We start from the raw sequence: 115,343 nt of genomic DNA, 5'->3' as shown, positions 1-115,343 counted from the left end.
CGCAGCGCCTGCGCGGCCAGGTGCACCGTCACCAGGGACGCGGAACAGGCGGTGTCGACGGTCATGCAGGGCCCGCGCAGGCCGAGGAAGTACGACAGCCGGCCGGACAGCGCGCTGAAGGTCGCCCCGGTGGCCATGTAGGTGTTCAGTTCCGCGTACGAGTAGGCGGCCATCTCACCGGCGTAGTCCGGGTTGCTGACGGCCAGGTAGACGGCACTGTTGCCGTGGCGCAGGCGGGACGGGTCGATGGCGGCGTCCTCGAGCGCCTCCCAGGCCACCTCCAGGGCGAGCCGCTGCTGCGGGTCGACGAAGTCCGCCTCCTTGGGCGAGACGTTGAAGAACTTGGCGTCGAAGTGGTCGACGTCGTCGAGAAATCCGCCCTGCGCGCAGCGGATGGTGCCCTTGGCGTCCGGGTCGTCGGAGGTCAGCCCCTCCGGGTCCCACCGGTCGGTGGGCAGGGGCCGGATGCCCGACCGTCCAGCCCGCAGGAACGCGGCGAATTCGTCGGGAGTGGTGTTACCGCCCGGAAATCGCAGGCCGATACCGACGATGGCGATCGGCTCGCCGTACGGTGTGGACATCACTCCCCCTCGGTGGTGAAGGCTTGCCGGATCGACTGCTAGGCCTTCAGCGCGAGGAGCACCTTGCCGTGGCAGGCGGCCCGCTCGGTCTCGCCGAAGCGGCACACGGTCTGCAGGAAGAGCAGGGGACCGTTGCCCCAGTCCCGCTGAAAGACGTCGACGACGTCGAGTTCGCCCCAGAAGCCGCTCCCCCGTCCGCGCATGTGCTCGCGGAAGGAGCTGTGGAAGTCGACGATGAACATGTCGGGCAGTTGCCGCTCCCAGAAGTCGTCGACGGTCCAGTGGGCGAAGGCACGGATCACCCGCTCCTTGATGGACTTCGCGAGGACGAAATAGATCATCTGGTTGAAGCAGATGTTGAACTCGACAGCGTTGAAGTGCCCGGTGTCGTCGATGTAGCAGGACTCCGGGATGTGCAACCGGCCGTGCACGCTGGCCTGCCCGCCCTCGTCGGCGGGGTCGCCCTTGACCGTCACCGTGGCGGAGGTCAGATAGCGGCAGTGCGGCTTGTAGACCCGAAGCACCCGTTCCAGCAGGACATCGTCGCCACCCAGTTCCATCGTCATCTCCCTCGCGACCCGGTTACTGCCCGATGCCGGGATAGAAGTCGTACTCGTCGTGCACCGTCACCCGGAACGAGACGGTCGGCTCCGGCTGTGGGGTGTGCAGGGCACGGTGCACCAGGCTGCGGTTGTCCCAGATGAGCAGGTCGCCCGGGTCGAACGTCTGCAGGTGGATGCCGGGATGCGTGAACGTGGTGTCGGCCTGCCCGACGGCCGCGAACAGCTCGGGGAGCAGGTTGTCGCGCAGCGGCTGACCGCCGGCGTCCCGCATCTGGTGGCTGACCGCCTCGCTGATGTAGAGGACGTCGTTGCCGGTGACCGGGTGCGGGAACACGGTGGGATGGGTGACCGCCGGGGTCTTCTCCTCGATCTCCGCGAGCACCTCGGAGATCGGCCGGTAGACGTCGGACGGCCGGACCTTGAAGTACCGCCGCACGCTGTTCACCACGCGCGTGCCCGCGATCTCGGCGCGCAGCCCGGCGGGCAGTCGCGCGTACGCCTTCTCCATGTCGATGAAGAGGGTGCCGCGCCGGCCCTGCGGAATGACCTGCGGGTAGATCAGGGTGAGGCCGAACGGGCGGGGCATGAACGAATAGTCGTGGTGCCAGAAGTTGCCGGTCTTGGGGACGCCGACCTGCTTGCCCTCCGCCTTGACGTTGGAGGAGACGAAGATCTCGGGGTATTCGGGGTGGTGGTACATCGGCTCGTAGTAGGTTTCCACCGCCCCGAGCCGCCGGCCGAACGCGATGAAGTCGGCGGGCGAGAGCTCCTGGTTCCGCAGGACCACTATTTTGTGGGTGTAAACCGATTGTTTAAGATCCGCGATGACGTCGTCCGGCGCGTCGAGGACGCGCAGGTCCGGGACGGCGACGCCGATATTCGTGTTTCCGGCGGAAAGCGTGGTCACCAGCTCCTCCTCGACGGCGAGAGTCAGGCCTCAGGTCAGGGTAGGAACGCGCGATCGGGGCGGACAGAGCCCGCCGCCGAGGCCGGGGGTGAACCTGGGGTCGGCGGCGCTTCTCTGGGGCTGATGCTGGGGTCGACGGAGCCAACCGGGGTCTCCCCTTCTCGACTCGGTTTGGCAAATTCGCGGTGTCCCAGCGGCCCGAACACCCCGGTTTCACCAAAACCGAGTCGATCATCACCGCCTTCCCAGCCTCGTCGCGGCGCGCTGTCGGGGGTTGGTCGTAGGTTCTGCAGTCGTGAGCGCCCTCCAGACGTACCGCTACCTTCGACCGTCCACACTGCACCGGGGTGACCTGGCGCTGCAGACCAGTGGCGGGCCTGCGACCAACCCGCGGTTCTTCTTCGGCTTTCTGACGACTCCGCAGGCGGCGGCCGCCGGGTTGCTGGCGGTCGCCGAGGTCGCCCGGACCCGTTATCACCAGCCGGTCAGCCCGGCGAGCCTCGATCCCGTGGTCACCGGCAGCCGGGACCGGCTGCGCTTCGAGTCGTTCTCCGGCTGCTGCGGCGTGTACGCCCGGCTGGACGTCGTGCCGGCCGGGTTCGACGGCGACGTCGTCGAGCACGGCACCACGAACGTCGACGTGAACGCGCCGCTGCGAGAGGCGCTGGCCCGCGTGGGTGGCATCGACCCGCTGCACCTGTCGGTGGGGCCGGACGACCTGACCGTGTCCACCCTCGATGGTCCGGTGGTGGAGAAGAAGGTGCCGCTGCCCGGGCGTTGGCTACGGGGGTTCGCCGAGGTCCACCTGATCGCCGCGGCCATGGCACCGCGGGCGGAGATCCCGGCGGCGGAGGCGGTCGCCTTCCTGCGCCGGCTGCCGGCGGGCAACGACCGTTCGGTGCTCTGGGTGGTGCCGGCTGGGCGCTCGCTGCGGCTGACCTCGCGCCCGGTGCCCGGCGCGGTGTGCCTGGCCGGCGCGGGACGGCTCGCCACGCTGCGTGGGCTCCTCCGGTTTGCGAAGACCCTGCGGGTGTACGGGCCACCGACGTCGGCCGGGTCGCCGCCGCTGCCGAGCGTGTGGGAGCTCGACTGCGGCGCGCTGCGGCTGTCGCTGACCCTGTCACCGGAGCCCTACCGGGGCTTCTCCGGTGAGGGTGGCGCGCTGAGCGCGCTCGCCACGGACGACGTCGCCGACGACGCCGCGCTGGTCGCCGCGCTGCTGTCCTGGGACCCGACGATCGACGTCCACGCGTTGGCCGCCTCGGCGGGGATCTCGGCGGACCGGGTCCGGGCCGCGCTGGCCCAGCTGGGCACCGCCGGCCGGGTCGGCTTCGACGTGGCCGAGGCGGGCTACTTCCACCGGGTGCTGCCGTATGATGCCGGCCGGGCCGAGCGGGACAATCCCCGACTGGTCGGGGCGCGGGCGCTTGTCGAGGCGGGCGCGGTCACGCTCGACGGCGAGGCGGCGACCGTACGCCACGGCGACGAGGTCTACCGGGTCCGCCGCCGGACGGACGGGTCGTACACCTGCTCCTGTCCCTGGTGGGCGCGGCACCGCGGCCAGCGCGGGCCCTGCAAGCACGCGCTCGCCACGACGATGGTGGGCGCCGCGGTGGAGGTCGGGGCGTGACCGATCAGTTCGACTTCCTGGTCCGGGGTGACGTCGGCGCGGCCGTCGACGCGGTCACCGGCCTCGACGAGCAGGGGCGGCGGTCGTTCGCCGACGCTCTGGTGGCCCACGTGCGCCGCCGGCGCGACAACTGGTGGTGGAACAAGGAGGCGACGGCCCTGGCGGTGGCCGCGATCGGGTCCCTGCCCACCGCCGCCGCGGCGGCCGAGCTGCTCGGCCGGCGCAACGTGTCGCTGCGGCGCGCCGACGCCGAGCTGGTGGTCCAGGTCGCGCGGACGCGTGGGGTGCCCTGGCTGGGCGAGCTGGCCCACCGGCTGGCCGACCGGCTCCGCCGGGACGACCCGACGGACGGCTGGGAATTCGTCGCCGAGCTGGTCACCGCCGAGAAGGCGGCGACACCCACCGGTGACCAGTTCGTGAACGGGTGGCTCGCCCAACTGGCGTGGCCGCCGGAGTCGCAGCGACCGATCCCGCTGGTGGACCGGCTCCGGGCGGACGTGTTCCTCGCCGCCCTGGTGCCGCGCCTGTTCGAGGTGGACGGCGTCGGCACGCGGATGTCCTTCGACGAGTTCATGACCGACGAGACGTTCGCGCTGCCGCGTGCGCTGACGCGGCTGGCCGGCGAGGGCCGCCTGGACCGTGGGACGCTGCTCGACGGTTGCCTGAGCCGGTTGTTGCGCGGCGACCGGCCGGCCGCGTTGCGGGCGTTCGTCACCCTGCACGTCCTGCTGGAGCCCACCGCCAGTGAGGTCGACAGGCGTCGCGGAGACTACCTGCGCCTGCTCGCCGACGCTCCCGGGTCCGTGGCGTCGATGGCGCAAAGGACGCTGCGGGCTCTCGACGCCCCGGAGGTCGAGGGGCTGCTCGACGCTTCGCGGGCTGTGCTCATCCGCACGGACAAGGCGCTGGTCCGCGCGCAGCTCGGCTGGCTGGACCAGCTCGCCCGCCGGCACACCGACCGGGCGGCGGAGGTCGCCGAGGTCATCGCGACAGCCGTCGACCACCCGGCGGCGGACATCCGCGACCGGGCCGGCACGCTGGCCGCCCGACATGGGTACGTGGTCTCCCCGCGGGTCGTCGTCGCCACGGTGGGCGACGACCTGCCGCCACCGGCCGGCCCGCTGCCCGCGCCCCCGGCCATCACCGACCCGGACGAGCTGGCGGAGGAGGTCGCTGCCCTGCTCGGCGGCCCCACGAGGGCGTCTGCTCTGGAACGGGTTCTCGACGCGGTGGTCCGGCTCGCCGGTGGCGACCGCGCCCGACTGAAGGACGCCCTGGTGCCGGTGCTGCGGCGGCACCGCGCCAACGCGGAGGAACACCCGTGGGATCCGTGCTGCCTGTGCGGTCTCCTCGGCGGGGTGCTGCACGCGGCAGCCGACCCGGCAGAGGGCAGCGTCCGGCGGGGACGGTGGGCCGCGATGCGGGCGGCGCTGCGACGCCGCACGTCGGGCGGCCCGTCCCTCGATCCACGGGTCCCCCCGCCGCACCGGCTGCTGCGGGCGCGGCTGGCCGAGATCGGTGACCGCGTCGGCCCGCCCCAGCACCCCGGTCTGCTCGCGGCTCCGACCCTGGCGAACGGTGCCGTCGACCCGGAGACGCTGTACGACCGCCTGACCCGGCTCGGCGAGCACGGCGCGTGGGAGATGGACCTGACGCAGGCCCTGCTACGGCTGCCCGCGCGGGTCGACGAGCCCCTCGCGGCCAAGGCGGCGGCGCTCGGCACGCCTGCCGGTGACCGGCTGGCCGGCTGGCTGCGCGCCGGCGGCCTGCCGACCCCGGACCAGCAGGTGGTCACGCTGCGCCGCCGGGAGCGCCGACAGGGCCACGACTGGGGGTACGACGAGCTGCCGCAGCAGCGGACGCACGTGCGGATCAGCCCGCCGGAGGGCGTGGACGACCCGTTCGGTCTGCTCACCGTGCGGGACCGATCCGTGGACAGCTACGTCGGCGACGCGACCCTGCTCTGGCCGGCCGTGCTGCCCGGCTACCGGGGGCTCGTCGCGGCGTACGCGCTGCCGGACATCGCCAGTGGCGCCGACCAGGACGTGTCCGGGGGCGCCGCGATCCTGCCGCTGCTCGCCGAGTGCGGTGGCGACGGCGGTCCCGCCGTCGACCTCGCGCTCGCGTACGGCCTGGGTGCCCGGCACGAGTCCGACCGGGTCGCCGCCGTGGACGCCCTGCTGATTTTGGCCGCCACCGGCGACCTGGACGCTCCCCAGGTCGGGGCCCACCTCGGCGCCCTCGCCGCCGTCGGTGACGTCACGCTGACCCGTACCCTGCAGCCGCTGCGCGACGCGGCCGCCGCCGGTGCCCCGCTCAGCACCTGGCGGCTGCTCGCCGCCGCGGTGCCCGCGCTGCTCGCGGCGCCGAAGGTCCCGCGCGGCACCCCGGACCTGTTGACCCTCGCGGCGGAGACGGCGGGCGCGACCGGCGCCCGGACCGACGTGCCGGGGCTGGCCGACGTCGCCGCGCGCGGAGGGTCGAGCCGGCTCGTCACCGAGGCGCGGCGCCTGTCCGACGCGCTCGGCAGGTGATGCCCTCTTCGCGGGCTGCCCGGCCGATCACACGTATCACCACCTCGTTACGCCGACAGTCCGCACCGAACCGCCACCGAGTCGCCCACCCGTCGGCCCGGCATGCGACGCTCAAGGTCCGCGACCAACGGGCCACGCCTCGTGACCCCCGGCCACTACCGTCAGAGCCGCACAATTCCCGGCAGGACAGCATCCCCCACCCCTTGTGCCCCCGGAGGAACGCAGACCATGGACCACGCATCTCAGCTCATCCAGGAGCGGAGTGCCCCGCCGGCCACGCTGGTGATCTTCGGTGCCTCTGGCGACCTGACCCGGCGTAAGCTGCTGCCCGCAGTCGAGAGCCTGGCTCGGCACGAACGGCTCCCCGACCAGTTCGCGCTTGTCGGCGTCGCGCGCACGCCGATGACCGACGAGCAGTTCACCGAGAGCGCCCTCGGCGAACGCACGCTCGCCAGCAAGCGTCAGGTCCAGGGCGGCGTGCGGTACGTCGCCGGCGGCTACGACGACCCGGAGACCTACGAGCGGCTCGTGAAGACCCTCGACGAGTTGGACGCACAGCGGGGCACGTCCGGCAACCGGCTGTTCTACCTGTCCACCCCGGCCGGGGCCTTCGAGCCGGTGATCAAGGGACTGGCCGGCGTCGGGCTCAACCAGCCACGCGAAGGCTCCTTCGCCCGCCTGGTCATCGAGAAGCCGTACGGGCGCGACCTGGTCACGGCCCGCGGTCTCGACGGCGTCGTGCACAGCGCGTTCGACGAGCACCAGGTCTTTCGTATCGATCACTATCTGGGCAAGGACACCGTCCAGAACGTGCTGGCGCTGCGCTTCGCGAACTCGATCTTCCAGCCCATCTGGGACCGCTCCTGGGTCGACCACGTGCAGATCACCGTCGCCGAGACCCTCGGCGTCGGCAGCCGCGGCGGCTTCTACGAGGACGCCGGCGCGATGCGGGACATCGTGCAGAACCACGTGCTCCAGGTCCTCGCGCTGGCACTGATGGAGCCACCGGCCTCATTCGAGGCTGAGGGCCTGCGCAACGAGAAGGTGAAGCTGCTACAGGCGATCCGGCTCCCCACCGACCGGGACATCGCCGAGGCCGCGGTCCGGGGCCAGTACACCCGGGGTGGCACCCGCGAGGAGTTGATGGCCGGCTACCGCGAGGAGACCGGCGTCGACCCCCTTTCCCGGACCGAGACCTACGCCGCCATGCGGCTCAACGTGGACAACTGGCGCTGGGCCGGTGTGCCGTTCTATGTCCGCACCGGCAAGCGCCTGCCGGCCCGGCTCACCGAGGTGGCGCTGCAGTTCCAACGGCCGCCGCACCTGCCGATCCCGACCGACCAGCTCACCGGCCTCGATGCTGACGCGCTGATCCTGCGGATCCAGCCGAACGAGGGCATCTCGCTGCGCTTCGGTGCCAAGGTGCCGGGCCACTCCTTCCGGGTCCGCACCGCCACGATGGAGTTCTCCTACGACCAGACGTTCGTCGAGGAGTCCCCGGAGGCGTACGAGCGTCTACTCCTGGACGCGCTGATCGGTGACGCGTCGCTGTTCATCCGCAGCGACGAGGTGCAGCAGGCCTGGCGGATTGTCGACCCGATCATCGACAACTGGGCGAAGGACAACTCGCCGATCCCCACCTACGAGGCCGCCTCCTGGGGCCCGACCGACGCCGACCGGCTCATCGGCCGGAACGGCCGAAAGTGGCGCAACTCCGCATGACCCTGCCGCTGCGAGTGCGACCGCGCTGCTGGGCCCGACCGCTTGGTCTCACCATCGGCGCGCAGCGCGGTCGTCTCAGCGAGCCGGTCATCGAATCGATGGCCGGCGGCCGGCCCGAGCAGGCTGGCTAAGGAGCCTGCACCGAGCAGTTGATCCGTGCGCAAGCCGCGGGGCATCGGGAGCGACCGCCGGGCGGCGCGGCTGCTAGCGTTCGCCGCCATGTGGACCGAGGAATTCGTGGCCGGGCGCCCGGCCTGGCGGCATGTCCCGTCGGGGGTTGTGTTCCGGGAGGTTCCGGGCGGCACGTTCCGGATGGGACTGTCCGAGGCGGAACTGGACGCGGTACGCGCCATCGAGCGCAGCGGCGGTGTCGAGGACACCATCGCGCCGTTCCTCGCCAGCGCCGGGGACGCCCAACCGGTACGCGACGTGCGGGTCGAGCCGTTCCTGCTCGCCCGGCACCCGCTGACGGTGGCGCAGGTCCAGCACTGGCTGCCGGAGTACGAAGACGACTACGCCGAGGCGGCCACCGGCACGGCTAGGCTCGAAGGCGACCTGCACGACCTGCTCAAGCTGTTGCCGTTCCAGCTACCCAGCGAGGCGCAGTGGGAATACGCGGCGCGAGCCGGCACCACCACGCTGACCTCCCGCGGCGACGGGAAACCCGACGAGGACCAACTGCTCGACGACTTCGGCGATGCGACGCGGACCGCCGCCAGCGAGAACGCGTTCGGCTTGGCGGCCATGGGGTCGGCGAACGAAATCTGCGCCGACGTATGGATCCCCGGGTTCGACGGCGCACCGTCAGATGCGCGACCACGGACCGGCGACGGTCCCCGGACCGTGCGCGGCGGCGCCGCCGACCTGTTCCCGTGGCAGGGCTGTGACGAGTGGCTGCTGCTGCTCTCCGCCACCCGGTACGGGCACGCCGACTTCACGGCGGTACGCCCAGCCGCACCGCTGCCACCCAACTGAGGACGGCGGCCGGACGGCCGACCCTTGAGATCCATGCTCGTCCGCCGCCGCGACGATGTTCCTGGCATTGGCAGCCTCCGCGGCAGTAGGTGTGGCGCGGGTGCCGCACGCCCCGCCGCAACCCCCGATGGGACCAGTGATCAACCATAAAGGTTGATGATCATCGACTTAACTTGGGGTTATCTGAGCGCTACTCACTTTTCAGGAGGACGTAGTGGCGTCAGGTAGACGGTTGTGGGGTGCTCCCTCACGAATTCCTCGCATGTCGCGTGGCCGATGGGGGCGCGCGGTTGCGGTGGGGATGTCGGTGGTGCTGGCCGCCACGATGGCGGATTGGGTGACGCTGGAGCGGGCTGCTGCGGCGGCGCCGCAGGCGCCCGTTCAGCAGTCGGCGCCGAGCCCTCAGATACTGGAGCGGCCCGATGAGGCAGCCGCGTTGGTGACAGCGCGGGTCACGGGCAAGAAGGTGAAGATCACCAGCCGGACGTCGGAGACGGCGGAGCACTGGGCGCTGCCCAGCGGTGAGATCGAGGCGTCGATGGACTCCGCCCCGGTGCGGTTCCGGGAGTCGGACGGCTCCTGGCGACCGATCGACACGAAGCTCGTCGCGCGAGGCGATGGCCGTTTGCAGATGGCGGCGAGCCGGTTGCAGGTGTCCCTTGCCGGGCCGGCGGTGTCGAGCCGGGGTCGGTCGCAGCCGTTGGCGTCCGTGACCGTGCGTCCTGGTCGCACGTTCGGTTACAGCCTCGACGGCGCGGCGAGCGTCGCCCCGGTGCTGGACGGCTCGACAGCCCTGTACCGGGACGTGTTGCCGCACACGGACGTGGAACTTGTCGCGTCCGGCGCGGAACTGAAAGAGACGGTGATCCTTCAGTCACCACAGGCGGGCAACTCGTGGCTGTTCCCCCTCCAGCTCGATGGGCTCACGCCACGGATGGAGAAGGACGGTTCCGTCGCGCTGCTCGACTCCGCCGGCAAGGCGGTGGCATGGATCCCGCACGGCTCGATGCAGGACTCCCGGGTGAAGTTGCCGACCGGTGAGCCGGTGTCGTCGGCCGCGGTGGACTACAAGCTGGTGAAAACCGGGAAGGGTACGGCGTTGCGGGTGACAGCGGACGCCGCATGGCTGCGAGATCCGGCGCGGGTGTGGCCGGTGCGGGTGGACCCGACGATCACGACCCTGACGACCGGCGACGTGACCGCGGACAGCGACTCGGGAACGGACGCGGCCGAACAGAACGGTCACTCGCTGGCGGCCGGGACGGACAACGACGGCGACGCGCGGTCGTTCATCCACTTCGACAATTTCAACAGCGACGGCCTCCTGGGCAAGCAGATCACGGCGTCGAAGTTGAAGTTGTTCCACACCTGGTCGTGGGACTGCACCACCCACCTGCCGTTCAACGTGCACAAGGTGACTCAGGCGTGGACGGTGGCGAACCTGTCCAGCGGGGTGTGGCCAGGTCCGACGCTCAGTTCGGCGATTGCGTCGTACACGATCGCCGACAACTATCCGGCGTGTACGAACACGTCGGCGAACCGGAGCACCGGCAAGTGGCACACGGTGACTCTCCCCACGACGACGTTCAACGAGTGGGCCGCCGGAGGTCTGAACGAGGGTCTGGCGTTGACCGCGTCCGAAACCGACGCGAAGGCGTGGAAGCGGTTCACCTCGGCCAACTACAACGCCGGCTCGCACATGCCGAAGCTGGAGTTGACCTATCAGTCGTACGCGACGGTCACGGCACGAACAACCGTCCCGTCGACGCCCTGCGCCACCGGCTCCGGCGCCCCGTACATCAACTCGAAGACGCCCCAGTTGCGGGCGCAGGTCAACGACGCGGAGGGCTCGCAGGTACGGGCTGAGTTCGAGTGGCTGACCGCCAGCGGCACGCGGATCGGTGGGACGACCGTCGGCCCCGGTTCCTCGGGTTCCTGGCTCGCCACCACCGTGCCGACCGGCACCTTCACCGAGGGCAGCACCTACTCGTGGCGGGTCCGCGGCAACGACGGCATCGCGAACGGGCCCTGGACGGGCCTGTGCTCGATGATCATCGACACTACCGCGCCGTCGGCGGTGCCAGCGGTCTCCTCCACGGCATACCCCGCGGGCCAGTGGGCCGGAGCAGCCGGCACCGCCGGCACCTTCACCTTCGGCCCATCGGGTGTGAGTGACGTAGCCGCGTACGAGTACGGCCTCAACGTCAACCCGCCCAACCAGACCGTCAACGCGGCCAGTCTCGGCGGCAGTGCCACCGCCTCGATCACTCCGACCGCTGACGGGCCGCAGACGCTGTACGTGCGCTCGCGTGACCGGGCCGGCAACCAGTCGGCGATCCAGGCGTACACCTTCAACGTCGGCTCCGGCGCGGTGACCTCGCCCAAGGAGGGTGACATCACCGCGGCGAAGGTGGCCATCACCGGCGTGGGCCAGGCGGCCGCCGCCGGTGTGACGTACCAGTGGCGACGCGGCGACGCCGACGGGTGGGTAAGCATCCCGGCCGGTCACGTGAGCGTGGCCGCGGGCGGCGCGGCGGTCACCTGGCCGCTGGCCAGCAGCGGCGGCGGGGCCTTCCCGAAGTTGAACTGGGACGTGGAGGCGACGCTCACCGCCGCGGACGCCGAGTCGATCCCTCGCGACGGCCCGCTACAACTACGCGGCATCTTCACCGGCGGCACGGGCGGCACGTCCAGCACGGTGAAGATCACCTTCGATCGGGCCCAGGCGTCCGCCGCGTCCGAGGACGTGGGACCTGGCTCCGTCAATTTGATCACGGGCAACTACAGCCTGTCCGACAGCGACGTGTCCGTGGACTCGTTCGGCAGTGATCTGACGGTCACCCGCTCCTACAACACCCGCCGGGCGAACGACACCGACGCGGCGAACATGTTCGGCCCCGGCTGGGTCTCCGGCACGGTGATCGAGGAGGCCGACGCGCCCTACACGGCGTTGACCGTCTACGGCTCACTCATCCAGGTCGGGCTGCCCGAGGGCGAGACGATCGGGTTCACCAGACGCACCGCCGCCGCCTTCGATCCGGAGGTCGGGATGGAGTCGCTGAAGCTGGCCTACGACGGGACCGGCGACAAGTACACCCTCACCGACGACGAGGGCAACACGGTGCTGTTCACCCGGGTGACCGGCACCGCGGTCGGGAAGTACTTCCCGACCTCGGTCACCGCGCCGGGCAGCAACCAGACCAGCACTCTGGGCTGGGAGAAGGTGACGATCAACAGCAAGGAGGTCGTTCGACCCACCCGGATGCTGGCACCGGTGCCAGACGGGGTCAACTGCGCCACCCTGACCCGCGGCTGCCGCGCCCTCACCTTCACCTACGCGACCGCCACCACCGCGACCGGCACGGTCGAGGCGTCCTGGGGCGATCACGTGGGCCGAGTGAAGGAAATCTCCTTCACCGCCTGGGACCCGGACCTGGCCACCCCCGCGATGCGCACCGTGCCGATGGCCCGGTACGCGTACGACAACGCCGGGAAGCTCCGGGCCAGCTGGGACCCGCGCCTGGACTGGAACGACGCCGGCACCACCCGCCACCTCTGGGACACCTACGACTACACGGCGCAGGGAATCCTCAGCGTCGTCAAGCCGAACGCCCAAGAGCCGTGGCAGCTCAGCTACACCACCATCCCGGGTGACCCCGGGCTGGGCCGGCTGCACAAGGTGACCCGCTCGGCGCTCACCGCCGGAACCGCCACACAGACGGTGGTCTACAAGGTTCCGGTCTCCGGCACCGGGGCGCCCTACGACCTCTCACCAGGACAGACCACCCGGTGGGCCCAGGCCGAAGCGCCAACCGACGCCACCGCGGTCTTCCCGGCCAACCAGGTGCCGAACGGCAACCCGGCGGCGGGCACCCTGCCGTCGTCGTACGAACGGGCGACGGTGACCTACCTCGACGCCAACGCCCGGGAGGTCAACACGGCCACACCGGGAGGGCACGTCGGTGCCATCTGGTACGACCAGTGGGGCAACACCGTCCGCACACTGAGCGCCGGCAACCGGGCACGCGCCCTCAACACCGGTTCGTCAGACGACGCGGCAGCGGAAAGCATGCTCGCCCGCCGCTACTCCACCCTCAACCTCTACTCCTCCGACGGCCAGCGGCTGACCAGCACGCAGGAGCCCGAGCACGACGTGATGCTGCCAAACGGCACCACCGTGCGTGGGCGCAAGCACACCATGAACACCTACGACCAGGGCGCACCGACCACCGGTGGCCCGTACAGCCTGGTCACCACCCAGGTCGTCGCCGCCCGGATCTGGAACGCCAACGGCGTGGAGAGCGACACCGACCAGAGGACCACCACCACCGCGTACGACTGGGCCCTGCGCCAGCCGACCGTGGTGACTGTCGACCCGGCCGGGCTGGCCCAGACCACGCGCACGACGTACGACCCGATCACCGCCCTGACCACCTCGACCACGACTCCGGCGGGCGGCGCCACCACCAACACGCCCTCCACCCAGACAACCGTCTACTACCGGGCGACCTCCGGCTCCGGCTACACCGAGTGTGACCTGAAGCCGGAGTGGTCCAACCTGCCCTGCCGGGTGCAGTCCGGCGGCCAGGCCGCCAGTGGGCCCGAACTGCCGGCCAAGGCCACCACCTACGACATGCTCAACCAACCGCGGATGGTCACCGAGAAGACCAGCGCCGGCACGCTGCGGACCACCACCACGACCTACGACAGCGCGGGTCGCGCGTACGAGACCAGCGTGGCCGCGTCAGGGCTCGGCACGGCGGTGCCCATCAGCCGGAACGTCTACGACCCCGCGACGGGCCGCCTGCTGCGCAGTCAGCAGGTGGTTGGCGGACTGGCGACCGCGCAGGTGGAGGAGGGGTACGACAGCTTGGGCCGGCAGACGTCGTACACCGACGCCGACGGAGTCACCTCGACCACCACGTACGACCTGCTCGGGCGGCTGGCGACCAGCAACGACGGCAAGGCCACCCGGACCTACACCTATGACGGTGGCGCCGAGCGGCGTGGTCTGCTCACGTCGGTCAACGACACGCAGGCCGGCACCTTCTCCGGCAGCTACGACGCCGACGGCACACTGACATCGGAGACCTGGCCAAACGGCATGCAGGTCACCACGCAGACCGACGAGACGGGCACCCAGGTCGGCATGACCTACGTCAAGCCCGGCTGCGCGTCCACCGACTGCACCCTGCACACCGAGTCGGTGGTGGAATCGACGCACGGCCAATGGCGAGACCGCTCGTCCAGCCTGTCCGAACAGAACTACAGCTACGACCAGGCTGGCCGACTCACCTCGATCCAGGACACCATCGGCGGCCAGTGCGCCACCCGCTCGTACGGGTTCAGCACCTCGTCGAACCGCAACTCGGCCAACACCTACGGCCCGGGCACCGACGGTGTGTGCCAGACGTCGACGCCGGCATCGTCGCGAACCTGGACGTACGACACGGCAGACCGGGTCAACACCGCCGGTTACGTCTACGACGCGTTGGGCCGCACGACGACGGTGCCCGCGATCGACACCGCCGTCACGTCGGGAGGGAACGCGACCCTCACGTACCACTCGACGGACCTGGTGGACACGATCACCCAGGGCGGACGCACGACGGATTACGTCCTGGACGTTACCGGTGAACGAGTCCGCTCGTGGACCGACAACGCCAGTGGCACCGCCGTGCAGTCGGTGCACCACTACGACGGGGACGAGGACAGCCCGTCGTGGACACAGGAAACCACCGCCCGATTCACCCGACCGGTGTCGGGCCTGTCAGCGATGGCCGGCATCTTCGACAGCGAAAGCGCACAGGTCGACTGGCAGATCACCAACCTGCACGGGGACCTGATCGCGACGATCCACGCCGACGACGAAGGCCTGTCCCGCACCAGCGAAGCCACCGAATACGGAACGCCGCGCAATCCCGGCGACGTCGGGACGCAGCGCTACGGCTGGCTCGGCGCCAAGCAGCGAGCAGCGGACACACCGTCAGGCATCATCCTCATGGGCGTCCGCCTCTACAATCCGACCACCGGCCGTTTCCTCCAGGTCGACCCCGTCTACGGGGGCAGCGCCAACCCCTACGAATACTGCGGAGCCGATCCGGTCAATTGCTCCGACCTTGACGGAAAGCGGGCAGAATGCGGCTGCAGTAGCGACAGCGGCTGGAAGAGGCCGGTGAAGAAATGGATCCAGCGTGTACTCAGCGGCGCCAAGCGTCTCAATAACAAATTCACCAACTGGCAGGCCAGGACGGCAGCGCGAGGCTTCCTGAACGGAGCGAGGGGGATCAGGTCAGGCTGGTCGGCCGCGGGAAGGAAGCTCTGGTCAAGCAGGTTCTTCGGTGTGCAAAGCAGATTGTTCGGCAATCAGGGCGCCTACAAGGGAGCGCGTGCAGGTCGCCTCAACGGTCCTGGCAAAAAGGGCTGGCGTGTTGGTTGGAGCGTGAAGCCACGCGGGGGCGGAGGACATGGGTGGGTCTTCCGTGTCCGCACCGGTGGCGGACGAAAGTGGGACATCATCAATGGGCCGAGAATGTAATAGGAAATTGATATGGAAAATTTCTTGAAAGACATGATCGAAGACATTAAGGATTCAGCCGCCATCAGGTGGAACATCAATCGAGACGGGGTTTCGACGCTTTCTGTGGAGCCGATAACCACTGGGCCCTGCCCATTCAGCGTGGCCTGGAGTGCACATGAGGTCGTTGTCGGCTTCGCGCTCGACTCTCGTCTGGAATTCGGGCCGGGCGACGAGGACCTGCCCCTCATCGAGAAAGTGATCGCCGCATGTATCGACGGGCGGGTGACGGTGGTTGATTCGGGCCGGCGGCGCGGCGCAGCGATCGAACTCGATGACGGCTCGGTTGTGGGTGACTCCGCCGCAGTTCGCCGGGCGGACACCGAACGACGGTCCTACTACCAGCCCTACCAGCGAACGGAACGGTAATTAACTGAACTCGGGGGCTTGCGGATTCAATGTCCGCAAGCCCCCGGGCGTCTTGACTGATCGGGGTGGCCGAGGAGGCCACCAAAACCCAAGAAGACCCGCCCCTGCTCCGTTCCGCCCGTCTACCACTGGGGTCCAGCCGCGCCCTGACCGGGCCAGCCCGATCGGCGGCGGGCCGTCCCCGGCGTATCGGGCGTAGGCCAGGAGGTGTCGCATGGGGCGGAGTTCTGGGATACCGGCAGGCCCGGCGATCCCGGATGGAGTGCCGTCGCAGCCCGGGTCATGGACCGCGCGACCGACCTCGCCCGCGAACACGGACATCACAACGCCGGATCGTCTCATTTCCTCGCCGCCGTACTGGCGGAGGACGGCGCTGCCGCGTACCTGCTCGCGGGACCTGAACCTCGACCGGGGGGATCTCCGCCAGCGGCTGAGCCACCAATTCGCGGCGAGCTAGCCGACCGGAGGGCCTGTCCCGGTCGCACACCGGGACAGGCGCCTATCCCCATGACGTCCGCTGGCGGTGTTCCTGCGTCGGGCAACGTGGCGGAAGACATCGCGTGGTGGCCCGCCACCTGGGCGCTCATCTCCACCCCAGCCTTCGCCAGGTTACGGGTGGGCCGCGAGCACGGTCATGATCAGCGCGGCGGTCACCGCCAGGCTCAGCGCCAGCAGCGCTCCGGTAAGGCGGTGATGGAAAGCCGGGCTACTGGCGAGCGGTTGCTGCAGCGCCGTCCACGTCGTCGCGCCGAACAGCGTCAGCGTGAGGACCACGATAATGATCATGGGCTGACCAGACGTCAAAGGAATTGGCCTCCTTGAACGTCGCACCGACCGAGCGGGAAAGCCGGCGTCCGCAGGTGAACTTTGCGCGAACGAATGAGTGTCGAGTGGATGTTCGGGGCACCACTCGTCCAGACACTGAAGACGACGTGCGAGGTGTGTGATGACCGAACCCGCGGCCAGTGGCGGTCTCGTTGACCCGGAGATCGCCCTGCAACGCCAGGTCGAGACGCTGAAACAACGTTTCCCGGACGCTGACGAGAGCGAGATCTCCGCCCTCGTCCACGGGACGCACCAGCGCCTCAAGGACGAAGCGAGCATCGACTCGCACCTGGTCGCCCTGACCGAAAAGCAGGTGACGGAGGAACTGCGCAGCGGCGGTGGGACCGTTCACGTCCGTAGCGACGACACGACCTGAGCAGCAGCGGGAGGTGATGGACACGAGCCGTCGCTCCCGACACCGAATGCCGGTCCCGGACGACCGACGCAGCCACCCACGGCTGACCCGCCGTACCGGGACCGGCACCTCGACGGTCAGGGCCGGAGCCACCAGGGGCTGGTGTAGGCCACCGCGAAGTCGTTACAGGGGTGACCGGCGGGGCCGGGAGTGCCGTTGGCCAGGGACGGGTCGGAGATCCGCAGCACCACCCAGTCGCCGTCGGCGACGTTGAGCGGCACGGTGAAGTCGGCGACCTGACCGTTGACGGTGTCGATGACGTCGACGACCGTCGGCGCCGAGGTGCCAGGACGGAGGACCTGGATCCGCAGCGGCTTGCCGTCCCAGGCTGCGCCGCGGTCCAGATCGAGGAGGAACCGAACGTCGCCGGAGGCCACGTTCAGGACACCACCCATGCGTACACCGTTGGCGACGGCGTCCACCCGCAGCCCCGAGACGCGGGTGGCGAAGGAACGGCGAGCCGCCATCGCCTCGAACACCGCGGCGCGGGTGTTCTCGGCGACCCACAGGCCGCTGCGGCCCTTACCCTCGTGGAAGCCCCAGCTGGTGCCGTGCTCGTCTGTGACGCCGGTCAGCGCCGGCCGCCAACCCGCGTTCAGGCACGCCACCAGCGGTGACGTCGCACCCGACGACCAGCCCTCGAAGAGGAAGTCGTCGGTGCGGTTGAACATCTCCAGCCCCACGAGCTGGTCACGGGCCGAGGCGTTGAAGGAGAAGTTGTTGAACCGGCCCGCCTCCCGTCCGGGGTGGTTGAAGCTCGCCAGACCCCCGGGCCGACCGGCGAGCCAATTGTACAGGCTGCCAGGGCTGCCGGCCCGCAACAGGTCGGCGAAGTCGGAGGTGTTCCAGACGTTGATGTGCCCCTGCAGCGGATGCGACCACTCGAACCCGCGGATCGCGGTGAACCGACCCGGGTCGTTGGCCGCGTTGGCCAGGTCGCCGGTGGTGCGCCACTCGGACGAGCTGAGCCCGTCGATGGAGAAGAGCGTCGCGTGATCGGTCAGCGCGGCGACGTCCAGACCGGCCTCGCGCATGGAGGCGAACGCGGCCTCGGCGCTGCCGTCACCATCCGACATGACCGTGTGGTTGTGCATGTCCGCATGGACCAACGTCGTGCCCTGGGTGATCAGGGATGACCGGCCGGCGCCAACCACCGCGGTCGGGGCACCGGCCGTCCTCGTGTTGGCCGCCCGGGCCGCACTCGGCAGCGCGGCCAGCATCAGCGTCCCGCCGGCACCGGCCAGAAGCGCCCGGCGGCCGAAGCCCGCGGGGACCTCGACCTGGCCGTAGGGCACCTCGTCGTCGGATCCATGATCGTGCTGGCAGTGGTGTGGGTGATGTCCAGTCATGGATATATAGGGATCGACGGAGCTGGCTGAGACGTCACGCCGAGTCGTCGGTCAGGCGAACACTGCGGTACGCCTCGTACCGCGGACGATCGGGCTACGGGGAGCGTTCACCCGCCATCGCGCGGTGCGAGCAGCCGCAAGGGCGCGACATCGGCCAGTGGTTCGGCGTCGGGGCTGGGTACGGTGCGGGGCAGCAGCGTGGCGAGACCGGCGCGTGTGGCCAGCACGATCAGCCGGTCGGTGCGGACCAGTGGCCGACGTTGCGGCAACGACCAGATGGTCTGTCCCGTCCGGCCCGTGCGCACCGCGATCACCCACAGCGCGCCCGGCTGGTTGACCTCGTGGCAGAATCGTCCCTCGAGTGCGGACCCGGCGCCAACGGGCAACTCGGCCACCAGCAACACCCGGCGGCCGACCGCGATGGTGTCGATGACCTGCTGGCCCATCATGGCGGCAGCGAACGCCGGCGCCGCCAAGGATGACACGCTCCGTGACTCGTCAATGCTCAGGAGGCGCTGCGTACGCTCCGCGAAGCCGTCGTCGAACAGCCGTAACACCACCCGCATTGGGGGCCTGACCGCTGCCGACCGTGCGCGGTCCGCCTCGTGCGAGGACCGCCCGGACAGGGCGGTCTCCAGATTGGTCACGTCGTCGTCGGTCAACACCACAAGCGCCCGGCAGGTGTGTACGGACGCGGCTCGCAGTGTCTCGGGACGGGTCGCATCGCCGACGATCACCGGCAGACCCAGCTCACGGGCGACACCGATGCCTCGTGCCGACTCCGTGCGGTCGACGGCGACCACGGAGATGCCGACGGAGTGCAGTTCTTCCAGGACCCTGGTGCCGATGTTGCCCAGCCCCACCAGGACGACATGGTCGTCGATCGGCTCGGTCATGCCGCCAGCGGCGACCGCCAGCCGGGCACGCACCAGGGAGTCCACCACCAGGGCCGTGACGGTGGGAAGCAGCGCCGCCCCGGTGGCCACCAGCACCACCGCGGTCACCTTCTCGGCCAGCGGCGCGGCGGAGTCGACCTCGGCGACTCCCATCGCCGTCAGCAGTGTCAGGTAGGCGGCCTCCCCGAGGTTCACCCCACGGGAGTACGCCAGCACGACGCTGGCCACGGCGAGTATCGCGGCCGTGCCGGCCAAGGCCAGTCGCAGATTGCGGCTGAACACCAGGCCGAGGGCCCGAAGCAGGCGTGGCCTTCGACGCGGCGGATCCATCCGGGGCCGTCCGTAGGCGCGGACGAGTACCAGATCCGCCGAATCCTGGTCCGCCGGAAGGACGACCGGCTCGGTGCCGGTCGTGTCGGCCAGGCCGCACACCACATCCGCACCGACCGGGTCAACGGTGCTGCGCATCGCGCTACGCAGCAGCTCACCGTCGGGCAGCCGCAGGTACGTCGGCGTCGCGTCCCCGAGCGTGGCGGCGACGAACGCCGGTGCGGCGATCTCGGACCCCGAGAGGACGGCGCAGTCCCCGAGCATCGTGGCCACGCCCTCACCGAGCACCGGGTTGAACAGTCTGACCACGATCCGAACGTCCGGAGCCAACTCCCTGGTGATCATGGCGGCATCTACATTCGTCACGTCGTCGACACCGACGAACGCCACGGCCGCCGCCTCCCGGACCCCAGCCTGATCGAGCACCTCCCCGGTCAGGCGACGGGCCACGACGATCTCCGGCTGCCCCTCCGCCACGCCGAATTCCGAGGCGAGGTCGGCAAGGTCGGATACCTGGTGGTCGCTCGACGGTAGGACCACGGTGACCGCGACCCCATAACGGCCTGCCAACTCAACGACCAGACGGCGAGCCACCGCACCGTCCCCACAGACCACAAACCGCCGCCGTGCCGGCTCCCCGGTGCCGCCCTGCCTGGTGTCTCCGGACACAGCCGAATCGTAAACGACCACTTCATACTGAGGTGGGTGTCATCTCGATCCACCCGGTCCGGATATGGCGCTTCCCGGCGTTTCACCCAGCTATTCGCGGCTACCACGTGCTCGGTCGAAACTGCTCACTCACCGGCGTACCGCGACTCACGCTTCGGCTGAAGGTTCGACGGTCTGATTGCGTCGGGGTCGGCGCGTCCGGCTCGAGGGCACCGATTTGGGACAGCACGGTCAGCAAGCCGTCTCAACCGGACTCGCCTCCGGTGCGGGTGGCACCATCGAAGAATGCCTGCCCAACTCCTGGAGCGCCGGTCCGCGCTGACCACGCTGCGGGCCGCCGTCGATGCCGCGCTGGGCGGCGCCGGCTCGGTGGCCCTGCTCACCGGTGAGGCGGGGATCGGCAAGACCAGCGTCGTGCGCCACCTGCTCGCCGAGGTCGATCCGGCGGTGCGGGCACTCTCCGGCGGGTGCGACGATCTGATCGCCCCCGCTCCTCTGGCGCCGTTGCGCGAGGCGGTGGCGAATCATGGGGGTCCCCTGGCGGCCGCCCTGACCGCGCCGCACCTGCCAACCGCGCCGAGCGGCGCGGCCACGTACCCGTTGGTGGCGGTGTTGCCCGCGATTCTGGCCGAGCTGCGCGGCGCCCCCGCGACGCTCCTGGTGGTGGAGGACATCCACTGGGCAGATGAGGCGACCGTCGATGTGCTGATCTACACGGCCCGGCGGATCGGGCCGCTGCCGGCCGTTCTGCTGCTGACCATGCGCGACGACGTGGACGACGCGCACCCCGTCCACCGCCTGCTGGGATCGTTGACCACGGTGCCGGTGGTCCGCGTCCCGCTGGCCCCGCTGTCCGCCGCCGCGGTGGCCCGGATGGCGGCCGGCACCGGCCACGACGGCGCTGCGCTGCACGCCCTGACCGGCGGCAACCCGTTCTTCGTCAGTGAGTCGCTGGCGTCCGACGGCTCGGCCGCCTCGGGTGCGGTGCGCGACGCGGTCCGCGCCCGGTGCCGCCGCCTCGCACCCGCCTGCCAGGAGGCGTTGGCGCAGCTCTGCGTGGTCCCGCGGGCGGTCGGGGTGGACCTGGCCGCCATCCTGCTCGGGCCGCAGGCGCTGGCCGCGCTGGCCGAGGCGGAGCAGAACGGGGTGATCGAGGTACGCCCGGACGGTCTGGCCTTCCGACACGAGCTGGCCCGCCGGGCGATCGAGGCCGACCTGCCGGAGCTGCGTCGGCGACTACTGCACCGCCGGGTGCTGGCGGCGCTGCGGGCCGAGTCGTCGCCGGACCGGGAACGCCTGGTGCACCACGCCGTCGCCGGGGACGATCCGGCGACAGTGGTCGCGGTCGGCCCGAGCGCGGCCCGCGCCGCGGCGGCGGCGGGCTCGCACCGGCAGGCACTGGTGCTCCTCGAGTCGGTGCTGCCCTACCGCGACCGGCTGGGCGGCGCGGAGAGCGCCGCCCTGTTGGACGAGTACGGCTGGGAGCTCTACAACGCGCACCGGTTCCACGAGGCGGTGCGGGTCGGCGAGCAGGCCGCCCGGGAGTACGCCGCGTTGGGCGACGAGCCGGCCCGGGGGCGCTGCCTGATCCGCGTCTCCCGGCACCAGTTCATGGCCGGCGAGACCGACGCCGCCGAGCGGACCGCTGGTGAGGCCGTGCGGATCCTCGACAACCGGGCCGACGACGCGGCGGCGGCACACGCACTGCTCTATCAGGGCGCCATCCTGGCCCTGACCGACGACTTCACGCGGGCGGTCACCGCCCTGGAGTCGGCGCGCAAGCGGGCCGGCCAGGCCGGCCGCAGCGACCTGGACACCCTGTGCCTCAACTATCTCGGCATCGCCCGGATCGAGGTGGGTGACGCCGGTGGGCTGGCCATGCTGCGCCAGAGCGTGGACACGGCCCGCGAGGACGGCCTGCTGGAGTATGTCGCGCGCGGCTACACCAACCTCGGCGAGATGCTCTTCCGGATGGGTGCCCTGGCCGAGGCGGCCGGGTGCGTACGCGCCGGGCTGGCCTTCGCCGAGGAGCACGGATTCTGGTCGCACGCCTACAACATGCGGGTGCACGATCTGCTTGTCGAGCTGCGCCGCGGCGGCTGGGACCACGCCGAGCCGGGGCTGCGCGCGCTGGCGCAGCGCCAGAACCACCCGGACATGCTGTACGTCTACAGCGTCCCCTGGTACGCCCGGCTACGCGCCCGCCGGGGTGACCCGGCCGCCGCGCCGCTGCTGGCGCAGGCGTGGGATCGGGCCCGTCGCGGCCGGCTGTTGCTGGGCACGGCGTACGCCGGCCTCGCCTACCTGGAGTGGGCCTGGCTCACCAACGACAGTCAGCGCGCGGAGGAGGTCGCCGCCGAGTTGCTGCCCCGCCTCGCGCACCCGGGTGCCGCGCCGTTCCGGGCCGAGGCGGTGCGGTATCTGGTCCGCTTGGGCGTCACCGTCGACCCGGTCGGCAGCCCGGTGACCGATGCGGTGGGCACGCAGGCGTCCGATCTGGTGGTGACCCAGGCGTACGCGGCAGGTGCCCGTGGTGACTGGGCCACCGCGGCGGCGCGGTGGGCGACCCACGGCGACCCGTACGAGCAGGCTCTGGAGCTGGCCGAATCCCCGGACGCCACCACGGTGGCCGAGGGTCTGCGGATACTCGACGGGCTCGGCGCGGTGGCGGCGGCCGACCTGGTCCGGGGCCGGCTGCGCGGTCGGGGTGCCCGGGTCCCGCGTGGCGCGCGCCGCGGCACCCGGGCCAACCCGGCCCACCTCACCGAGCGGCAACTGCTGGTGCTGAGCCAGCTCAGCGCCGGGAGGACCAACGCCGAGATCGCTGCCGACCTGGTGCTGTCGGTGCGCACCGTGGACCACCACGTCGCGGCGATCTTCGACAAGCTGGGGGTGCGCAACCGGCAGGAGGCCGCGGCGGCCGCCCGCGCGCGGGGCATCGGCCCGGCTAGCGCCACGCCCGAGGCGCCACGTCGGCCGGTGTGAGCACCCGGCTCAGGGTGCCGGCGAGAGAGTCACCGACGTAGGCCACGCCGGTGACCGGGTCAACCGCCACCGAGCACGGTACGGTGCCCAGCTTGACCGCCACCCGCAGGGCCCGGGAGCGGCCGTCCACCATCAGCAGACCGGCCGAGGTCGCGACGTAACCGATGCCGGTCCCCGGTCGGGTGGCCACCGCCCGACCACCGCCGGGCACCGGCAGCACCGCGCCGGCCGGCACCGGCCGGGTGCCGCCGTCGGTGGGAAAGTCGCCCTGGTCGAGCACCACGACCGCGGGGTGGGTGGTGCTGCCGCCGAGACAGGACACGAAGACCAACCCGGCCGGTACGTCGACCGCCACGTCGACCGGTTGCAGCAGCACATCCTCCAGGTCGATCGTGCCGGTGATCGCGTGCCGGCCGTCCGCGCGCCGGGTGATCACCGAGATGGCTGCCGTCTCGGGTACGCCGGAGCGGAAGGTCCGGGCGACGTAGACGCGTGCCGCGGTGCTGTCCACGGCGGCGGCGATGATCCCGGCGAAGCCGTCCTCGTCACCCACCACGTCAAGTTCGCTGAGGTCGGTCGGGGAGAGCACCCGCACGTGCATGTTGACTCCCACCGGCGGCGCACCGCCCTGGTGCACCACGTAGAGCCGCTGAGCGGCCGCGTCGAGCGCCACGTCGACCACGCCCAGCCCGATCGGCCTGCTGATCCCCGGTTGTGGCAGGCCCGCGGTCACCTCGAAGCGCTGCACGGCGAAGTCGTGGTGGCCACCGTTGACCACGAATCCGTGGTTGCCCTGCGGCTGGATGGTGAGCGCGCGCGGCCCGTGACCCACGGCGGCCGTCCGCGCCTGGGTCAGTGCCAGGTCCCAACTGCTCAGGGTGCCGTCGTCGTCGGGCCGGTCGGAAGGTGAGTGGGTGGCGAAGACCCGTCCGCCGGCGCCGTCGCGGGCCACCGCCACCGCCGCGACGGCGCCCGGACCGCCCAGGGGCACCGTCGTCACCAGCGGCGCCGCCGGCACCGGTGGCGGTACGTACACGATCGCCGCACGCCGGACGCCGGCCATGCTGGCCGCGATGTCGATCGGCTGCGGACCGGTGGGTGCCAGCACGTCGATCGCGAACTCAGCCGTGGAAGCTCCCGCGACGACGTCCACCCCACTGGGCACCCGGACCAGATCGGGGCGGTCGCTGTGCAGGGTGACCCGCTTGCCGCCGGCCGGTGCCGGGCCGGTGAGCAGCACCCGGCCGGTCGCCCGGGCCCCGACGAAGAGCCCGGTGCGGGCGTGCTCCACCCGCTTGAGCGAGACCGAGTCGAGGGACTCCAGCGCCTCGTACTGGATGTTGACGTCGACCTGGTGCAGGCCGGTGAACGGGACGGTCACCGAGTCGTAGGCCAACGTCCAGCCACCGGTGAGGCCACGCCCGTACAGGCTGAACAGGTGCTCCTGACCGGGGACGGCGGCCGTGTCGCCGGTCCACACCTGGGTGGCCGGCTCGAAGCGCAGCACCAACTCCTGGGTGGCCGGAGGACCGGTCAGGTCGTGCACGCCGAGGTCGAGGTCGCGCTGTTGGGAGAAGCCGGCATGCGTGATCGTCATCGGCAGGCTGTTGTCGTTGCCGGCCATCCCCCGCAGGTTGACGGTGACCCCGACCACCTTCAACTCGGCCAGCCCGGGCGGCAGTTTGGCCAGCGGCAGGTCGAACCACAGCGACTTGGCGTTGACGAACCGGTTGATCGCCGCGGGGTGCACGCCGACGGAGAACGCGTTGTGGATCACCTGGGTGCCGTCCTGGACCACCAGTGACCGCCCCTTGGCCCGGTGCCGGTCGCGCTCCGCCACCGGGTCCCGGGTGAAGATGGCGTTCATCATCAGGTCGTAGGTGCCCACCGGGAAGTCGGGCGGGACCTTCTCGTCCAGGTCCAGATCCAGGTCCGGGTAGGCCAGCGCCGCGGTCTGTCCCGAGATGCCGCCCGGGTTGCCCCGGTCCAGGATGTAGAGCTTCAACGCCCGCTGGGCCCGCTGACTCCAGTGGTCCAGTGCGTCGAAGAGGCAGAGCAGGCCGCGCAGCAGTCGGGACACCGGCGACTTGGCCGGCCGGTCGTCGGTGTCCACCGAGTCCAGGTCCCGGATCGCCTCCCGGGCGCGCCGTTTGAGGTCGTCGATGGCCGCCGTCGTGCCGGCGATCTGCCGCAGCCGCAGCGTCGCCAACCGCCAGCTGTGGCAGGCCTCGGTCAGCTCGATCAGCAGGTCCCGCAGGGGCCCGTCACCCTGGGCGGCGCGCAGGTCGGCGGCGACCCGGCGCAGGTGCACGACCCGCCCGGAGCCGGGGGTGCCGACCTGGGCCCACTGACCGTGCGCGGCCAGGCCGACACCGGCGGCCGCCAGTTGGCTGGTGGCGGGCCGTCCGGCGAGGTAGGGGCCGCCGGCCGCGGTGCCGGCGTCGACAAGCAGGTCGGTGTCCGCCGGCAACAGCAGCCCCGCGGCACCCGGTGGCTGGGTGGGGTCGGGCGCGCCGAGCACCTGGGCGATCGTCGTGACCAGGTCGGACCCGGAGACAGTGCCGGAGCCGTACGAGATCAGCGCCTCGGCGACGGTCAGGTCGCCGAGGCGTTCCTGGATGCGCAGCACACTGTGGCCGATCAGATGCCCGGAGGCCTGCTGGGCCTGCTCGGCGGCTGCCCGTCGGCGTCGGGCGCTCTCCCCGATGGTCTCCTCCAGCGGCCCCTGCTCGCCCAGCAGCGCGGTCAACTGGGTGCGGATCGCCTCCCGGGCCCGCAGCAGCCGTTGCTGGTCGCCGGCGAGCAGCAGCGGGCCGTCGCCGGGCGCGAACAGCGCCGCCCGGAGGGTGTCCGCCGCCGCGCGCCACTGCCCGGCGTAGAAGTCGACAGCCGGCACCAGATCCAGTTCCAGGTCGCGCTCCACGCCGATCTCGGTGCGGTGGTCGGCCATCAGGGCCCGCAACTGTGCTGCCATGGCGCCCGGACGAAGCCACTCGACGGCGGCGTACTCCCGTTCTGCCTCCACCAGGTTGCCGGAGCGGAACTCGTACCACGCCTGCCTGCCGCGCTGTTCGGCCCAGCGGTCGCCACCGCGCCCGGAGAGCTGTGGGCGTAGCTCCTCGTCGTACTGCTGCGGGGTGCGGGCCAGCACCTCGGCGGCGCGGGCGCCGCCCTGGCCACCCGGCTCCCCCGGCGGCCCCTGCGGGCCCTGATTCTCCGGTTCGTTCGGAATGCCTGGCCCACCTGGTCCACCATCACCGCCCGTGCCACCCTGGCCGCCGACTCCGGCGAAGGTGTTGGTGCCGGAGGCCTCGACGTAGAAGACGTGCACCGGGCCTCCGGCTCCTCCGGGGCCGCCCGGGTAACCCCGTAGACCGGGATGCCCGCCGATCGGCGGCGGGGGCGGTGGCGGCAGCGCCGTGGTCCGCGAGACGTTCGGGTCGTTGACCGGTGGGCCGGGATCGCCTGTCGCACCCTTGCCGCCGCGCTGCCCGGTGCTGGTGGCGGAGACGTCCGTCAGCCTGCGGGCGTGGATCACCAGTTGGCGGCCGGCGAGGCCCTCCTCGCCCTGCGCCGGGGTGCCGGGCACCTGCATCGCCAGCGATGGCGTACCGGCCGGGCCGCCGCCGACCACCTCGTCACCGACGATGACGACATCGCGAAAGCCGCGGATCACCGCGCCGAGCAGCACCACCCGGCGGCCGATGAAAACCAGTGGCCGACCACCGATGATTGTCGATTGCGGCAGACCGTCGACGAGCGCCTGATCGATGCGGACCTCGTCACGGATGTGCAGTCGGAAGACGTCCACTGTGCTCAGCTCTCCTCGGTCGCGGCGGTGGTGGCTGGCGGGTTGGGATCGATCACCGCGCGGTCGAAGATCTCGGTGTAGACCGTCCGCAGGGCTTCGCCCGGACCGGTGACCGCCCAGCCGCGCTGGCGCTCCTGCACCACGACCCGGCCGGCGCGCAGCTCGCGCATGAGCTGATCCGGTGGTGCCCCGGCGGCCACCCACTCCAGGCGCATCGCGGCGATGCCACCGGCCGGTGCGGGCAGGGTGGTGACCCGCCAGCCGTCACCGGGCGTGCCGGTGGTGCCCTCCTGCGCTCGGACGCCGCTGTCGGAGCCGATGTCGGAGCTGGCCAGGAAGGGGTCGGGCATCCGGCGCTCGTGCCGCATGGTGAACTCGCTGGCGGTGGCGGGCTTGCCGAAGACGTTGACCCGCACTCCGGTGGCCCCGAACTTCTTCACCTTGATCTGCCGGTGCGGGGGCAGCTGGACCAGGTCGGTGGTGACCACCCGGGAGACCGCGCGGCCGGGCAGTGAGTGCGGCTGGAAGCGCACCAGTCCCAGTCGCAGGAACGGCCACACCGCGAGGTCGACGTCCACGTCGATGTCGGCGAACCACAGGTCCCGCTCGGCGTCGAAGTGCACCGGGTGCCCGATCACGGTGACCTGCCGGCCGCCCGCGGCCGGGTCCAGCAGCGTGACGGTGGTCGTGACCTGGCCCGGTGTGTCGAAGTCGCCGGCGACGAAGTGCTGCTGGTCGCCGAGGCCGATCTCCTCGATCGGGTCGCTGCCCCACCGGGTGACCAGGCCGGACAGCGCCCGGCCCTCCTCGACGTCACCGTCGGTCGGGCTGGCGAAGAGCACCACGCCGAGCAGCTCGCCCTCGCCGGTGCGATTCCAGCGGCGGTTGAGCCACACCCGCACGCCCATCGTCTCCCGGGTGCTGGTCCACTCGCCGAACTCCGTGCCCCTGGTGAAGCGGAACGACGGCACCACCGAGTGCACGTCCGGTGGTGGCGGCACGGCCCGGTTGGGCACGTGCACCAACATCTCGGTGCCCTCGCGCAGTTGACTCTGGTCACCGTCCGGCACGGCCGGGAAGTACTCCCGGAACCGGGTGGACCCGACCGGTCGGTAGGTGACCGCCCGGTGCCGGGTGTCGCCGAAGAACTGCGACGCGGTCAGCGTCGCCGGTCCACCGGCGCGCTCCAGGTCGGTGGGGGCGAGCGTGGCGGTACGCGGCTGCGGGTCGACGCTGCCGGTGCCCGCGTCCACCGCTTCGAGCCAGGACGCCGCCAGGTGCACCCGACCGGTGGTCGGCCGGTGCGCCTGCACCTGCGCGGTGACGGTGACCTGCCCGGTCACGCCGGTCGCGGTGACCGTGGGCGGCCCGATCAGGGCCGGTGCCACCAGCGGCTTCTGCACCGCGTGCACCACGGTGACCGGTTGCCGGGAGGACAGGCCCAGCACCTGCCCGTCCAGGACGTCCTGCGGGTCGGCGGCACCGACGGCGAGGTGGTCCAGCCGGTCGGGGTGCAGCGTGCTGGACAGCTCGAAGGTCTGCTCCACGCCGGGAGGAACCTCGACGATCAGCACCGATCGGCCACCGGACTTCTTCACCGAAACCTGCACCACGCCGGAGCCGGCCGACATCGGGCGGACCACCAGCTTCGCCGGCGGCAGATCCGGCCAGCTGCCCCCGTACTCCGTGCTCACCACCGGCGACGCACCCGGCACACCGCCGATGGCCACGCCCGCGACGGCCGGGTCCGGCAGGTAGGGCAGCAGGGCGGCCGGCGCGTCGATCACCACGTAGGCGCCGTTGGGCAGCGCTCGACCGCGCGGCACCGGCAGAGTGCCCTTGACCTGCCTGGTCGGGTCGCTGGTGACCAGCTGCAGGCCCGGTTGGGGCACCATCGCACCGTTCGGGCCGGGCACCATCGGGTCGAGGAACGAGCCCTCCTCCCGGCGGGCGACGGCGAACATCCGCTCGCGGACCGCCGGGGTGGCCTGCGGCCCGAACGCCGCGTCGAACATGGCGTGCCGCTCGGCCAGCATCTGCGGGCTGTCCGGTGCGGCGACGTGCCGCTCGCAGGTGCCCAGCAGGGTGCCCTGGCCGTCGCTGCGCACCACCAGCCGGAGCAGCGACTCGCCCTCGGTGAAGCGCCTGGTCGGCACCAGGGTGGGCGAGCCGGCCGCCTCGTGGCGGAGGTAGCGCACCGCGGGCAGCACCTGGGTGGGATCGCAGACGTCCGGGTCGATCGCGGTGCCGGCGATGTCCACCGCCCGGGCCCGGAGCTGGTAACTGCGTCCGTAGCGCAGCCTCGGTAGCGTGCCCGGCGCGGTGGTGACCTCCGCGCGCAGCGGATAGCCGGGCGCGAGGGCGCTGTCGATCTCCTCCACCTCCGGGCTGTCGCGGCCGTCGCCGCCCACCTTCGGCCCCGGCTTGCCGACCGACAGGCCCCAACCGTCCCACCCGGCGATCTCCTCGCCGACGACGAGCCGGGTGACGCCGAACTCGTCATCCTGCTGTGCGGCGACCACCGCTTCGGTGCGGCCCTCGTCGTCGGCGTCGACTGTCAACTCCCCCACCGTGTAGCGCACCCGGCGGCGCATGAGCGACCGGAACGGCCCGCCGTCGGTGGCCACGTCCAGCCGGTAGCCGGTGGTCACGTCGTCGGCGAACAGCACCGCCGGGGCCTGCACGCCAGCCGAGGCGATCGCATCGGTGCGGCTGGTGACGTGGCTGACCACCGCCTCGGCGCGGGCCTGCTGGCCGAGGGTCAGACCGACGTCGCGGCGCACCGGCAGCCGGGCCGGCAGCGGCTCGCCGGAGCGCGCCGACGCGGTCGACGCCGCCGCCAGCTGACCGCTCAGGCTGGCCACATCCACACTTGTCAGCACGTAGGTGGTGGCCGGGTTGCGCAGGTTGAGCACCCCGCCGACGATTTCGGCGCGGGCGTCCGGCTCGGTGGCCATGGTGAACCGGCGCGCGGACAGGTCGCTGACCACCGCGCTGAACGGCTGGGAACGGGGCACCAGGCCGTTCAGCGGCTGACCGGCCGCGTCCACCACCCGGACGGTGCGCGCGCCGTCGAACGGCGCCAGCTCGAGATCAACGCGGAGACCCAGGGGTACGGAGAGTGCGGGGTGCGCCATCAGCAGGGTGCAGACCTGGTGGAAGTCGGCCTGGGTGACCGAGTTGACCCCGGTCAGCGGCCCACCGGCGGCCCGCCCGTCCGGACCGGGTGCCCGGCGGGGGCCACCCGCGCGGCGTAGCCACCGGGCGTAGGCGGCGATCGGCAGCGCCATCGCCAGGTCCTCGTGGCCCTCCTCGCGCAGCCGCCGCACCGCCGTGGCCAGCGTCGCGCTCGACGTCGCCGCCGGGGCGAGCAGGGCGGCACCGACCTCCCGGCCCATCGCCCGCGCCACCCGGGGATCACTGTCCACCGTGGCCAGTGCGGCGATCGCCCGTCGCACCACATGGTCGGCGCCCAGCGAGCCGGTGGGGTTGGTGTCGTTGACGCTGGCGTACATCTGCTCCAGAGCCGTCGCGGTGACGGCGAAGGTCGGCCCCGGTCGGGCGGCTCCCAACGCACGGCGCCCGCCGGCCTTGGTGAGCACCCGGGTGGCCGGGCCGAAGAGCGCCGTCCACAGCGGCGTCGACGCCGGGCCGCCGCGCCGGGTCAGCGGCTGCGGCTCGCCGCCACCGGTGTCGGCCAGGAAGAGCGGCCCGAGGGCGTTGACCACCGCCGGCCAGTTCGCCAGCGGCGTACCGTCGATCGTGGTGATGCCCTGGCCGCGCGGGGCGGCGACCAGGCTGAGCTGCGCCCTGCCGTCGGCGAAGCCGGCCGGCAGAACGGTCCAGAGCACGCTGTACGTCATCGTCTACTCCTGTGCGAACGCGGCGCAGTAGGTGTCCCACGGGCGCGGGCCGGGCCGCCCGGTCGGCGCCATCAGTTGGGCGAAGGTCGGATCGGCGCTGGGGCCGGCGAAGCGGCGCTCCATGGGCACCACCACCGACTCGCTGAAGAACAGCACCTTGATCTCCACGGCGATCTCGGCGTAGCCGTACAGTTCGTTGGAGTCGAGGTCGTAGTCGAGGGTGAGCGTCAGGGTGATCGAGACGCTGATGATGCTCAGGACCTCGACCTCTCCGCGGATGCGGAAGTAGCCGCCGATGCGGGCGATGTCCTTGCTGGCGTCGATGTCGAAGAGCACACCGCCCATCGCCTCCACCGACCCGCGCGCCACGAACAGGTCGACCGAGAGCGAGGCGCCGAACTCCAGGGCACCGACCAGCTTGATCAGGCCGGTGGTGGCCACGCCGATGGCGAGGTGCCCACCCCCGCCGAGCGCGGCGATGGTCAGCCGGAACGGGTTGTCCGGGGTGGAGAAGCCAAGATCGAAGGAGAGCGGGTACGGGTCGCCGGTGAAGTTCAGTTCCGCGCCGGCGGAGATGGCGATGTTCTCCAGCGCGAAGACGCCGATCGCCAGCGACGGCACCGGGAAGCTGAAGCCGGACCGCACTCCGGTCGGGGTCACGGTCAGCGCCGGCGGGTCGGAGAAGCCCTCCTGGTCGACCACCTCGGCCAGGGTGGCGATGAAGGCGAGCACCTGGCCGTAGCGCAGCGCACCCAGCTTGATGTCGACGTCGGGCTTGCCGGCGTCCCTGCTGGTGAACCGGATGCTCCTGATCGGCACGCTGAGCAGCGGCACGGTGTCGAAGGCCGGCGTGGTGGTGGAGTGGATCTGCAACTCCACCTGCTGGACCACGCACTCGCTGGTGGACCGGGTCTCCAGCCGGGCGGTGTCCACCTCGGTGGTCTGGGTGATCCGCAGGGTGGCCTGGTTGGCGTCACCGGGGTTCTCCCGCACCGGCCGCAGCACCACGAAGCCCTGGTGGAAGCGGGCCTGCGGCTTGTCGCCGAAGAGCTTGGTGTCCCAGGTCAACACCTGCGAGGCGACGCCGTCGACCAGGTCGCTGACCATCTTGTAGGCCTTGCCCAGCTCCCGGACGATGCCTTCGTCGGTGGGCAGCAGATCCTTGAGCCTGGCCAGACCCAGCAGCTTGTCGGCGTCCTTGAGGAACGACAGGTCCACCGCCCCGGCTGCCAGGGTGGTCAGGTTCGCGCCCGCCAGCGCCCCGAACTGCCGGGAGATCGCCGAGGTGCTCAGGCTGAGGGCGGCGAGCCCGCCGGTGGCCTGCTGCGCCAGGCCGACCGCCGGCGATTCGCCGACCAGCTTCAGGAAGACCTGTCCCTGGGCGTTCGCCCCGTCGAAGAGCGCCTGGGTGTACGGCGCGGCGTACTGCAACACCGCCTCTTTCGCCCCCGGCGCGTAGCGGTCCAGCCCCGCGACGCGCCCGATGATCTGTTGGGCGACGGGCAGCCCGGTGGCGGCGTCCAGCGCCAGGTCGACCTTGCGGGCGAGCACCGTCGTGGCCTGCTCCGGGGTGGGCACCTCCGGGCCGGCCGCCGACCGGGTCGCCGCCGATCCGGGCTCCGGCATCGGGGCGACCGCCAGCGGCAGCCCACCGGCCTGGATGGTCCGGAAGACGTTCTCGGGCACCTGTGCTCCGCCGCCGAGGGTGTCCCACAACGCCCGGGCCTGCGCATCGGAGGCGGTGTTGGGCACGAAGAGCAGCGGCAGCGCGAACGGCACCGGGCTGCCCTCCTGGTCGTAGCCGACCAGCTGATAGGCGAACGGTGTGGCGGCGTCCAGCCGCAGCACCCGTGAGCCGGTCATCCCACCGGGCGGCTGGACGGCCTCCAGCGGCGGGGTCACCGTGGTGACGACGTCGACGCGGGTGAACGGCCAGCGCCGATGAGCGTCGCCGCCCACGTCGTCCACCGACGTGGCGGGCGACACGAACGGCATCTGCGGATCGGTGACCAGGATGGTCGCCGCGGTGCGCAGCGCGGCGACCCGGGTGCTGCCGCTCTCGAAGCGCCGTACCGTCTCCTCGGTGAAGATCGCCCGGTGGCCGAACGGGTAGAGCCGGCCCACCACGACGATCCGTTGCGCCTGGTCGCGGCCCATCGACGTGTCGTGGCGCCACTGCGCGACGGTGGCGGCGATCTGCTCGGGCGTGGAGCCCGGCGGCGGGTCGGGCCAGTCACCCCGCACGCTGAGCCAGCCACCGAGGCTGCTCAGTGCGAGCCGCCGCACGGTGGCCGGCGCGACGGTGCGTGACTGCTCGGAGATCTCGACGCACAGGTCGGCCCGGAGGGTGTTCTTGAGCCGCGCGTCGTCGACGTCGTCGGCCCACCCCGGCTGCGGCGCACCGCTCTGCGGGGTGTGGGTGAAGCGCGCCGCCAGTGGCAGTTCGGCGCTGGCCGAGAAGTCCACCGAGGTGACCTCCAGCCGGGTGCTCCACAGGGCGGTGCGGCCGGCGTTCACCCGGGCCGCGGCGGCGTGCCGCAGCCGGACGTGGCCACCGGGGGACTGCAGGTTGAGCAGGTAGGGCAGGCGGAACTGCGACGCCTGCGGGAAGCCCGGCGGCGGGGCGGGCACCAGCGCGGCGTCTGCGGCGCGGGCGCTGGACGTACCGCCGGATCGTGGTGGGCTGACGGCGGCCCGGCGGGCCACGCGGTCCTGGCGCCGGTCCTCCGCCGCGGCCGGGTCCACGGGCCGGCCGACCTGCGCGGCCATCGCGGCCGCGACCAGGTGGTACGCCGAGGTGGCCGGCCGGGGTGGCCGGACGTCGAGCGGTTCGACCGCGCCGCCCTGTTCACCGGGGACGATCTCCAGCCGGGAGATCGCGGCCAGGATACCGGCGACGGACAGGTCGATCGGGCCGTCCGACGGGCGCACCACGAGCACCACGTCGCTGGGTGGCGTGAAGACCGGCTTGGTCTGCACCAGTCGTGGGCTGGCGCCCCGGGCGGCGTTCTCCAGGAGTTGCTGCGGGGGGAAGCGCACCCACAGGTGCCCCTGTGCGGCGCCGGCAACCAGCTTCAGGTCGTAACCGGTAGGTGGGCCGGGGCGCAGCTGCGGCTGCAGGTTGCTGACCGACACCTGCAACACGAGCTGGTCCTCGGCCCGGGTGAGGGCGAACGACGGCGAAAAGGCCATACGCCCACCCTGGCCTCCGCCGCCCGCGGTGACATCGGTAGCCGCTGCCCATACTGTGCCGGCGCGCTACCCACGTTGCGAGTGCCGCCACGGCGTCGGCGACCACGTTCAGGCGTGCAGGACGGCTACTCCCCCGCGCATCGGGGACAGCATGGACTTGGCGGCGTAGGGGTCCGGCTCGCCAAGCTCCGGTCGCCACTGGTTGAGTGACACCAGCCCCGGCTCGATGAGGCCAAAGCCGCCGAAGAGGGCGGCAAGTTGGGCGTCCGAGCGCAGGACGATGTCGGCGGCCGCCGTGGTGCGGTAGACCTCCGCGACCGACGAGACGCTCGATTCGTCGTACCCGTCGGTCACCGCCGTGCCCGGATGGGAGATGGTCAGGGCGCTGCCGGGCACGAGCCGGTCGCGAATCGGCGCGACGACACCGTCGATCAGGTCGGGTGGGACCAGTTGCAGGACGGAGCAGTACAGCAACGCGGTGGGCTGGCCAAGATCGATCACGGTGGCCAGGTCGCCGCTGGTCAGTGCGTCGAGGAGCAGTTGGGGCCGGGTGAAGTCCGCCTCGACTGCGCGGCACGTGGGGTTGCCCGTGAGGATGTGGTTGGAGGCGACGACCGCCACCGGGTCGATGTCGACGTAGAGAACCCGGATCGTCGGGTCGATCGCCTGAGCGATCTCGTGCACGTTGCCCTGGGTGGGGATGCCAGAGCCCAGATCGAGGAATTGTCGAATGCCAGCCTCGGCCAGTGTGCGCACCGCACGTGCCAGAAACAGGCGGTTCGACCGGGCGGTGTCCGCCGCATCCGGAAATGCCCGCAGGAGCTGTCGAGCGGCCTCGCGGTCGGCCGCAAAATTGTGCACACCGCCGAGGAGGTAGTCGTACATGCGGCTGAAGGTAGCCCGGCCGTCCTCGAAACTCTGCGCGCTCGTCTGCTGGTCTGCCATCGCCGCTGTCTCCGATGCAGTCGTCGGTGAGCCGCAGCCTAGGGGATCTGTCGCACGATCCGGCGATACCGCGGCGGCCGGGCCGCACATTTCAGAGGCGGAAGATCCGAACGATCAGCCCGGTGTCGTGCATCGTGTGCGGCGCGAAGGCGTGGTACGCCCACGCGTGCACCCAGGCGTTGCCGGTCCGGACGGTGAGCCAGGTCTTGAACGCGCCGGGCAGCGTGTAGATGAGAAGCACGAACAGGATCGTCAGCGTGGCCTCGCGCGGCGACCCGAACCTGCCCCAGCCCTCGAACACGTGCAGTGCCGCGTACGTCAGGCCGCCGAGGACGACTGTCGCGGTGGTGGAGCCGGTCAGCCGGGCGTATCGGGGGACGAGGACGCTCTGCACGAAGATGACTGTGGGCAGCACCGTGCCAGCCAGGTACAGCAGGAACGTCAGTGGCACTCCGAGGGCGAGCTGACCCGGGGCCAGCCCGGCGAACGCGTGGCCGAGCACCGCCCACTGCGCGAGCGATTCGAGGACCAGCACGGCGAGGATGAGGATGGCGTCGCCACGCCGATCCGCCGAGCGCAGACACATCTGGTGGGCGGTGTAGCGCCGCCGGAACCACAGGAGTGGCACCAGCGCGTAGACCACGACGTTGTACGCGGCCCAGCCGACCGCCTCGGCGGGCCCCACCGGATCGGTGGCACCGACGAGCGTGCCGGCCAGGTGGAAGCCGATCGGGTGCCAGCCGAGCCCTCGGCCGATGAGCACGCCACCGAGTTGGGCGAGGACGCCGTACGCCAGGACGAGTCCGGTCTCCCGGCGAGCGGTCGAGAGCGTCGGTACGCGCTCGGCGATCATCGGTGCGGGTCGACCACGGGTGAGCGCGTATGCGATGGCGGCGAGCAGTGCCAACTCGACGAGGGTGGCCTGAGCGGCGATCACCTGGCCGGGCCCGGATGGCGGGTCGTGCTGCGCCGGCCAGTCGAAGGGGGCGTCGCCGGGCGCGAGGAGCAGTACCGCGCCGTTGAGTGCGATCCAGCCGACCACCGTTGCCGTGAGCCAGGCGTGTTCTCGACGTGACACAGATGCCCCCGTTTATCTAGCACAGTTGTGTTAGCAAGAAGAAGCTAGCACGACTGTGTTATAAAGGGTAATGCCGAAGCTGGTGGATGCGCAGGCCCGACGGACCGAGCTCGCCGAAGCGGTCTGGCGTGTCGTGCTGCGGGACGGTCTGGAGCAGGCATCGGTGCGGAACGTGGCACGCGAGGCCGGCCTGTCCATGGGTTCGTTGCGCCACTTCTTCACCACCCAGTCCGAACTCCTCGGATTCGCCCTGCGGTTGGTGGGAGAACGGATCGAGGAGCGGATCCAGGCCGTGGACACCACGGGCGACCCGCGCGCGGTGGTCCGGTCGATGATCGAGGAGATGCTGCCGCTGGACCGGCCACGGCGCGGCGAGTGCGAGGTGTGGCTGGCGTTCACGGCACGCGCCGTCGTGGAACCGACCCTGGCCGGCCTGCGCAAGGACATCGACAAACGCCTCACCGACGCCTTCGCCGCCATGGTCCGGCGACTGGCCGACGCCGGTGCGCTCCGACCCGGTCTCGATCAGAAGGTCGAGGCAGAGCGCCTCTACGCCCTCGTCGACGGCGTGATCCTGCACGCCCTCCTACGCCCCGGCCGAACCTCGAACGCAACCGCACGGGCCACCGTCGGCGCACACCTCGACCAGATCGCGCCGGCCGCAGCGGATGAACGCTGATCAGCCTTACGGACTACCGCCGACTCGTCCGTCTCCACCCGCCGTAGAGGTGAACGCGGCGGGAGATGACGCAGCACCGATCGCACCGTGCGCCTCGGACGGGCCAGCACGATCCGAACCGAGGGCCGCCTCCTGGGCAGCCCGCTCGACCTTCGCCCGGTGAGCTTCCCGGGCCGTCGGGTCGACCCGCTCCTCATACCCGGCTGCCACCCCAGTCCGCCCGTCGAGCTGCTCACGCAGGATGTCGGCGTGTCCGGCATGTCGGTTGGTGTCGTTGAGGACATGGACCATGATGTTGAACAGCTTCACGTCGGGGCGCGGCCACCACGGCACGTGGCCGGGTGAGTCGATAGAAAGCTCTCTGATCGTCGCGTCCGCATGGTCCCAGGCGCGCCGGTAGAAGCCGATGACGTGTTCGCGGCTCTCGTCCGGGCTCACCCACAGGTCGCTGCCATCGGCATCCTGCCATCGGGGCAGCGGCTCCGGGAACGGGCGGTCGAAAATCTCTCCCAGGTATCTGGCCTCCCAGGTCGCCATGTGTTTGACCAGGCCGAGCAGGTTGGTGCCGGTCGCTGTGAGAGGCCGCCGGACGTCGTACTCGGACAGGCCGTCGAGCTTCCAGACCAGCGCCTGACGCGTGAACCGCAGCTCCTCGTGCAGGTAGTCCTTCGCGAAGTCATCGATCATGGGCCGAGCCTGCCATGCGAGGGCAGCGGGCAGGCTCCCGCCGCCGCCGGGTGGGAACCCAAACCGCCTCAGCCTCGGCGCAGAACGCTCCGCCAGGTCCGCCGACAGGCATCAGCCCGGTCAGGCGGCCACCGTACGGTAGTGGCGGTAGAGGGCTCCGGTGGCGCCGAGCCGTTCCAGAAACGGCGCCCAGACGTCGGCGATGTGCGCTGCGGCCTGGGCCTCACTGCGCCATTCGGAGAAGCTCAGCACCCGCTGCCCGTCCAGGCTGACCTGTAGGTGAGCGGCGATGGCACCGGGATAGTCGCGGTCGGTGCCCTCGCGTTCCTCCTCCCCGCGCAGCATGCCGTCGACCCAGCTCTGGGCGGAGGTCTGCTCGTCCATCGTGAAGAAGGCGACGGGAAAGGACTCCGGCGGCGTCGCGCCGTCCTCGGCGCTGCCGCGAACGACACGGTACGGCCGGAACGGTATCGATATCGGCTCATCCGTGCCGCGCGTCCACCACTGGGGTCCACCCGCGCCCTGGGCGGCCGGCCCGGCCGGTGGCGGGCTGTCCCCGGCGTATCGGGCGTAGGCCAGCACCTCGTGGCCATCGCCGCTGACGAAGACGCTGAGCGCCACCGGCCTCGAACGGGGTGCCTGCGCAGGACCCTCCGCATCCCGCACGGCCGCGCTCTGCCAGTGCCGGATCGCACTGTCCGCGAGCTCCTGCTGGTGCTGCTGGTTGCGACCCTTGACGACGGTGACCAGCACGACGGCGGTGCCGGGATCGTCCAGGACGGGGCGCAGAGAGGGCTGAACCGAGGTCATCGAGAGGCTCCAAACTGGCGGCGCGGTCGGTGTGACCCCTTGAGCGTGCAGGGTCGAACCGACCTGCCGGGGGGTCGTACCGTCAGGAGTTCGCAAGGGTTTGGCCGGTAGTTCAGGAGTCGCCAAATTTTTGATCAAGATCGAAGTCCAGGGCGGCCAGCCGCTGCCGGGTCAGCTCGTCCAGGCGCCGCGCGGCCCGGGGATCGAAACCGGCGGTGTCGACGCGGAGCCGGACACCTTCCACCAAGGCGGTCAGCGGATCGTCCGGCGGATCGTCCAGAACGCCGAGAATCGGTGGCAGCACGGCCGAGACCGGCTTGGCGTTCTGCTGCATCGCGCGGATGTGCGGCAGCGTGGCGGCGTCGTAGGTGCCGGAGAATCCGGTCGCGGTGACACCGGGATGGATGAGCACGTAACGGGGACCGGCCGGGCCGTGCTGTGCGGCGAACGCGACGCCGAGCAGGTCGTTGAGTTTGCCTCCCTGCCCCAGGGCGCTGCCGCCGTGGTAGTCCCGGCGTAGTTCCAGGTCGTCCCAGCGGACCACGTTCAGGTCCGCGCCCGGACCGGCCACGTTGACCACGACCGCTCGGGGCGCCCGGCGCAACGCCGGCGCGAGACCGTGGCTGATCAGGTAGCGGCTGAGATAGAAGAGGGCCAGATTCTCCTCGACACCCTCGGCGGTCACGCTGCGCCGCGAGTGGTAGTGGCGGGCGCACAGGACGACGGCGTCCACGATCGGGTACGTCGTCCGGATGTGCTCGACCGCGCGGGAGGTCTCGCGCAGCAGGCTGAGATCGGCGTGTACGAAGTGGAGCCGCTCCCCCGCACCCGGCGGCGACGCCTGCGCCCGGACGGCGTCGGCCTTGACCGGATCCCGGCCGACGAGGACGACGGTGTGGCCGGCGGCCAGCCGTTGCAGCGCCACGGCACGGCCGATGCCGTCGGTGCCACCGGCGATCACGACAACGCTCATGCCGGTTTCTCCGCACCGGCCAGGGAGGTGTCGCTGCCGGCCGGCGGCTGCTCCTGCGGCTCCTGCGGCGCGAGGCGCCCGGGCAGCAGGTTGCTCGCGAGGATGAGCACCGCCAGTGCGCCGACCATCGTCCAGAACGCGGCGTGGAAGCCGCTCAGCGGATTGCCGTCTCCGGCGGTCAGCATGACCACGGCGACGGCGGCGATGCCGATCGAGGCACCGAGCTGGTTGAGCATGTAGAGCACCGAGCTGCCCTGCGGGACGAGTTCGGCGGGAAGTGTGCGGTAGAGCGAGCCGATGGTCGGCGCACCCACGGCACCCAGCCCGAACCCGATCGTGAAGGAGGCCGCCGTCACCCACACCTGCGACGTCTGCGGGCCGATCTGCGTGAAGGCCAGGGCACTGAGACCGGCCAGGATGGCACCGCCGAGAGCGAGCAGGCGGGCACCCACCCGGTCGGAGCGGCGGCCGGCCAGTGGCATGGAGATCGCCGAACCGATGCCGAGCGGGGCGAGCAGCAGGGCCGCCTCGAAGGTGTCGTGGCCCCGGACCAGTTGCTGGTAGAGCGGCAGGGCGAAGATGCTGGCGAAGGTGACGAGCCCGACCAGGCCGCCGACCAGGACACTGGCGGCGAAGCTGGGCCGGGTGAACAGCCGCAGGTCGATCAGCGGCGCGGTGCGGCGCGGGCGCAGGGCGTGCCAGGCGTACCCACCGAGCAGCAGGACCGCAGCGGCGAGTGGGGCGAGCACCCAGGTGTTGGTGACCGTGCCGCGCTCGGCGACCTGGGACAGGGCCAGCACACCGGCGGCGACGCCGGGGCCGAGCAGGGCGATGCCGACCACGTCGAGCCGACCGACCGGGGCCGTGTTGTCGGCGTCGCGCGGCACGGTGCGCAGCGACAGTGCCAGGGCGAGCAGCCCGATCGGCACGTTGACCAGGAACATCCAGCGCCAGGACAGCGACTCGAGGATGATGCCGCCGACGATCGGGCCAAGCACCGGGCCGCTGGAGCCGACCACGCCCATCAGGCCCATCACCCGGCCGACCCGGGAGCCACCGGCGGCCCGGGCGAGCAGGGTGAGCATGAGCGGGTCGACCAGCCCGGCGCCGATGCCCTGCAGCACCCGGAACGCGATGAGGCTCTCCACGTTCCACGCCAGGCCGCAGAGGATGGACCCGACCAGGAAGACGGCCAGCCCGCCCAGCCAGAGCCGCCGGCCTCCGACCCGGTCGACCGCCCAGGCGGTGACCGGAATCGTCACGGTCAGGGCGAGCAGGTAGCTCGCGGACACCCAGCTGACGGCCGCCAGCGACGTGCCGAAGTCGTGGGCCAGCCGATCGGCGGCCACGGCGATCATCGAGCCGTCCAGAATGCCCATGATCCCGCCCAGCAGCACCACGCCGATCAGACGGCGAAGGGCGGGATCGAGGCGTTGCACCTCTCCTTGACTCATCATGATCTCCACTGGGTCGAGCAACAGATTGCACTGACGGGTGCAGTCTAGGGAGCAGGATAGGGTGGCGCAATGCACTTGGCTAACTAGTTGATACGGATAGTGCGGTTAAATGCACGGAGAGGTAAGGTCTCATCGTGGAATCGACGATCGCCCCCGCCAGCCGTCCAGCGGCCCGCGGACGCATTGACAAACGCGAGTCGATCCTCGCGGCGGCATTCGCCGTGTTCGCCAACCGCGGTTTCGCGAGGGCCTGTATGGAGGAGATCGCCGAGGTCGCCGGCGTGGCCAAGCACACCGTCTACAACCACCTCGGCGACAAGGAGTCCCTGTTCCGCGAGGCGCTGGCGACCGTCGCCGGCGACATGATGGCCGGCAACCTGGCGGTCGTCGAGACGTCCCTGGGCACCGGCGCCGCGGCAGACCCGGAGAGCGCCCTGCACGACGCCGCCCGCCAGCTGCTGCGCCGATGTTGCGACCAGCGGTCGTGGGCGTTGCGCCGACTGCTCTACGCCGAGATCAACCAGTTTCCCGACCTGCTGGAGGTGGTGTGGGGGCACGGCGCGAGCCGCCTGCGCGAGGCCCTCGCCGACCGGCTGGCCCGGCTGTCGCTGGCCGGCCACCTCGACACACCCGACCCCAGCGAGGCGGCCGAGCAGTTTCTGGCGCTGCTGACCGGCCCGATGGAGGCCCGCTCGCACCTCGGCACGAAGGCCGTCGACGACCAGGAGCTCGAACGCGTCGCCCGCACCGCGGTACGCACCTTCCTGATGGCGTACGGCAGGCGCGACTGATCGCGCAATGGCGTGTGCCGGTCGACGAGGTCCGGCACGCTGCCGCCGCGAAGACGACAGGAGAGGAAGGCGACAATGCGGGTCCTCGTGGTGGGAAAACCTCGTATCGCCCACGGGCATCTCGTTCCGGCGCTGCAACGGCAGGGGCACTCGGTGACCACCGTCGACACCGGGGCAGCGGCGCTGAGGGCTCTGCGCGGAGTGGATTTCATCCTGGTCGACCTGCAGCTTCCGGACATCGACGGTCTGGAGGTCTGCCGTCGGCTGCGTGAGCGGTGCGACACTCCGGTGATCGCCTTCACCGACGCCGGCACCGAACTGGACCGCGTGCTGGGGCTGGAGGCGGGTGCCGACTCCTGCCTGGACAGCCCTGTCGAGCTGCGTGAGCTCATCGCCCGCGTCGAGGCCATCAACCGGCGTGCCGGGCTGCGGGCCGGGGCGGGGCGGGCCGACACAACCGTGCTGGAAGCCGGTGACCTGCGCGTCAACGTGGCCGCCCGGGAGGTCACCGTCGGCGGCCGAGCAGTGGAACTGACCCGCAGGGAATTCGACCTGCTGGTCTTCCTCGCCCGGCACGCCGAGACGGTGGTAACCCGGCAGCGCCTGATGGCGGAGATCTGGGACGACCCACGCACGTTGAGTTCGCGTGCCAGCCGCACCGTCGACACACACATCAGCTCGCTGCGCGGCAAGCTCGGCGGTAGCGACCGCATCCACACCGTCCGCGGCGTCGGCTTCTGCCTGGTGCCGCGGCCGGCCTCGCCGGAGCCTTCCGTGCCGCACCAGCGCCGCACCCTGGTTTTCCCGGATCTGACACTCAATTATGGATAAGCCGCAAGTCGCCTGGCATAACGTTTCCCAGCTCGGTCCTACGGTCGGAAGGCAATGCCCGCCCTCGTAGCGACGGAGACCCGCATGACCACCGTTGAGCCCGATCGGGCCGCACCCGGCTGCCCCTACCACTCCGCGGACCTCACCTCCGAACGACTGGACCTCGATCCTCTGTACGCCGAACTGCGGGACCGGGAACCGTTGGCCCGCGTGACCATGCCGCACGGCGGCGACGCCTGGCTGGTGACCCGCTACGAGGACGTCCGTGCGGTGCTCGCCGATCCCCGCCTGAGCCGGGCGGCCGGTGTTGGCAAGGACGTGCCCCGTTCGAGCCCGCTGATCCAGCAGCCGGAATCGCTGCTGAGCATGGACCCTCCCGAGCACACCCGGCTACGCCGGCTCGCGGCGAAGGCCTTCACCAAACATCAGGTCGACGCCACCCGGCCACGCGTACAGGGCACTGTGGACCTTCTCGTCGACCGCCTGGTCGACGCCGGGCCACCGGCGGACCTGGCCGTCATGCTGGCGTGGCCGATGGGCATCACGGTGATCTGCGAGGTGTTCGGCGTCCCGCCGGAGGACCGGGACCGCTTCCGGGGCTGGACGAACGAGATGATGGCGCTCACCGCCGACGATCCACGAGCCATCGAAGCGGCACGCGCCAGCCTGGACGGATACCTACGCGAGCTGATCGCCCGGCGGCAACGCGATCCCGGTGACGACCTGCTCAGCCAGTTGGTCGCCGCACGCGAGGGCGAGGACCGGCTCACCGACGCGGAACTCGCGATCTTCGCGGTCGACCTGCTCACCGCCGGTCACGAGACCACCGCGAACCAGACCGGCAACTTCCTCTACACCCTGCTCTCGCGACCAGAACTGTGGCAGCAGGTGGTGGCCGAACCCACCCTGGTGCCCAGCGCGGTCGAGGAGCTGCTGCGGTTCACGCCCCTCGCGGCCGCGGTGGCTCCCTTCTCCCGGGTCGCCGTCGTCGACGTCGAACTGCACGGCCAGGTGATCCGGGCCGGTGACGCCGTGGTGGCACAGAACGACGCCGCCAACCGTGACCCGGCCGTCTTCACCGACCCCGAGACCATCGATCTGGGCCGTGCCACCAATCCGCACGTAGCCTTCGGTCACGGGCCGCACCACTGCCCGGCGGCCGCGCTGGCCCGCCTGGAGCTGCAGGTCATGCTGGACACTCTGGTGCGCCGGCTGCCGGGGTTGCGGCTGGCGGTCCCCGCCGACGAGGTGAGCTGGCAGCGCAACCGTGTCATGCGCGGCGTGCGGCACCTGCCCGTCAACTGGTGACGAAACGGCTCGGGCGCGACTCCCGAAGGGGTCGCGCCCGAGCCGTCGGAGTTCAGCGGAACGATGCGGCGTTCTCGGCCGCCCACGTCGCGAACGACCGGGCCGGGCGGCCCAGCAACGCGGCGACGTCGTACACCGGCCCGGGCTGCCCGTCACGTTCGCGCTGGTAGTCCAGCAGGGCACGGACGAAGGTCGCCGGTACGTGCACCGCCAACTGTTGGGCGTACGCCTGCGGGTCGATCTCGCGTACCTCGATCGGCCCATTGATCGCCGCCGCGATGGCCCGGACCTGTTCGCGGGCCGACAGCGACTGCGGGCCGGTGATCCGGTGCACCGCACCGGCCGGGCCGTCGTCGAACGCACGCACCGCGACCTGCGCGAGATCGTCCGGGTGCAGCGGCTCGCTGTAGGTGTCCGGGTACGGCAACGCCACCCCGCCCTCGGCCCGGATCTGCGCGGCCCACTGCAGCGCGTTGCTGGCGAAGGCCCCGGGACGCAGCACGGTCGCGCCGATCCCCGAGACCTCGATGGCCCGCTCGACCAACAGGTGCTGGCGCGCGATCGGACCGGGCTGGCCGGCATCGTGGTCGATGGCCAGCGACGACAGCAGCACGATGTGCCGCAGGCCGGCGTCGGCGGCCACTTTCAGAAGCTGCTCAGCGCCCTCGGGCTGGGCGTAGAGGAAGACCTGGTCGACTCCGGCCAACGCCCGTGCCGCCGACGTGGGCGCGGCCAGATCAAGGTCGACCCACTCCACGCCGCCGGGCAGGTCCGCCGGCTTCGTCCGGCCGGCCGCCCGGACCGGCCGGCCCTGTTCGTACAGCTGCCGCAGAACTGTGGCGCCGATGCGTCCGCCGGCTCCGGTCACCAGGATGGTCATGGCTGGTTCTCCTTGATTCGGGTCGGGCCGAGGCTGCGGAACAGGTGGTAGCGCTGGAAACCGATCGGCCGTACTCCGGGGGTCGCGGCGGTGGCCCGCAGTGTCGCCCGCCGGGTGGCGCCCGCGAGGAATGCCTCGTGGGCCGCGTCGTCGGTCCACCGCGCCAGGTTGAGCACCCGGGTGCCGTCCACGCTGAGGTGGAAACGGGCACTGAGCATGCCGCGGTGGTGCTCCGGGGGTGTCTGCTCCAGCGCCCGCACCACGGACGTGACGATCTGCTCCTGCCGGGGCGGGTCGTCGACGTCGAAATCGGCGACGACCGCGCATCCGGCGGTCGGAGCGCCGTCGAGCACGATGGCCCGGTGCGGCCGGTACTCGACGGCGGTGCGCCGGGCCACGCCGGGCAGAGTGCTGACGTGCCGGGCGTAGGCGTCCGGGTCGGCGGCGCGCACGTACAGCAGTGCGGTCTCGGCGGTGACCCCGGCATAGGCGTCCAGGGACAGCAGACCCGGCGGCCACGGGGCCGCGGCCCAGGCCGCGGTCACCTCCTGGAGCACCGCGGCGGTCGCCGCCGGGGTGTACCAGCGGGTCACGAAGACCGCCGCGACGTCCGGCTCCGGGGAGTCCGGGTCAGCCATACGGGTGCTCCGCGCGGGCGGCACGCAGCGGGCGGGCCCACCAGACGAGCTGGTCGAACAGTGTCTTGGCAGCCGCCGCGGCACCCGCGTCGGTCACCGTCGCGCCGACGGGGAACTGTTGCCATGCGTGGTGGAAGCTGACCGTCTCCCGCACGGTGACGGTGTGCAGCTCGGCGAAGACCAGCCGTAGCTGCTCGACCGCGCGCAGCCCTCCCGCGTGGCCGCCGTAGGAGACGAAGCCGACCGGCTTGCCGGCCCACTCGCTGAGGAACCAGTCGAGGACGTTCTTCAGCGATGCCGGGAAGCTGTGGTTGTACTCCGGCGTGACGATGACGAAGGCGTCGGCCTCGGCCAGCTGCCTGCTCAGCCGGTCACGGATCGCGGCCACCTCGGGTTCCGGGGACCGCCCGGGTGCCGGCAGCACCAGCGGCAGCGGATGGTCGAGCAGGTCGATGAGATTGACGTCGAGCTCGGGCCGGGCGGCCGTCTGGGCCAGCACCCACTCGCTGACGGCCGGGCCGAGCCGAGTGTCCCGGACGCTGGCGATGATCACCGCGAGTCGTAACGGCGAGATGTCGGTCAAGGAACTGCCTTCCTGTGCGGGGACGAGACGCCGACGGCGGCCAGCAGGCCAACCGCCGCCGCCAGGGAGAGGATCAGCCAGGCGGTACGCCGTTCGCCGGCAGCGGTGACGGTCGCGGCGACGGGCAGCAGCGCCACGGTTCCGGCCTGGACCGCCGCCTGGTAGAACGCGATCGCCGCAGGCCCTCGGCCGGGTGGCGCCGCCGTGGTCGCACGCATGTTGAGCGCGGCGAACGACAGCACCAAACCGAGACCGACCAGGGACAGCGCCGGCAGTACGCCGGTGACGTACCGGGCGGGGTGCGGATGCCACAGCAGGCTCAGGTAGCCCAGCAGCGCGGCGGCGGCCCCCAGGGCGATCAGGCGGTCCCCGCCGAACCGGGCTACCAGGGCAGCGCCCCACGGTGCGGCGAGTGCGAGCGGCAGGCACGCCGGCAGCAGAGCGAAGGCGCTCTGCCAGCCGGTCCACCCGAACCGGCCTTGCAGGTCGAAGGTGAGCAGCAGCAGCAGGGTCTGGTAGCCCCCGTTGAGAGCCGATGCCGTCACCGCCGCCCCGAGCAGCGCGCCGGTGATCCGCAGTCCGGTTGGCCGGACGTCCGAGTGTGCCGACTCCGGCGAGTCCGGTGGCAGCAGACGGCGGCTGAGCAGCATCAACGCGATGGCCACCGGTGCCGGGAAGACGAAGGTCCACCGCCATCCGGATTCGGCCAGCACACCGGACAGCAGCAGGCCGGTGGTGAACCCGGCCGCTCCGAACAGCGAGTACACGGCGACGGCGCGGCGCCGCGCGGCCTCGTCGGGGTAGGTGGTCGCGATGATGGCCAGCCCGGCGGGGGCGGTCAGGGCCGCGCACATGCCCTTGACCGCGCGGATGCCGATCAGCACCGCACCGCTGTCGGCGACGCCGCCGGCAAGGGACGCCACGGCGAAGCCGGCCATCGCCGTCAGATAGGTGCGGCGGCGCCCGAAACGGCGGGCCAGCCACGGCCCGAACGGCAGCAGCACCGCGAACCCGGCGGCGAACCCGCTGACCAGCCACTGCGCCGAGACGAGGGACAGGCCCAGGTCCGCCGCGACGTGCGGCACCGCGACAAGCACCACCGACACCTCGACCGCGTCGAGGATCATGGTGGCGGACAGGACGAGCAGCAGGGCGGACGAGCGGCGCGAGGTGAGCACCGTCATGAGGCCGCGGCCAGCAGCGCCGGAAGACGGCCGGTGACCAGGGCGATGTTGTCGGCGACCAGATCGTCGGGCATGCCGGCGATGTCCGCCCAGAAGATCAGGTGGCGGACCGGCAGCCCGGCGGTCAGCTCCTTGATCTCCACTGCCGCCTCCTCCGCGGTGAGGATCCGCAGCAGGCCCCGGGTGTCCTGAGCGTTCGGGTCGCGGAGGTCGTCGAGCGTCAGCGGCGGAGAGTTGCGGCCGGTGCCCTCCAGCGCACCCTGCCGGTAGGAGTTGACCTGGTGCACCAGGTGCGGGCCGACCCGGGCCCACGCCCGCTCCGGGTCCCGGGCCAGCAGGATGGGCAGCAGATCCGCGAGCCTCGCGACCGAGGGATCGTGGCCGCCCTCGGCCAGACCCAGCTGGTACTCCACGAACGACTCGCGCGACAGGTGCAGCAGGCCGATGCCGAGCCGGCCCGCCAGGCGGGCACCGCGCGGCCCGTAGAACCCGCCCCACAGCGGGGGAGGATCCTGCACCGGCGCCGGGGTGATGCCACGCTCGCGCCACAGCTCCCGCACCCGCTCGATGTGCTCACCGGCGCGGGAGATGCGGCGGGCGAAGTCGACGTCGTAGAGCTGGTACTCGGGACGGCGGTAGCCGGCCCCGAGACCGAGTTCCAGGCGCCCTCCACTGATCAGGTCCACCACGGCCGCCTGCTCGGCGATCTCGACGGGATGGTGCAGTGGGGCCACCACCACCGCGGTGCCGATGCGGGCCCGCCGGGTCCGGGCGGCGGCCGCCGCCGCGAAGGTCAGTGGCTGCGGAAGGTAGCCGTCGGCGAACAGGTGATGCTCGGTGAACCAGAGGCCACCGACACCCCGCTGGTCAGCCTCGGTGCAGAAGTCGAGGATCCGGCCGTAGTGGCGGTCGCGGGGCCGCTGCCATCGCTGGGGGTTGCGCAGGTCGAAGAGCAGTCCGACATCCACGGTGCGTCCTTTCACAACGGAGGGTTGCCGTGCTTGCGATGCGGGATGTCGCCGTGTTTGGTGGCGAGCATGGCCAGCGCGCGGCACAGCACCGGGCGGGTCTGCCGCGGGTCCACCACGTCGTCGATCAGCCCTCGTTCGGCCGCGTGATACGGGTGGACGAGTTCCGCGCGGTACTCGGCGATCTTCTCGGCGCGCGCCGCCTCCGGGTCGGGCGCCGCGGCGATCTCCCGGCGGAAGATCACATTGGCGGCGCCCTCCGGCCCCATCACGGCGATCTCGTTGGTCGGCCAGGCAAGTGCCAGGTCCGCGCCGATCGACCGGGAGTCCATCACGATGTACGCCCCGCCGTAGGCCTTGCGCAGGATCAGCGAGATCCGCGGGACGGTGGCGGCGCAGTAGGCGTACAGCAGCTTCGCGCCGTGCCGGATGATGCCGTTGTGCTCCTGCACCACTCCGGGCAGGAAGCCGGGCACGTCGACCAAGGTGATCAGGGGAATGTTGAAGGCGTCGCAGAACTGTACGAAGCGGCCACCCTTCTCGCTGGCCGGTATGTCCAGGACACCGGCCAGCACGGCGGGCTGGTTGGCCACGATGCCAACCACCTGCCCGTCGAGGCGGGCGAGGGCACAGACCAGATTCCGGGCGTACGTCTCGTGCACCTCCAGCAGTTCGCCGTCGTCGACGATCTCGGCGAGCACGGCGCGCATGTCGTACGCCCGGCTGCCGTCGGCCGGCACCAGGTCGAGCAGCGCGTCGCTGGGCCGCTGTGCGGGATCGCCGCTGACGACGGTGGGTGGCAGTTCGCGGTTGTTGGCCGGCAGGAGCGAGAGCAGGTACCGCACGTCGGCCAGGCAGCTCTCCTCGTCGTCGTGGACGAAGTGGGCCACCCCGGATACGCCGGCGTGCACGTCGGCGCCGCCGAGTTCGTTCTGGCTGATCTGCTCACCGGTGACCGCCCGCACCACGTCCGGCCCGGTGAGGAACATCTGCGCGGTGTCGCGGACCATGAACACGAAATCGGTCAGGGCCGGGCTGTACGCCGCGCCGCCCGCGCACGGTCCCAGCATCACGCTGATCTGCGGGATGACGCCGGAGGCGCGGGTGTTGCGCTGGAAGATGCCGCCGTAACCGGCGAGGGCGGTCACCCCCTCCTGGATGCGAGCACCGGCGCCGTCGTTGAGCGACACCAGCGGGGCCCCGGCGGAGATCGCCAGATCCATCAACTTGTGGATCTTCTGAGCGTGTGCTTCCCCGAGCGCCCCGCCGAAGATCCGGAAGTCGTGGGCGTAGACGAACACGGTGCGGCCCTCGACGGTGCCCCAGCCGGTCACCACACCGTCGGTGTGCGGGCGGCGGTGTTGCAGGCCGAACTCGGTGGCACGGTGCCGGCGCAGGGCCTCCACCTCGGTGAAGCTGTCCTTGTCGAGCAGCAGGTCGATGCGTTCCCGGGCGGTCAGCTTGCCGCGAGCATGCTGGCGTTCGGTGGCGGCGGGGTCCGGGCCCAGCCGGACCGCCTCCTTGAGGTCGGCGAGTTGCGCCGTGCTCTGCCGGATGCTCATCCCAGCAACGTCCCGCCGGTGGCGTCGAGGAAGGCGCCGGTGATCCAGCGCGCCTCGTCGGTGGCCAGGAAGGTGATCACATCCGCGACGTCGCCGGTCTGACCGACCCGGTCGAAGGCGGACAGGCTCGCCATGTGCTTCACGACCTCCGGGATGTCGAACACCGGCCCGCCGTTGTCGGTGATGCCGGGAGCGACCGTGTTGACGGTGATGCCGCGCGGCGCGAGCAGCCGCGCCAGGTGCAGGGTGAGCTGCTCGATGGCGCCCTTGGTCATCGCGTACGGGATCTGGTCGGGATTGGCGACCCGGGTGAGCCCCGAGGAGATGTTGATGATGCGGCCGCCGGCCGGCAGGTGCGCCAGCGCCCGCTGGACGAGGAAGAACGGGGCTCGGGCGTTGACGGCGAAGAACCTGTCGAAGACCGCGCCGGTGACCTCCTCGAACGGGATGCCGGTTGCGGTGGTCTCGCCCGCGTTGTTCACCAGGATGTCGAGTGTCGTCTCCCCGGTGCGGTCCTTGAGCTGCTGTTCCAGGCCCAGGGACAGGGTGTGCACGTCGCCCGGGACGCCGAGTTCGGCCTGCACGGCGAAGGCCTGGCCACCGTCCTTCTCGATCAGGGCCACGGTCTCCTCCGCGGCAGCGGTGTTGGCGGCGTAGTGGACGGCCACCAGTGCGCCCTCGCGGCCCAGCCGGATCGCGGTCGCCCGGCCGATGCCCCGGCTGGATCCGGTGACGAGTGCGGTCTTGCCGGTGAGTCGGCTCATGCCGGAACACCTTTCTTCTCGGAGTCGTGGGTGGGCGCCGTGCGGTCGAGGCCGCCGACGGCACGGGCCAGATGGTCGCGGGCCGCGTCGAGCTGGAGCAGTTCGGTGAAGACCGACCGCAGGCCGTCCACGCCCGGGTCGCCGAGCAGCAGGTCGGCCTGGACGCGGATGTTGGTGAGCGTGCGGGCGCCGGCCGCACGCCGGATCCGGTCGTAGCCGGCGAGCACGCTGTCGCCGGCATCACCCCTGGCCCGAGCGGCGAGCCGCGGGCCGAGCTCGGCGGCGTCGTGCAGGCCGAGGTTCAGGGCCTGGCCGCCGGCCGGGAGCTGCTGGTGGGCGGCGTCGCCGGCCAGCACCACCCGGCCGCGGACGTACTCGGCGGCCTGCCGGCCGACGTCGTCGAAGGCGTTCACCCAGCGGGGCGTGCCGTGCCCGATGTCCTCGCCGGTGACCTCGGCCCAGGTCTCGGCCACTTCGGTGTACGCCACCGGCCCGGTGCGCCAGCGTGGTGCGGCACCGTAGCGGTGCACCATGATCCGGGTGGCGCCGTCCGGCCACCGCACGGCCGTGGCCATGCCGCGCGGCCGGCGTTCGAAGCGCCGGTCCGGCACGTCGATGCCGTCCACGTCGGCGCGGAGCAGCTCCCGGCTGGTTCCGGTGGTCGGTCCGGTCAGACTGAACCCGCCAAGCTGGCGTACGGTGCTGCGTTCGCCGTCGCAGCCGACCAGGTGACCGGCGGCGATCCGGGCCGGGCCGGCGCGGGTGTCGAAGTAGTCGATCTCGACGCCGTCGTCGTGTTGCCGCAGCCCGGTGACGACCGCCCCGCGCCGGATGTCGGCGCCCGCCGCGACCGCCCAGGTGGCGAGGACCGACTCCAGTCGGGTCTGCGGGCACTTCCACTGCCCGGCGTACGGGTGCCCCGCCTCCCCTGCGGCGAGATCGAGCCGGATGCCGCCGAAGTGGCCAGGCCCACCCTCGGGCAGGTCGCCGAGCAGGGGAAGCACGTCACGCCCGGCCAGCAGCTCCATGGTGTGCGCGTGCAGGGTGGAGGCGCGTGACTCGGTGTGCGGCGCGGTCCGCTGTTCGAGCACGGTGACCGTGACGCCGTTCCGGGCGAGGTCGCCGGCCAGCAGCAGGCCGACCGGACCGGCTCCGGCGACCACCACGTCGCGGCGCCCCGGATCGCCGGTGGTGGTCATCGCCGGGCTTCCGCGTACTCCTTGGCGTGGCGCAGGGTGGTCAGGCTGTTGCCACCGAGGGCCTCGCGCAGGAACCGGTGAGCCTCCGGCAGGCCGGCATCGGCCCCGAGGATGCCGGCAATGCGGTCCGGGTTGATCGCCACGGTGTGTTCCGCGGTCGCGGTGGTCCGGCCGTCGGCGTCCTCGTCCAGCTGCCAGTAGCCGGTGTGCAGGGTGAGCAGGGCCGGCAGGGTGGTCTGCTTGTAGACGATGCGGTGGTGCGGGAAGGCCACCCGGACCGACTCGGTGACGTGCGAGGAGCCGTCCTTGGTCAGGGTCGTCAACCGCAGGGTCTGCAGGCCGGGAGTGGACTCGCTGAACTCCACGGCGGACACGTGCGGCAGCCGGTCGGCCCAGTGCTGGGCCTCGTTGAGGAAGTCGAAGACGTCCTTGGCGGAGCCGTCGATCTCGACGCTGTCGGTGAACGACAGGGTGAGCTCGCCGGCCGCCGTCAGTTCCAGGCTGTCGCGCAGCCCGGGCAGCTCGGCGCGGCTGTTGTCGTCGACGGCCCGGTCGATCCAGGCGAGCTTCTCCGGGTCGTCGTCGATCGCGGAGTACTCGTGCAGCAGGCGGACCCTGCTGCGGCGTTCGGCGAGCGGCTCGATGATCCAGGTCCCGGTCATCTCGCGTACCGGTGGGGCGGGCACCTCCTGCCAGAACTGGATGCGCAGGCCCGCTTCGTCGAGCACGCGGCGTGACGTCCAGTTCTTCGCCTCGCCGTTGGCGGTGGCCCAGATGCGGATGCGTTCCTGGGTGCCGTCGCGTTCCAGGTAGTCGACGTGGATCGAGGGCGGGAACAGTCGGGGCCAGTTCTCCACCTCCGCGAGCAGGCGGTAGACGTCGGGGGCGGACGCCTCGACGGTGATCTCGTGTTCGACCTGGCGGTTGGCCATGACAGGTCCTTTCGGGAGGGTCAGAAGTTGCCGAGGCCGCCGCAGACGTTCAGTGCCTGGGCGGTTATCGAGGCGGCGGGGTCGGAGGCGAGGTAGCCGACCAGACCGGCGACCTCTTCGGGGGTCGAGTACCGGCCGAGGGGAATCTTGGCCTGGAACTTTTCGAGGATCGCTTCCTCGCTGGTCTCGTACGCGGCCGCGTAGCCCTGCCGGACCCGCTGGGCCATGGGCGTCTCGACGTAGCCGGGGCAGACGGCGTTGACGGTGATGCCGGTGGGGGCCAACTCGTTGCCGAGCGCCTTGGTGAAGCCGACGACGCCATGTTTGGACGCCGAGTACGGTGCGCCGAGCACGACGCCCTGCTTGCCGGCGGTCGAGGCGATGTTGATGATGCGGCCACTGTCCTTGCCGCGCAGACCGCCGGTGTTGAGCACCTCCCGGGTGACCCGGAAGACGCTTGTCAGGTTCGTCTCCAGCACGTCGGCCCAGAGTTCGTCGTCGAGGTCGGCGGTGACCCCGCCGCCACTGCGGCCGGCGTTGTTGACCAGGATGTCGATCGGGCCGTACCGGTTGACGGCGCTCTGCACGAAGGTGTGGACCTGCGCGCCGTCGCGCACGTCCACGGCGGCGCCGTCGACGTCGAGACCCTCGCCGGTCAACTGCTTGACGGTGTCGGTGACCGCGGCGGCGGTCCGCGCGCCGAAGAACACCCGGTGTCCCTGGGTGGCCAGCAGGCGGACCACGGCCAGGCCGATCCCGCTAGTGCCGCCGGTGACCAGCGCCGTCCGGCCGGCGCTCACGTCGGGCTCCCGGCGGCGAGCTGGGTGTTGACGGCGTCGATGACTTCGCGGGGGCGGGTGTCGCCGACGAGCAGTTCGTCGTCGAGGCCGACGGCGAACTCGCGAGCGATGCGGCTGCCGGTCTCCAGCAGGGCCAGCGAGTCGTAGCCCAGGTCGGCGAAGGCGGTGTCCAGGATGTCGCCGGCGAGGTTGACGTTCTCGCTGGTGCCGGCGCCGTCGCGCAGGATGCGCCGGAGGTCGTCGAGGGTGAAGGGGGCGGATCCGGGCATGGTTTGGCCTTTCCGGTCAGGAGGGGCGGGAGGTGCTGACGAGCGCGGGCTGTGGCGCGCGGACGACCAGGGCGGAGTTGAAGCCGCCGTGGCCGCGGGCGAGCACCAGGGCGGTACGCACCGGGGCGGGTCGTGGCGCTCCGGTGACCAGGTCGAGTTCGTACTCCGGGGCCGGGTCGCTGTTCACCGTGGGCGGGATGACACCGTCGCGGATGCTGAGCAGGGCGGCGGCCACGTCCAGCGGGGCAGCGCCCGAGTACAGCCGGCCGGTCATCGTCTTGGGGGCGGTCACCGGCACTCCGCGCGGGCCGAACACGGTGCTGATCGCGGCAGCTTCGACACGGTCGAGTTCGGGAACCGCGGCCGCGTCGGCGAAGACCACGTCGATGTCGGTGGGGTCCGCGCCGGCTTCGGCAAGCGCGAGGGTGATCGCCCGGGCCAGGCCGGTGGGGCGGCCGGTGCCGGGGGCCGGGTCGGTGGTTGCGGCGTGCCCGGCGATCTCGCCGTAGACGTGCGGGGCCTGCCGTCGCCGTGCGTGATCCGCGTCCTCGACGATCAACAGGGCACCGCCCTCACCGGGTACGTGCCCGGCCGCGCGCGGATCGAACGGCAGGTAGGCGCGGTGCGGGTCGCGGCTGTTGCTGAGCCGTCCGCCGGCCAGCTGGGCGACCCAGCCCCACGAGCACAGGGACGCGTCGACGGCGCCGGCGACGACCACCGGCGTTCCCTTGCGGACCTGCCGGCGGGCGTGGGCCACGGCGTCGAGTCCCCCGGCCTGGTCGCTGACGACGACGGCGGCGGGGCCGCGCAGGCCGTTGCGGATCGAGATCTGGCCGCTGTTGACGGCGTAGAACCAGGCGAACGACTGGTAGGCGGAGACGAACTGCCCGCCCTGGCTCCACAGCGCCCGCAGTTCCTTCTCACCGAATTCGAACCCGCCGGAGTGACTCGCGGTGATCACGCCGATGTCGTACGGCCCGACGTCGGCGGGGGTCAGCGCCGCGTCGGCCAGGGCCCGGTCGGCGCTGACCAGGGCCAGTCGTGTCATCCGGTCGGTCTGCGGCAACAGCCGGTCGGGCAGCTCCTGCTCGGGGGCGAACCCGGTGATCTCACCGGCCAGCGTGGCGGGGTATCCGGACGCGTCGAACCTGGTGATCGGGACGATGGCGGTCCGCCCGCGCAGGGTGGCCTGCCAGTACGGGTCGACGCCGACGCCGGTGGGGCTGGCGATGCCGAGTCCGGTCACGACGGTGCGGACGGTCATCGAGGGCTCCTGTCGGGCCGGGCCAGCACCACGGCGCTCTGGAAGCCGCCGAAGCCGCTGCCGACCGAGAGCACGGCGTCGGTGCGGTGGCTGCGAGCCGTCAGTGGCACGTAGTCGAGGTCGCAGTCGGGGTCTCGGTGGTGCAGGTTGGCGGTGGGCGGCACGACGTGGTGCTCCATGGCCAGTGCGCAGGCGGCGACCTCGATGGAGCCGATCGCCCCCAGCGAGTGGCCGACCATCGATTTGATCGAGCTCATCGGGACGCGGTAGGCGTGGTCACCGAGGCTGTCCTTGACGGCGGCGGTCTCGTGCCGGTCGTTCTGTTTGGTGCCCGAGCCGTGCGCGTTGACGTAGTCGATGTCGGAGGGGTTGAGCCGCGCCTCGGCGAGGGCCGTGCGGATCGCCTCGGCCATCTCCCGGCCGTCGGGGCGCAGCCCGGTCATGTGGAAGGCGTTGGACCGGGTGGCGTAGCCAGCCACCTCGGCGTAGACGTGCGCGCCGCGGCGGCGGGCGGCATCCAGTTCCTCGAGCACGAACACGGCGGCTCCCTCGCCGAGTACGAAGCCGTTGCGGGTCGCGTCGAAGGGACGGGAGGCGGTCTCCGGGTCATCGTTGCGGTCGGTGGTCGCCTTGATGGCGTCGAAGCAGGCGACGGTGATCGGCGAGATCGGCGCGTCGGTGGCACCAGCGATCATGGTGTCGGCGAGGCCGTCCCGGATGACGTCGGCGGCGTAGCCGATCGCGTCGAGGCCGGACGTGCAGCCGGTGGAGATCACGGTGCTGGGGCCTTCGGCACCGGTGGCCCACGCCACTTCGGTGGCGAAGGAGCTGGGCACCAGATAGTCGTAGAGGTGCGGCACCGCATACCGGTGGTCCACGGTGGTCAGACGGCCGCCGTCGCTGACCGTGCGGTACTCCTGGTCCAGGCTCATCGTGGCGCCGACCGCGCTGCCAATGGTGACGCCGATGCGGCCCGGGTCGAGGGTGTCAAGTTCCAGGCCGCTGTCCTGCACCGCTTCCCGGGCGGTGACCACCGCGAACTGCGCCGCCCGGTCCATCCGGCGGATCTCCTGCGGGCGCAGGCCGGCGCTCTCCGGGTTGAAGTCGACCTCGGCGGCGACGTGCGAGCGGAACGGCGTGGGGTCGAAGAACGAGATGCGCCGGGTCGCGGTACGGCCGTCGGAGATGAGCTGCCAGAATTCCTTGGCACCCGGTGTACCCGGCGCGGTGACCCCGATTCCGGTGATGACCACGCGGCGGGGGGCGGTCATCGAGCTTCCCAGTGGTAGAAGCGCTGCGCCAGGGCGTCGGCCGGGGAGCGCCAGGTGGCCGGGTCGTAGGCCTCGATGTAGGGCTTGAGGTCGGCGCTGATCTGGACGAAACGGTCGTCGATACGGGCCTCGTGGATGCGCTCGGCACCGTCCGGCTGGTCGAAGTCCTGCAGGTGGAAGTAGAGGCCGCGGTAGGCGAACAGCTCACGGCGGCGGGTGCCCATTCGGTGCGGCATGTCGGTGTCGTCGAATCGGGAGAACAGCTCGGACACCGCGTCGGCGGAGCCCGGCTGCATGCGGGCGACGATCAGGGAACTGTGGGTCATCATTTCTCCTGGGTGCGGGCGCGGGCCGGTCCGAACCACCGGTTCAGCGCAGTGGGCAGGTCGTCCCGGGTTCCCGGGGCGGCCCAGGCGACGTAGCCGTCAGGCCGCACCAGGACCGCGGTGGCGCCGGCGAGCGCCTCGATGGACTGCGGGTCGCGCAGACTCGCCGTGACGATGTCGACGCGGTCGCGCCAGCCGGCGGCCCGCCGGCGCAGCCACGGGTTGTCGTCGACATCGAGGAGCACGCCGCGGCCGGGTCGGAGCAGCGCGGCGGTGTCGCCCGGGCGGTCGCGGGCCAGCAGGGTGAGCCGGGGCAGCCGGGCACCGAGCAGTGGATGCGTACCGGCGCCGACGTCGTAGCGGATGTCGAGGCCGCTCACCTTGGCCGCCAGGTGCCGTCGTACCGGTTCGTGAGCCATCAGTTCGGTCAGGACGTCGCGGATCGGCTGGGCCTCCTCTCCGCCGAGGATGAGACGGGCCTGAGCCTGGGTGTTGGCCAGCAACTGCCGGCCGACCTCATGGCGTTCGGTGTGGTACGTGTCCAACAGGCTTTCGGGGGCGGTGCCGCGCAGGACCGCGGCCAGTTTCCAGCCCAGGTTGACGGCGTCCTGGATGGAGGTGTTCATGCCCTGTCCGCCGGCGGGCAGGTGCACGTGGGCGGCGTCTCCGGTGAGCAGCACCCGGCCGCGCCGGTACTGCTCGGCCAGGCGCGCCGTGTCGGTGAAGGCGCTGACCCAGATCGCCTCGGCATGCGAGATGTCGGTGCCGGTCAGCCGTTTCCAGGCTTCGGCGACCTCGCTGAACAAGGGTGCGGCGGTGCGGCGACGGGGTTCGGCGCCGCGCTCGCAGACGATCACTCGGTCGACGCCGTCGCCGAGGGGTGCCGCCATCACCATGCCGTTGGCGAGCACCTGTCCGGTCATCCGCGGTGTGATGTCGGCGCCGCGGATGTCGGCGAGCAGCAACTCGGTGGTGGGTTCGGTGCCGGGGAAGGCGATGCCGGCGCGCTCACGCACCCGGCTGCGGCCGCCGTCGGCGCCGATCAGGTAGCGGGCGCGCAGGTGCTGCTCCCCACCGGCCGTGCGGATCCGAACCTGTACGGAGTCCTCGTCCTGTTCGAGGTCGAGCATCTCGTGTCCGAAACGGATGTCGCCACCCAGGTCGCGTACCCACTCCTCGAGGACCTTCTCGGTCACCGACTGCGGTATGCCCTGCACGGCGCGGGCCTGCTCGCCGAGCACGGCCAGGTCGAGCGGGATGCCGCCGAAGTGACCACGGGTGGTGGTCTGCAGCTGAGGGAAGCGGGGCAACAGTCCCCGCTGGTCGAAGGTCTCCAGCGTACGGACGGTGAATCCGAGGCCCCGGGATTCGCCGGAGCGAGCGGTCAGCCGGTCCAGCACGACGACGTCCGCACCGGCCAGCCGAAGCTCTCCGGCCAGTGCGAGACCGGCCGGGCCGGCGCCGACGACGATCGCCGAAGCATCCATGGTTTTCCTCCCGACTGATGGCCGCAGCGCACCATTCGAATTGATGGACGCCACCATCGGAGTGACGCCGACAATCCTCAGTCGGCTGCCGTCCTGGATTCAACCCGTGCATTCACAGTTTCCCCGCAGAGCTGGGTCAAGTGATTGTCAAATCCCCCTCAGCGACGCCAGGGGGACGTCGGCCGGGCGGTCTCCGTGGCGCTCCCACTCGGCCGGGAAGCTCGTGAAGATACAGGAGAACTACAGAGGAATGTCAATTCATCGGCGGCGCCCGCCTCCGACCTCGGAGTGATCGCCGGACGTGATGTCACTCACCTACCGTCGGGCAAACCCGAGCCCTAACCTAAGCACCGGCGGCGACGAGGCGGCTCTGCATGACGCATAACCTATCAAACCTATAGGTTTTGTATGTAAAGCGACAACGGGGAGATTCGCCGGCGAGCACGGCGAAGCAACGAGGGAGCAGTGCGAATGAGGGCCCTGGTGGTCGATTCCGACAATTCCCGGCGCGCAGATCTCAGCGCACAGTTGAAAAGGCACGGCTTCGACGTCAATGAATGCGGTACCGGAGCTGAGGCAATCGGCGCGCTCGAGCGTTCCGACCTCATGCTGATAGACCTGTGCCTCCGTGACATGGACGGCGTGGAAGCGTGCCGGCGGGTGCGAAGCGCCAGCGACGTCCCGCTGATCGCGTTCACCGAGCAGCACATGGCGGTCGAACGGGTCCTGAGCCTGCAGGCCGGCTGCGACGACTGCGTGACCAAGCCGTACGGCGTCCGCGAACTCCTCGCCCGGATCGAGGCCATCATGCGACGCGTCCGGGCCGGGGCGGGGCGCACCAGATCCGGAGCCGTGATCACCCGTGGCGACCTGCACATCGACCCGCGCGTCCGCGAGGTCCGCGTGCACGGGAACCCCGTCCAGCTCACCCGCAAGGAGTTCGACCTGCTGCACCACCTCGCCGGCGACCCGGACGTCGTCCACTCCCGGACCCGCCTCGCCACCGAGGTGTGGGGCTTCCCCGCCGACACCTACACACCCAGCCTCACCACCAGCCGCACCATCGACACGCACGTGAGCGCCCTGCGCACCAAACTCGGGGACCGCGACGTGATCGTCACGGTACGCGGCGTCGGCTTCCGGCTCGGCCGGTCGATGCCGTCCCGGCTGTCTCGGGCCGGCTGAGCCTCACCGCCGCCCACCACCCCTTCCTCACCATCACGGAGTCTCCCCATGCCATTACCACGTGGGCTCACCACGGTCGCCGCCATGCTCCCCGTCCTGCTCGTCGCCTGCGGCACCGCGGCCGAGAGCCGGTCCAGCGGCGGGACGCCACGATCCGGCGGCGAGCTGAAGTTCGCACTGCCCGCCGACCCGACCTGCCTCGACCCGCACCAGGCGGCGACCAGCGAGGGCCTCTACGTCGCCCGCGGCCTGGTCGACTCGCTCACCGACCAGAACCCGACCACCGGCGAGATCGTGCCCTGGCTGGCCACGTCCTGGAACGTCGGCAAGGACGCCTCCGAGTTCACCTTCCACCTGCGCGAGGACGCCACCTTCGCCGACGGCACCCCGGTCGACGCCGAAGCGGTGAAACGCAACATGGACGACCTCGCCGCACTGGGCGCCAAGTCCATCCTCGGCAGCGGGTTCGTGCAGGGCTACAAAGCCACGACGGTGACCGGACCGCACACCGCCGTCGTCACCTTCGGCGGCCCCAACGCCCAATTCCTCCAGGCCACCTCCACACCAACGCTCGGCCTGCTCGCGCCCACCAGCCTCAGCAAGGGCGCGGAGCAGCGCTGCACCGCCGGGCTGGTCGGCTCCGGGCCGTTCCAGCTCGGCCGTTACGAGACCAACCGCAGCACCACCCTCACCCGCCGGACCGGCTACGCCTGGCCCTCCCCCCTGAGCCTGCACCAGGGCGACGCCCGCCTGGAGAAGGTGACATTCCTGGTGATGCCCGAATCCGGCGTACGGACCGGCAGCCTCACCTCCGGGCAGGTCGACGGCATCGCCGGTGTCGCACCCCAGGACGAACCTGCCCTGGGCGGCGGACGTGTCAGTGTGCTCAGCCGGGCCAATCCGGGCGTCCCGGTCGCCTTCAGCGTCAATACCGCCCGGCCGCTCGCCAGCAACCTGGCCGTACGTCAGGCGTTGCAGGCCGCCGTCAACCGCGCCGAGGTCGTCGACACCGTCCTGAGCCCCAGCTACCGGCCGGCCACCAGCTCGCTGTCCAGCAGCACCGCGAACTTCACCGACAACAGCCCGCTCCTGCGGCACGACCCGCAGACCGCACGCCGGCTACTCGACGGCGCCGGCTGGCAGCCCGGACCGGACGGCATCCGGTCGCACGACGGTCGCCGGCTCACCCTCGAAGCCATCCTGGCCACCAACTTCGGACCCAACAAGGCCGCTGTCGAGCTCATCCAGCAGCAGCTGCGCGACGTCGGCATCGAACTCCACCTGCGGATCCTCTCCATCGCCGACTACCAGCAGGCACGCGGCAGCGGCGACTACGACCTCGCCTGGGGCAGCGGGACACGCGCCGACCCGGACATCCTGCGTACCGCCTTCTCCGACAAGCTGCTCAACCTGTCCCGGATCGACGACCCGGACCTGCAGCGGGACCTGGACGCGCAGGCCGCCGCCGGCGACCCGAAGCGGCGTGCCGAGCTCGTCGCCACCGCGCAGCGGCGGGTGCTCGAGCAGGCGTACCAGATCCCGGTGTTCGAGATGACGACCGTCTTCGCCCTCACCGGCAAGGTGCACGACATCGCGTTCACCTCCTCCTCCGGCCTGCAGTACTACGACGCATGGCTGTCCTGACCGCCGGCCGCCGGTTGCTGCACGCGGTGCTCGTGCTCTGGGCCGCCTACACCCTCTCCTTCGTGCTGCTCTACGTGTTGCCCGGCGACCCGGTGGCCGTGATGGCCGCCGGCGGCGGTGACACCACCACAGTGGACGCGGGGCAGCTCGACGCGCTCCGGGTCGAACACGGCCTGGACCGCCCCCTGCCCGAGCAGTACCTGGACCGACTCACGGGCACGGTACGCGGGGACCTGGGCACGTCGGTGCAGACCGGGGAACCGGTCGCGCGAATGCTGTTGGACGCGCTACCACCGACCCTGCAACTGGCCGCCGGAGCACTCGGCCTCGGCGTGCCGCTGGGCGCCGCCGTCGCGCTGCTCGCCGCATACGCCCGCCGCCGTGGGCTACGGCGGCTGCTGCTCTCGCTGCCCGGCGCCGGCATCTCGGTGCCCACCTTCTGGGTCGGCCTGGTACTGCTGCAGGTCTTCTCGTTCCGGTGGGCGCTGCTGCCGGCGTTCGGCGACGGCTCTGCCGCGGCCGTACTGCCGGCGATCACGCTGGCCCTGCCGGTCGCCGCACTTGTCGGCCAGACCTTCGCCCGCGGCCTGGGCGACGCCCTGGCCCAGCCCTACCTGGACACCGCGGCGGCCAAGGGCGCCGGACGGGCCCGGCTGCTGCTGCGTCACGCCGCCCGCAACGCCGCGCTCACCCCGCTGGCCGTGACCGGCGTGCTGGCCGGCAACATCCTCGCCGGCGCGGTGGTGGTCGAGACGGTCTTCTCCCGCCCCGGCATCGGGCGGCTGACCGCGACGGCCGTCGCCGCCCAGGACATCCCCGTGGTGCAGGGCGCGGTGATCCTCGGCGCGGCCTGCTTCGTGCTGGTCAGCCTGGCCACCGAACTGCTGATGCCGGTGCTCGATCCGCGGCTACGCACCGCCACCGGGGCCCGGGAGGCGGTCCATGGTTGACACCCGACTGCCCCTTCCCGGCCGCCTGCTCGACCGGGTCGGCCGCCGGACCGCCCGCCCGGCACTCGTCGCGGCCGGCGCCATGATCCTGGTCGTCGTGCTCGCGGCCACCGCACCGCGGCTCCTGACCAGCCGCGACCCGCTGGCCACCGCGCCCGCCAGCCGGCTGCTCCCACCGTCGGCGACCCACCTGTTCGGCACCGATCTGCTCGGCCGCGACCTGTTCGCCCGGGTCGTGCACGGCAGCGCACTCACCCTGCAGGCCGCGCTGATCGCCGTGGCCGTGGGCCTGGTGGCCGGAACAGTGCTCGGACTGCTCGCCGGCTGTCTGGGCGGACGCGCCGAGGAACTGCTCATGCGCGGGGTCGACGTGCTGCTCGCCATACCGGGGCTGCTGCTGTCGCTGGCACTCGTCACCGCGCTGGGCTTCGGCACCGTCAAGGTCGCCCTCGCGGTCGGACTGACCAGTATCGCGATGTTCGCGCGGGTCGTCCGCGCGGAGGCGGCCCGGATCGTACGGATGCCGTACGTGGAGGCCGCCCGCGCCGGCGGCACCCGGTGGCCGATCGTGATACTCCAGCACGTGCTGCCCAACGTGGCAGGCGCCGTGCTGCTCTACGCCGCCGTCGACTTCGGTGCCGTCGTACTACAGGTGTCCGCCCTGTCGTTCCTCGGCTACGGCGCCCCACCACCCGAACCCGAATGGGGCTCACTGATCGCCGAAGGTCGCGACTACCTGGGCACCGCCTGGTGGCTGACCACCCTGCCGGGGCTGGTCATCACCGCCACCGTCCTGGCCGCCAACCGCATCGCACAAGCCGCCGGCACGGCGCAGGAGAACCGATGAGCAGGCCCGACACATCACCGCTGCTGAAGGTCGAGAACCTCGCGGTCGACTACACGAACGGGCGGCGGGTCGTACCTGCCGTACGGGATGCCTCCTTCCACGTCGCCGCCGGTGAGACTGTCGCCCTCGTCGGCGGCTCCGGATCCGGCAAGACCACCACGGCTCGGGCGGTGATCGGCCTGTTGCCGGCGTCGGCGCGTCTCACGGGTGGCCGGATCCTGTTCACCGGCCCGGGCGACCCGGCCGCCACCGACCTCGCCCGAGCCCCGGAACCGGTGCTGCGGCAACGGCGTGGCCGGCACATCGGCCTGGTCCCCCAGGACCCGATGGTGTCGCTCAACCCGGTACGCACCATCGGCTGGCAGGTCGCCGAGGTGCTCGCCATCCACCGGCTCGCGCCCGACCGCCGCACCGCCCGCGCCCGGGCGGCCGAGCTGCTGGACCAGGCCGGGCTGCCGAAGGCGCACACTCTGCTCGACCGGTTCCCACACGAACTCTCCGGCGGCATGTGCCAGCGCGTTCTCATCGCGATCGCCCTCGCCGCCGGACCCGCCCTGCTGATCGCCGACGAGCCGACCAGCGCCCTCGACGTCACCGTGCAGCGGCGCATCCTCGACCACATCGCGACCCTGACCCGCGACAGCGGGACGGCCCTACTGCTGGTGACCCACGACCTGGCGGTCGCCGCCGACCGAGCCGACCGGGTCGTCGTGATGGCCGACGGCAGGGTGCGCGAGACGGGCGACGTCCGCTCGGTGCTCGGCGCGCCCCGCGACCGGGCCACCCGGGACCTCGTCGACGCACTGTCCCGGCCCGCCCCTCCGACCGGTCCCCCACCCGCGCCGCCCGGCGCCACCCCGCTGATCAGCGGGGACGGCCTGGTCAAACGGTTTGGTCAAGGGACCGCCGTCGACCACGTCAGCATCCGGGTGGACCGCGGCGAGTCCGTAGCCCTGGTCGGCGAATCCGGCTCCGGCAAGACCACCACGGCGCGGCTGCTGCTGCGCCTGACCGCCGTCTCCGCGGGAAGAGTCCGCTTCGACGGCACCGACATCACCGCGGCACGGGGACGCGACCTGCGCCAGCTGCGCCGCCGCATGCAGATGGTCTACCAGAGCCCCTACGCCTCTCTGGACCCCCGGCTCACGGTGGCCGACGCCGTCACCGCACCGCTGCGGGCCTACCGGGTGGGCAGCCGAGCCGACCGCGCCGCCCGGGCGGCGGACCTGTTGGACCGAGTACGGCTACCGGCGACCGTCCTCGACCAGCGACCGGGCGAACTGTCCGGCGGGCAGTGCCAGCGGGTCGCCATCGCCAGGGCCCTCGCTCTGGAGCCCGACCTGGTGGTGCTCGACGAACCGGTGTCCGCGCTGGACGCGTCAAACCGCAACCGGATCCTCGAACTGCTGCACCAGCTGCGCACCGACCTGGGCCTCAGCTATCTGATCATCTCCCATGACCTGGGCGTGGTCCGCGAGATCGCCGACCGGGTCGCGGTGCTGCGGGCCGGCCGGGTGGTGGAGACCGGGCCGGTCGCCGATGTACTCGGTGAGCCGGTCGACCCGTACACCCGGGAGCTGGTCGACGCGGCCCCCGGTGCCGCCGCCCGTCATCTGTTCACGCGGCTGGCGTGACCTCGCGCTCGACAATCGGCAGCGTCCGCCAGCTGTGCGCCACCGCGACGTCGGGATACCGGCGGGGCCTCCCCCAGACCGCGGATCGTCGGTAGGGCCCTCGCCTGGCATCCGGTGCCGACGCGACCGCCGCGGCACGGGCCAGCAGCACGGCGACGACCGCGGCCAGCTCGACCGGGTCCAGGTCACCGGACTCGACGGTGATGGTCATAAAATCCTCCCCACGGTGGTGGCCGGCGCCGCGAGTGGCTGCCGGCGCTGTTCGACGACGCCGATCGGGACACCGACCATGTCAGTCGACGATCCCGCAGACCACGCCACCCCCGGCGATGGCAGTTCCGACCTCAGCGGCAAGGCCGGTGACCCGGCCGGCGCGGTGGGCGTGCAACGGCTGCTCCATCTTCATCGCCTCGATCACCACGACTAGGTCACCGGCGGCGACCTGCTGGCCGTCGGTGACCGCGACCTTGACGACCGTGCCCTGCATCGGCGACACCAGATCCCAGCCGGCCGCCTTCACCGGGCCGGGCGTCCGCTTCCCCCGGCGCGGCGCAGCCACCGCCGTGTGCGGAGCTGCGCTCAGCGACCACGGGACGCTCACCTCAACCCGCCGGCCGGCCACCTCCAGCACCACCGTCTCGCGCGATTGCTCCGGCCCGCCCACGGCGACCGGCCCGTGCGGGGCGATGTCGTTGACGAACTCGGTCTCGATCCACCGGGTGTGGACCCGAAACGGCTCCGCGGTGAAGGCCGCGTCGGCCACCACCCGGCGGTGGAACGGAATCACCGTCGGAAGGCCGCCCACCTCGAACTCGTGCAACGCCCGCCGTGCGCGTCGCAGCGCCTGCCCGCGATCCGCTCCGGTGACGATGAGCTTGGCGAGCAACGAGTCCCAGGCCGGGCCGACCACGGTGCCCGGCACCACACCGCTGTCCAGCCGCACACCCGGCCCACCCGGTGGCGCGAACGTGGTCACCGTCCCCGGCGACGGCAGGAATCCCCGTCCCGGATCCTCAGCATTGATCCGGAACTCGAAACAGTGGCCGCTCGGCTCCGGGTCGCCGTAGCCGAGCGCCTCACCGTCGGCGATCCGGAACATCTCGCGAACCAGGTCGATGCCGGTCACCTCCTCGCTGACCGGGTGCTCCACCTGCAGCCGGGTGTTCACCTCCAGGAAGGACACGGTGCCGTCGGCGCCGACGAGGAACTCGACGGTGCCGGCTCCCACATACCCGGCCTCGCGCAGGATCGCCTTGGACGCGTCGTACAACTGGGCGTTCTGCTCATCGCTCAGGAAGGGCGCCGGGGCCTCCTCGACCAACTTCTGGTGCCGGCGCTGCAGCGAACAGTCACGTGTGGAGACGACCACCACCGTGCCGTACGCGTCGGCCAGGCACTGTGTCTCCACGTGGCGGGGCCGGTCCAGGTAACGCTCCACGAAACACTCTCCGCGGCCGAAGGCCACGGTGGCCTCGCGCACCGCCGAGGCGTACAACTCGGGGATCTCCTCCATCGTGCGCGCCACCTTCAGCCCACGGCCTCCGCCGCCGTGCGCCGCCTTGATGGCGATCGGCAGGCCGTACTGGCGGGCGAAGCCCACCACCTCGTCCGGACCTCGCACCGGCTCGGCGGTGCCGGCCACCAGCGGCGCGCCGGCGCGGCGTGCGATGTGCCGGGCCGCGACCTTGTCACCGAGATCGCGGATCGCGGCCGGTGGCGGGCCGATCCACGTCAGACCGGCGTCGAGGACGGCCTGCGCGAACGCCGCGTTCTCGGACAGGAACCCATAACCGGGATGGACGGCGTCGGCTCCGGCCCGTTCGGCGGCGGCGAGCAGCGCGCCCGCGTCCAGGTAGCTGTCGGCAGGGGTCTCGCCACCGAGCGCGTACGCCTCGTCGGCGAGTCGAACGTGCGGCGCGTCCCGATCCGGATTCGCGTAGACCGCCACACTGACCAGCCCGGCGTCTCGGCAGGCCCGCACGACCCGCACGGCGATCTCTCCACGATTGGCGATGAGCACCTTACGCACGATCGATCCCGCTCCTCTCCGGGCGGTGTGCCGCCCCCGTCCCACCAGCTTCGACGTGCGGCGGGACAGCGGACAAGGTGCCGCCATCGAGAAGACGGTCAGCTTTGCCAACGGCGGCACAGCGATGTCGAATCCGCGTCAGCGGCACGTCAAGTTCTCCCGAGGCGCCGTGCCCTCGCCGAAGGCCTCGGACACGGCGGACCACGACGTGGCACCGTCGACGATGGGGCCGACGTCGTGGTCGTGCTGCACCTCGTTCTGTTCGGGCGACGCGAGTGCCGGGACGGCCGGTTCCCAGGACGGACCGCTGCTAGGGTCCGCGCCATGGTTGCCGCGTGGCGAATCGTGGACTACCGGCGCGCCGAGACGCCCGTGACCGAGCCGATCACCAAGTTCGGCGGCCAGCCCACCTGGCTCGGGCCGCCGCAGTGGCCGGTCAGCGCGGCCTGGGGCACGCCGATGCGTTTCCTGTGCCAGATAGTGCTCGAACCCGAACTCATCGGCGACGACCCTGGACGGCTCGCCTACGTCTTCGTCACACACGGGGGCCACGGACGCGATGCCGACGAGTTCGACCCGGACGTCATCCTCGCTGACGGGGGCGAGAACGCCGTGGTCGTCCAGCCCGGTGTCTTCGCCGGGCCAACCGTCCCGCTGGCCAGCGGCCCGACGCTCTATCACGACGATGGATCACCCGCGGAGTACACAGTCGACCTGGCCCGCGACGAGGATGCCGAACCCCTGCTGTCCGACGTCTACCTGGCGCTGTCGTCGGAAGATCGGGACCGCTACATCCACGCGATCGACTACGACAAGATCGGCGGTACGGCCCTGCCGCTCGATCCGGACGACTGGCCTGCGGGTGGACCGTGGCGGCCCCTTCTGCGTCTGGCGACGAACTGGACGCCGTTCTACCTCAACCTCGGTGCCGCTCCGGTGGCACTCGCGTTTCTGTCCGCCGACGGCCGCGCCGGCTGCCTGCGGATAGAGGACTCCTAGTATTGCCCGGAGCGTTACGCCTGTTCGTCCTTGGCGAGTGCGGCGAGCTGGTCGAAGGTTCGGACGAGGTGGGCGCGCCGCTGTTCCTTGTGGTCAGGTGTGGGCTCCAGGTCGTCGATGGCCTCGTCCCAGACGGTCAGGAACGTGGTTTTCCAACCGGCGATGGTGGCCGGGTCGGGCAGGCTGGCCCCGACGTAGTTCTGTTGTGCGATGAGGTGGAGCAGTTCGAGGTTGCAGGGCACGGCGACCCCCCAGTACTCGTCGGGCTCGATCTCGACGGGGTCGCCGGACATCGCCTTGGCGACTTCGGCGATGAGTCGGTCGGTCACGGTTCCCAGATGGTCGGCGGCGGTGTCGCTGTCGAAGTTGCCGTTTCCCCAGCTGCCCATTGGTCCTCCGCCTGTCGTGCCCGCTTGTCCTGTGGATTGAACCAGGACGGTACGACCTCTGGCTGTACGGTCGTCGCGTTCGTTCGCCGGCGACGTCCGCCGGCCGTTCGGCCACGCTCGGCCATGCCGAATGGCAAATGCGTTCGAGTTAACATTTCCTGATGGAATCAGGGGCCGGTGCGACTACCGCAGGAATACCGGACCCCGCCGAACTTCGCCGGCGGGTTGCCCGCGGTCGCGGTCTGGTCGTCGCCCTTGACGAGACCGTCACGATGCCGACTGTCTGGAGCACGCGTCCCCGCCGCCAGCACCGAGTGCGGCATCGCGCTCAGAGGCGAGCCGCGCTGATCGTCACCACGATCGCCGGTCTCGGGCACCCGCCGCGACGGATGCGGCTCATCGTCGCGTTGCCGGAACGCCAGCACCGCTCGCCGGTCCTCGCGGTGTTGGTCGCCCCGCTCTTCATGTCGTCAGCGCAGGGCACGTAGGCTACAGTTACGCCCATCGATCCAACGGGGGATCTCTTGCCGTTGGTAGTCCACAAGCGACTGCCGCACGGGCGCAACTATCTAGGTCATCAACGGACGTCCTCGTCGTTCCGGCGAGGTGGCGTACGTGCGCGCCCGGGTGAGTCGCGGGGAAGGATCGCAAGAATGACGTCGATAGACACGACAGTGAAAAGATGGCTGCGTGGCCTCGCGGTCGCCGCACTGGCGGCCGGCGCGATCGCAGTGGTTCCTGCGGCTCCGGCCGCCGCCGCCGCAGGCCCGGTCGCCGCCGCGCCGCCGGTGCAGTGCGTCGGTACGGGCACCGACGGCAACCGCCTCCAGATGGTCTACGCCTACGAGGCGGGCACTCCCAACAGGTTCGCCGAGCGCGAGCCGCACATTCGGCTCGCCGCCTGGGTGGCCCAGCAGAACGTCAACGACAGCGCCCGTCGCGAGGGCGCGCAGCGGTGGCTGAAGTTCGTCACCAGCGCCACCGGCTGCCAGGTCAACATCATCACCATCCAGGTGCCCGCCGGCAGCACCAACGCGGACTTCCGGGCCTGGCGCGCCACGCTCCAGGGCTTCGGGCTGACCGCGAACAACCGCAACTACGTTGTCTTCGCCGAGAGTTTGACCAGCTGCGCGTACACCGACGTCGTCGACGTGCCGCACGACCTGAGCCCCGGCACGTCCAACCTCAACAACAACTACGCGATGTGGACCTCCATCTCGCCCGGTTGCTACGGCGGTCACACCGTCACGCACGAGTTCGCCCACTCGGTCCGCGGCATGCGGCAGGGAATGCCGAACTGGGACGGCGACTGGCACTGCAGCGACGGGTTCGAAACCCTCTGCGGCGAGAACGGAACCAGCTGGGCGTGCCCCGATCCGATGGCCGAACGCCTGCTCGACTGCAACCGAGACGACTACTTCGGCATATACCCGCAGGGTAGCTGGCTGCCAACCCACTGGAACGTGGCCTACGACAGCCTCTACCTGGCCGCCGGCTCGTCGACGACGACGCAGACCACGATCCCCGCGCTGCAACCCCAACTGCTGAGCGCCGTCGACGTCGAGGGCACGTCGATCGCCTTCTCCTGGACCCCCACGGTCAACCCGATCGGCAGCAACTGGTCGTTGGAGTATCAGATCCTGCGCAACGGAACCGTGGTGACCACCGTGCCCGGCTGGAAGACCAGCGCCCGGGTCACCGGCCTGGCAACGAACAGCACCGCGTCCTACACGGTCCGCAGCCGCCTTACCTACAACGGAGTGACCCGTACCTCGGCGAACTCGGTCGCCCTGTCGGTGACCACCAACAGCAACTCGGCGGCCGCCGGCGCGGTCGAAACGGGCGCCACCCTGGTGTTCAACAATGACCTGTTGCACTCGGACGGCCGCAACCTGGCGATGGACCTCTTCGCCTTCGACCCGAACGACAACGCCCCGATCAAGCAGTGGTTCTACAATTCCTCGCTGAACCAGCGTTGGAAGCTCACCACGGCGACGGGCGGCACCTACACGGTGACCAGCGCGGTCACCAACAAGTGCCTCAGCCCGCTCGGCGGCGCGACCACGGCCGGCACGCCGATAGTGCAGGTCACCTGCAACGGCACGGCGGCCCAACGGTGGACCTTCACCGTGCTCGCCGGCCTGACGTACCAGATCCGCACGGCCGCCGGCACCTGTATCGGCTCGCAGAACAACGGCACCACGTCCGACACTGTGCTGGTCCTGGCGACCTGCTCGACCACGCAACCCAGCCACCGCTGGACCGCCAACCGCGTCGCCTGACGCGTAGGGGGTGGGTCCGGCGCCCGTCTGGACCCACCCCCTACAACCTGGGTACGCGTCAGCCGCCGGCTGAGCTACCACGGCCCTGCCAGTAGCCGACCTGATTCTCACCCTGCGCCGCCGAACGGTGCAGTTGGGCAGCCCGCGAAAGGTGTGTCCACGGCGGCCTGGGCCCGGCCTGATCGTCGTGACTGTCGGCGACCTGATAGGTGTCGGCCAGGATGAGCCCTAGGCTTGCCCACTCACGTGACGCCGATGGGGGGGACGTGTTCAGAGACTTCTACGCGACGTTGGCGCAGGTCCTGCCCGTGGTCCTGCTCGCCATGATCTTCGACTCCCGCTACCTGGACGTGCTGGCCCGTGATCATCGGCCGTCGCGACGTGAGAAGCCGAAGGGCGGGTACTTCTGGACCAAGCCCCGGGTCCGTGTCTACGTCCTGACCGTCGCGTCGCTGTTGATGTGCGAGCTTCTGTGCGTGGTCCTGGTGCTCGGCGGCCTGATCGGCGACCGCGCATGGCTGCGGGGGGTGCTGATCGGAGGCCTGACGCTGTTCCTGGGCACGCTTTTGACGCGAGTCTGGGTGGCGGTCGTCGCAGCGACGGCACCGAGTCAGCCTGGACGAAGCGCCACACTGGACGATGATCGCGGACGGGCTGTCGAGCCACTCGACTGGTGACATGGAGAGGACTGTTTCGGGTATCTTCCTGTACCACGTCCTATCCGCCTCGGTGGCGTTTATTAGGGTGGGCCCTGTCGTGCTTCAGATCGACGACAGGTGATCAAGCCCTAGAGCTTCACGAAGGGGTAGGTTCAGCACGATGCTGCGCGACGTGGAGACCAATACGAGCCCGTCAGTTCGCCTCGCCCACCTCGGCTTGGAGCTTCCGGCGGTCAGTCCACCGAGGGGCAGCTACGTCCCAACGGTTCGTTCGGGCAACCTCGTCTTCGTCGCCGGGCAGGTGCCGATGGTGGACGGCGAGGTCGTCGAGACGGGCAGGGTTGGCGCAGAGGTGACGCCGCAGCGGGCGCAGGAGCTAAGCCGTCGTTGCGCCCTGGCTGCCCTCGCCGCGGTAGACGCCGCAGTGGGCCTCGACAAGGTCACCAGGGTCGTGAAGGTGCTGGGTTTCGTGTCGTCGGCTGACGACTTTACCCAGCAGGCAAGCGTAATAGATGGAGCCAGCGACCTGTTCGTGGCCGTTTTCGGCGATGCCGGCCGTCATGCACGCAGTGCCGTCGGGGTTGCGATCCTGCCCTTGAACGCACCTGTCGAGATCGAGATCGTTGTTGAAGTCGCTGACTGACATCGCCCGGGGGCTGTGGCTGAGGTGACGGGTGCGGGCATTGCCCGCACCCGTTACAGCTGGACTGCCGTCCCGGAAACCGCTATGCCGCTGTTCGGCTCGGCGGGCACGTCGACAAGGATCACGCCGGGCCGCCCCATGTCGACACCCTGGTGAATGGTGACGCGCGCCGGCGGTCGCACGAGGCCCAACTCGCGGAGGTAACCGCCGAACGCGGCAGCGGCGGCACCCGTCGCCGGGTCCTCGAACACACCCCCGGTCGGGAAGGGATTCCGAGTGTGAAAGACATGCTCGGACTCGCGCCAGACCAGGTCGACGGTCGCCCAGTCGTTGCGCTCCATGACGTCCAGCAGGGCGGCTTCGTCGTACCGCAGATCGGCCAGACGGTCGCGGCTGGCTGCGCCAATGACGGGATGCCAGGCCCCGGCGTAGGCAGCAAGCGGAGGAAGACCGGGGTCAAGTTCGTCTGGCGACCAGTCGAGCGCCGCCAAGAGGGCTGCCAGATCGTCGTCCTGGATCCGTGCCGTCCGCGGTGGCACGCTCACCAGGGTGGCGTAGACCGATCCGCTCGGTTCGATCGAGGTGCGTACCTCGATGTGGCCGGCCTTCGTCGCCAGGTGCAGAACGCCAGGGCCGTTGAGTCGCGCATGGGCCACTGCGGCTGCGATCGTCGCATGACCGCAGAACGGGACTTCGATGCGCGGGCTGAAGTAGCGGGCGACCGTGTGTTCGCCGGCCACGGGAAAAAGGAAGGCCGTCTCGGAATAACCCACCTCGGCCGCGATCTCTGCCATTTTATCGGAATCTAGCCCGGTTGCGTCGAGCACCACGCCGGCCGGATTTCCGCCCCGAGAATCATTCGCGAAGGCGGTGTAGCGGAGAATTTCCATTTCGCAACTATAATGTTCCCCCGGAGGGGGAGTCAATGGGGATCTCCGCTGCCCAGGCCCGCTACCCCCAGGTAAGAAGTTGACCAGTGTCACTCAGGCCGATCGACATTCCCAGCGCCACGCGTCGTGCGCCACGACTGGGTCGTACCGCGTGGTAGTTGCGTGGGTCGAACAGCAAACCTTCACCGACCGCCGGCTTTAGCACGAACGATTCTGCGCCAGCTACCACGTCCTCCGAGAAGCCGTACGAATTGGGCAGCCTGAAAGCCTCGTCAGCCGGGCTCCAACGATGCCTCCACACGACCGTCTCACCGCCGTCGTCGGGCATGCTGAGGTACAGGTTGAAGGCGAACTGACTGATTATGTTCGCGTCGAGCAGGTTGCCCTTGAATTCACGCAACACGTTGTCGAAGTGAACCTGAAACCCGCCATTGGGCTCACGGGCGACTCCGGGGCACATTTGCCGGCCACCGCTGCTCCCGACAGCGATGCCGCCGGGCCAGTCGGTGCCGATCGCCTTGCGGCAGAGCTCGAATGGGTCGATGGACAACCCGAGACTGCGCCACCTCTCTTCATTCTCCCTGACCGCGGGCCAGTACGAGTCGGCAACCGCACCCTCGCGCCTGTGGTCGCTGACGCCGACGCCGAAGCGTAGGACCGTGGGATAGACCCGCTCCTGACCGTACGATTCGAATTTCGCTTGGGTAAGCGCCTGCAACACTTCTTCGCAAATCGAGCGGGGCAGTAGATCCGGGACCCGAATGGCGGCAGTTCTGCCTGCCGCCAGATCGGATATGCAGTCTCGATCAAAGTGGTCGATCGTCACGGACCTGAAAAACGAGTCATGGGATACGGAGTCGATCACACTGATCACCGCACTCTCGTAGAACCTGCGATGACCGCAGGATACCCCATGATGAGCGTCAATGTCGCCACCTGGATGTGAAGTGCGTACGTTGACGGGGCGGCCGGAGCCGCGCCGGCGGCCAGGTTTTGCGCTGGCGGTGCGACCAAACAGGCCATATCGCGTACCCCGTTACACACATGGTGCGGTATGGGATTCCCGCTTGGTCATATTACTTTCGGCGGTAAGGCCGTTTGGGAAGCTTCTTCATCTACTGTTGCTGCCAAAGGCAAATCGGGCGTCCAGTTCAACCGCCTGGCGATCCGCTTCCAGTGCTTCTCGGGCGATCCGCCGGGCCACTTCGAGGCGTGAAGTCTGCGCTTGAGCGTCATCGCCTGCCGGCCCGGAAGCCCAGGTTGAGCTGGACTCGTTCTGGCTGTTGGGTATCGTCATCTGGTCTCCCAGTACTCGCGAATCGGCTGATGTTGATACCTGAGGCTAGCGTGCACGGGGCTGTCTGGTAGCTATACGTTCCGGCGATCCTCCCCGCTTCGATCTGTCGGCAACACGACAGGTGAGTCCTCCGCGGTGGTCCTCGGCATGGGTGCCTGCCGGGCAGCCGCTCCTGGTTGACGAGACGAGCCGTCCGTCTGATCCGGCGGGATGCCCTTTGCCTGGGCCAGCAACACCCGAGTGCGCTCCGTCTCCGGGTGGCTCGGCCCCAGTGCCTTGATCCGATCAACGAGGAGCTGGCTCAGGTCGGAAATGGCGGCTGCCTCTTTGCCCTGGTGGACGAGGGCGACCGCCAGGATGTATCGCAGGTGCATCACCGCCGGGGCGTGCCAACGGTCACCGGCCTCGCGGATGGCGTCCCTCGCCTCGGCCTCGGCCTCGGCGTCCTTTCCCTGTTCGGCAAGGCTCTTCGCGAGTGTGCGGCGGACGAAGAGCGTCTCCGGCGTGGTCGGCGACCAGATCCGCCTTCGGATGTCCAGCACCTCCCGAATCATCCGCTCCGCCTCGGCGGCGCGACCCAGGTTGAGGATGGCCCGAGCGAGGCTGTGCCGTACCACCATGGTGTCCGCGTGCTCCGGACCGCGGACGGAGTTCTCCGCATTGACGATGGAGCGCAGCAGTGGCTCTGCCTCCGCCCAGCGGCCCTGCTCGAGTATTGCCTTGGCGAACTTGTGTCGACTGGCGAGGGTGTCAGCGTGGTCCTCACCGAGAATCTGGGTGCGTCCGGCGATCACCTGCCGGAGCTTCTCCTCCGCGGCCATTGGCTCGCCTCGGTCGAGAGCGATCCGGCCCTCCTCGTGGCGCAGCGCCAATATCTCGCGGTCATCGCGATCAAGACCAAACACGTGACACTGGGAAATCAGGGAGTTGATGAGATCCTGCGCCGGTCCCAGTAGGCCCGTGACGATGAGGTAACGGGCGGTGAGCCGGGCGAGTTCCAGCGCCGATGCGGTGACCTGTCGGTCCTGCGGCCAGGTGCCCTGCAGGAGCGTGGCCGGCACGAGACTGACCGCGTGCGGTGCGAGAACGTTCCACATGACCCAGCTCTCTGGGTAATCCGGATCGAGACCTTTGGTCATCGCCAGGAGCATCTGCACGTTGAGCCCGTAGTAGTCGAGGCGTCGCTGCTTGACCTCCTTGTCCTGTCGAAGGACGCCGTGAGCGAGTGGATGCAGAGACAGCACCTGCGCCAGTTCCTCGTCGTTGACGTCCGGCAGCACATGGGGTTCCACGAGGCCGAGGTCGGCCAGGCCGCCGAGCGCCGCGATTCGTTGCTTCAGGCTCGAGCCGTGAAAGAGCGGCGACTCTGCCACCACGTCCTGCCGTAGCAGCACGTGATACGGGATTGGGGCGATGTTCAGGCAGGCAAACAGCTTCAGCAGCCGCGGCGCCAGAGTCACACCGCGTTCCGTCAGAAGTTCCAGGGACAGCCCGAACACATGCTCCATTTCCAAACCAAGTGATTCGTTGAGGTCACCACTGTCCGAATTGGTCGTTGATTCGAGACGCCGACGAGCCTCTGCCCGGTAGGTGGCCAGATCCCGTATGCCAGCGGAGTCAGAGCCCCAGATCTTCTTGGTGTTGACGTCGTTGATGTAGTCGGCTGCCGCGCGGAGCGCCAGTGGGAGACCTCCCAGCACCGCGGACAGCTTCCGGGCTTCCTCGAAGGAACGCCCGCTGACCTCGGGTCGGAGCCGGTCCAGCAGGACAGCCGCGCCGTCGCTCTCCTGCAACGGCGACACATGGTGCACTGCGCTCCACGTTCCCCAGGTTGATTCGTTCCGGTCGCGGCTGGTCACCAGGACCTTGCCCTTGGCGATTGTCGGCTCCCTGAGCCACCCGCTGCCGTCCGACACCGGCCCGTCGTAGGGCGCCAGATGCCCGGGATCGTCGGCGTTGTCGAACACCAGTAGCCAGGGCTCCTCCTGGCTGTTGAGCAGGCGCCATACCAGATCGGTCGCGCTTGCCGAACCCACCCAGGCGCGTTCGATCTCGACCTCTGGCGCGTCCAGTCGCACGGCCACCTCTCGCATGCAGGAGTTGATGCGGGTCACGGGGACCCACCACACCCGACAGCCGGTCGCCTCCGCCCGATGAGCGATCTCCAACGCCAGGCGACTCTTACCCGAGCCGCCCAGACCCGCCAGTATGTGGACCCTCCGTGGCGGATTGGGCGACTCGATCGATCGCATCAGGGTTGCTCGCCCCTGCAAAGGGGTGTCCCTACGGCCATAGGGCGGAGTGACCGACGCCCGCACCTGCCATTCGGAGGAAGTGTCCGAGGAACTCGCAGGCGGCTGTTCCGGCTCGTCGGCGGCGAGCAGTGCCCTCCGGACGATTCGGTACTGGGAGGTCTCCCGGCTTGTCGGTTTGATGATCGAGAAGTGGTCACCGTCGACGACGCCATTCGCGGGGAACGGCATCGACGTGACGATCGGCGGGGCGATCCGATCGCTGACGCCACCGTATGAGGCGAGCGGGATGAAGCACTCGGTCTTGCTGACGCCCTGGGCCTGCACGATCGCCCGTACAACGGTTTCCTGTGCCTCCAAAACGACCCGATCGAAGGGGCGCAGCTGTCGCTCCTGAGGATTTCTTGAGGCGAAGAACGCGAATCTCCGCACCGACAGCAGGAACTCCGCTCCAGAGTTCGGGCAGGCAAACATCACAATGTTCTTGATCCGGCTGAGTTTGTCAGCGCGACCACGCCACACCTGCCGGGCCAGCAGTCGCTGCACGACGAGGCCACCTTGGCTATGGGTGACGAACACGATCGACGCGGCGTCTCGTAACTCGTTCTCGTAGTACGTCCACAGTCGGTCGGCGATGTCGTCGACCTCGGCGATGCGGCGGTCGATCCGAACCCTGATGGGCGGCGACTCGTACCGAAACGTATGTACGCTGACGAACGACGCCAGCTCCGCATCGCCCTGGATGAGGTCCACGAACGGTTGCCAGGTCGAGGGCGACGAAAACAGCCCGTGTACGAACACCAGGTCGACGGGCTTGCGTGTCGTCATCACAATCTCCCGCTGGAGTCGAGTGCAGCACTGCGTGTCGCGAGTTGGTGGAGGTCTTTGGCTGCTTCGGCCCCATGCTGGCGGCGCTGTTGCGAGCGTTCGATGTCGCGTACCTCCAAACTGGATGCCCGGCATCGAACTCGATCAAACCCTTTTCGGCACGCTGCGTCATCGACCGATCCGACATCTGTAACCGCATGTTGGCCAATGGCTTTCACCGGGCGGCGGCACCGGGCCGCCCTGCGGCTGGCCCCTGGACCTGTCGGTCGTCGTCCACCCCGACCTGGCGCGGCAGCTCGCCGACCGACTGGCGGCCTGATCGACCAGCCGGCGTCACTTCGGTCCGGCGAATCCCCACACTGACATATTCACGCCCGGGCGGCGACGCGGCACCTGTTGGAAGCGGCGTCGTATCGCAGACGCCGGCGCCTACCTTGGCGCTCGGCGTGAACGCACTCATCTCGGCCATGAGCGGACGCCGCTCGACTGACAGCCGGGAGCAAACCGGCTGACCTGCTCGGGGACGCCGAAGAGGTCACCCCCATCACCGCAGGTCTCTGCGCCAGTCAGTTCCACAGGCACACGTCGCCAACGGCGACCCGGCCCGGCTGCTCGACCGTGGCTACAACCCCGAAGGTCAGTTCGTGGTAGTCAGCGAGGATCTTGAGCAGGTCGTTCCGCTCGTCGACACGATCCTGTGCCATGTCGATCATCACGCAGCGGGTAAGCGACCTGACCGGTCGCAGAACCACCTCTGGCCCGACCTGCAGCCGGCGCCCCAGCCAGCCGTCCTCAACGAAGCCACTGCCGGGCACATCGATCAGGAGGTTGGCCCGGAACCGCAGCGGGTCGACGCCCGTACCTTGCGGCTCGCCGCCGCTCAGCTCAGTCAGACGGCGCAGCCCGGCTGTGGTGATGAGGCTGACCGGGCCTTCATCGTGGTGCGGGACAACGCCCTCCGGGGCAAGCGTCACCGTCCGGCCGAGCACCTCACCGACCGCCCGGTGCCCGTCTGGATCGTCGGCCCCGAAACGACGACCGTCGGGCAGTTCGACGATCGGAGCCGGTGTCGCCGCGTACGCCCGAAGCCCGAACAGGCCCGGCATCCGGCGGAACCGGCGGGTGCTCTTGCCGCTGCCGAACTTGCCGTCCGGGTCGCGCACCGCCCACAGCCGATCACCGAGCAAGCCGCGCTCACCCACCTCAGCGGCCGGCACCGCCTCGCCCAGCATCGACTTGATCGGATAACTGCGGATCTCAGCGACCTCCACGCGGTCGAGAGTAGGAGATCCGGGAATCCCGCACCGCACCCGACCATCCGATCTCGCCGTCCCGGCCCGAACGCTGGCCGACCCAGGAACACGCTTCTCGCCGCGACCGGGCGGACACCCGGGGTGGGACCGGGGGAACCACGCGTTGAGCCCGGCCTGCCCAGCGCGCGGCGCCGGTGCCGCGCGTCCCGTCGTGCGAAGGTCTGCCGGTGACGATGTCCCTTGAGTACGGCGGTCGGCGGTTCCAGGTCATGGCCTACCACGACGCTATGCGGCATGACGGCCCGGCGCTTGAGCTGGCGGAGCTGGTGGACGGCGAGCTGGGTCCGGCTCTCGTGACTGTCACGTTCGCCGACGAAAGCGCCGGTGGCGCCGAGGTCCTGCTGACCGACGCTGTCCTGCCACTACCGATACTGAGGGCATTCGTGGAGGAAGCCGTACAGGAAGAACATCGCATCGGCGGGGCGGGCCTGCCTGGCCCCGGCGAGACGGCGTGATGGAGCAGGCGGCGCCAACTCGTGCTGGGCGTTGAGCCGTTCGACGAGCGCCTGCTCTTCGGCACTTCCGTGGGCCATCCACGCGCAGTCACTCGGGCCGCGGCGAGGATTCCACGCCATCCCGAGCACGGCACACCGCGAAGGGGTCTTCCGGAAAAACAGCCGTAGTCCTGCAGGGGCTGAGCGTCGTCGAGTACCACCTCTTGCAGCCACCCGGCCGGCGACAGGCCATCGGGCTACAGCGATATGCTGCGCCGATGCGCCTGGCCGTTCTCGGACCACCCGGCTCCGACCGGAAGGCCATCGCCAGCACCATCGCCGCGCGTCTCGGCGTTCCCCGCATCAGCCTGGCGGACATAGTCCAAACCGAGATTCGGGCGAGTACCCCAGCCGCGCTCGAGGCCCTGCAGCACATGAACGCTGGTGAACTCGTGCCGGAACAGGTGCTCCTCTCGATGATCCGCAACCGCCTCGCCCAACCCGACGTCGCCGCTGGCTTCGTCCTCGACGGCCTCCCCAACCACGCCATCACCGCAGCGGCACTCGACGCCCTGTTGTCAAACCTCGGCGCGCCAATCGACCGAGCGATCGACATCGTCCTGCCCGACGTCGAGGTCCTGCACCGCCTGGTCGGCCGTCGCACCTGCCGCGACTGCGGCCGAACCTGGCACACCGAGAGCGCCGCCCCCACGCGCCCCAACATCTGCGACCACTGCGGAGGCACACTGGTCCAACGCCACGACGACACACCCGAGCGCATCACCGCAGGCCTGCAGTCCTACCGACCCGCGGCGGCAGTCACCCTCAACCATTACCGCTCTCAGAGCAAGCTGTTCTCCATCGACGCCACCCTCACACCAGCGGAGATCGCCACCAAAGCAGTCGAATGAGCTATTCGGATCTGCCGCTCCGCCCAGAAAGATGCTGCTCGAAGCAACCGCCACGATGAACGGCGCGCCGAGCGGTCCTGCTAGCCTCGCCGGCGCCGTAACGCCAGGTCCGCGGCCGCGGCCGGCCACTGCGGATAGCTGAAGGTGAATCCGGCAGCAGAGAGCCGCCCCGGGGTGACTCGCCGGCTCGTCAGCAGCAGTTCGGTGTCCGACCGCATCGCGAACGCGCCAACCTCAGCCATCCGTCTGGTGGCCGGCAGGCCAACCGGCATCCGCCAGGCCGAACGCAACTCCCGCATGAACTCCCGCTGTGGCAACGGGCCGGGTGCCGCCAGGTTCACCGCCCCGGTGAGGTCGTCGCGTTGGATCAGGAATCGGATTGCGCGGGCGAAGTCCGTCTCGTGAATCCACGAGACATACTGCCTACCGCCCGCGACCGGCCCGCCGAGCCCGAGGCGCGCCAGCCAGCTCAGCACGTCGAACACCCCGCCGCGGTCGGGGCTCATCACCATGGCCGACCGCAGCGCAACCTTGCGGGTATTCGGAGTTGCCGCCTGCTCCTGCGCTATGGCGGTCTACCGATCTCACGTGTCGCCAAGGTGATCAGCGCGCGGCCTACCGAGCGACTGAGGAGATCGCCGCCTTTGGCGTCGCCGAGTCGAGCGGCGCCGGCCGGGACGAGGCGCGATCCGAAGAGGTCACCAGCCTGAAAGGGCTGGCAGGGGCGGGTGCGGTTGAGGAATGTTGGACGTCGTTGGGTGCGGTTCAAGGCCGTTCAGGGCACCCCGTTTGCTCCCAATCCGCTCCCCCGAACCGGGCTCGCGGTCGCCGGCGGCGTATGCGGATCCGGTGGGCGGTGCCCCGACATCTTGAGCGCCGCTGGCGCCGACATCGGCGGCCGGGCTGGTGTCGCGCTCGATCGCGGACGGATCTATGCCGGCTCGCGCACGCCGCCGGCGTTACCGCCGTCGTCTGGCATCGGCTCGACCGGGGCTTCGGGCAACTCGTCCGGCGTGTCAGGCAGAAGGACGGCCGCGTCGTCGGGCACCGGTTCACGCGGGTCGATGGGCGGATACTGTTCGGGGTCGAGATCCGGTCCAGTCATCAAATGAGTATCCGTCGTCTTCCGGACTGCCGCTCGTCGGGCCCGCGAGCCGGGCGGCCTTCCCCTCGCCCTGGGCGACTGGCGGCACCGCTCCGTGGGCGGCCTGTCACCTCGGGCGGTGCTCAGCAGAGCCCACTCGCCTCGACGGCCACTGCGGGGCGGCCGTGCGGCTACCGGGGTGTTGACCGGATCATCACGACTTGTTGAATAGATGCTGACTAATTTTAGCCAGGCTTGGCGGCATGGCTATCACCTACCGACGCCTCCTCGCCGCCACCCTCGTGGCCGGGCTGACCCTGCTCGCCGCCTGGACACCGGCACGCGGCGCCGAACCCACTCCGGCGTCCACCGCCACCGCCCCCAACATCATCTTCGTTCTCGTCGACGACCTCGCCTGGAACCTCGTGCAATACCTGCCGCAGGTACAGCGACTGCAGAGTGATGGAGTCACCTTCACCAACTACACGGTGACCGACTCGCTGTGCTGCCCGTCCCGCTCGTCGATCCTCACCGGCCAGTTCCCCCACGACACCGGCGTGTTCACCAACGGCGGAGCCGACGGCGGGTTCGCGGTCTTCAAGGGCCGGGGCAACGAGGACCGAACCTTCGCGACCGCATTGCAGGGCAAGGGCTACCGAACCGGCTTCCTGGGCAAGTACCTCAACGGCTACCTGCCGGCGGACACCCAGGGAGGGTCGCTGCCGTACGTCCCACCCGGCTGGTCGGAGTGGTACGTGGCGGGCAACGGGTACTCCGAGTACAACTACGACCTCAACGAGAACCACACTGTCGTCCACTACGGCAACCAGCCGGCCGACTATCTGACCAACGTGCTGTCACGCAAGGGTAAAGACTTCATCCAGCGGTCGGCGGCGGCCAACACACCCTTCCTGCTGGAGGTCTCGACCTTCGCCCCGCACAGCCCGTTCACCCCGGCCAACCAGGACCTCGACGACTTCCCCGGCCTCACCGCCCCGCGCACCGCGGCGTACGACCGACTGCCCACCAACCCGCCGTCCTGGCTGGCTGGCAACGCCCCGCTGACCACGCAGGAAAAGAACACCCTGGACACGAACTTCCGCAAGCGTGCCCAATCCGTGCAGGCCGTCGATCGACTGATCGGCAACCTGCGCGCCCAACTCACCACCAGCGGCATCGCCGACAACACCTACGTGGTGTTCAGCTCCGACAACGGCTTCCACATGGGCGAGTACCGGCTGACCGGTGGCAAGCAGACCGCCTTCGACACCGACGTGCGGGTACCGCTCGTCGTCGCCGGGCCGGGCGTCGTCCCCGGCTCGCAGCGTGCCGAGATCGTGCAGAACATCGACCTGGCACCAACCTTCCAACGTATCGGCGCCGCCGACGTCGGCACGCACGTCGACGGGCGCAACCTGCTCCCCCTCGCCCAGGGCGACCCGGCACCGAACTGGCGTACCGGAGCGCTGATCGAGCACCGCGGCCCCAACCAGGCATCCGACGATCCTGACGCCCAGGACCGGCGCAACGGCAGCCCAGTCACGTACGAGGCCCTACGGACAGCGACCTACACCTACGTCGAGTACTCAAACGGCGAGCGGGAGTACTACGACCGGACCACCGACCCCCACCAGCTCAACAACATCGCGGCCGGACTCTCGACAGCCCGCCGGGCCGCACTACACGACGCGCTCGCCGCGTACGTCGCCTGCCACAGCCACTCGGCGTGCTGGACGGCAGGTCACGTGCCGGCCTGACGCCGCACCAACCGCAACGGCCCTGACCTGGGGCCCCGCGCTGTCCCAGGTCAGGACCGCAGGACCGCAGGGACCTGTGCGAGGGCTCCACCCTGGCCGGCGATCCCGCCATCGTCCTGCATCGTTGAGTGACCAGCCGTCACCTTGAGTTCCGTCGTCAGTCTGCGGTCGGGCCCCACTATCGGAAGGAGTGTCCGCGGCAGTCAACTGTTCGTCGCGGACCTGTGCCTGGAGAGCGCGCAGTTGCTCGGCGAGAAACTGACCCGGAGTCGACGAGTACCTCTCGGCCGATGCCTTTCACCACTGCGAACGCTTGATATGGGCCGCCTGAAGGCGTCTGTTATCGACACCCCTCCGGACGGGCACCGAGCTAACCGGTAGACGAGTTCACCATGGGGATCTACGCCCATTGATACTGTGGAGCGGGCGATCGGCGGCGTCAGCCCCGTACGTGCCGCGGCCGACGTGGCTCCCTGCGACGAGGAGATGCCGTGTCTAGTGAAACAACTCGTTCGCCGCTCGTCCTGTCGATCTCGTGGGGTCGAATGGACGTCGAGGACCTTGGGGTTGGCAAGGACTTCACGCTCTACCCCGGGGGTGGCCGCCCCTGGGACTGGTCCGAAACCGGCACCCGCCACAGCCCCGGCGTCCAGCCCGACGATATCCAAGAGCTCTTGTCTCGGGGCGCCAAGACCGTCGTTCTGTCGCGTGGCATGCAACTGCAACTGCAGGTCGACCCGCGCACCCTGACGCTACTCAAGGAGCGCGGGGTGACCGTCCACGTGGCCGAGACCACGGAGGCAGTCCAGATCTACAACGTCCTCGCCACCGCTGGCGCCGCCGTCGCAGGGCTGTTCCACTCGACCTGCTAGACGCGACCACAGACACGCTCGCGCGGCTGTGAGAGTGCGCCCGAGACCAAACCGGTCTTCGAGTACGACAGCGTAATGGTGTGGGTCGGCCACCCCGACCACTGCCGGGTCGAGCGGCGCGTCAGCGGCCGGGATCCTCACCTGGTCGAGTCGGCACGAACGTCCTGCCCTGCGCCCGTGGCCTGGAAATGCGTGCCCGCCCGGCGCGGATTACCGCTGGGTGCACGGGCGTGGACGTTGCCAGCTTTCTTGTGGCGGTCCGATTCGGTGCCGGTGGTGCCGAAGCGCTCGACAATCGTCCGCTCGATCCGGCGGGTCGCTTCATCCCGGTGAACGATGTCCTGGGTGAGGGATTCGGTGGAGTGCGGCACCGCATCGACGACGGGCGGCGTGGCGACGCCCGAGAGGACTTATCATCATATTGTTGCGATTCAATGAACAGTGAAATTCTTCATGCCCCATCCGGTCTTCCGATGGCCGCCGCGATCAAGGGGTTTTCGGATGCTATCTTTCCCTTCCGGCAAGCCGGCCGTCGGTCTCCGGCGCGCGGTGCACGCCAGCAGTTCGCAATGTCCGGCTTCACCTGCTCGCCCGCCGCGCAGCATTTGGAGGTAACGACCATGACTGACGAAGCACCCGCGCATGGCCGCGATCCTGTCGCCATTGTCGGAATCGGCTGCGCTCTGCCCGGTGCAACCGATGTGACCGAACTGTGGGAAATGCTGGTCGCGCATCAAAGCACTATCGGAGAAATTCCGGCCGAACGGTTCGACATCGACGCATGGTACGACCCCACTCCTGGTGTACCAGGGCGTATCTCCACCCGCTGGGGGGGTTTCCTACCCGACGTCGACCAGTTCGACGCGCCGTTCTTCGGCATGTCACCCCACGAAGCCGACCGGCTCGACCCCCAGCACCGGCTCATGCTCCGCACCACGTGGGAGGCGATCGAGGACGCCGGGCTGTCCGCCGAGCGGCTGGCCGGCACCGCCACGGGCGTCTACACCAGTTGCCTGGCCGCCGACTACTGGGACAACGTCCGTGGCGCGGACATGTTCGACATGGACGCGGCGACCGGCACCGGCGGGTGGGGCCTGCCCTCGGGACGGATATCCCGCCTGCTCGACCTGCGCGGGCCCAGCATGGGTGTCGAGGCGACCTGCGCCACCGCCCTGCTCGCCGTGCACCTCGGCTGTCAGGATCTCTGGTCCGGGCGCACCGTCCAGGCGATCGTCAGCTCGGCGAACCTGCTGCTGGGTCCTGACCTCTACTTCAGCCTGTCCGAATCCGAGATCCTGTCCCCCACCGGTCGCAGCTGTTTCGGCGAGAGCACCGCCGACGGCTACGTCCGCAGCGAGGGGGCCGTGACCGTGGTCCTCAAACCGTTGAGCCACGCCCTGCGCGACGGCGACCGGGTGTACGCGGCGATCATCGGCACCGGGGTGAACAACAACGGGCGTACCAACGCCACCATGCTGGCACCGGGGGTGGACGGGCAGCGGGACATGCTCCGCGCCGCGCTGCGGGACGCCGGTGTGCGTCCGGCCGACGTCGACTACGTCGAAGCCCACGGTGCCGGGACCCCGCGCGGCGACGACGTGGAACTGACCGCGCTGCACACCGTCCTCGGTGAGGGCCGGCCCGCCGAGCGCCCCTGCCTGACCGGGTCGATCAAGTCGAACATCGGTCACGCCGAGGCCGCCGCCGGTCTGGCCGGTCTGGTCAAGGCCGCTCTGGCGATCCGTCACCGGACCATCCCGGCCTCCCTGGGCGTGGAACGGCCGCACCCGCTGTTGGCCGCCGGAACACCACTGGCCCTGGCCTCCACGACCCGCCCCTGGCCGGAGACGGGACGTCCGGCCATCGCGGGAGTGAGCTCGTTCGGTCTGTCCGCCACCAACGTCCACGTCGTCCTGTCCGAGGTGACGACCGCGGACGTGACGCCTGCGGCGGCGCCGTCCACGGTCCTGTTGCCCCTCTCCGCCCGCGACCCCGGTGCGCTGCGCACCCTGGCCGAAAGGTACGCGGACCTGCTGGACGGGCCGGAGCGGGTGGAGCCTGCCCAGGTCGCGTACCAGGCCGCCACCCGACGGACCCACCACGACCTCCGCCTGGCCGTGGTCGGCGGGGACCGCGGTCGGCTCGCCCGGGACCTGCGCGCCTTCGCGGCCGGTCAGGTGCCGGACAGCGTCCGGCTCGGCACCGCGGGACCAGGCCTGCCCCGGGTGGTGTTCGTCTACCCGGGCCAGGGCGCGCAGTGGCCCGGCATGGGTCGCCGGCTGCTGGCCGATCCGGTCTTCCACCGCCAGATGGTCGAATGCGACGAGGCGATCCGGGCGGAAGTCGGCTGGTCGCTCATCGACCTGCTCTCCGACGCCCGACCACTGCTGACCGAGGACGTCGTGCAACCGGCGCTGTGGGCCGTCCAGCTCGGGTTGTCCGCGTTGTGGCGCAGTTGGGGCTTCCGGCCTGATCTCGTCCTCGGCCACAGCCTGGGTGAGGTCGCCGCCGCGTGCGTCACCGGTGCGTTGACGGTCCGGGACGGCGCCGCAGTGGTGTGTCGGCGCAGCGCCCTGATCCGAACCTTGGAGGGGCCGGGCGAGATGTGGGCCGTGCAGCTGGGCGAGGACCTCGCCCGGGAGGCCTGCAGGGACGTCGCCGACCTGGTGAGCGTGGGGGTGGTCAACAGCGACCACGCCACCGTTCTCGCCGGTGGGGCGGACGCGGTGCGTGCGGTGGTGGAGCGGCTGACGGCGCGGGGCGTGTACTGCCGACAGGTGAGGGTCCGCTACGCCTCGCACTCCCCCCAGGTGGAGCCGTTGCGTTCCGATCTGCTGACCGCCCTGGCCGACCTACGGCCACGGGCCGGCACGGTGCCCATGTACTCCACCGTGCACGATCGCGAGGTCACCGGCACGGAACTCGACGCCGACTACTGGATGGCCAACCTGCGGGAGCCGGTACGCTTCGCCTCCGCGATGCGCCACGCCCTCGCGGACGGACGACCGGTGGTGTTCGTCGAGATCAGCGCCCACCCCCTGTTGACCGGGGCGATGGAGGACACCATCGAGTCCGTGGGGGCACCCGCCGTCGTGGTCACGTCGCTGGTCAAGGACGAGGACGAGCGGGAATCCATGCTGACGGGCCTGGCCGGCGCCCACGTCCACGGGTGTGCGGTGGACTGGTCGTCGGTCGTCGGGCCCCACGGGCACCTCGATCTTCCCCACTATCCCTGGCAGGGCCGGCGCCACTGGGTGGACGGACGGCCAGCGGCGGCACCGGCCGCGCCGACGCAGCCGGTCCCGGACACGTTCACGGTGGACCAGACGTGGACCGGGCCGGCCACACCACTCGCCGTGGGGTTGTCCCTCGTCCATTCGGCACTTCACGAACTCACCGAGGGCGCCCCCACCGTGCTGGAGAACCTCCGCGTCCCGTCCGTCGGCCGGTACGGCTCCGGCGCGCTGCAGGCCCGGACCGTGCTGTCCCGTGAGCCCGACGGCTGGCGGTTCGAGGTCAGCGTGGCCAGCGGTGGCGCGGGCGCACTCGAGGGCTGGACCACCTACGCCTCGGGCAGAGCGCGGCCGGCCACGCCGCGGCCACGCCGCGTCGAGCCGCTGGATCAGGTCCGCGACTGGTGCGCTGAACCGGTCCCGTACCCGGCGGCCAGCGGGTTCGTGTCCCTGACACGGCGGTCGGGCGAGTCCCTCGGGATGGTGGCCGACGGGGGGACGCCCCACAGCAGGGCAGACCTGCTCGACCTGGCTGTCCGGGTGCTGCACAGCGCCGTTCCCGGTGGTGTCTCGGTCGTCGGGGCCGGTGGGAGGGCCATCGAGGTGGCGGAGGTGACGGTGCCCGACGCCGTCGCCGGGAAACTGTGGGTACACGCGCGCATCCGGCACGCCGACCCGACCGGAAGGGTCACCGTCGGCGACGTACGCGTCCTCGATGAGGAGTGCCGACCGGTCGGCGAGTTGCACGGGCTCGCCGTCTCGGACGCCGCCGACACCACGCTGTTCCGGTCGGTGCCCGCGGTGGCGCGAGCGGTCCACACCGGCCCGGCACGGCTCGTCCCGGCCGGGGTGTCCGGCGGGATCGCGGCGAGCCCCGTCGCCACCGCGACGGTGGCCGCGTCACCTCCGGCAGCGGGGTACCCGGACAGTACCGGCAGAATCGTCGACATTGTCGCCCACCTGTTGCACCTGTCCCCGGACGACATCGACCACGCCCTGCCGCTACCCGACCTCGGCGTCGACTCGGTGCTAGCGGCACGGCTGCGCGGCAGGCTGACCCGGGAACTCGGTGTGCAGCTACCGATCCGTCACCTGCTCGACGGCCGGACCATCGCGGAGCTGGCCAGCGACCTCGACGGTCGTCGGGCCCTCGCGGATCGCCCCTGACCAGCCGCACGTCACCTGGTACGAACGGTGCTGGCGGAGATCACGCCCGGGGCGTGATCTCCGCCGCTCAGGCGCCGATCAAGCGCATCGCGTCGGCGGGGTAACGACCCCCGGCCACGGTGTCGGGGGAAACGGCCGCCTCCAGCGCCGCCACGGTGGCCTCGTCGAGCTCGACCGTGGCCGCGAACACGTTCTCCTCGAGATGGGTCCGGCGCCGGGTGCCGGGGATCGGGACGACGTCCGCACCCCTGTTCTGCACCCAGGCGAGCGCCAACTGGCCGACGGTCAACCCGTGACGTTCGGCCAACGGACCAAGCTGGTCGACCACGGCGAGGTTGCGTGCGAGGTTGCCGCCCATCATCCGGGGCTGCCCCTCCTGCCGGAAGTCACCCTGCTCGTAGTCCTGGCTCGACCGGTAACGGCCGGTGAGGAAGCCGCGGCCCAGCGGAGAATACGGCACCACGCCCACGCCCAGCTCCCTGCAGGCGGGCAGCACCTCGTCCTCGATGTCACGGGACCACAGCGACCACTCGGTCTGCAGGGCCGCGATCGGGTGCACGGCACAGGCCCGGCGCAGTGTGGCGGCACCCACCTCGGACAGGCCGAGGTGGCGCACCTTCCCCTGCGCCACGAGCTCGGCCATTGCCCCCACGGTCTCCTCGACGGGCGTCGACAGGTCGATCCGGTGCAGGAAGTACAGATCGATGTGGTCCACCCCCAGGCGACGCAGCGAGGCGTCGCAGGCCTGGCGGACGTACGGTGCGTCGCCGCGGATGCGGTTCTCCTCGCGCACCACCCCGAACTTGGTCGAGAGCACGACGTCGTCCCGACGACCGCGCAGGGCCCTACCGACCAACTGCTCGTTGGTGTACGGCCCGTACATGTCGGCGGTGTCGAAGAACGTCACACCGAGATCGATCGCGCGGTGGATGGTGGCGACGGACTCGTCGTCGTCGCCCGTGCCGTAGAACTCGCTCATCCCCATGCAGCCCAGGCCCTGGGCACTGACGGTCAACTGCCCGAGCCGTCGGGTCGGCAGAACACCCACGTCTCATCCTTTCATCGGTCTGGTCGGACAACGTCGCCCGGGACCCGGACGGTCCGGCGACTCGCGCGGAGACGGCTCAGGTGGCCAGCAGGCGGCGACCGGCGGTCCCGGCCGCGGCGCCCGCGTCTGGTCCATCCGCCTGCGCCTGCTCGATGGTCATGTCGGCGAGCAGGGCCAACGCCGCGGCGGTCGGCGAGTCGTCGGCGTCGGGCCCGTAGATCACCATGCGCTGGCCTTCGTCGTCGGGCAGCCACAACAACTCGTCCCGAAGGTGCAGTGACCCCACCAGTGGGTGCCGGTACTCCCGTACCGAATGGGCGCACTCCCGGACGGGGTGGGCCGCCCACAGGCCGCCGAATTCCGGGCTGAGCACCGTCAGGGTGCCGATCAGCTCGGTCAGTCGCGGGTCGTGCGGATAGCGGGCCGCCGACATCCGCAGGTACGCCACCGCGTCACGGGCCTTGCCCCGCCAGTCGACGTAGAGGTCACGCATGTGCGGGTCGAGAAAGACCAACCTGCCGAGGTTGGGCCGCTCGCGTTCGCTGCGCGGTGCCAGGAAGGGCAGGTGGCCGGCGAGCAGTGCGTGGCCCAGGCGGTTCCACGCCAACACGTCGGCCCTGCGGTCGATCACCAGCGCGGGGACCCGGCCGAAGGCCTCAATCATCGCCCTGACCGCGGGCCGGAGCTGCTCGGGCCGGGGCCGACGGAGCGCCCTGGGCCGTTGACGCGCCTGGTTGTAGAGGTAGGTGCGCTCGTCGTCGGTCAACTGCAGCACCCGCGCTATCGCGTCGAGCACGGCGTCCGAGGCGCCCCTGGTCTGCCCCTGCTCCAGCCGGGTGTAGTAGGCGACGCTGACCCCCGCCAGCATGGACAACTCCTCCCGGCGCAGCCCGGGCACCCGCCGTCGACCGCCGTGACTGACCAGCCCGACGTCCTCGGGCCTCAGGCGGGCCCGTCGGGAACGCAGGAACTCACCCAACTCCGTTCTCGGCTCCATGCCGCCATTATCCAGTCTCCGCCGCCGCAGAGCCTGGTATTCCGAATGCCAGGCAACCTGGTTCTAGCTCAACCACAGGGCTGGATAAGCCCGCCGAGTCGTTGCACCCTGATTAAATACACCTCCGTCGTGCAAATTGAGAGGCGATCATGGTTGGCAATACCGTCGATACGACTTCCGAACAATCCGCACAATCGGCGAAGCTCGGCACCCGCGGTTGGTTGACACTGATCACCCTGTGCGCCGCCCAGTTCATGGTCGCACTGGACTTCTCCATCGTCACCGTGGCCCTGCCGGTGATCGGCCAGGACCTCAACTTCGTCAGCGCCGGCGACCTGCAATGGGTGATGACCGCCTTCATTCTGCCCACCGCGGGTTTCCTGCTCCTGGCGGGTCGGGCGTCCGACCTTTTCGGCCGCCGCCGGCTCTTTCTCACCGGCCTCGTCATCATCACCGGGTTCTCCCTCGTAGCCGGCCTCGCCACGGCGCCGTGGATGCTCATCGCGGCGAGAGCCGGCCAGGGAATCGGGTCGGCGATGGTCGGGCCCACGGCCTTGGCCCTGCTCACCAGTTCGTTCCCTGAAGGGCCCCGGCGGAACAAGGCACTGGGGCTCAGCGGGGCCCTGCTGTCCCTGGGTTTCGTGCTGGGCACCATCGGTGGCGGCGTCATCACCGGGGGCATCAGCTGGCGGTGGACCATGCTGCTGCTGGTCGTCATGGGTTCCGCGGTCCTCGTCGGCGCGCTGGCGCTGCTGCCGCGCTCGGAGAACCGCAGCGCCACCACCCTGGACATTCCCGGTGCCCTGCTGGCCACCCTCGGCCTGCTCGCCCTCGTGTTCGCCATCTCGGTCGGCGGTGAGAACGGCTGGACGAGCACGCCGACCGTGCTGACCGTCGTCGCCGCCATCGTTCTGCTGGCCAGTTTCCTGCTGGTGGAGGCGCGGCAACCGGCACCCCTGGCACCGCTGCCGGTCCTGAACCGGCGGACCGTGAAGTGGGGCGGCCTGACCGGGTTCATCACCTTCGGCATGTGCGGTGGGACCACCGTCCTGCTGAGTCTCTACATGCAGGACGTGCTGCGGTGGACGCCCACGACGACCGGCGTCGGATTCCTCCCCGAAGGCATCGCCGCGATGGTCGCCGGAAGCCTGGCATCCCGGGTCATCGGGCGTCTGGGCACGACCAGCACGCTCATCACCGGGCTGCTCGTGCAGGGCCTGAGCACCGCCGCGATGCTCGCGCTGCCCCTCGAGGGCAACCTGGCCCTATTCATCGCGTCGACCGCCGGGTTGGGCTTCGGCCACGTCCTGGCCGTGGTGGCCTTCATCGGCACCATGACCTCCGGGTTGGGCGAGCACGAGCAGGGCCTGGGCGGAGGGCTCGCACAGACCGCCCAGCACGTGGGCAGCGCCGTCGGCGTCGCCATCCTCGCGGCGGTGGTCACCGCCCGCACCGAGCAGCTCACCAGCGCGGGCCAGCAGCCCGCCCTCACCGCCCTGCACGCGGGGTTCCTGGTGGGCGCCGTCGTCACCGTGGCCGGCGCGGTGGTCGCCGCGCTGTTCCTGCGCCGACCCGCGGCACGGCCCGTCACCGCCGGCACCCCGGCCTGACGGTCAACGGGTCCTGACAGGCACGTGGCGGCGGTGGTCCCGAGGGGGACCACCGCCGCCCGTCCGTCGGCGGACGCGGGACCCGGCCGCGTCCGCCACGTGCGCCCTTCCTAGCCGACGCCGGGGGTTCCCTCCAGCAGCGGCACCGGGTTGAAGTACTCCACGAAGCGCACGATCCGTCCGGCCGCGTCGAACTCGAACAGGGCAGCGTTCTCGTTGCGGTACGACGTGCCGTCCACCAACAGGGCGGTCGGCTTCCAGCGGGCGAAGACCTTGTCCGGGTCCTGCAGCGGGTACAACTCCACGTCGTCGTAGCGCAGCACCGAGTAGCCCGTCGCCATCTGCTTGTACAGCTCGTACACCGCGGGCCGTCCGACCACGCTCGACGGCAGCCCTCCAGTGGCGTACGGCATGAGCTGCAGACAGTCCTCGGCCCACAGCTCGATCCAGCCGTCGATGTCCAGCCGGGACAGCAACCGGTAGTAGTCACGCAACGTTGCGACGTTGCGCGCCCTCCGGGCGTCCGCCGACAACTCCTCGTGTGGGGTCACTCGTCTACTCCTCCACTTGACCGACCGACCTTGTCGAACGCGGCGGTGAATACCGTCCACGCCGCGGAAACGACTTGTCGGAAACGACACTCCTGCACTTTTGACCATAGCTCTACGTCGATAGATAACCATTGCTGAACCGCTATGGCGCGAAGACTCCGTCAGGTCCACGGGAGTAGCGAGCACGGCGATTTCCCCGGTGCGATCGGCAGGTCTACTCCGTGCGGTCGGCGTTGCTACCGGAGCCATTTCACTCCGATCATCGATACATCACCGGCCATCGTTCCAACGATGTCACGGTCGCGATGCGACGGAACGATCGACACCGGTCCAGAAACGCAGCAGTCAGCACTGCACCGAACGATCAGCGGCAGGAGAACAGGTATGTCAGTGGGCAGAGGCACGAGGCTACCGGGCAGAACGGACGTCCTCATCGTGGGAGGGGGTCCGGTGGGGTTGGCGCTGGCCTGCGCCCTACGGACCGCGGGCGTGGACCACGTCGTGGTGGAACGCCGATCGGCCCCCGCGCCGTACTCGCGCGCCGCGGCCCTACACGCCAGGACACTGGAGTCGCTGGCCGCCGTCGGGGTGGCCGAGGACATGGTGGCGCGGGGCCGGCCGGGTCGCGCCTTCGCCGCCCGCGACGGCGAGCAGGTGCTGCTCACCACCCCGTTCGACGAGCTCGACACACCCTTCCCGTTCGTGCTGGCCATCCCGCAGGAGACCACCGAGCAGGTCCTCGAGGCGCGGTTGAACGACCTGGGCGGTGGGGTGCACCGTGGCCACACGGTGCTGGACGTGCGACGCCAGTACCCAGGCTCGACGGTGCTGGTGTCCGACGACGACACCGGCGCGGTACAGGCCGTCCAGGCCCGCTACGTCGTGGGCTGCGACGGGATCCACAGCACGGTGCGGGAACGCGTCGGCATCCCCTTCCGGGGCCACGACCGACCGCACAACTTCGCCCTCATCGAGTTCGTGATGGACTGGTCCGGCCCGGAGGGGGAGATCAGCTTCTTCTTCTCGCCGGAGGGCCTGCTGGCCGTTTCGCACCTGCCCGGTGACCGCTACCGCATCGTCGCGCTTGTCGACGACGACACGCCCACCCCCGATCTCGCCGCTGTACAGGAGATGCTCGACCTGCGGGGACCCTCCGCGGCGGGGGCGAAGGTGCGGTCGCTGGAGATGGTGTCGATCTGGCAGGTCCGGCACCGGCTGGCCGACACCTTCGCCGACGGGCCGGTGTTCCTCGTCGGCGACGCGGCCCACGTGCACAGCCCGGTGGGTGCCCAGGGGCTCAACACCGGCATCCAGGACGCGCTGAACCTCGCCTGGAAGCTCGCCGCCGTCCTGGACGGCACGGCGAGCCCGGGCCTGCTGGACACCTACGACGCGGAACGGCGGCCGATGGCCGAGGGGCTGCTGGCCTTCACCGCCCAACTGCACGACGTGTCGACCATGAGCGATCCCGCCAGCATCCACCTGCGCAACTCCATGCTGGCCACCCTCGGCCGGCTGCCGGAGTTCTCCTCGTACCTGGCGAACCGGCTGGCCCAGCTGAGCGTCAGCTACGGCGGCGGCGCCGGCACGCCGAAGCCCGCGGTGGGTGACCGGATGCCACCGCGGCCGGGGATGTCCGAAGGGCTGGGCTGGTCGATGCTGCTGCCCCCGGACGCGGACCTGGACGCGGCGACCAGGGCCGCCGCGGACAGCCCGACGGCGATCAGCGTGGCGGTCAGCGCCGACCTGCCGCACGCCGTCCTCGTCCGACCGGACGGGCACGTCGCCCTGACCGCCCCGGCAGCCGCGGCGGCCGACCTGCCCGCCCGCCTACGGACCTGGCTCAACTCCAGGTGACGGCACTCGACCACACCGACACAACGAACGGAAGGAGCGGCCCATGACCACCCAGTTCAGCCGTCCGCCGGGTTCCGCCACCCTGATGCACGTGGCGATCTCCTGCCCGGACGTCGACGAGTCCCTGCGTTTCTACCGGGAGGGACTGGGATTCTCCCGGACCTACGAGTGGACCAGGACCTTCACCGAGACCGGGCAGGTGGTGTACTGCGGTCGGGGCGTCTACATCGAACTCGGCGGGCACACCTACGTCGAGCTCTTCCCGGGGGGCCGGCGTGACGTCGACTCCTCCGCCGGGCCCCTGCAGCACATCGCCCTCATCGTGCCGAGCGTGGACGAGGCGTACCGCAACTGTCTCGGCGCCGGCGGCGCGGCGTTCCCCTTCGACCAGTGGTCCGGGGAACCGACGACCGTGACCATCAACGGATCACCAGAGATGCTCGTGCGCGTGGCCTTCGTCAAGGGTCCCGCCGGTGAACTCATCGAACTGTACGAGCAGTACAGCCCTGTCGTCACGAAATGAGGAGAGGCATGCGCTACACCGTTCTGGGCAGGACCGGCGTACGGGTCTCCGAACTCGCCCTGGGCACCGTCACCTTCGGTGAGGACTGGGGCTGGGGAGCTCCGATCGAGACCAGCGCCCGCATCCTCGACCGGTACGAGGAGGCCGGCGGGAACTTCATCGACACCGCCGACCACTACACCGGTGGCACCTCCGAGCAGATCCTCGGCGAGCTGCTGAAGGGACGCCGTGACCGGTTCGTCCTGGGCACCAAGTACACGTTGCAGACCGACCTGGCGAACATCAACTCGGCGGGCAGCCACCGGAAGAACCTGGTCGCTTCGATCGATGCCAGCCTCCGCCGGATGCGGACCGACTACATCGACGTGCTGTGGGTCCATGCGCACGACACGCTGACCCCGGTGCCGGAGATCATGCGGGCGCTGGACGACCAGGTGCGCGCCGGCAAGATCCTCTACGTCGGCGCGTCCAACTGGCCCGCCTGGGAGGTCGCCCAGGCCAACACGCTTGCCGACCTGCGCGGCTGGTCGCCGTTCGTCGGCCTGCAGATCCGCTACAACCTGCTGGAGCGGGGCGCCGAGCGCGACCTGCTGCCGATGGCCCGCCAGTTCGACATCCCCGTGCTGTGCTGGGGCGCCCTGGCGGAGGGCCGGCTGACCGGCAAGTACCTGCGCGGGGGCACCGGCCGGCTGACCGTGGCGCCCCGGGAGCACAACAGCATGGGGGGCGTCGACGACCTCATCCGCATCGTCGCCGAGGTGGCCGGGGAGGGTGGCTGGTCCTCCGCCCAGGTGGCGCTCGCCTGGCTGCGCGCTCGACCGGGGACCGTCATACCGCTGCTCGGGGCGACCAAGGAGGAGCAGATCCGGGACAACCTCGGCAGCACCGAGGTCACGCTGAGCAACGAGCAGCTGAACCGGCTCGACGAGGCCAGCCGGACCCCGTTGGGCTATCCGCACGATCTGCTGCGCCAGGACGTCACCGTCAACGACATGTACGGCCGCCGCTGGTTCGACATCGACGACCGGCGCACCGGCGACCGGCGGGGCGTCGCCGATGACGTCCACTCGCCGCTGCCGCTGCCGCGCGACTAGCCACGAGTCGCGGCCGCCCCCGCACCATCCGGGCGGTGCCCGGTGGTCCCACCGACAGTACGACGGATCCACGGAAGGTAGAGATGGACACCACACGCACCAGGGAGATCGTCCGCAAGCTCTTCGAGGACGTACAGGCGGGCAACCTGCAGGGAGTGCTCGACGCCCTGTCCCCGTCGATCGTCTTCGAACTTCCCGGCAACGAGTTCAACACCGTCATCCCCAACCTGCGGACGTGGCGGGGGCACGACGAGGTGGTCGAGGCGTTCCGGCTGCGGACCGCCTTCACCGACATTCTCGAGTTCGAGCAGCGGGAACTGCTGGCCGAGGGCAACCGCGCCTTCGTGGTCAACTACCAGAAGCTGCGGCACCGCGGGACCGGCATGACCGTGGACTTCGAGTTCTCGATGATGCTGACGGTCGACGAAGACGGCCGGATCGCGCACTGGAAGGCCTTCTTCGACTCCGTACCCGAGGTCGAGCTGTTCCGGTCCGACATCGGGCAGCGGCTCCTCGCCGCGATCCGCGACGGGGCCGCCGACCAGGTCACGAAGCTGCTCAGGGACGGCGCGGACCCCGACCACCGGGACCCGGCGACCGGTCTGACAGCCCTGCAGACCGCCGCCGGTGAGGGCCGCGCCGACCTGGTGAAGGCCCTGATCAACGCCGGCGGTGACGTCTTCAGCACCGACAGCCGCGCCGGCGGCACCGCTCTGCACAAGGCGGTGCAGAACGGCGACCTCGACACGGTCCGCGTCCTGGTGGAAGCCGGGGCCTTCGTCGACGCCGTCGCCGCCACGACCGGCCACACGCCGCTGATGGACGCCCTGTGGTACAAGTGGCCGGACGTCGTGGAGTACCTGTTGGACAGGAACGCGGGGGTCAACCTCTCCACCCACTACGGCTTCTCCATGAAGGAGCACTTCGAGTACGAGCTGAACGTCAACAGCCTCGGCAAGGAGAAGCTGTTGGCCGCCGAGCAGATGCTGCGCAGGCGTGCCGAGAACGACGAGCGGCAGGTTCAGCAGCAGCGGTTGATGGCGGCGGTGACCAGGGGTGACCTGGATGAGGTGCGGACCCTGCTGGACGAGGGCGCGCCGGTCGACGCCCGGTTCCCGGTCCTCAACGGCTTCAACGACGCGCACACGCCGCTGCTGGTCGCGGCACGCGACGGGCACACCGCCATCGTCCGCGCGTTGCTGGCCGCCGGTGCGGACGTCAACGCCACCGAGCCGACCTTCGGCGCGGTGCCGCTGCACAAGGCGGTGTACAACGGCCACGCCGACATCACCGCCATCCTCGTCGCCGCTCCCGGCGTCGACCTGAACTACCAGGGGGCGACCAACGGTTACACCCCGCTGCACGACGCGCTCTGGCACGGCTACGCGGACTGCGCCCGGGTGCTGATCCAGGCCGGGGCGGCGTTGGACCGCGTCGGCCACGACGGGAAGACCCCCCTCGACGTGGCGATCGAGGTGTTCGGTGACGACCACGAGATCACCGCTCTGGTCCGCGACAACGCCTGACGGCCGTGGCCGGGCGGGGCAACCCCGCCCGGCCGCGGTGCGGGGGGCGGGCCGTCGCCGGCCCGGAGGCATCCGGGCCGGCGACGGCGGAGCGTCGCCTCCGTACCGGCCGCGGGTGGGCACCGCCCGGTCAGGTCCACCGGCCCAACTGGAAGTCGATGGCGGCGGCGTACGGGGCGTACCGGCCCCGCAGTTGCTGGAACCTCGTCCACGTCTGGTGGCGGTCCCGTTCCTCCGTCAGGCCCACGCTGATCGCCACGCCCACGGTCTCGTCGAACGCCCGTTCCTCCCGGCCCTGCAGGCTGACCGGCACGGTATGGATGACCACACCCATCTGCTCGGCCACCTGCTGCAGCCAGGCCGACCCGTTGCGCAGCAACGCGCGCCCCCCGGAGGGTGCCACGGTGGGTGCCACCGCCTCCAGCAGCGCCGCGGAGTCCAGCACGATCACCGCGGCCTGTAGCCAGGACAACGAACCGGCCGACCGGGAGTGAGCCAGCGCCGGGCAGCTCAGGTGGGCGTGGCAGGTCTCGGCCAGCCACCGGTCCCAGTCGGCGAAGTAGTCGTCGACCCGGTGCCGCTGGGCGAGCCTCAGGTCCGTCAGGAGGTGGTCCGGGTCGGCCAGCAGGGACGGATCGACGAGGAGCCCGGTCAGCATCCGCTCACGTCGGTCGTAGGCGATCACGAAACGGACGAGATGGGCCAGGAAGGCGCCGGCCACCAGCGCCACCGACCCGAACGCGCCCAGCTGCCACACGACAGCGGCGCCATCGAGGCGGAGCGTGAGGAACCGGGTCAGGTCGTCGAGGTTCACGACCAGGCCGGCCGACCGCGCCAGGAGCACGAAGCCCACCTCCACACCCAGCGCCCAGGCGATCGCCACGACGAACAGGCTGACCGGGGCGTACATGTCGAGCAGCAGACGGCGCAGCGGTACCGGTAGTCGGTGGGCGACACCCACACTCACCGCGAACAGCACCTGGACGGTCCACCGCGCCGCCCGGGAGGAGCCACGCTGCGGGACGAAGACCGTCCGGACCACGCTCAGCCAGACCAGGATGAGCAATCCCGCACCCGCTGCGGCCGCGGTCACGTCAGACATTCGCTCTCTCCCGCCAGGAGTTTACGGATTCACGAATTAGGACGCACCTCCGCGATGTCGTCATTGGTGCACCATCTCCGATTATGGTCACCCGCGCGGGCCGCCGACAGCGGCCGCTGGTGGTGGTATCCCGAGTACCAGGCGTACTTTGTCGGCGCCGATCCCACAGGTGGGAAGTATTCGACCCGCACCACTACGTCGACTCCACCTTGCCGGCCTCCGGAACCCGGAAATACAACAATGCGACGACCTATTTTCGGCACGACGACGCTGTCCGGGGGAAAAATGTCCTTCATCGACGCACGGCTCGAGGCGATCCTGTCCGACGAAATCGCCGACCCGCACGCGGTACTCGGTGCCCATCGGCACGGCGACACGACTGTGGTACGCACCATACGCCGCGGGGCCGACCGGGTGGAACTGGTGCTGCCCACCTCGACCCGTCCGATGACCCGCGTCCATTCCATCGGCCTGTTCGAGGCCACGGTGGACGGATCCGTCACCGACTACCGGCTGAGCGTCGACGGCGAGCCGGCCGACGACCCGTACCGTCATCCGCCCAGCCTCGGTGAGCTCGACCTGCACCTCATCGGCGAGGGTCGACACGAACGGCTGTGGACGGTCCTCGGCGCGCGGGTCCGTCCGGCGGGTGTCAGCTTCGCGGTGTGGGCGCCGCGGGCTCGGGCGGTCCGGTTGGTCGGCGACTTCGTCGGATGGAGGGTCGGCGACGGACTGCCGATGCGCCGGCTAGGGGGCTCGGGGGTGTGGGAGATCCTGGTCCCCGACATCGGCGACGGGGCCCGCTACATGTACCAGGTACGCGGCGCCGACGGCCGGTGGCGGGCCAAGGCCGACCCGCTGGGCAGGTGCGCCGAGCCGCCCCCGTCGCGGGTCAGCGTCGTCGTCGCGTCGTCGTACCGGTGGGGCGACCGGGCGTGGCTGCGTCAGCGGGCCGAGACGACACCGCTGCACCGTCCGGTCAGCGTCTACGAGGTGCACCTGGCCTCGTGGCGGCCCGGACTGTCCTATCTGGAGTTGGCCGACGAGCTCGTCGCCTACCTCGACGACCTGGACTTCACCCACGTGGAGTTCCTGCCGGTCGCCGCGCACCCCTACGGCGGGTCGTGGGGTTACCAGGTGACCGGCTACTACGCTCCGGATCCCCGGCTCGGCACCCCCGACGAGTTCCGCCACCTGGTGGACCGGCTGCACCGGGCCGGGATCGGGGTGATCCTGGACTGGGTTCCCGCGCACTTCCCCACCGACGACTGGGCGCTGCGGCACTTCGACGGCACACCCACCTACGAGCACCCGGACCCGCGGCGGGGTGAGCACCCCGACTGGGGAACCGCGATCTTCGACTTCGGCCGGCCGGAGGTACGCAACTTCCTGGTCGCCAACGCCCTCTACTGGTTGGAGGAGTTCCACGTCGACGGGCTCCGGGTCGACGCGGTGGCCAGCATGCTGTACCTCGACTACTCCCGCGCTCCCGGACAGTGGTTGCCGAACGCCCGGGGCGGGCGGGAGAACCTGGAGGCGGTCTCGTTACTGCAGGAGGTCAACGCCACGGCGTACCGCCTGCACCCGGGGATCATGATGATCGCCGAGGAGTCGACCGCCTGGCCCGGCGTCACCCGACCCACCGACCAGGACGGCCTGGGGTTCGGTTTCAAGTGGGACATGGGATGGATGCACGACACCCTGGGATATCTGGGTGAGGATCCGGGTCGCCGACCCGCTCGCCACCACGCCCTGACGTTCGCCTCGTCGTACGCCCTCAGCGAGCACTTCGTCCTGCCGATCAGCCACGACGAGGTGGTGCACGGCAAGGGTTCGCTGTTGACGAAGATGGCCGGCGGCCCGGACGCACAGCGGGCCAACCTGCGGGCACTGCTGGCCTACATGTGGGCCCATCCCGGCAAACAGCTGCTTTTCATGGGTTGCGAGTTCGGCCAGCTCTCCGAGTGGAGCGAGCAGCACGGCCTGGCCTGGGAGCAGGCCGACGACCGGATCCGTCGCCTGGTGCGGGACCTGAACCGACGGTACCGGCGGGAGCCGGCCCTGTGGTCACTGGACGACCGGCCGGAGGGCTTCCGGTGGATCGACGCCGACGACGCGGACGGTGCCACGTACGCCTTCCTGCGACAGGCCGGTGACGGAAGCGTCGTGGTCTGCCTGACGAACCTGTCGGACCGGGACCGGGACGCGCACCGGGTGGGCCTGCCGGGCACCGGCCGGTGGCTCGAAGTGATCAACACCGATTCCACAGTCTACGGCGGGGGCGGCGCGGGCAACCTCGGGGTCGTCGGGGCCGAGCCGCTGCCGTGGCACGGGATGCCGGCCTCGGCCGTACTCCGGCTGCCGGCACTGACGACGCTGTGGCTACGCCCGGAATCCGCCGCCCACCCCGGGTGAACCGGGACGCCGGTGGTCGCCGCGGACGGCCGACACGAACGGCACCCGTCACTCCGTGCGGTCGGCGTTGCCGCCGCTCGTACGGATTGCCGATAATTGTTTCATCCAGCGAAGGCAGGCGTAATTCGCCGCCGCCGTACCGCTGACGGAGATCCCCGGACAATTCCGTTCCGGTACGCGTGCCGCGACAAACCCGGTGGACACCGCCGCCTCCGAATGACCGCCCAGATCTGTCGACGGGAGAGGTAGATGCTGTTCTACGTTCAGATGAAATGGAACCACGAGGGTCGGGTGACCCTGGACGAACTGTGGGAGATCGAGGCCGAGGAGACCGCGCACGCCCAGGAGACCGTGGATTCCGGTTTCGCCGTGGGCATCTGGAAGGTCGCCGCCCAGAAGCGCGTCATCGCCATCATCGACTCACCCAATGCCGAGGAGTTGGACCGGACCGCTCTGGGCCGGCTCCCGATGCGCGAGTACCTGGAGTTCGAGGTCGTCTGGCCGTTGCGGGACTACCTGGGCTTCGCGGCCGACGTGCAGCAGCGGTACAAGGTCTGACCCGCGCCCCGGCGCCGCCCGCACGAGGAGAGGAAGAGACGTGATCCATCAGATGATCTTCGCCTACCCGAAGCCGGGTATGTCGGAGGAGGAATTCCAGCGGTACTGGCTCGACGTGCACGCCGTCGAGTACGCGAGCAAGATCCCGCAGATCCGCCGCTACATGATCGACACCCGGATCCCGCTCGACGACCGGGATGACGAGCCACTGTGGAGTGGTGTCGCCGAGATCTGGCTGGCCAACGAGGAGGAGCAGTTGGCCTCGCTGCAGACCGAGGAGTTCCTGCAGGGGGCCCGCCTCGACGAACCCCGCTGGGCGGCGTTCTGGCGCACCGTCGTACTCGACACCGACGCGCACGTCCTGGTCGAGCCACCCGCGCACACCGGCACCGGTCCCGGGGTCAAGCTCATCCGGTTGGTCAAGCGGCGCGAGGGCGTGCCGTTGGCGGACTTCCGCCGGCGCAGCCTCGGTGAACACGCCCAACTCGTCCGTCAGGTCCCCGGCCTGCGCGGCTACCTGCAGGGCCACACCCGCGACGGTGCGTACGGCATCGGCGAGGCGGTGCTCGACGCGGCGTACCAGCTGTGGTTCGACGACGTCGAGTCGGTCCACCGTGCCCTGTCCTCCGCGGAGTTCCAACAGGCCGAGAAAGAACTGCGGAGCTTCGTCGAGCCCCGCTACATCCACCAGATGCTCACCCGTGAGCACTGGGTGATCGGGCCGGAGAGCCGCTGACCTGGCCAGCTCCGGTGACAGGCGACGTGTCCACGGCGTGGCCGGCCTCCGGCCGGGACCACCCGGGAACCCCGACCGGCCGTCACCGGCGCCACCCGTCCGCCACCGCCGTCCGACGGCGGTGGCGGACGGGTTCCCGTCTGCCTGCCCGTGGCTTCCCGGCCACGGCGGGAGGAGTGATCGCGACAATGAAGAGAATCGCCGTTGAGGACGTCTCCCCGGTCGTCGCCGAGGGGGCCCACCCCGTCAAGGCGGTCGTTGGCGAGCAGATGACCGTACGCGCCACGGTGTGGCGTGAAGGGCACGAGAGGGTGGCCGCGACCGTGGTCTGGCGCGGCCCGCGGGACCACGGTCCGCGGAGCACCCGGATGACCCCCGGGGCACCCGGCACCGACTCCTGGTTGGCGACCATCACACCGGACGTCGCCGGGCTGTGGACGTTCCGGGTCGACGGCTGGGCTGACCCGTGGGAGAGCTGGCGGGACACCGTGGCCGCCAAACTGGCCGACGGCCAGGGCGCCGGCTCACTGGACAACGACCTCGAGGTGGGCGCGCGGCTGCTGGACCGGGTGGCCCGTAGACCCGGCGCGGGTCACGGCCGAGGGCTACTGTCGGCCGCCGCCGCCGCGCTGCGGGACACCGCCCTGCCGCTACGGGAGCGGCTGCGTCCCGCCGAGAGCGCCGAGGTCCGGGCCGCCCTGTCCCGGATCCCGGTCCGTCAGTTCGTCAGCCGGGGGCCGACCCGGCAGGTCTGGGTGGACCGGCCCCGTGCCCTGTCCGGCGCCTGGTACGAGTTCTTCCCCCGCTCGACGGGGGGCTGGGACGACACCGGCGAGCCGGTGCACGGCACGCTCGTCACCGCCGCCGGGGAGCTGGACAGGATCGCCGCAATGGGCTTCGACGTGGTCTACCTGCCGCCGATCCACCCGATCGGGGAGCAGCACCGCAAGGGCCCGAACAACACGATCTCCGCCGCGGCCGACGACCCTGGTTCCCCCTGGGCGATCGGTTCCGCCGCCGGCGGCCACGACACCGTGCACCCGGCGCTGGGCACCATGGCCGACTTCGACGCGTTCGTGGCCCAGGCGCGCGGCCTCGGCCTGGAGGTCGCCCTGGACCTGGCGCTGCAGTGCGCGCCCGACCATCCGTGGGTGACCGCGCACCCGGAGTGGTTCACCACCCGACCGGACGGCACCATCGCCTACGCCGAGAACCCGCCCAAGCGCTACCAGGACATCTACCCGCTCAACTTCGACAACGACCCGGCGGGCCTCTACGCCGAGATCCTGCGGGTGGTGCTGCTCTGGGTCGAGCACGGGGTACGGATCTTCCGGGTGGACAACCCGCACACCAAACCACCGGACTTCTGGCACTGGCTGATCTGGCGGGTCAAGCAGCAGTGGCCCGACGTGCTGTTCCTCGCCGAGGCATTCACCCGACCGGCCCGGCTGTACGGCCTGGCCAGGCTGGGCTTCAGCCAGTCGTACACCTACTTCACCTGGCGTACCAGCAAGCAGGAGCTGATCGACTTCGGAAACGACCTGGTGGCACACGCGGACGAGGCCCGACCCAACCTGTTCGTCAACACCCCCGACATCCTGCACGCCAGTCTGCAGCACGGCGGGCGGGCGATGTTCGCCCTGCGTGCGGCGCTGGCCGCGACGATGTCGCCGACCTGGGGGGTCTACTCCGGCTACGAGCTGTTCGAGGACGAGGCGGTGGGCGAGGGCAGTGAGGAGTACCTGAACTCGGAGAAGTACCAGCTGCGCCCCCGCGACCACGCCGCCGCGCTGGCCCAGGACCGGTCGCTGCAACCGTGGCTGACCCGGCTCAACGAGATCCGCCGCGCCCACCCGGCGCTGCGCACCCTGCGGACCCTGCGGTTCCACCACACCGACGACGACGCGCTGATCGCGTACTCCAGGACCGACCCGGAGGGGACGGACGTGGTGCTGGTCGTGGTCAACCTGGACCCGCACCGGCCGCGGGAGGGCACCGTCCGGTGGGACCTGCCGGCGTTGGGCCTGGACCCGGACGCCCGGTTCACCGTGCTGGACGAGGTCGGCGGGGAGATCTTCCAGTGGCGTGAGCACACCTACGTCAGGTTGGAGCCGCAGCGGGCGGTCGCCCACATCGCCACGGTGGTGCGGTCGTGAGCGCCGGAACCGTCGGCGGCCGGGTCCTCGAGGTCGACGCCCAGGAGTTCGGCTCGGCCCGGCCGCCCCGGCCACAACACCAGTGGTACAAGCGGGCGGTCTTCTACGAGGTGCTGGTCCGGGCATTCAAGGACTCCGACGACAACGGCACCGGCGACCTGCGCGGCCTGGCCAGCAAGCTGGACTACCTGGCCTGGTTGGGGGTGGACTGCCTCTGGCTGCCCCCGTTTTACGACTCGCCGCTGCGCGACGGCGGCTACGACATCCGCGACTTCCGCACGGTGCTGCCCGAGTTCGGCCGGGTGGAGGACTTCGTCCACCTGCTGGACCAGGCGCACCTGCGCGGCATCCGGGTGATCACCGACCTGGTGCTGAACCACACCTCCGACACCCACCCGTGGTTCCAGGAGTCGCGGCTCAACCCGGACGGGCCGTACGGCGACTACTACGTCTGGTCCGACACCGACACCGGCTACCCCGACGCCCGGATCATCTTCGTGGACACCGAGGTGTCGAACTGGACCTACGACCCGGTGCGCGGTCAGTTCTACTGGCACCGGTTCTTCTCCCACCAGCCCGACCTGAACTACGAGAACCCGCAGGTCGCCGAGGCCATGATCGACGTGCTGCGGTTCTGGCTGGACCTGGGCATCGACGGGTTCCGGTTGGACGCGGTGCCGTACCTGTTCGAGGAGGAGGGCACCAACGGCGAGAACCTGCCGCAAACCCACGACTTCCTCAAACGGTGCCGGCGGGTGGTCGACGAGGAGTACAGCGACCGGGTGCTGCTGGCCGAGGCCAACCAGTGGCCGGCCGACGTGGTCGAGTACTTCGGCGACCCGGCCGTCGGCGGGGACGAGTGCCACATGGCGTTCCACTTCCCGCTGATGCCGCGGCTGTTCATGGCGGTGCGCCGGGAGAGCCGGTACCCGATCTCGGAGATCCTGGCCCAGACCCCGCCGATCCCCTCCGGCGCCCAGTGGGGCATCTTCCTGCGCAACCACGACGAGCTGACCCTGGAGATGGTCACCGACGAGGAACGCGACTACATGTACGCCGAGTACGCCAAGGACGCCCGGATGCGGGCCAACATCGGCATCCGGCGCCGGCTGGCCCCGCTGCTGGACAACGACCGCAACCAGCAGGAACTGTTCACCGCGATGCTGCTCGGCCTGCCCGGCTCGCCGGTGCTGTACTACGGCGACGAAATCGGCATGGGCGACAACATCTGGCTCGGTGACCGGGACGGGGTACGCACCCCGATGCAGTGGACCCCGGACCGCAACGCCGGCTTCTCCAACTGCGACCCCGGCCGGATCTACCTGCCGGTCATCATGGACCCGATCTACGGTTACCAGGCGGTCAACGTCGAGGTGGAGACGAACAACCCGGCCAGCCTGCTGAACTGGACCCGCCGGATGATCCAGGTCCGCCGCCAGCATCCCGCCTTCGGCCTTGGCGAGTACGCCGAACTGGGCTCCTCCAACCCGAGCGTGCTGGCCTTCCTGCGCCGGCACGTCGGCGAGGACGACGACGGCACACCGGTGGAGAGCGTCGTGCTGTGCGCGTACAACCTGTCCCGGCGCCCGCAGCCGGTCGAGCTGGACCTGTCCGACCACCGCGGCCGCGAACTGGTCGAGCTGACCGGCGGGACCCGGTTCGGCGTCGTCGAACGGCCCACCTACACCCTCACCATGCCCGGTCACGGGTTCTTCTGGTTCGGGGTGCTGCCGGTACGGGAGGCGTCGTGACCGCCACCGCGTGGACGTACGCCTTCGGTGAGCCCGTCGCGGCCCGGCTGGGGCCGGCACTGGCCGACTGGTTGCCCACCCGGCGCTGGTTCGGCAGCGGCGGGCGGCGCCCGGAGCAGGTCGAGGTCGTACGGGCGGTCGAGCTGACCGACCACGGCCGGCACGGCGGGCCGCGAGGGCTGCTGGTGGTCGTCGCCGTCCACCTGGGCGACACCGTCGGGCACTTCCAGCTGCTGCTGGGCCTGCGCCCGGACGACTCCCCGACCTGGCTCGGCGGCGAACTGGTGCTGCACGCCGGCGGGACGCTGGTCTACGACGGCACCGCCGACCCGGAGCTGATGTCGGCGCTGCTGCGGCTGATCGCCGACGGGGCCCGGGTGGGTGAGCTGCGGTTCGTCCCGGAGCGGCCGGCCGACCTGCGCCTGGCCCGGCGGGCCGGGCTGCGGGTCAGGCGCGGCTCCGCCGAGCAGTCCAACACCTCGGTGGTCTTCGGCGACCGGTTCATCCTCAAGCTGTTCCGCCGGCTGTCCCCCGGGGTCAACCCGGACCTGGAGGTGCACCGCCGGCTGGCCGGCGGGGCACACCTGGCCCGGCTGGCCGGCGCGGTCGAGGGCGAACTGCACGGCCAGCCGGTCACATTCGGGGTGCTGCACTCCTTCGTCCCCCGGGCGCGGGAGGGCTGGGACCTGGTCACCACCGGTGTGCGGGCGTTGCTGGACGGCGAGCCGGAGCCGGTGGACCTGCTGCCGGAGCTGTCCGAGCTCGGCTCGGCGGTCGCGGCGGTGCACACCCAACTGGCCGACGCGTTCGGCACCGCCGAGGTGACAGGTCCGGCACTTGCCGCGGCCCGTTCGCGGATGCACGACCGGCTGACCGCCGCCGCCCGGGATGCGCCGGTGCTGCTGCCGCACCTACCCGCCCTGCGTCGGGTGCTGGACCGGTTACCGGCCGGCCCGACCGAACGGGCCCAGCGGGTGCACGGCGACCTGCACCTCGGTCAGGTGCTGCGGACCACCGACGGTTGGCTGCTCATCGATTTCGAGGGCGAACCGGCCGCGCCGATCGGGGACCGGGTGACCCGGCGTTCGCCGTTGCAGGACGTCGCCGGGATGCTCCGGTCGCTGGAGTACGCCGCCGGGCACGCCCTGCTGGCCGGCGGCGCGCCAGAGGACCCCGGGCGCCAACGGGTCGCCCGGCAGTGGGTGACCGCGGCCCGGGACGCCTTCTGCGCCGGCTACACCGCCGCCGGCGGGGTGCCGCTGGGCGACCGCGCCGGCCTGGACGCCTACGAGCTGGACAAGGCGGTCTACGAGGTGGTCTACGAGACGCGCAACCGGCCCGGATGGGTGGACATCCCGCTGCGGGCCGTACGCCGGTTCGCCGCCGCCCAGCCGGACGCCGACAGTGGACCTGCCGAAATGCCGACCGGTCACACCGGCGACATCGCAAAGTGACGACGGCACCTTTCCCCCACCTTGTCGCCGGCCTGTCGGATTGGTTGACTTGAATTACCGAACAAGAAGGGGGAACGACTCGGGCGCGTAATTACGAGACAATCCGGCAGCATTGTTCCGCACGTGCGGGAATGAAGGAGAGAAAGTGTCCAAGAAGATTCTCATCGTTCTTTCGGAATACGGTTACTGGGGCGAGGAACTGCTCGGTCCGCTGGTCAACTTCGACCAGGCGGGTTACACGAGCGTCTTCGCCACCCCCAACGGAAAGCGCCCGGTGGCGCTGCCGCCGAGCCTGGACCCCGGCTACGTCGACCCGCCGCTGGGCCGGACCGTCACCACCCCCGAGGTGGCCGTGGCCGCCCGTGAGCTCGACGAGTCCGACCGGCTGGCCAACCCGATCAGCCTGGCCGACTGGATCCCGGAGCGGCCGTACGACAGCGAGTCGAACCACCTGCGGCTGCTGGAGGCCTACAACCGGGAACTGGCCACGCTGGACAGCGACATCCAGCAGTACGACGCGCTGACCATCGTCGGCGGCAGCGGCCCGATCGTGGACCTGGTCAACAACGGCCGGCTGCACGAACTGATCCTGGCCTTCCACCGGGCCGACAAGCCGATCCTGGGTCTGTGCTACGGCGTGGCCCCGCTGGCGTTCGCCCGGGACTGGGAGGACCGGGAGAGCATCATCTGGGGCAAGCACGTCACGGGTCACTGCAAGGAGTACGACTACAAGGACGGCACCGGTTTCGTCGGCGTCGACTTCAACATGGGCCCGCCGCCGTACCCGCTGGAGTACATCCTGCGCGACGCCACCGGCCCCGACGGTCGTTTCCACGGCAACGTCGGCAGGGAGACCTCGGTCATCGTCGACTACCCCTTCGTCACCGCCCGGTCCACCCCGGACTCGTTCCTGGGCGGCGAGAAGCTGGTCGAGGTGCTGGAGAACGGCCTGCGCCGGTACGGCTGGTAACCGGACGGTCTGACACACGGGTGAAGGAGCACCAATGACCGCAAGACCAGGAAAGATCGCCATTTTCGAGCAGTTCGCCGCCGACGGGATCACCAGGATGTTCGGCAATCCCGGCACGGTGGAGCAGGGATTCCTCGACGTCGTGGAGCAGTTGCCGGCCTTCGAGTACGTGCTGGCGCTGCAGGAGGCCGTCGCGGTGGGCATCGCCGACGGGTACGCCCGGGCGAGTGCTGGTCCGGCGTTGGTGCAACTGCACACCGGGGTGGGGCTGGGTAACGGCATCGGCATGCTGTACCAGGCCAAGCGGGGCCACTCGCCGCTCGTGGTGATCGCCGGTGAGGCCGGCGTGCGATACGACGCGATGGATTCGCAGATGGCCGTGGACCTCGTGCAGATGGCCCGGCCGGTGACGAAGTACGCGACCCGGGTGGTGCACCCGGACTCCGTGCTGCGGGTGCTGCGCCGCGCGGTGAAGATCGCCATGACTCCACCGCGCGGCCCGGTCTTCGTCGCCCTGCCGATGGACGTGCTCGACGCGCCAACGGAGGAGCCGGTCGTACCCAGCACCATCCCCACCCGCTCGGTGCTGCCGGTGCCGGCGGAGCTGGACCGGGCGGCGCAGGCCCTGCGCGGGGCCCGGCGGCCGCTGATCCTGATGGGCGACGGGGTGGCGGTCTCCGGGGCCCAGGCGGAGCTGACCCGGGTGGCCGAGCTGCTCGACGCCCCGGTGTGGGGTGTGGACAACTCCGAACTGAACATGGACAGCACCCACCCGCTCTACCGTGGTCAGCTCGGGCACATGTTCGGTGAGGTCAGCGCGGGGGTGGTCGGCGACGCCGACGCGGTGCTGATCGTGGGCACGTACGTGTTCCCCGAGGTGTTCCCGGCACTGGCCAGCCCGTTCGCCGAGGGCGCCACCATCGTCCACGTCGACCTGGACGACTGGGAGATGGCCAAGAACTTCCCGGTCAACCTGGCCCTGGTCGCCGACCCGAAGCCGACCCTGGCCGCGCTGGCGCAGCGGCTCGGCGCCGACCGGCCGGAGCCCGCCACGCCGGCGCCGTGGGTCCGGCCGGAGCCGACCGCCGACAGCCCGATGATCGAGCTGTTCGCCGCCGAGCTGGCCGCGCAGACCGGGCCGGACCTGGTGCTGTTCGACGAGGCCCTGACCGCCTCGCCGGGCCTGGTCAAGCACCTGCCGCCCCGGGTGGCCGGCAACTACTTCCTCACCCGCGGCGGGTCGCTGGGCGTCGGCATCCCGGGGGCGGTCGGCGCCAAGATGGCCAGGCCGTCGGCCGAGGTGGTCGGCTTCACCGGTGACGGCGGGAGCATGTACACCATCCAGGCGCTGTGGACCGCCGCCCGGCACGGCGTCGGCGCCAAGTTCGTGATCTGCAACAACCACCGGTACGAGCTGCTCGACCTCAACATCGAGCAGTACTGGCGGGAACGCGGCATCGACCCGCACCCCCACCCCGAGGGATTCGACCTGTCCCGGCCGGACATCGACTTCGCCGGCCTGGCCCGCAGTCTCGGCGTGGAGGCGGTCCGCGTGAGCAGGCCCGCCGAGGTGGTCCCGGCGGTGCGCCGCATGCTGGCGCACCCGGGTCCGTTCCTGGTCGACCTGGTCACCGGGTAACGGCCACCACCTGACCCGCGTCGGCGCGCCGGCACGGGTGGCGTCCGGGCGGCCCGGCGCCGCGGCCGGCCGGTCCCCCACGGGACCGGTCCGGCGCACCGGGCCGCCCGGCGCACCGGGCGGGGCCCGCCGCCCCGCATTCCCCGACGGCCCGGCGGCGGCCGCGGCACATCCTCACCCTGGAGTCCGCACAGTGAACGAGATGATCCTCCGCGACGGCGGCCGACTGGCCGGCCGGACCGTCGCGATCCTGATGGAGACCGACTACGTCGAGCCGGAGATCGACTACTATCAGCGCCGGTTCGCCGAGGAGGGCGCCCGGGTGGAGTTCCTCACCCGGCTGTGGGGCCAGTCGAGCATCACCTTCAGCGGCCACGAGTACCGGTTGCCGTTCACAGTGGACGGCGACCTGGAGGCGGTCGACGACGAGCGACTGCGCGGCTACGACGCGCTGATCGTGCCCGGTGGGATGGTCTCCGACCGGCTGCGCTACGCCGAGCGGCCGGGCGAGCTGGCCCCGGCCACCCGGCTGCTGGAGCGGGCCTTCGCCGAGCCCTCGGTGCTCAAGGGAATCGTGTGCCACGGCATGTGGCTGGTCGCCCCCATCCCACACACCGTCGCCGGCCGGGCGCTGACCTGCCACAACAACCTGGTCGCCGATGTGCGAAACATGGGCGCCGTCTACACCGACCAGGACGTGGTGGTCAACGGCGACCTGGTGACCGGCCGCAGCGCCGACCACTGCCACCTGTTCGCCCGCACCATGATCGACCTGATCGCCGCCCGGGTCGCCACGCGGGACACCCGCTGGTGGCGCTCGGCGGTGCCGAACGCGCGGAGAGTGCGCCATGGCAACTGACTACCGCCCCGACTTCACCTTCTCCGACCTGGTCGCCGGCTACGTGACCGGGCACGACCCACAGCGGCGCCAGGTCGACCTGCGCACCAGCGACGGCCGCGCGCTACGGGCCACCTACTCCCCCACCGTGTACGCCACCGTGGTCAACAACCTCGGACAGCCGCCGCAGGACGTGACCGGCGAACTGCCCGAACTGCTCACCCCGGGCCGGCACCTGTTCGCCTACGGGGTCTTCACCCCCGGCGCGGACGGCTACGCGTTCGAGGCGCACCGGGTGGTGCTGCCCGGGCGGCGGGTCGGCGAGCACGCCTTCGAGGAGCCGGGCTGGTGGACCCAGCAGCTCACCGAACTGGCCCGGTTCTACCGGCGGGCCCAGTTCGGCGACACGGAGGTGCCCGACTTCACCGACTACCGGACGGTGGTGCGACTGGGCGGTGACAAGAGCGCCAACCACGTGCAGGAGACCGACACCCTGTCCCGCCTGGTGTACGGCATGGCCTCGACGTACCTGCTGACCGGGGACGAGACCTACCTGCAGGTCGCCGAGCGGGGTACCGAGTACATGCGCGAGCACATGCGCTTCGTCGACCGGGACAACGACGTCGTGTACTGGTACCACGGCGTGGACGTGCGCGACGCGGTGGAGTCGAAGCTGTTCACCTCCGAGTTCGGCGACGACTACGCGGCCATCCCGGCGTACGAGCAGATCTACGCGCTGGTCGGGCCGACGCAGACGTACCGGATCACCGGCGACCCGGCGATCGCCGCCGACATCGACGGCACCATGCGGCTGTTCGACAGGTTCTTCCACGACGACAAGCAGGGCGGCTGGTGGTCGCACGTCGACCCGATCCGGCTCAGCCCGCACGAGGAGAGCCTGGGGCCCAACCGGGCCCGCAAGAACTGGAACTCCATCGGCGACCACGCCCCGGCGTACCTGATCAACCTGTGGCTGGCCACCGGTGAGCAGCGGTACGCCGACATGCTCCAGGAGTGCTTCGACCTGATCCTGGAGTACTTCCCGGAGAGCGGCAGCCCGTTCGTGCAGGAGCGGTTCCACGGCGACTGGACCCCGGACCGGTCCTGGGGCTGGCAGCAGGACCGGGCCGTGGTCGGGCACAACCTCAAGATCGCCTGGAACATGCTGCGGATGAACGCCATCCGGCCGCGCAACGCCTACCGGAGGCTGGCCGAGGAGATCGGCCACCGGATGCCCGCGCTGGCCAGCGACACCCAGCGCGGCGGCTGGTACGACGTGCTGGACCGCACCCTCGCCCCCGGTGCCACGGCCCACCGACTCACCTGGCACGACCGTAAGGCGTGGTGGCAGCAGGAGCAGGCGATCCTGGCGTACCTGATCCTGGCCGGCAACACCGGTGACGAAGAGTTCCTGCGGCACGGCCGGGAGGCGGCGGCGTTCTACAACGCGTTCTTCCTCGACCACGACGAGGGCGGGGTCTACTTCAACGTGCTGGCCAACGGCCTGCCGTACCTGCTGGGCACCGAACGGCTCAAGGGCAGCCACTCGATGAGCATGTACCACGCCTCCGAGTTGTGCCTGCTGTCGACGGTGTACCAGCGGCTGCTGATCCGAGGCGAGCCGTTGGACCTGTGGTTCAAGCCGAAGCCGGACGGCTTCGTCGACCGGGTCCTGCGGGTGGCGCCGGACGCGCTGCCGACCGGTCGGGTCCGGCTCGACCAGGTCGAGATCGACGGCAGCCCGTACCGGGCCTTCGATCCCGACCAGATGTCGGTCGCCCTACCCGACAGCAAATCCGACCTGACGGTACGGGTGCGGCTGTCGCCGGTCGTCTGAACACCGGTATCCGCCGGCCGGTGGCGCACCCACCGCCGGCCGGCGCGAGTCTCCTAAGGACGGACATGCGAGTCGAAAAGTCGATGCGCGAGAACACCACGGTCATCGCGCTCATCGGGGACCTGGACAGTGCCACAGCCTCGCAGGTGCACAACGACCTCGGTCAGCTGATCCCCGACGAGGGCCATCTGCTGCTGGACCTCAGCCGGATGTCCTACCTGTCCAGCGCGGGCCTGCGGGTGCTGCTGCTGGTCTACCGGCAGGCCCGGCAGAAGGGGCTCCGGCTGGCGCTGGCCGGCATCCCCGCCGACGTGCACGCGGTGCTGTCGGCCACCGGCTTCATCGAGGCGTTCCTGGTGGCCGACACGGTGGACGCGGGCGTGGAGGCGCTGAGCCGATGACCACCACCAGCCTGCCGCCCGCGGTGCACGCCGGGCGCACCCGCCGGATCGGCGGCTTCACGGTCCGCGCCGGCGACCCGCTGCCCTTCGGCGCCACCCCCGGCCCGGACGGGGTCACCTTCTCCATCCACTCCAACGCGGCCACCGCCATGACGCTTGTGCTGTTCCGGCGCGGCGACGCGGAACCCTTCGCCGAGCTGCCGTTCCCGCAGGAGTTCCGGACCGGCGGGGTGTACTCGATGACGGTACTGGGTCTGGACCCGACCACCGTCGAGTACGGCTACCGCGCCGACGGGCCGTACCAACCCGAGGCCGGGCACCGGTTCGACCCCCGGCGGGTGCTGGCCGACCCGTACGCCCGGGCGTTCGGCGGCCTGGAGCGGTGGGGCAGCCCGCCGTACCCGCCGGACGGCTACCGCTACCGGGCCCGGGTGGTCGACGACGACTTCGACTGGGCCGGCGACCAGCAGCTCCGCCTGCCCATGCGGGACCTGGTGATCTACGAGACACACGTGCGCGGCTTCACCCGGCACCCCTCCTCCGGGGTACGGAGGCCCGGCACGTTCGCCGGGCTGGTGGAGAAGATCCCGTACCTGACCGCACTGGGGGTCAACTGCGTCGAGCTGATGCCGGTGTTCGAGTTCGACGAGACCGACCTGGGCCGCGTCGACCCGTCGAGCGGGCGGCGGCTGCGCAACTACTGGGGCTACCACACCCTCGGGTTCTTCGCCCCGAAGGCCTCGTACGCCGCCTCGGCGCGGGTCGGCGGGCAGATCACCGAGTTCAAGTATCTGGTGCGGCAGCTGCACCGCGCCGGCATCGAGGTGATGCTCGACGTGGTGCTCAACCACACCGCGGAGGGCAACGAACTGGGCCCGACCATCTCGTTGCGCGGGCTGGACGACCGCGCCTACTACATGTTGACCGGCAACGGGGCGTACCTGAACCTCAGCGGCACCGGCAACACGGTCAACGCCAACGACCCGGTGGCCCGCGCCTTCCTGCTGGACTGCCTGCGGTACTGGGTGACCGAGTTCCACGTCGACGGTTTCCGCTTCGACCTGGCCTCGATCCTCACCCGCGGCCCGGACGGCACCCCGCTGGCCAACCCGCCGCTGCTGGAGGCGATCGCCGCCGATCCGGTGCTGCGCGACACCAAGCTGGTCGCCGAGGCGTGGGACGCCGGCGGGCTCTACCAGGTGGGCAGTTTCCCGGACTACGGCCGTTGGTCGGAGTGGAACGGGCGGTTCCGCGACCTGGTTCGCCGGTTCCTGCGCGGTGAGGCCGGTACCAGTGGTGAACTGGCCACCCGATTGGTCGGCTCGCCCGACCTGTACCGCGGTCGCGGCCCGCTGGCCTCGGTCAACTTCGTCTGCTCGCACGACGGGTTCACCCTGCACGACCTGTTCGCCTACAACGACAAACACAACGCGGCCAACGGCGAGGACAACCGGGACGGCGCCGACGACAACTACTCGTGGAACTGCGGTCACGAGGGCCCGACCGACGACCCCGAGGTGCTCGAGCTGCGCGCCCGGCAGGTCCGCAACGCGCTGCTGCTGTTGCTGACCAGCCACGGCGTGCCGATGCTGTTGGCCGGCGACGAGATGGGCCGGTCCCAGCAGGGCAACAACAACGCCTACTGTCAGGACAACGAGCTCTCCTGGCTGGACTGGGGGCTGCTGGAGCGCAACGCCGACCTGGTGGAGTTCACCCGACGGGCGATCGCGTTCCGCCGGGCGCACCCGGCGCTGCGCCGCGTCACGCACGTCACCGGCACCAGCCCCGGCGCGGCCCTGCCCGACGTCAGCTGGCACGGCGAGCGGGCGTGGACCCCGGACTGGTCGGCCGACCGGCTGCTGGTGGCGGCGATGCTGCGGGCCGCCGAGCCCGACGACGGCGGCGAGGACGTGGTCTTCCTGGCGGCGAACGCGCACTGGGAGCCCTGCGCGGTCCACCTGCCCGAGCTGCCACCCGGCCTGGTCTGGGGCCGGTTTGCCGACACCTCGGCGCCCGCGCCGCACGACGCGTACCCCCCGGGGCTCGAGCCGCCCCTGGCCGAACAGTCCCGACTGACGGTCGGCGCCCGCTCGGTCGTGGTGCTGACCGCGCTGACCGAACCATCTGAGAACCGAGGTGCATCATGAGCCTGGATACCCGAATGATCGTCGAGGCCGACGTCGCGACCCTGGTGCTGGTCGGTGAGGCCGACGCGGAGTCGGCCCCTGACCTGCACCGGCTGGTCACCGACGCGACCCGGTCGCCGCTGCGCCAGCTCACGCTGGACGTCACCGGGCTGACCTACCTGTCGTCGGCGGGCCTGCGCTGCCTGGTCTACGCCCACCAGCGGCTCGGCCGCGGGGTACGGATCGTGCTGGTCGGTGCCAACGACGAGGTGGCCGAGACGATCCGGCTGACCGGATTCGACCGCAGCATCGAACTGCGGCCGGAGCTCGGCTAGTGACGGAGTGGAGTCTGCGCCTGCACGACGGACGGGCGCCCTCCCGGGAGGTCGCCGACTTCGTCGCCCGGCTGGCCACCGGGCTGGGCCTGGCCGTGCGGGAGGCGTACCGGCTGCGGCTGGCCTCCGACGAGATCACCACCAACATCGTCGAGCACGGCTACCGCTGGCAGCCCGGTCGGATCCACCTCCACGGTGGCCGGCGCGACGACATGGTGTGGGTGCGGATCAGCGACTCCGCGCCGCCGTTCGACCCGCGCGGCCGGGACCTGACCGCGCGGGTCCACGCCGACCCGATGCTGCGCCCGGCCGGCGGGTGCGGGCTGCTGCTGGCGATCCGCAGCCTCGACGAGTTCGGCTACGAGTACGTCGACGGCTGCAACCACAACGTCCTGGGGGTACGCCAGGCCCGCGGCGCAACCGGCCAGGGCCCGACGGACGGGGGACACGATGAACAGGCCGACCGCGATCATCGTCGCTGACATGGCCCTGCTGGTGCCCGAGCTGACCACCGCACTGGTGGAGGCCGGGCTGGAGGTCCGCCGGTCCGACCCAGCGGAGCTGGAGTACCACCCGGGGTTGGCCGACGGCACGACGGTGGTGCTGGTGTCGGCGTCGCTGGGCCTGCAGCGGGTCGCGCT

At 70.6% G+C, this 115,343-nt stretch carries 92 protein-coding genes and 1 pseudogene (2 of these 93 running past the window's edge); 47 read left to right on the top strand and 46 right to left on the bottom strand.

Going from position 1 to position 115,343, the window contains the following annotated elements:
• The 3 genes in view from AB0B57_RS03920 to AB0B57_RS03910 are tightly spaced (at most 38 nt apart) and all read right to left on the bottom strand, a layout consistent with a single transcriptional unit that may run on beyond the window.
• Positions 1–581, bottom strand: partial view of a type I polyketide synthase gene (locus tag AB0B57_RS03920; protein ID WP_357064885.1) — the 5' portion only. It extends 5,734 nt beyond the left edge of the window; only the first 581 of its 6,315 coding nucleotides appear in the window; the start codon lies at positions 579–581; its stop codon lies off the left edge, out of view.
• A gap of 38 nt (positions 582–619) precedes the next feature.
• Positions 620–1,141: an FcoT family thioesterase gene (locus tag AB0B57_RS03915; protein ID WP_357064883.1), complete on the bottom strand. Its 522-nt coding sequence runs from the start codon at positions 1,139–1,141 to the stop codon at positions 620–622.
• Between the two features lie 22 nt (positions 1,142–1,163).
• A complete protein-coding gene (locus AB0B57_RS03910; RefSeq protein ID WP_357064881.1) occupies positions 1,164–2,051 on the bottom strand; it encodes a TauD/TfdA family dioxygenase in 888 nt (295 codons plus the stop codon).
• A 295-nt stretch (positions 2,052–2,346) separates the two neighbouring features.
• On the opposite strand from AB0B57_RS03910, the gene AB0B57_RS03905 reads away from it, so the two are divergent.
• From AB0B57_RS03905 to AB0B57_RS03880, 6 genes are all read left to right on the top strand, one after another.
• Positions 2,347–3,681, top strand: a complete 1,335-nt coding sequence (locus tag AB0B57_RS03905) for an SWIM zinc finger family protein (RefSeq protein WP_357064880.1) — start codon at positions 2,347–2,349, stop codon at positions 3,679–3,681.
• Positions 3,678–6,215 (top strand): DUF6493 family protein, encoded by a 2,538-nt coding sequence (locus AB0B57_RS03900; RefSeq protein WP_357064878.1) that lies wholly within the window; start codon positions 3,678–3,680, stop codon positions 6,213–6,215. Before AB0B57_RS03905 ends, AB0B57_RS03900 begins: the two co-directional genes overlap by 4 nt.
• A 228-nt stretch (positions 6,216–6,443) precedes the next feature.
• On the top strand, positions 6,444–7,937 hold the full coding sequence (gene zwf / locus AB0B57_RS03895) for a glucose-6-phosphate dehydrogenase (RefSeq protein WP_357064877.1): 1,494 nt from the start codon (positions 6,444–6,446) through the stop codon (positions 7,935–7,937).
• Positions 7,938–8,156: 219 nt separating this feature from the next.
• On the top strand, positions 8,157–8,912 hold the full coding sequence (locus tag AB0B57_RS03890) for an SUMF1/EgtB/PvdO family nonheme iron enzyme (RefSeq protein WP_357064875.1): 756 nt from the start codon (positions 8,157–8,159) through the stop codon (positions 8,910–8,912).
• Positions 8,913–9,174: 262 nt separating this feature from the next.
• A complete protein-coding gene (locus tag AB0B57_RS03885; protein WP_357064873.1) occupies positions 9,175–15,450 on the top strand; it encodes an RHS repeat-associated core domain-containing protein in 6,276 nt (2,091 codons plus the stop codon).
• A gap of 12 nt (positions 15,451–15,462) precedes the next feature.
• Positions 15,463–15,858 carry a hypothetical protein gene (locus tag AB0B57_RS03880; protein ID WP_357064872.1) on the top strand — a complete coding sequence of 132 codons (396 nt, stop codon included), beginning with the start codon at positions 15,463–15,465 and terminating at the stop codon, positions 15,856–15,858.
• A 609-nt stretch (positions 15,859–16,467) separates the two neighbouring features.
• Here AB0B57_RS03880 and AB0B57_RS03875 read toward each other — a convergent pair.
• Positions 16,468–16,644 carry a hypothetical protein gene (locus AB0B57_RS03875; RefSeq protein ID WP_357064870.1) on the bottom strand — a complete coding sequence of 59 codons (177 nt, stop codon included), beginning with the start codon at positions 16,642–16,644 and terminating at the stop codon, positions 16,468–16,470.
• 160 nt (positions 16,645–16,804) lie between these two features.
• Here AB0B57_RS03875 and AB0B57_RS03870 point away from each other — a divergent pair, with 160 nt between their 5' ends.
• Positions 16,805–17,059 (top strand): three-helix bundle dimerization domain-containing protein, encoded by a 255-nt coding sequence (locus AB0B57_RS03870; protein ID WP_357064869.1) that lies wholly within the window; start codon positions 16,805–16,807, stop codon positions 17,057–17,059.
• 116 nt (positions 17,060–17,175) lie between these two features.
• On the opposite strand, the gene AB0B57_RS03865 is transcribed toward AB0B57_RS03870, so the two are convergent.
• Together AB0B57_RS03865 and AB0B57_RS03860 are read right to left on the bottom strand one after the other, a co-directional pair.
• Entirely contained in the window at positions 17,176–18,447 is a 1,272-nt protein-coding gene (locus AB0B57_RS03865) for a CehA/McbA family metallohydrolase (protein WP_357064868.1), read from the bottom strand.
• 107 nt (positions 18,448–18,554) lie between these two features.
• On the bottom strand, positions 18,555–20,342 hold the full coding sequence (locus AB0B57_RS03860; protein WP_357064867.1) for an NAD-binding protein: 1,788 nt from the start codon (positions 20,340–20,342) through the stop codon (positions 18,555–18,557).
• A 285-nt stretch (positions 20,343–20,627) separates the two neighbouring features.
• Here AB0B57_RS03860 and AB0B57_RS03855 point away from each other — a divergent pair, with 285 nt between their 5' ends.
• Positions 20,628–23,327: an AAA family ATPase gene (locus AB0B57_RS03855; RefSeq protein WP_357064865.1), complete on the top strand. Its 2,700-nt coding sequence runs from the start codon at positions 20,628–20,630 to the stop codon at positions 23,325–23,327.
• Here the strand turns inward: AB0B57_RS03855 and AB0B57_RS03850 are convergent.
• From AB0B57_RS03850 to AB0B57_RS03830, 5 genes are all read right to left on the bottom strand, one after another.
• Complete coding sequence (locus AB0B57_RS03850) at positions 23,290–27,138, bottom strand: hypothetical protein (RefSeq protein WP_357064864.1); 3,849 nt, start codon at positions 27,136–27,138, stop codon at positions 23,290–23,292. The two genes, AB0B57_RS03855 and AB0B57_RS03850, sit on opposite strands and share 38 nt — an antisense overlap.
• A 5-nt stretch (positions 27,139–27,143) precedes the next feature.
• Positions 27,144–31,001: a hypothetical protein gene (locus tag AB0B57_RS03845; RefSeq protein ID WP_357064862.1), complete on the bottom strand. Its 3,858-nt coding sequence runs from the start codon at positions 30,999–31,001 to the stop codon at positions 27,144–27,146.
• A 3-nt stretch (positions 31,002–31,004) separates the two neighbouring features.
• Positions 31,005–34,193 carry a hypothetical protein gene (locus tag AB0B57_RS03840; protein WP_357064860.1) on the bottom strand — a complete coding sequence of 1,063 codons (3,189 nt, stop codon included), beginning with the start codon at positions 34,191–34,193 and terminating at the stop codon, positions 31,005–31,007.
• A gap of 108 nt (positions 34,194–34,301) precedes the next feature.
• Positions 34,302–35,138 (bottom strand): SAM-dependent methyltransferase, encoded by an 837-nt coding sequence (locus AB0B57_RS03835; protein WP_357064859.1) that lies wholly within the window; start codon positions 35,136–35,138, stop codon positions 34,302–34,304.
• A 91-nt stretch (positions 35,139–35,229) separates the two neighbouring features.
• Positions 35,230–36,216 carry a hypothetical protein gene (locus AB0B57_RS03830; RefSeq protein WP_357064857.1) on the bottom strand — a complete coding sequence of 329 codons (987 nt, stop codon included), beginning with the start codon at positions 36,214–36,216 and terminating at the stop codon, positions 35,230–35,232.
• Between the two features lie 70 nt (positions 36,217–36,286).
• Between AB0B57_RS03830 and AB0B57_RS03825 the strand changes: the two genes are divergently transcribed.
• Positions 36,287–36,895 (top strand): TetR family transcriptional regulator C-terminal domain-containing protein, encoded by a 609-nt coding sequence (locus AB0B57_RS03825; protein ID WP_357064855.1) that lies wholly within the window; start codon positions 36,287–36,289, stop codon positions 36,893–36,895.
• 114 nt (positions 36,896–37,009) lie between these two features.
• Here AB0B57_RS03825 and AB0B57_RS03820 read toward each other — a convergent pair.
• The 4 genes and pseudogenes from AB0B57_RS03820 to AB0B57_RS03805 all read right to left on the bottom strand — a co-directional run.
• Positions 37,010–37,582: pseudogene (locus AB0B57_RS03820) on the bottom strand (DinB family protein); the annotation flags it as partial.
• 120 nt (positions 37,583–37,702) lie between these two features.
• A complete protein-coding gene (locus AB0B57_RS03815) occupies positions 37,703–38,392 on the bottom strand; it encodes a hypothetical protein (protein ID WP_357064854.1) in 690 nt (229 codons plus the stop codon).
• 112 nt (positions 38,393–38,504) lie between these two features.
• Positions 38,505–39,365 (bottom strand): SDR family NAD(P)-dependent oxidoreductase, encoded by an 861-nt coding sequence (locus tag AB0B57_RS03810; RefSeq protein WP_357064853.1) that lies wholly within the window; start codon positions 39,363–39,365, stop codon positions 38,505–38,507.
• Complete coding sequence (locus tag AB0B57_RS03805) at positions 39,362–40,819, bottom strand: MDR family MFS transporter (RefSeq protein ID WP_357064851.1); 1,458 nt, start codon at positions 40,817–40,819, stop codon at positions 39,362–39,364. Before AB0B57_RS03805 ends, AB0B57_RS03810 begins: the two co-directional genes overlap by 4 nt.
• Positions 40,820–40,956: 137 nt before the next feature.
• Between AB0B57_RS03805 and AB0B57_RS03800 the strand changes: the two genes are divergently transcribed.
• The 3 genes from AB0B57_RS03800 (at position 40,957) to AB0B57_RS03790 (ending at position 43,752) form a co-directional block, all read left to right on the top strand.
• On the top strand, positions 40,957–41,613 hold the full coding sequence (locus tag AB0B57_RS03800; protein ID WP_357064849.1) for a TetR/AcrR family transcriptional regulator: 657 nt from the start codon (positions 40,957–40,959) through the stop codon (positions 41,611–41,613).
• A 75-nt stretch (positions 41,614–41,688) separates the two neighbouring features.
• Positions 41,689–42,444 (top strand): response regulator transcription factor, encoded by a 756-nt coding sequence (locus AB0B57_RS03795; protein ID WP_357064847.1) that lies wholly within the window; start codon positions 41,689–41,691, stop codon positions 42,442–42,444.
• 84 nt (positions 42,445–42,528) lie between these two features.
• On the top strand, positions 42,529–43,752 hold the full coding sequence (locus AB0B57_RS03790; RefSeq protein ID WP_357064846.1) for a cytochrome P450: 1,224 nt from the start codon (positions 42,529–42,531) through the stop codon (positions 43,750–43,752).
• Between the two features lie 52 nt (positions 43,753–43,804).
• Here AB0B57_RS03790 and AB0B57_RS03785 read toward each other — a convergent pair whose 3' ends face one another.
• The 15 genes from AB0B57_RS03785 to AB0B57_RS03715 are packed head-to-tail and all read right to left on the bottom strand — an operon-like array spanning position 43,805 to position 57,879.
• The gene (locus AB0B57_RS03785; protein ID WP_357064844.1) at positions 43,805–44,632 is read right to left on the bottom strand and encodes an NAD(P)H-binding protein; all 828 of its coding nucleotides are present in this window, start codon (positions 44,630–44,632) and stop codon (positions 43,805–43,807) included.
• The gene (locus AB0B57_RS03780) at positions 44,629–45,270 is read right to left on the bottom strand and encodes a hypothetical protein (RefSeq protein WP_357064842.1); all 642 of its coding nucleotides are present in this window, start codon (positions 45,268–45,270) and stop codon (positions 44,629–44,631) included. Before AB0B57_RS03780 ends, AB0B57_RS03785 begins: the two co-directional genes overlap by 4 nt.
• Positions 45,263–45,853 carry an NAD(P)H-dependent oxidoreductase gene (locus AB0B57_RS03775; protein ID WP_357064840.1) on the bottom strand — a complete coding sequence of 197 codons (591 nt, stop codon included), beginning with the start codon at positions 45,851–45,853 and terminating at the stop codon, positions 45,263–45,265. Before AB0B57_RS03775 ends, AB0B57_RS03780 begins: the two co-directional genes overlap by 8 nt.
• On the bottom strand, positions 45,850–47,037 hold the full coding sequence (locus AB0B57_RS03770) for an MFS transporter (RefSeq protein ID WP_357064839.1): 1,188 nt from the start codon (positions 47,035–47,037) through the stop codon (positions 45,850–45,852). The genes AB0B57_RS03775 and AB0B57_RS03770 overlap by 4 nt, the downstream gene beginning before the upstream one ends.
• Positions 47,034–48,005, bottom strand: a complete 972-nt coding sequence (locus tag AB0B57_RS03765; protein ID WP_357064837.1) for an LLM class flavin-dependent oxidoreductase — start codon at positions 48,003–48,005, stop codon at positions 47,034–47,036. The genes AB0B57_RS03770 and AB0B57_RS03765 overlap by 4 nt, the downstream gene beginning before the upstream one ends.
• Positions 48,006–48,016: 11 nt before the next feature.
• Positions 48,017–49,567 (bottom strand): acyl-CoA carboxylase subunit beta, encoded by a 1,551-nt coding sequence (locus tag AB0B57_RS03760; RefSeq protein ID WP_357064835.1) that lies wholly within the window; start codon positions 49,565–49,567, stop codon positions 48,017–48,019.
• Positions 49,564–50,331: an SDR family oxidoreductase gene (locus AB0B57_RS03755; protein WP_357064833.1), complete on the bottom strand. Its 768-nt coding sequence runs from the start codon at positions 50,329–50,331 to the stop codon at positions 49,564–49,566. Before AB0B57_RS03755 ends, AB0B57_RS03760 begins: the two co-directional genes overlap by 4 nt.
• The gene (locus AB0B57_RS03750) at positions 50,328–51,530 is read right to left on the bottom strand and encodes an FAD-dependent monooxygenase (RefSeq protein WP_357064831.1); all 1,203 of its coding nucleotides are present in this window, start codon (positions 51,528–51,530) and stop codon (positions 50,328–50,330) included. The genes AB0B57_RS03755 and AB0B57_RS03750 overlap by 4 nt, the downstream gene beginning before the upstream one ends.
• Positions 51,527–52,462 carry an aromatase/cyclase gene (locus tag AB0B57_RS03745; protein WP_357064829.1) on the bottom strand — a complete coding sequence of 312 codons (936 nt, stop codon included), beginning with the start codon at positions 52,460–52,462 and terminating at the stop codon, positions 51,527–51,529. The genes AB0B57_RS03750 and AB0B57_RS03745 overlap by 4 nt, the downstream gene beginning before the upstream one ends.
• A 20-nt stretch (positions 52,463–52,482) precedes the next feature.
• Complete coding sequence (fabG, locus tag AB0B57_RS03740) at positions 52,483–53,262, bottom strand: 3-oxoacyl-ACP reductase FabG (RefSeq protein WP_357064827.1); 780 nt, start codon at positions 53,260–53,262, stop codon at positions 52,483–52,485.
• Positions 53,259–53,531 (bottom strand): acyl carrier protein, encoded by a 273-nt coding sequence (locus AB0B57_RS03735; protein WP_357064825.1) that lies wholly within the window; start codon positions 53,529–53,531, stop codon positions 53,259–53,261. The genes fabG and AB0B57_RS03735 overlap by 4 nt, the downstream gene beginning before the upstream one ends.
• A 16-nt stretch (positions 53,532–53,547) precedes the next feature.
• Positions 53,548–54,795: a ketosynthase chain-length factor gene (locus AB0B57_RS03730; protein ID WP_357064824.1), complete on the bottom strand. Its 1,248-nt coding sequence runs from the start codon at positions 54,793–54,795 to the stop codon at positions 53,548–53,550.
• Positions 54,792–56,066: a beta-ketoacyl-[acyl-carrier-protein] synthase family protein gene (locus tag AB0B57_RS03725; protein ID WP_357064822.1), complete on the bottom strand. Its 1,275-nt coding sequence runs from the start codon at positions 56,064–56,066 to the stop codon at positions 54,792–54,794. Before AB0B57_RS03725 ends, AB0B57_RS03730 begins: the two co-directional genes overlap by 4 nt.
• On the bottom strand, positions 56,063–56,392 hold the full coding sequence (locus AB0B57_RS03720) for a TcmI family type II polyketide cyclase (RefSeq protein ID WP_357064821.1): 330 nt from the start codon (positions 56,390–56,392) through the stop codon (positions 56,063–56,065). Before AB0B57_RS03720 ends, AB0B57_RS03725 begins: the two co-directional genes overlap by 4 nt.
• Positions 56,392–57,879 carry an FAD-dependent monooxygenase gene (locus AB0B57_RS03715; protein ID WP_357064819.1) on the bottom strand — a complete coding sequence of 496 codons (1,488 nt, stop codon included), beginning with the start codon at positions 57,877–57,879 and terminating at the stop codon, positions 56,392–56,394. Before AB0B57_RS03715 ends, AB0B57_RS03720 begins: the two co-directional genes overlap by 1 nt.
• A gap of 471 nt (positions 57,880–58,350) precedes the next feature.
• Between AB0B57_RS03715 and AB0B57_RS03710 the strand changes: the two genes are divergently transcribed.
• The 5 genes from AB0B57_RS03710 to AB0B57_RS03690 are packed head-to-tail and all read left to right on the top strand — an operon-like array spanning position 58,351 to position 64,139.
• The gene (locus tag AB0B57_RS03710; RefSeq protein WP_357064817.1) at positions 58,351–59,064 is read left to right on the top strand and encodes a response regulator transcription factor; all 714 of its coding nucleotides are present in this window, start codon (positions 58,351–58,353) and stop codon (positions 59,062–59,064) included.
• Between the two features lie 48 nt (positions 59,065–59,112).
• Positions 59,113–60,708 carry an ABC transporter substrate-binding protein gene (locus AB0B57_RS03705; RefSeq protein WP_357064816.1) on the top strand — a complete coding sequence of 532 codons (1,596 nt, stop codon included), beginning with the start codon at positions 59,113–59,115 and terminating at the stop codon, positions 60,706–60,708.
• Positions 60,696–61,658: an ABC transporter permease gene (locus AB0B57_RS03700; protein WP_357064815.1), complete on the top strand. Its 963-nt coding sequence runs from the start codon at positions 60,696–60,698 to the stop codon at positions 61,656–61,658. Before AB0B57_RS03705 ends, AB0B57_RS03700 begins: the two co-directional genes overlap by 13 nt.
• Positions 61,651–62,505 (top strand): ABC transporter permease, encoded by an 855-nt coding sequence (locus AB0B57_RS03695; protein WP_357064813.1) that lies wholly within the window; start codon positions 61,651–61,653, stop codon positions 62,503–62,505. The genes AB0B57_RS03700 and AB0B57_RS03695 overlap by 8 nt, the downstream gene beginning before the upstream one ends.
• Positions 62,502–64,139, top strand: a complete 1,638-nt coding sequence (locus AB0B57_RS03690; protein WP_357064812.1) for an ABC transporter ATP-binding protein — start codon at positions 62,502–62,504, stop codon at positions 64,137–64,139. The genes AB0B57_RS03695 and AB0B57_RS03690 overlap by 4 nt, the downstream gene beginning before the upstream one ends.
• Here AB0B57_RS03690 and AB0B57_RS03685 read toward each other — a convergent pair.
• Positions 64,123–64,350 (bottom strand): acyl-CoA carboxylase epsilon subunit, encoded by a 228-nt coding sequence (locus tag AB0B57_RS03685; protein ID WP_357064810.1) that lies wholly within the window; start codon positions 64,348–64,350, stop codon positions 64,123–64,125. The two genes, AB0B57_RS03690 and AB0B57_RS03685, sit on opposite strands and share 17 nt — an antisense overlap.
• 81 nt (positions 64,351–64,431) lie before the next feature.
• Entirely contained in the window at positions 64,432–66,168 is a 1,737-nt protein-coding gene (locus AB0B57_RS03680; protein WP_357064808.1) for a biotin carboxylase N-terminal domain-containing protein, read from the bottom strand.
• A gap of 324 nt (positions 66,169–66,492) precedes the next feature.
• On the opposite strand from AB0B57_RS03680, the gene AB0B57_RS03675 reads away from it, so the two are divergent.
• Positions 66,493–67,167: a hypothetical protein gene (locus tag AB0B57_RS03675; RefSeq protein WP_357064807.1), complete on the top strand. Its 675-nt coding sequence runs from the start codon at positions 66,493–66,495 to the stop codon at positions 67,165–67,167.
• A 14-nt stretch (positions 67,168–67,181) separates the two neighbouring features.
• Here the strand turns inward: AB0B57_RS03675 and AB0B57_RS03670 are convergent, their stop codons facing one another.
• Both AB0B57_RS03670 and AB0B57_RS03665 read right to left on the bottom strand, forming a co-directional pair.
• Positions 67,182–67,556 carry a DUF4259 domain-containing protein gene (locus AB0B57_RS03670; RefSeq protein ID WP_357064805.1) on the bottom strand — a complete coding sequence of 125 codons (375 nt, stop codon included), beginning with the start codon at positions 67,554–67,556 and terminating at the stop codon, positions 67,182–67,184.
• A 167-nt stretch (positions 67,557–67,723) separates the two neighbouring features.
• Positions 67,724–67,981: a hypothetical protein gene (locus tag AB0B57_RS03665; protein ID WP_357064802.1), complete on the bottom strand. Its 258-nt coding sequence runs from the start codon at positions 67,979–67,981 to the stop codon at positions 67,724–67,726.
• A 228-nt stretch (positions 67,982–68,209) separates the two neighbouring features.
• Between AB0B57_RS03665 and AB0B57_RS03660 the strand changes: the two genes are divergently transcribed.
• From AB0B57_RS03660 to AB0B57_RS03650, 3 genes are all read left to right on the top strand, one after another.
• Positions 68,210–69,838 (top strand): RICIN domain-containing protein, encoded by a 1,629-nt coding sequence (locus AB0B57_RS03660; RefSeq protein ID WP_357064801.1) that lies wholly within the window; start codon positions 68,210–68,212, stop codon positions 69,836–69,838.
• A 266-nt stretch (positions 69,839–70,104) separates the two neighbouring features.
• Complete coding sequence (locus AB0B57_RS03655) at positions 70,105–70,515, top strand: hypothetical protein (protein ID WP_357064800.1); 411 nt, start codon at positions 70,105–70,107, stop codon at positions 70,513–70,515.
• A gap of 142 nt (positions 70,516–70,657) precedes the next feature.
• Positions 70,658–71,140 carry a RidA family protein gene (locus AB0B57_RS03650; RefSeq protein ID WP_357064798.1) on the top strand — a complete coding sequence of 161 codons (483 nt, stop codon included), beginning with the start codon at positions 70,658–70,660 and terminating at the stop codon, positions 71,138–71,140.
• 53 nt (positions 71,141–71,193) lie between these two features.
• On the opposite strand, the gene AB0B57_RS03645 is transcribed toward AB0B57_RS03650, so the two are convergent.
• Both AB0B57_RS03645 and AB0B57_RS03640 read right to left on the bottom strand, forming a co-directional pair.
• Positions 71,194–72,030 carry a PhzF family phenazine biosynthesis isomerase gene (locus tag AB0B57_RS03645; protein ID WP_357064797.1) on the bottom strand — a complete coding sequence of 279 codons (837 nt, stop codon included), beginning with the start codon at positions 72,028–72,030 and terminating at the stop codon, positions 71,194–71,196.
• Positions 72,031–72,091: 61 nt separating this feature from the next.
• Positions 72,092–72,904 carry a hypothetical protein gene (locus AB0B57_RS03640; protein WP_357064795.1) on the bottom strand — a complete coding sequence of 271 codons (813 nt, stop codon included), beginning with the start codon at positions 72,902–72,904 and terminating at the stop codon, positions 72,092–72,094.
• Between the two features lie 180 nt (positions 72,905–73,084).
• Between AB0B57_RS03640 and AB0B57_RS03635 the strand changes: the two genes are divergently transcribed.
• The gene (locus tag AB0B57_RS03635) at positions 73,085–73,246 is read left to right on the top strand and encodes a hypothetical protein (RefSeq protein ID WP_357064793.1); all 162 of its coding nucleotides are present in this window, start codon (positions 73,085–73,087) and stop codon (positions 73,244–73,246) included.
• Between the two features lie 152 nt (positions 73,247–73,398).
• Here the strand turns inward: AB0B57_RS03635 and AB0B57_RS03630 are convergent, their stop codons facing one another.
• Both AB0B57_RS03630 and AB0B57_RS03625 read right to left on the bottom strand, forming a co-directional pair.
• The gene (locus tag AB0B57_RS03630) at positions 73,399–76,407 is read right to left on the bottom strand and encodes an alpha/beta fold hydrolase (protein ID WP_357064791.1); all 3,009 of its coding nucleotides are present in this window, start codon (positions 76,405–76,407) and stop codon (positions 73,399–73,401) included.
• 566 nt (positions 76,408–76,973) lie between these two features.
• Positions 76,974–77,678 carry an MOSC N-terminal beta barrel domain-containing protein gene (locus tag AB0B57_RS03625; protein ID WP_357064790.1) on the bottom strand — a complete coding sequence of 235 codons (705 nt, stop codon included), beginning with the start codon at positions 77,676–77,678 and terminating at the stop codon, positions 76,974–76,976.
• 209 nt (positions 77,679–77,887) lie between these two features.
• Between AB0B57_RS03625 and AB0B57_RS03620 the strand changes: the two genes are divergently transcribed.
• Both AB0B57_RS03620 and AB0B57_RS03615 read left to right on the top strand, forming a co-directional pair.
• Positions 77,888–78,175, top strand: coding sequence for a hypothetical protein (locus AB0B57_RS03620; RefSeq protein WP_357064789.1), 288 nt, complete (start codon positions 77,888–77,890; stop codon positions 78,173–78,175).
• Positions 78,176–78,432: 257 nt separating this feature from the next.
• Positions 78,433–79,065, top strand: coding sequence for a nucleoside monophosphate kinase (locus AB0B57_RS03615; protein ID WP_357064788.1), 633 nt, complete (start codon positions 78,433–78,435; stop codon positions 79,063–79,065).
• 80 nt (positions 79,066–79,145) lie between these two features.
• Here the strand turns inward: AB0B57_RS03615 and AB0B57_RS03610 are convergent, their stop codons facing one another.
• A complete protein-coding gene (locus AB0B57_RS03610) occupies positions 79,146–79,571 on the bottom strand; it encodes a DUF1731 domain-containing protein (RefSeq protein WP_357064786.1) in 426 nt (141 codons plus the stop codon).
• Positions 79,572–79,996: 425 nt separating this feature from the next.
• On the bottom strand, positions 79,997–80,170 hold the full coding sequence (locus AB0B57_RS03605; protein ID WP_357064785.1) for a hypothetical protein: 174 nt from the start codon (positions 80,168–80,170) through the stop codon (positions 79,997–79,999).
• Positions 80,171–80,412: 242 nt separating this feature from the next.
• Between AB0B57_RS03605 and AB0B57_RS03600 the strand changes: the two genes are divergently transcribed.
• Positions 80,413–81,906 (top strand): sulfatase, encoded by a 1,494-nt coding sequence (locus AB0B57_RS03600; protein ID WP_357064784.1) that lies wholly within the window; start codon positions 80,413–80,415, stop codon positions 81,904–81,906.
• 491 nt (positions 81,907–82,397) lie between these two features.
• Positions 82,398–82,778 (top strand): Mth938-like domain-containing protein, encoded by a 381-nt coding sequence (locus AB0B57_RS03595; RefSeq protein ID WP_357064782.1) that lies wholly within the window; start codon positions 82,398–82,400, stop codon positions 82,776–82,778.
• 137 nt (positions 82,779–82,915) lie between these two features.
• Here the strand turns inward: AB0B57_RS03595 and AB0B57_RS03590 are convergent, their stop codons facing one another.
• Both AB0B57_RS03590 and AB0B57_RS03585 read right to left on the bottom strand, forming a co-directional pair.
• Positions 82,916–83,149: a hypothetical protein gene (locus tag AB0B57_RS03590; protein ID WP_357064780.1), complete on the bottom strand. Its 234-nt coding sequence runs from the start codon at positions 83,147–83,149 to the stop codon at positions 82,916–82,918.
• Positions 83,150–83,209: 60 nt separating this feature from the next.
• Entirely contained in the window at positions 83,210–83,512 is a 303-nt protein-coding gene (locus AB0B57_RS03585; RefSeq protein WP_357064981.1) for a hypothetical protein, read from the bottom strand.
• On the opposite strand from AB0B57_RS03585, the gene AB0B57_RS03580 reads away from it, so the two are divergent.
• The gene (locus tag AB0B57_RS03580; RefSeq protein ID WP_357064779.1) at positions 83,399–87,178 is read left to right on the top strand and encodes an acyltransferase domain-containing protein; all 3,780 of its coding nucleotides are present in this window, start codon (positions 83,399–83,401) and stop codon (positions 87,176–87,178) included. The two genes, AB0B57_RS03585 and AB0B57_RS03580, sit on opposite strands and share 114 nt — an antisense overlap.
• Positions 87,179–87,245: 67 nt before the next feature.
• On the opposite strand, the gene AB0B57_RS03575 is transcribed toward AB0B57_RS03580, so the two are convergent.
• Both AB0B57_RS03575 and AB0B57_RS03570 read right to left on the bottom strand, forming a co-directional pair.
• Positions 87,246–88,226, bottom strand: coding sequence for an aldo/keto reductase (locus AB0B57_RS03575; protein ID WP_357064777.1), 981 nt, complete (start codon positions 88,224–88,226; stop codon positions 87,246–87,248).
• A 76-nt stretch (positions 88,227–88,302) separates the two neighbouring features.
• Positions 88,303–89,223, bottom strand: a complete 921-nt coding sequence (locus AB0B57_RS03570) for a helix-turn-helix transcriptional regulator (RefSeq protein WP_357064776.1) — start codon at positions 89,221–89,223, stop codon at positions 88,303–88,305.
• Positions 89,224–89,444: 221 nt separating this feature from the next.
• On the opposite strand from AB0B57_RS03570, the gene AB0B57_RS03565 reads away from it, so the two are divergent.
• Positions 89,445–90,833 carry an MFS transporter gene (locus AB0B57_RS03565; RefSeq protein WP_357064774.1) on the top strand — a complete coding sequence of 463 codons (1,389 nt, stop codon included), beginning with the start codon at positions 89,445–89,447 and terminating at the stop codon, positions 90,831–90,833.
• A 110-nt stretch (positions 90,834–90,943) separates the two neighbouring features.
• On the opposite strand, the gene AB0B57_RS03560 is transcribed toward AB0B57_RS03565, so the two are convergent.
• Positions 90,944–91,384, bottom strand: a complete 441-nt coding sequence (locus tag AB0B57_RS03560; protein WP_357064772.1) for a nuclear transport factor 2 family protein — start codon at positions 91,382–91,384, stop codon at positions 90,944–90,946.
• 144 nt (positions 91,385–91,528) lie between these two features.
• On the opposite strand from AB0B57_RS03560, the gene AB0B57_RS03555 reads away from it, so the two are divergent.
• The 4 genes from AB0B57_RS03555 to AB0B57_RS03540 all read left to right on the top strand — a co-directional run bounded on the left by AB0B57_RS03555 (position 91,529) and on the right by AB0B57_RS03540 (position 96,384).
• Positions 91,529–93,241 (top strand): FAD-dependent monooxygenase, encoded by a 1,713-nt coding sequence (locus tag AB0B57_RS03555; RefSeq protein ID WP_357064770.1) that lies wholly within the window; start codon positions 91,529–91,531, stop codon positions 93,239–93,241.
• Between the two features lie 43 nt (positions 93,242–93,284).
• Positions 93,285–93,764: a VOC family protein gene (locus tag AB0B57_RS03550; RefSeq protein WP_357064769.1), complete on the top strand. Its 480-nt coding sequence runs from the start codon at positions 93,285–93,287 to the stop codon at positions 93,762–93,764.
• Between the two features lie 8 nt (positions 93,765–93,772).
• Entirely contained in the window at positions 93,773–94,858 is a 1,086-nt protein-coding gene (locus AB0B57_RS03545) for an aldo/keto reductase (protein WP_357064767.1), read from the top strand.
• Between the two features lie 83 nt (positions 94,859–94,941).
• Positions 94,942–96,384: an ankyrin repeat domain-containing protein gene (locus tag AB0B57_RS03540; protein WP_357064766.1), complete on the top strand. Its 1,443-nt coding sequence runs from the start codon at positions 94,942–94,944 to the stop codon at positions 96,382–96,384.
• A gap of 130 nt (positions 96,385–96,514) precedes the next feature.
• On the opposite strand, the gene AB0B57_RS03535 is transcribed toward AB0B57_RS03540, so the two are convergent.
• Positions 96,515–97,486 (bottom strand): hypothetical protein, encoded by a 972-nt coding sequence (locus AB0B57_RS03535; RefSeq protein ID WP_357064765.1) that lies wholly within the window; start codon positions 97,484–97,486, stop codon positions 96,515–96,517.
• Positions 97,487–97,771: 285 nt separating this feature from the next.
• Here AB0B57_RS03535 and glgB point away from each other — a divergent pair, with 285 nt between their 5' ends.
• The 15 genes from glgB to AB0B57_RS03460 form a co-directional block, all read left to right on the top strand.
• Entirely contained in the window at positions 97,772–99,901 is a 2,130-nt protein-coding gene (glgB, locus tag AB0B57_RS03530) for a 1,4-alpha-glucan branching protein GlgB (protein WP_357064976.1), read from the top strand.
• 249 nt (positions 99,902–100,150) lie between these two features.
• The gene (locus tag AB0B57_RS03525) at positions 100,151–100,459 is read left to right on the top strand and encodes a muconolactone Delta-isomerase family protein (protein WP_357064763.1); all 309 of its coding nucleotides are present in this window, start codon (positions 100,151–100,153) and stop codon (positions 100,457–100,459) included.
• A gap of 40 nt (positions 100,460–100,499) precedes the next feature.
• Positions 100,500–101,195, top strand: a complete 696-nt coding sequence (locus AB0B57_RS03520) for an EthD family reductase (RefSeq protein WP_357064761.1) — start codon at positions 100,500–100,502, stop codon at positions 101,193–101,195.
• A 188-nt stretch (positions 101,196–101,383) separates the two neighbouring features.
• A complete protein-coding gene (locus AB0B57_RS03515) occupies positions 101,384–103,351 on the top strand; it encodes an alpha-1,4-glucan--maltose-1-phosphate maltosyltransferase (RefSeq protein ID WP_357064759.1) in 1,968 nt (655 codons plus the stop codon).
• Positions 103,348–105,102, top strand: coding sequence for a maltose alpha-D-glucosyltransferase (gene treS, locus AB0B57_RS03510; RefSeq protein ID WP_357064758.1), 1,755 nt, complete (start codon positions 103,348–103,350; stop codon positions 105,100–105,102). The genes AB0B57_RS03515 and treS overlap by 4 nt, the downstream gene beginning before the upstream one ends.
• Entirely contained in the window at positions 105,099–106,556 is a 1,458-nt protein-coding gene (locus AB0B57_RS03505; RefSeq protein ID WP_357064756.1) for an aminoglycoside phosphotransferase, read from the top strand. Before treS ends, AB0B57_RS03505 begins: the two co-directional genes overlap by 4 nt.
• 145 nt (positions 106,557–106,701) lie before the next feature.
• Positions 106,702–107,526: a type 1 glutamine amidotransferase domain-containing protein gene (locus AB0B57_RS03500; protein WP_357064754.1), complete on the top strand. Its 825-nt coding sequence runs from the start codon at positions 106,702–106,704 to the stop codon at positions 107,524–107,526.
• A gap of 34 nt (positions 107,527–107,560) precedes the next feature.
• A complete protein-coding gene (locus AB0B57_RS03495; protein ID WP_357064753.1) occupies positions 107,561–109,165 on the top strand; it encodes a thiamine pyrophosphate-binding protein in 1,605 nt (534 codons plus the stop codon).
• Between the two features lie 202 nt (positions 109,166–109,367).
• A complete protein-coding gene (locus tag AB0B57_RS03490) occupies positions 109,368–110,024 on the top strand; it encodes a DJ-1/PfpI family protein (RefSeq protein ID WP_357064751.1) in 657 nt (218 codons plus the stop codon).
• The gene (locus AB0B57_RS03485; RefSeq protein WP_357064750.1) at positions 110,014–111,840 is read left to right on the top strand and encodes an AGE family epimerase/isomerase; all 1,827 of its coding nucleotides are present in this window, start codon (positions 110,014–110,016) and stop codon (positions 111,838–111,840) included. The genes AB0B57_RS03490 and AB0B57_RS03485 overlap by 11 nt, the downstream gene beginning before the upstream one ends.
• Positions 111,841–111,905: 65 nt before the next feature.
• A complete protein-coding gene (locus tag AB0B57_RS03480; RefSeq protein ID WP_357064749.1) occupies positions 111,906–112,241 on the top strand; it encodes an STAS domain-containing protein in 336 nt (111 codons plus the stop codon).
• A complete protein-coding gene (gene glgX, locus AB0B57_RS03475) occupies positions 112,238–114,388 on the top strand; it encodes a glycogen debranching protein GlgX (RefSeq protein WP_357064748.1) in 2,151 nt (716 codons plus the stop codon). The genes AB0B57_RS03480 and glgX overlap by 4 nt, the downstream gene beginning before the upstream one ends.
• A complete protein-coding gene (locus tag AB0B57_RS03470) occupies positions 114,385–114,702 on the top strand; it encodes an STAS domain-containing protein (protein WP_357064746.1) in 318 nt (105 codons plus the stop codon). The genes glgX and AB0B57_RS03470 overlap by 4 nt, the downstream gene beginning before the upstream one ends.
• A complete protein-coding gene (locus AB0B57_RS03465; protein WP_357064744.1) occupies positions 114,702–115,184 on the top strand; it encodes an ATP-binding protein in 483 nt (160 codons plus the stop codon). Before AB0B57_RS03470 ends, AB0B57_RS03465 begins: the two co-directional genes overlap by 1 nt.
• Positions 115,153–115,343, top strand: partial view of a PP2C family protein-serine/threonine phosphatase gene (locus AB0B57_RS03460; protein ID WP_357064742.1) — the 5' portion only. 1,045 nt of this gene lie beyond the right edge of the window; only the first 191 of its 1,236 coding nucleotides appear in the window; it begins with the start codon at positions 115,153–115,155; its stop codon lies off the right edge, out of view. The genes AB0B57_RS03465 and AB0B57_RS03460 overlap by 32 nt, the downstream gene beginning before the upstream one ends.

The sequence above is a fragment of the Micromonospora sp. NPDC049101 genome, from assembly GCF_040648675.1.
In the GTDB taxonomy this organism is placed as follows: domain Bacteria; phylum Actinomycetota; class Actinomycetes; order Mycobacteriales; family Micromonosporaceae; genus Micromonospora.
Note: the sequence above shows the minus strand (reverse complement) of the source record. Positions and strands in the feature narration are given on the sequence as shown.

Excerpts from the sequence above, each read along its gene's own strand:
- AB0B57_RS03790 (WP_357064846.1), top strand. The coding sequence starts at position 42,529 with ATGACCACCGTTGAGCCCGATCGGGCCGCACCCGGCTGCCCCTACCAC.
- AB0B57_RS03605 (WP_357064785.1), bottom strand. The coding sequence starts at position 80,170 with ATGACTGGACCGGATCTCGACCCCGAACAGTATCCGCCCATCGACCCG.
- AB0B57_RS03880 (WP_357064872.1), top strand. The coding sequence starts at position 15,463 with ATGGAAAATTTCTTGAAAGACATGATCGAAGACATTAAGGATTCAGCC.
- AB0B57_RS03545 (WP_357064767.1), top strand. The coding sequence starts at position 93,773 with ATGCGCTACACCGTTCTGGGCAGGACCGGCGTACGGGTCTCCGAACTC.
- AB0B57_RS03815 (WP_357064854.1), bottom strand. The coding sequence starts at position 38,392 with ATGACCTCGGTTCAGCCCTCTCTGCGCCCCGTCCTGGACGATCCCGGC.
- AB0B57_RS03695 (WP_357064813.1), top strand. The coding sequence starts at position 61,651 with ATGGTTGACACCCGACTGCCCCTTCCCGGCCGCCTGCTCGACCGGGTC.
- AB0B57_RS03735 (WP_357064825.1), bottom strand. The coding sequence starts at position 53,531 with ATGCCCGGATCCGCCCCCTTCACCCTCGACGACCTCCGGCGCATCCTG.
- AB0B57_RS03650 (WP_357064798.1), top strand. The coding sequence starts at position 70,658 with ATGCTGCGCGACGTGGAGACCAATACGAGCCCGTCAGTTCGCCTCGCC.
- AB0B57_RS03875 (WP_357064870.1), bottom strand. The coding sequence starts at position 16,644 with ATGATCATTATCGTGGTCCTCACGCTGACGCTGTTCGGCGCGACGACG.
- AB0B57_RS03705 (WP_357064816.1), top strand. The coding sequence starts at position 59,113 with ATGCCATTACCACGTGGGCTCACCACGGTCGCCGCCATGCTCCCCGTC.
- AB0B57_RS03725 (WP_357064822.1), bottom strand. The coding sequence starts at position 56,066 with ATGACCGCCCCCCGCCGCGTGGTCATCACCGGAATCGGGGTCACCGCG.
- AB0B57_RS03835 (WP_357064859.1), bottom strand. The coding sequence starts at position 35,138 with ATGGCAGACCAGCAGACGAGCGCGCAGAGTTTCGAGGACGGCCGGGCT.
- AB0B57_RS03470 (WP_357064746.1), top strand. The coding sequence starts at position 114,385 with ATGAGCCTGGATACCCGAATGATCGTCGAGGCCGACGTCGCGACCCTG.
- AB0B57_RS03635 (WP_357064793.1), top strand. The coding sequence starts at position 73,085 with ATGGGATTCCCGCTTGGTCATATTACTTTCGGCGGTAAGGCCGTTTGG.
- AB0B57_RS03780 (WP_357064842.1), bottom strand. The coding sequence starts at position 45,270 with ATGGCTGACCCGGACTCCCCGGAGCCGGACGTCGCGGCGGTCTTCGTG.
- AB0B57_RS03555 (WP_357064770.1), top strand. The coding sequence starts at position 91,529 with ATGGCGCGAAGACTCCGTCAGGTCCACGGGAGTAGCGAGCACGGCGAT.
- AB0B57_RS03660 (WP_357064801.1), top strand. The coding sequence starts at position 68,210 with ATGACGTCGATAGACACGACAGTGAAAAGATGGCTGCGTGGCCTCGCG.
- AB0B57_RS03525 (WP_357064763.1), top strand. The coding sequence starts at position 100,151 with ATGCTGTTCTACGTTCAGATGAAATGGAACCACGAGGGTCGGGTGACC.
- AB0B57_RS03495 (WP_357064753.1), top strand. The coding sequence starts at position 107,561 with ATGACCGCAAGACCAGGAAAGATCGCCATTTTCGAGCAGTTCGCCGCC.
- AB0B57_RS03795 (WP_357064847.1), top strand. The coding sequence starts at position 41,689 with ATGCGGGTCCTCGTGGTGGGAAAACCTCGTATCGCCCACGGGCATCTC.
- AB0B57_RS03690 (WP_357064812.1), top strand. The coding sequence starts at position 62,502 with ATGAGCAGGCCCGACACATCACCGCTGCTGAAGGTCGAGAACCTCGCG.
- AB0B57_RS03870 (WP_357064869.1), top strand. The coding sequence starts at position 16,805 with ATGACCGAACCCGCGGCCAGTGGCGGTCTCGTTGACCCGGAGATCGCC.
- AB0B57_RS03600 (WP_357064784.1), top strand. The coding sequence starts at position 80,413 with ATGGCTATCACCTACCGACGCCTCCTCGCCGCCACCCTCGTGGCCGGG.
- AB0B57_RS03715 (WP_357064819.1), bottom strand. The coding sequence starts at position 57,879 with ATGGATGCTTCGGCGATCGTCGTCGGCGCCGGCCCGGCCGGTCTCGCA.
- AB0B57_RS03855 (WP_357064865.1), top strand. The coding sequence starts at position 20,628 with ATGCCTGCCCAACTCCTGGAGCGCCGGTCCGCGCTGACCACGCTGCGG.
- AB0B57_RS03550 (WP_357064769.1), top strand. The coding sequence starts at position 93,285 with ATGACCACCCAGTTCAGCCGTCCGCCGGGTTCCGCCACCCTGATGCAC.
- AB0B57_RS03685 (WP_357064810.1), bottom strand. The coding sequence starts at position 64,350 with ATGACCATCACCGTCGAGTCCGGTGACCTGGACCCGGTCGAGCTGGCC.
- AB0B57_RS03515 (WP_357064759.1), top strand. The coding sequence starts at position 101,384 with ATGAAGAGAATCGCCGTTGAGGACGTCTCCCCGGTCGTCGCCGAGGGG.
- AB0B57_RS03915 (WP_357064883.1), bottom strand. The coding sequence starts at position 1,141 with ATGGAACTGGGTGGCGACGATGTCCTGCTGGAACGGGTGCTTCGGGTC.
- AB0B57_RS03615 (WP_357064788.1), top strand. The coding sequence starts at position 78,433 with ATGCGCCTGGCCGTTCTCGGACCACCCGGCTCCGACCGGAAGGCCATC.
- AB0B57_RS03865 (WP_357064868.1), bottom strand. The coding sequence starts at position 18,447 with ATGACTGGACATCACCCACACCACTGCCAGCACGATCATGGATCCGAC.
- AB0B57_RS03720 (WP_357064821.1), bottom strand. The coding sequence starts at position 56,392 with ATGACCCACAGTTCCCTGATCGTCGCCCGCATGCAGCCGGGCTCCGCC.
- AB0B57_RS03770 (WP_357064839.1), bottom strand. The coding sequence starts at position 47,037 with ATGACGGTGCTCACCTCGCGCCGCTCGTCCGCCCTGCTGCTCGTCCTG.
- glgB (WP_357064976.1), top strand. The coding sequence starts at position 97,772 with ATGTCCTTCATCGACGCACGGCTCGAGGCGATCCTGTCCGACGAAATC.
- AB0B57_RS03580 (WP_357064779.1), top strand. The coding sequence starts at position 83,399 with ATGACTGACGAAGCACCCGCGCATGGCCGCGATCCTGTCGCCATTGTC.
- AB0B57_RS03670 (WP_357064805.1), bottom strand. The coding sequence starts at position 67,556 with ATGGGCAGCTGGGGAAACGGCAACTTCGACAGCGACACCGCCGCCGAC.
- AB0B57_RS03480 (WP_357064749.1), top strand. The coding sequence starts at position 111,906 with ATGCGAGTCGAAAAGTCGATGCGCGAGAACACCACGGTCATCGCGCTC.
- AB0B57_RS03825 (WP_357064855.1), top strand. The coding sequence starts at position 36,287 with ATGCCGAAGCTGGTGGATGCGCAGGCCCGACGGACCGAGCTCGCCGAA.
- AB0B57_RS03540 (WP_357064766.1), top strand. The coding sequence starts at position 94,942 with ATGGACACCACACGCACCAGGGAGATCGTCCGCAAGCTCTTCGAGGAC.
- AB0B57_RS03585 (WP_357064981.1), bottom strand. The coding sequence starts at position 83,512 with ATGCGCGACCAGCATTTCCCACAGTTCGGTCACATCGGTTGCACCGGG.
- AB0B57_RS03745 (WP_357064829.1), bottom strand. The coding sequence starts at position 52,462 with ATGGCCAACCGCCAGGTCGAACACGAGATCACCGTCGAGGCGTCCGCC.
- AB0B57_RS03535 (WP_357064765.1), bottom strand. The coding sequence starts at position 97,486 with ATGTCTGACGTGACCGCGGCCGCAGCGGGTGCGGGATTGCTCATCCTG.
- AB0B57_RS03845 (WP_357064862.1), bottom strand. The coding sequence starts at position 31,001 with ATGACGTACAGCGTGCTCTGGACCGTTCTGCCGGCCGGCTTCGCCGAC.
- AB0B57_RS03890 (WP_357064875.1), top strand. The coding sequence starts at position 8,157 with ATGTGGACCGAGGAATTCGTGGCCGGGCGCCCGGCCTGGCGGCATGTC.
- AB0B57_RS03755 (WP_357064833.1), bottom strand. The coding sequence starts at position 50,331 with ATGAGCCGACTCACCGGCAAGACCGCACTCGTCACCGGATCCAGCCGG.
- AB0B57_RS03810 (WP_357064853.1), bottom strand. The coding sequence starts at position 39,365 with ATGAGCGTTGTCGTGATCGCCGGTGGCACCGACGGCATCGGCCGTGCC.
- AB0B57_RS03570 (WP_357064776.1), bottom strand. The coding sequence starts at position 89,223 with ATGGAGCCGAGAACGGAGTTGGGTGAGTTCCTGCGTTCCCGACGGGCC.
- AB0B57_RS03760 (WP_357064835.1), bottom strand. The coding sequence starts at position 49,567 with ATGAGCATCCGGCAGAGCACGGCGCAACTCGCCGACCTCAAGGAGGCG.
- AB0B57_RS03750 (WP_357064831.1), bottom strand. The coding sequence starts at position 51,530 with ATGACCACCACCGGCGATCCGGGGCGCCGCGACGTGGTGGTCGCCGGA.
- AB0B57_RS03730 (WP_357064824.1), bottom strand. The coding sequence starts at position 54,795 with ATGACCGTCCGCACCGTCGTGACCGGACTCGGCATCGCCAGCCCCACC.
- AB0B57_RS03785 (WP_357064844.1), bottom strand. The coding sequence starts at position 44,632 with ATGACCATCCTGGTGACCGGAGCCGGCGGACGCATCGGCGCCACAGTT.
- AB0B57_RS03485 (WP_357064750.1), top strand. The coding sequence starts at position 110,014 with ATGGCAACTGACTACCGCCCCGACTTCACCTTCTCCGACCTGGTCGCC.
- glgX (WP_357064748.1), top strand. The coding sequence starts at position 112,238 with ATGACCACCACCAGCCTGCCGCCCGCGGTGCACGCCGGGCGCACCCGC.
- AB0B57_RS03610 (WP_357064786.1), bottom strand. The coding sequence starts at position 79,571 with ATGAGCCCCGACCGCGGCGGGGTGTTCGACGTGCTGAGCTGGCTGGCG.
- AB0B57_RS03645 (WP_357064797.1), bottom strand. The coding sequence starts at position 72,030 with ATGGAAATTCTCCGCTACACCGCCTTCGCGAATGATTCTCGGGGCGGA.
- zwf (WP_357064877.1), top strand. The coding sequence starts at position 6,444 with ATGGACCACGCATCTCAGCTCATCCAGGAGCGGAGTGCCCCGCCGGCC.
- AB0B57_RS03700 (WP_357064815.1), top strand. The coding sequence starts at position 60,696 with ATGGCTGTCCTGACCGCCGGCCGCCGGTTGCTGCACGCGGTGCTCGTG.
- AB0B57_RS03675 (WP_357064807.1), top strand. The coding sequence starts at position 66,493 with ATGGTTGCCGCGTGGCGAATCGTGGACTACCGGCGCGCCGAGACGCCC.
- AB0B57_RS03805 (WP_357064851.1), bottom strand. The coding sequence starts at position 40,819 with ATGAGTCAAGGAGAGGTGCAACGCCTCGATCCCGCCCTTCGCCGTCTG.
- AB0B57_RS03885 (WP_357064873.1), top strand. The coding sequence starts at position 9,175 with ATGTCGCGTGGCCGATGGGGGCGCGCGGTTGCGGTGGGGATGTCGGTG.
- AB0B57_RS03840 (WP_357064860.1), bottom strand. The coding sequence starts at position 34,193 with ATGGCCTTTTCGCCGTCGTTCGCCCTCACCCGGGCCGAGGACCAGCTC.
- AB0B57_RS03710 (WP_357064817.1), top strand. The coding sequence starts at position 58,351 with ATGAGGGCCCTGGTGGTCGATTCCGACAATTCCCGGCGCGCAGATCTC.
- AB0B57_RS03630 (WP_357064791.1), bottom strand. The coding sequence starts at position 76,407 with ATGACGACACGCAAGCCCGTCGACCTGGTGTTCGTACACGGGCTGTTT.
- AB0B57_RS03490 (WP_357064751.1), top strand. The coding sequence starts at position 109,368 with ATGATCCTCCGCGACGGCGGCCGACTGGCCGGCCGGACCGTCGCGATC.